Here is an 84,389-nt window from a genome sequence, read left to right as displayed (position 1 = left end):
CAGAGATGGATGGAGCTGACTGTCACTAATCGGTCGAGGGCTTGACCAGGAAGAAGAAGGTGGATGGATTGTCTGGCTGTATGGATTTTTGAAGGTATATGGAACATATATTGACAATAGAGTAAGTTCCACGTATAATAAGTGTTACGTGGAATATGTTGTATATTTTATAGGGGAATCATACAGCGGCAGTATTGCGGTCTCCAAAACCGTTCACGGGGGTTCGAATCCCTCTTCCCCTGTTTTTGACAGAGCAGGTAATTCTGCTCTGTTTTTATATATTCAGCCGCGCAGAATATCACAGCATCTTCTAACTTTATGCATGAGAAAAAGAATCTGGCACATACTATTTCTGGCAAACTATTTTAAATGACAGGAGAAGAGATATGGTAGGTATAGAAACAGATTATTTAAAAGAAAAGGTAGAAAACAGGCTGCGGGAGGAACACCAGAATCGCAACAGACGAGAGGATTTGTATGAATTAGATCAGCAAATTACCGGACTTCATAATACTTTTGATTTGATAAGCAGTGCACAGGAAAAAGAACTGCGGCAGCCGGTTCAAGAAGCTATGGCAAAACTTGATAATTGTATGACCATTAAATCTTAAGGATACAGATGATTAATCCAGCCATGAAAGAAGCACAATTTTGTGTTCTGCATGGCTGGATTTGTCTCAGGATTCTCCTTCCGCTACAATTTCTTCCAGTACACGGATCAGATCCTGAAGGGTCTGCAGCCTGACGTTTCTTGCCAGAATGCAGTCTTTTAAATCTGTTGACAATGTTTCAAATTTGTCCCGTAGGCCGGGAGCGATATAAGATGCCATAACATCACCTCTCTGGTAGTATGGGAAAAAAGAGAGAAATTATTCTTTCTGGCCGGGAGTGGTTGTTTCTGCCAGCGGAAAGTATTATAATAGGAAAGAAAAAAGAAAAAGGAGGTATAAGATGGATGATGAAAAGAAGTATGCTCTATTAATTGATGCAGATAATGTTTCATCCAAATATATAGGGATTGTCACGAAAGAAGCACAGACATTGGGAAACGTAACAATCAGGCGGATTTACGGGGATTGGACTTCCAGTTCTAAGAATTCCTGGAAAGATTCCCTGCTGGAAAGTTCCCTGACCCCCATTCAGCAGTATAATTATACGGTAGGGAAGAATTCTTCAGATTCAGCAATGATTATTGACGCTATGGATGTGTTATATACTGGTAATGTGGACGGTTTTATTATTGTTTCTTCCGATAGTGATTTCACAAAGCTGGCCATGCGTTTGCGGGAATCAGGGAAACGTGTCATCGGTATGGGAGAAAGTAAAACGCCAACGCCCTTTGTAAGAGCCTGTGAACAGTTTAAGACGTTGGATGTTTTGTATAAAAATAATAATTCAGGAGCGAAGAATAACAGTCCGGAGCCGAAAAATAATATACAGGAGAAAACAAAAAAGCAATGCGGAAAAAATTCTGAACCAGAGAAGGCGCCTGTGAAGGACGCAGAACCTATCACAAATCTGAAATCCATCAAGTCAACGGTAATTTCCCTGCTGGATGAGAATTCAGATGAAGATGGCTGGATGTATCTGTCGGAGCTGGGAAATATGATTCAGAAAATGTATTCTGATTTTGACTGCCGGAATTATGGGTTTCATAAATTCGGTAAATTGATTGAATCTTTTCCAGAATTGCAAACAAGAAAAGATGATTCCAGTAACGGAATCACCAAGATTGTATTGGTGAAAAAGAAAGAAGATTAGAGACATGAGAATAACCGGCAGAGATGGTGCTGCCGGTTATACTTGTGATAAAAGGTTAACCTTCTGTCTGCTGTTTACGTACCAGGCGCCAGATGGTATCATGCATCCAGCCGACAGTATCGTTTAGTTTTTTATTTTCTTCTAAAAGAAGCTGATTTTCGTTTTGTAATTGTTCTAACAGTTCCATATTGTCGGATTTGATAATATTGTTAACTGCCATCTGAATCACCTCATCCACATTATACCAGAACAACGGCGGGTTGTGTGTTAAAATACTGGAAAGAAATGAAAGGATGACCGTAACATTTTCCGCATATTTTCCAGAAAAATCTCTTGTGTAAACCAACAGGTTATACTATACTGATATAGAAATCCGTAATACCGCATTTTTAGGAAATGGATATGACAGAAAGGTGAATTCCAATGAAACAGTATGATTTTTTGATTGTAGGCGCAGGACTGTTCGGCGCAGTATTTGCCCGGGAAGCCGGGAAAGCAGGAAAAAAATGTCTTGTGATAGATAAACGCAGCCATATTGCAGGAAATATTTATACAAAGGAAATCGAAGGCATTCAGGTGCATGAATACGGAGCGCATATATTCCACACTTCAAACAAAGAAGTATGGGATTATGTTAACCAGTTTGCAGAATTTAACCGATATACCAATGCGCCGGTGGCAAATTACCAGGGTGAAATTTACAATATGCCTTTTAATATGAACACCTTTCATAAACTGTGGGGAGTGGTTACGCCCCGGGAAGCCAGAGAGAAGATTGAGGAACAGAAACGGGAATATTCGGTGGAAAATCCCAGGAATTTGGAAGAGCAGGCGATTAATCTGGTAGGACCGGACGTATATACCCGACTGGTGAAAGGGTATACGGAGAAGCAATGGGGGAAACGCGCTTCAGAACTTCCGGCATTTATTATTAAGCGGCTTCCAGTACGGTTTACGTACGATAATAATTATTTTGACGATAATTATCAGGGAATTCCGATGGGCGGTTATACCGGGCTTGTGGAAAAACTGCTGAAAGGGACAGAGGTCAGACTGGAGTGCAATTTCCTGGAGAATCGGGAAAAATACCAGGAGCTTGCAGAGACGATTATATATACAGGAATGATTGATGAATACTTTAATCATTGTTTTGGAAATCTGGAATACCGTTCCCTCCGGTTTGAGACCGAGCTGTTGGAGGAAGAGAATTATCAGGGAAATGCAGTGGTGAATTATACGGAATATGAGGTTCCTTATACCAGGATCATTGAACACAAGCATTTTGAGTACGGCACTCAGCCCAAAACGGTGATTACCAGAGAATATCCCAGGGTATGGAATCCCGGAGATGAGCCATACTATCCTGTAAACGATGAAAAAAATATGGAGCTTTACGGAAAATACCAGGAACTTGCTGAAAAAGAAGGAAATGTGATTTTCGGCGGACGGCTGGGGCAGTATAAATATTACGATATGGATGATACCGTTGAAGCAGCGCTGGATTGTGTGAGAAAAGCTGTGGATGGCCGATAAGGCTGTGAAAAATACGCAGGAGCCATTGGAGTTTGGCAGTGGAACAAACAGATTGGAGGAGAACGATTATGAAAAAATTAGAAGATTATGTGAGAAGTATCCCTGATTTTCCGGAGCCTGGAATAATTTTCCGGGATGTTACCAGTATTCTGCAGGATGCAGACGGCCTGCACCTTGCCATCGACGGACTGATGGAAAGCCTGAAAGACATAGATTACGATGTGGTGGTTGGGCCGGAATCCCGGGGATTTATTTTTGGCGTACCAGTGGCTTATGAGGCCAGAAAATGTTTTGTACCGGTGCGCAAAAAGGGAAAACTGCCCTGTGAGACAATTTCAGCGGAATACGATCTGGAATACGGAAGCGCAGTGATTGAGATGCATAAAGATTCCATTCAGCCGGGCCAGAAAGTAGTGATTATAGACGATTTGATTGCCACCGGCGGAACCATAGAAGCTATCATCGGATTGATTGAGCAGTTAGGCGGACAGGTGGTAAAAATCTGTTTTGTCATGGAACTGGCGGGACTGAAGGGAAGAGAAAAGCTTTCTGATTATGAAGTGGAAAGCCTGATTACATATGAAGGAAAATAGAGGGATATTCATGAGAGTTGGGACAGGCTATGATGTACACAGGTTAACAGAGGGCAGAAAATTGATTTTGGGCGGTGTGGAGATTCCCCATACCATGGGCCTTATGGGTCATTCAGATGCGGATGTGGCAGTGCATGCCATTATGGACGCCCTGCTTGGGGCCGCAGCCCTTGGAGATATTGGAAAGCATTTCCCGGATACGGATGAGGCCTACCGGGGGATTTCCAGTCTGAAGCTGTTGGAGCAGGTGGGCAGACTTCTGGAGCAGGAGGGCTATCTGGTGGAGAATATTGACGCTACGATTGTTGCCCAGGAGCCGAAATTACGGCCATTTATTCCGCAGATGGAGAAAAATGTGGCCAGGACGCTTCATCTGTCGGAAAATCAGGTTAACATCAAAGCTACCACAGAAGAAGGTCTGGGATTTACCGGAAGCAGGCAGGGAATTGCGGCGCAGGCAGTCTGCTCCCTGACCGGGCTGTATGAGGCCAGTATGACAGCTTTTGACAGTGAAAGAAACTGCAGTGGCTGCGGCGGATGCGCCAAAGGATGATAAATGGAAGAGATACGGTATTTATTGCAGAAGGAAAAATACAGAACCAGGGATTTGTATGAACGTGCTTTTTCGGAAGATTCTGCAGAATTTGTGGATTATTACTATCAATGGAAAACCAGGGACAACCAGATTCTTGTGATGGAAGAGGAAGGCAGGATTCAGGTAATGCTGCATTTAAACCCCTATTCCCTCTTGATTTGGGGACATGGGCAGGAGGTTCCTTATATTGTGGCAGTCGCCACAGAGCCGGACTGCCAGAGGCAGGGAAAAATGAGACGCGTTATGGAGTTTGCCCTGCAGGATTTAGAGCGCAGGAGGATTCCCTTTGCTTTTCTTCTGCCGGCTGATCCCGCCTATTATCAAGGGCAGGGATTTGTGTTTTTTCCAGAGAATTCCGGGAAGAAAATCTGCGGGAATCAGGGACACAGCAGGCTGCAATGGTCCAAGGCCAGACCGGAGGATATTCCGGAGCTTGCGGAATTTTCCAATCATATTCTGAAGGAACAGTATCATATATTCATAAGACGGGAAGAAACTTATTATAAACGGCTGTTTGCAGAGCTTGAAACCGAACAGGGCGGAATCCTTCTGGGGAGGATGGCAGGAGCTCTGGAAGGGGCGCTGACATATGGAATGGAGCGGCCGGATCGGGCGGAAGTGAAAGAACTGCTTTTAAGGCCTGGCGTTTGGGACGGCAGAGCCGACTGTGCTGAGGAAATCTGCACAAACAGAAGAGATGCTTTGAAAGAACGCAGGGGCGGCAGAGCGGACAGCATTACAGAGACCTGCCGGATTGCTTTGCCGGGTTTAAAAATCAATACTGCCAGGTTCGACATGATGTTCCGCATTGCCAGTCTGAAAGATTTCGTTTCTCTGATGAAAAGCGAGGCAGAACGCTGTTATGAGATAGAAGTGAAAGATTCCGTGATTGGGTCAAATTGCGGATGCTACCGGATTGAGATAGGAAAAGACGGCGGCAGGATGCAGAGGATATCCAGGGAGCAGGTAAAGCAGGAACTTGATATTTCCAGTCTGGCCCGGCTGCTGGTAAGGGATATCCGGGTGCACCTGGGCGAGTGGGTATAGAAATGGAAGTTTGAAAGGAAATGACAGAGAATGGGATTTTGGAAGCATGTGAAGGAAGAGTTTGAAGTGATACAGGAGCGGGACCCGGCCATCAAATCTCCTTTTGAGGTGCTGCTGTATCCCAGTTTCCGCGTAATGCTCAGTTATCGGAAAGCCCACAGACTGTATTTAAAGGGGCATTATTTCCGGGCCAGGAGGATTTCGCAGAGAGCAGCCAGAAAAACAGGAATTGAAATCCATCCTGGAGCTGTCATTGGGAAAGGATTTTTTATCGATCACGGAAGCGGTGTGATTATCGGGGAAACAGCCATTATCGGCGATAACGTGACGCTTTATCAGGGAGTGACTTTAGGCGGCACCGGAAAAGAAACCGGAAAACGCCATCCCACCTTATGCGACAATGTGATGGTCAGCGCAGGAGCCAAGATTATCGGTTCTTTTACGGTAGGGGAAAACAGCAAAATCGGCGCAGGAAGCGTGGTGCTGAAGGAAGTTCCGCCCAACTGCACCGTAGTGGGAGTTCCGGGAAGAATTGTCAAACGCGACAATATCAAAGTGCCCCGGAGCGATATGGATCAGGTGCATCTGCCAGACCCGGTCATGGAAGACATTACCCTGCTGCAGCATGAAAATTCCGCCCTCTGCAACCGGATCATTGATTTGGAAAAGGAAGTGCGGAGACTGCAGAATGATGCGCAGGCACAGATATAAGCAAAAGCAGGAGGACATATGAAAGTATACAATACATTAAGCAGACAGAAAGAAGAATTTATTCCTTTAGAAGAGGGCAAGGTAAAAATGTATGTGTGCGGGCCTACCGTATATAATTTTATCCATATTGGCAATGCCAGGCCCATGATTGTATTTGATACAGTAAGACGCTATATGGAATACAGGGGATATGAAGTGAATTTTGTATCCAATTTTACAGATGTGGACGATAAAATTATAAAAAAAGCAATGGAAGAGGGTGTCACTGCCCAGGAAATTTCCAGACGGTATATTGAGGAATGCAAGAAAGACATGGCAGGATTGAATGTGAAGCCTGCCACCACCCATCCTCTGGCCACGGAGGAAATTGACGGAATGCTTGAGATGATTTCCGCGCTGATTGACAAAGGATATGCCTACCCTTCGGCAGACGGAACGGTGTATTTCCGTACCAGGAAATTCAAAGAATACGGCAAGCTGTCCCACAAGAACCTGGATGATCTGCAGGCGGGCCACAGGGATATTAAAGTCACCGGAGATGACAAGGAGGATTCTCTGGATTTTGTGCTGTGGAAGCCCAAAAAAGAGGGGGAGCCTTACTGGGAATCACCCTGGTGTCAGGGCCGCCCGGGATGGCATATTGAGTGTTCTGTCATGTCCCGCAAGTATCTCGGGGAAGAAATTGACATTCATGCAGGAGGCGAGGATCTGATTTTTCCCCACCATGAAAATGAAATTGCCCAGAGTGAAGCCTGCAATGGAAAAATCTTTGCCAGATATTGGATTCACAATGGTTTTTTAAATATTGACAACAAGAAAATGTCCAAATCTCTGGGGAATTTTTTTACAGTGCGGGAAATCAGTGAAAAATATGATTTGCAGGTATTGCGGTTCTTTATGCTGAGCGCTCATTACAGAAGCCCTCTGAATTTCAGCGCAGAGCTGATGGAATCGGCAAAGAACGGACTGGACAGAATCCGCAACGGAGCAAAGAATCTGAAGCATTTGTCCGGTAATGCCAAAACAGAGCAGATGACAGAAGAAGAAAAAACCATCTGGGAAGGCAGTCAGGGATTTGTCACAAAATTTGAGACGGCCATGGAGGATGATTTTAATACGGCAGACGGGATATCCGCAGTGTTTGAACTGGTAAAATACATCAATACCAACGTGAGCGGAGATTCCTCCAGAGAATTACTGGAACAGCTGTATCAGCGTTTGAATCTTCTCTGTGACATTCTGGGCATCATTCTGGAGCAGAAGGAGGAAATTCTGGACGAAGAGATCGAAAAATTGATTGCAGAGCGTCAGGCTGCCAGAAAAGAGAAAAATTTTGCCAGAGCGGACGAGATCCGGGAGGAGCTTCTGGGACGGGGAATTGTCCTGGAGGACACCAGAGAAGGGGTAAAATGGAAAAGGGCATAAATCAGTATTTTTTGGAAAAATTCGGCATGAAGCAGGCGGATATCAGAAGTTATTCCCCGCTGACGCTGGCATATATCGGAGACGGAATTTACGATCTGGTGATTCGCTCCATGATGGTGGCCAAAGGCAATGCCCATGTAAATGATCTGCACAGGCGGACCAGTAAACTGGTAAAAGCGCATGCCCAGTCAGAACTGATTGGGCTGCTTCAGCCGGAATTAACGGAGGAAGAGCTTGCGGTATACCGGAGAGGCCGAAATGCAAAGTCGTTTACCATGGCCAAAAATGCCACGGTGGCAGATTACCGGAGGGCCACAGGATTTGAAGCGCTGATGGGATATCTGTATCTGGAGGATCAGATGGATCGGATGATGGAACTGATTCTGACAGGGCTTAAAAAGCTGAAAGAAAAGGGCAAAAACACAGAAATTAAGGCAGCAGGGAATGAACAGATGATTGCAAAGAGGGACAGGGATGAGATACGAGGAATTAACGATTGAAGGAAGGAATGCGGTGCTTGAGGCGTTTCGTTCCGGCAAAACCATAGACAAGCTTTTTATACTGGACGGGTGTCAGGACGGGCCGGTGCGCTCCATTACCAGAGAAGCCAGAAAACATGACACCATCGTGAATTTTGTCACCAAAGAAAGGCTGGATCAGCTTTCAGAGACAAAGAAGCATCAGGGGGTCATTGCTTTTGCGGCAGCTTATGAATATGCTCAGGTGGAAGATATGCTTGCTGCGGCAGAAAAAAAAGGAGAGCCGCCTTTTTTGCTGCTTCTGGATAATATCGAAGATCCCCATAACCTGGGAGCGATTATCCGGACTGCCAATCTGGCAGGGGCCCACGGAGTCATTATTCCCAAGCGGCGGGCAGCGGGCCTTACTGCCACAGTGGCGAAAACCTCTGCCGGAGCCATCAATTACACTCCGGTGGCAAAAGTCTCCAATCTTTCCCATACAATCCGGGAATTGAAAAAGAAGGGCATGTGGTTTGTCTGCGCCGATATGGACGGCACCAGAATGTATGACCTGGATTTGAAGGGGCCCATCGGACTGGTGATCGGAAGCGAGGGAGAAGGGGTCAGCAAACTGGTGAAAGAAAACTGTGATTTTACAGCAGCCATTCCCATGGCCGGAGAAATTGATTCCCTGAATGCCTCCGTCGCCGCCGGCATCCTCTCCTACGAGATAGTGCGGCAACGTTTGTAACCAATTTGCAGGGCAAATTGATTACCTGCTTGCCCGCCATCGCGAAGCGATAGAAAATGCGGGCAATTCCCCTTGTAACCAATTTGCAGGGCAAATTGAGTATAAATATTTTGAGGAAGAACAGGTGCAAAGAGAGAGCGAATATCAGAATCAGACAGATGAAATGTTAATCGAAGCATTGCGGAACGGCCGGCCGGACATTACCGATTATATTATGGAAAAATACAAGTATCTGGTCCGCAGGCGCGCCAATGCCATGTTTTTGATTGGGGGAGACACCGATGATTTGATACAGGAGGGAATGATCGGATTGTTTAAGGCGATCCGGGATTATCGGAGGGAGAAGGACGCCTCTTTTTTTCATTTTGCCGATCTCTGTATCACCAGACAGATTTATCATGCGGTGGAAGCTTCCCAGAGAAAAAAGCATCAGCCCTTGAACGGCTATATTTCCCTGAGCGCCAGTGTGGGGGAGGAAGGTACGGATACGTTTCTGGATTTGCTGGAAACCTTTGAGAACGCCAATCCGGAACAGCTCTTAATTGACCGGGAAAATGTCAGGACAATTCATGAAAAAATGGCTCAGAGCCTCAGCGCACTGGAGCGGCAGGTCTTAGAGCTGTATCTGGAAGGAATGAATTACCGGCAGATTGCGGAGAATTTGGAGAAAGAGCCGAAGGCCATCGACAATGCCCTGCAGCGTATTCGAGGAAAATTTGCAAAAATTTTATAAAAAATATTGACAAGCCGGAAAGAATATAGTATATTAGACAAGTCGGTTGGGAAAACAACTGATGAGAAATAAAATTGCTGCTGTGGCTCAGTCGGTAGAGCGTCGCATTGGTAGTGCGGAGGTCACGGGTCCGATTCCCGTCAGCAGCTTTCAGAGATCTTGAGAGGTTACGATATCATTAACTTAAGGAATCTTTTACATTTTAGATTGTAAAAGGTTCTTTTTTGTATTTTTACTGTAATAACAGAAGCAGATCACGGATGTTTTTGCGAAATCTTTCATGATTCTTTGATAATTAATATAGGCTTTACACGCAAGCAGCTAATTGGTATAATGAAGTTACCATATAGACGGGCGGTAGAAAGTAGGTGATGATATGCCAAGTGCAGCAGATATAATAAAGGATTATGTTACAGAATTTTCCAGATTGCAAGATTGGATGGTTCCCATTAAAGAAACTAATCCAGAAACATACAATTCAATGTATAAAAGGTATATTGAGTTAAAAGTTACATTGTCAAGTTTGGGCGTCAATCTAACAGAGCTTGACAGGATCAAAGAATAACGATCAAATAATTTGCAACTAAGCAATCTAAGGTGTAAAGTCTTTATTGAATTATTAAGGGCTTTACACCTTTTTAATTTGCAAAATTACATGATCTGTCCAGGTGAAAAGCCTACGGCGACAGTCTGATAATTACGGTTTCATTGTCATACACAATTTCCCCAAGGCTGCGAAGCAGCGGTTCATTCAGGGCCGGATATTTTTCACGTTCCATCTGGCCGATGAATACATAGGATACCTGAAATTGGCTTAAAAGGCGGCGTACTTCTTTTTCCTCCCGGGAGGTGTAGATGACTTCGATTTGTCTGCTTTTTTCGTTCAAATCGCCGGTATCGTTCCGCCAGAGATGTTCGTGGGTATACCAGCCTAAAACGGTGGGCAGGCCGGTCATGGCGGATACCCGGCAATAGCTGCTGTAGCTGCTGCCGTTTGCCTCCAGCACCACCGGGGAGCCCTCGATATGCTCCAGAAGCCACCGGATGGCGGGGGCGTCCTCAGGATAACTGGTTTCCAGAAAAGCTGTGGCGTCCAGTCCCAGGTATCCGTTTCTGTGAAAGATATTGCCCTGCCACTGACGGATGGCGGTGGGAGTGTAGCCGGAAGTCAGAAGCAGGCAGAGCGTTCCAATGAGGCCGAATCCCTGCATCCATCTGCGGGAGTGATTTGACAGGAAGCGGATGAAAATAAATCCCATACAGAGGCCGAACAGGATAAAAGCCTGATAAGTCAGTTTGAACATGGTGTTGGATCGGGCGGCGGTTTTTTCATAAATATCCCGCAGATAAACCAGTTCCGGCATCAGAATCAGCCCTATGGCGCACAGGCACAAAACAGCGGTGAAAATATCCGCGGTATCCGTGGCTGAGAGCCATTGGAGGGGCCTGCATGTTCCCTGCTCCAGAGCCAGGGCGATCAGGTAAATAAGGACAGCCAGAACCGGAAAAGCCCAGAGAATGCAGAGCTGATACAGGGCAGAATGGTTCTGGGTCAGCCGGACGCCCTGAGCCATGCCGCTGTCAAAGGTCAATGTAAAAGGCAGAGAAACCAGGAAACTTAATAGAAGCGTTTCCGTCCACTGTCCTGCGCTGATCAGAATGCCCTGTTTCCAGCTTTGGGACCATTTCAGGTTGCCGAACAGGCAGACGCCGCAGATTACCACATAATAAATGGCAAAATCCCATGCATTGCTCCACTGGAAAATGCCAAGAAACAGGCCGCCCATCAGCAGCGGCAGCTGAAGCAGCCCATTCTTTTTTTCTTTATTTTCCTGTTTGAGCCATGCGTACAGAAGTCCGAGAACCGTCAGCACAAAATAAATATTGACCACATGGGCATGTAAATCTCCCTGGATAAAGGAGTAAGCCGGGAACTCATGGATAGTCTGATCCAGAGTTTCAGGATCATGCCCGATAAATCTGGTGGAGTTGGGAAACCAGTAGTCTGTTTCCCCAAACAGGGGCAGTATTTTTGCGTAAATTACATAATGCATGTTTCCGGACAGGGATACGGCAGTTCCTGCCAACCACCCAGCGCAGCAGGACAGAATTCTCCGGATTTTTAAGTTCAGCCTGTTTTTGGCATTGCGAAAATAGTCAGAAGCAGCCTGACGGATCAGGGAAAAAGGCAGAACAAAAGCCATAGCGGCAACCAGGGTGCGCATCAGGTTGTAGGTTACGGCAATTTGGGTACCGGTGAGTTTGGTGAGAAATACCGCATAATACTGGCCGCCGTAATAGTAATTGATGGGGGACTGGCTGTACCAGAGATCAGCAGCCGGTAAGGAGGGACTGCGCATCATAGCAGCCATAAATCCGAAATCCATGAATTTTTCTTCTCCGAATGCCTGAGGCCGGAAGCCTACGATGTAAGTCCACAGCAAAAATGCCAGAAACAGAATCAGCTCCTCCATAAAAATCAGTTTTTTTCCTTCTGCCGAAATGGGAGCAGTTTTGGGCCTCTGCAGGGCTGCGAACCCTAAGTTTGCGGCAATACATGCTAGACTGACCAAAAGGCAGGCGGCGGAGGTGAATTTCAGGATTTTTAACGTGACAAGCAGCCAGGTGGCATATCCGGATACAGCGATGGCAATCACTTTGGAAAACATCCAGCCTTTGTCCGAAAATCCGGAAAATAAGAGGCTGGTGACGGGCATGAAAGACCAGCCCAGAATCAGAACCATCAGCCACCAGAGAAAGAATGGGCCGCTGTCTTGCCGCAGCAAAAAGAAAGTCAGTCCGGCCAGTATGGCGGCAATGGGGATATTTATGTATTGTTTCATTATGGAAGCTCCCTTCTTAAAACGTATTTCTAAGACGCCAGAACTGGAAAAAGGCCCGGGAGCCGATGAGAAGTATTTTTTTCAGATTAATAGAATTGCTTCCATTTTGCCGCTCCAGAAATGTAATGGGGTAATAATGCACGCCCCGGTTCTGTTTTGTATAAATTACAGTAATTAATACATTGGACAGGAAAAAATTCTCAGGCACTTTGGTCAGAACCTTTTTCAGCTCGCTGCACTGCATCAGGCGGTAAGGCGTGTTGGCATCTCTGATGGGAATTCTGAATATAATAAGCAGAACCATTTGTAAGACCCATGTGACGAATATCCGGGAGAGCCCGTCCATACGTTTCACGCGGGAACCGATGAGCAGTCCGCATTTTCTGCGGTTTTTCCAGAATATGGGAAATTCTGAGGGAAGAGTCTGTCCGTCGGAATCAGTCTGGAACACATAGTCTGCGCCTTTTGAAACGGCGTAGCGGTAACCATGCAGAACTGCCGGGCCGTGGCCCTGGTTTTCCTTGGTGAGAACAATGAGTCTTGGGTATGTTTTTTTTAAATTCCGCGCAATCGTAAGAGTGCGGTCACGGCTTCCGTCGTCAATCACCACAAGCCGGCTGTCCGGGCTGATGCGTTCTGCAACCGGATGCCATTGGGCAATGACGTTATGTATATTTTCTTCCTCATTATATGCAGGCATAATAATGAAAAGCTTATCCATAAATACCTCCTGATACGGGGAGCGTATGTTTTAGTATGTTTCGGCATATTACGCTGTAATTTTCAAACATTTCCATTATACCATTTATTTACTGGGAAATAAAGAGAATATTTTTCTGGTAATTTTCCGTTTTTTCTGTTAAAATATATATAATTATGCAGTACAAGCGATATATGGAGAGAAGGAGAATTGAAGATGGCAGAGTCAATGGAAGATTACAAAGAAGAATTGGAGGCGTCTTTCCGCAAAATTAAGGAAGGAGACATTATTTCCGGAACCGTGATTGGAGTCAGCGAGGAAGAGGTGGCGCTTGATTTAAAATACTACGCCCAGGGGATTATTAAGGTGGAGGATTTGAGCAATGATCCTGGCTTTCAGGTTCTGGAAGAAGTACATCCGGGAGATGTGATAGAGGCCACAGTGGTGAAAATGGATGACGGAGAAGGGAATATCCAGTTGTCTAAGAAAGAAGCAAATGATATTCTTGCATGGGAGAAGCTGCATGCCTGTCTGGAGGAAGGCACAGAGCTGTCTGTGAAAGTAGCGGGCATTGTGCCCAGCGGCGTTGTGGCGTATGTAGAGGGAATCCGCGGATTTATTCCGGCCTCCCAGCTTGCGCTTTCCTATGTGGAGGCCACCGAAGAATGGCTGGGGAGAGAAGTGAAGGTAAGGGTAATCACTGTAGATGAATCCAAGAAGAAGCTGGTTCTGTCCGCCAAAGTCATTTTGAAGGAACAGCAGTTAGAGGAGCACAACCGCAGGATTGCAAGGATGGTTCCGGGAACGGTGATGGAAGGCGTAGTGGAATCATTAATGCCTTACGGGGCTTTTGTGGATCTGGGAGACGGCATCAGCGGACTGATCCATATTTCACAGATTTCCCAGAAGCGGATCGGCAAGCCTTCTGAGGTGCTGAGCGTGGGGCAGCAGGTGAAGGTGAAGGTTCTGAATACCAATGATAATAAGGTAAGCCTCAGCATGAAGGCTTTGGAAGAAGAGATGGTGGATGTGGACAAACCAAAAGAGGTGGAAGAATACATTTCCCATGAGAGCGCTTCTACGAATTTGGGAGATCTGCTTTCCAAGATTAAATTATAAGACAGAAGGGAGTCACAGCCAATGATAGTAAACAGAATTCAAGGTACGGATGCAGCAGGTACACAGGCAGCAGCTTCCGTAACAGGGCAGGGAGGAGATTTTTCTTCCTATTTACAGACGACAGCTTCCCTGGATGAAATATTTGAACAGGCAGCCCAGACTTATAATGTTCCGAAGAATCTGATCAAAGCTATCGCCAAAGCGGAATCTGATTTTCGGCCGGATGCTACCTCCAAGGCCGGAGCCCAGGGCATTATGCAGCTGATGCCGGCTACCGCAAGGGAATTAGGCGTTACAGATTCTTATGATCCCTATCAGAATATTATGGGCGGTACCAAATATATCAGCCAGATGCTTCAGAAGTATGACGGCGATATCAGCCTTGCGCTGGCCGCTTATAATGCAGGCAGCAACAATGTGGCAAAATACGGCGGAATTCCGCCTTTTAAAGAGACGCAGAATTATGTGGTGAAGGTGACACAGTATATGAATGAGGGAGTTTCATCTCCCAATGCCTCTTATACAGTCAGCGGCAGCGCAGGCAGTGCAGGAACGTCAGCCGGCGGCAATGTTGCAGCGGCTACGGTGGAGGAAGCGGAAGAGAGTTATTACGAGAATATTTTAGAACAGCTTTTTTCTTACGAGGATTACCTCAGGTTTATTGACCTGTATACCAAGATTCTGGAAGCGCAGCAGAAAGAGGAGGAACAGGAGCGTCAGCAGCAGGAGGAGCAGTCGGATTCCTACCGCGCGTATCAGGATCTGAAGTTCAGTCCTTCCGCAATCAGCCTGCTGGGAGGCAGAATCTGATGGAAACCATTAAGATTAAATATTTTGATTCCGAAATGGAAAAGCTTACATACATAGAAGGAAAGTCAGACTGGATTGACCTGCGGGCAAGCGAGACGGTGGAACTGAAGCAGGGGGAGTTCAGGCTGATTCCTCTGGGAGTTGCCATGGAGCTTCCGGCAGGGTATGAAGCCCATGTGGCGCCCAGAAGCTCCACCTTTAAGAATTACGGAATCCTTCAGACGAACAGTCTGGGCATTATTGACGGAAGTTACTGTGGAGATCAGGATATGTGGCGGATGCCGGTATATGCCACCCGGGATACGGTGATACATAAGGGAGACAGAATCTGTCAGTTTCGGATTGTGGAGAATCAGCCGGCAGTTGTGTTTGAGGAAGTAGAGTGTTTGGAGAATCAGAACCGGGGAGGCTTCGGCACTACCGGGGTAAGATAATAAACCTTCATGATGCACAGCCTGCCGTGCGACAGGCCGCATGGCCATCCATGCTGTGGAAGCCAAGGGCTTTCATTACAATTCGTCAAGTTGTATAAAAAAAATAAATTATTTCGTTAATATGACGAAGAAATATTACGGGCCTGCCCTTTCCTGTCAGAAGTGACAAGAAAGGGCAGTTCTTTTTGTGTACTTGGGGCATGGCATTTCCTCCGGAAGTCTGGTAGTATACTTGATATAAAGAAATTCTGCTGAGGCAGAGCATAATACAGGAGGAAATTAAAAATGGCAAGTTTATCATTGAAGAACATTTGTAAGAAATATCCCAACGGATTTGAAGCGGTAAAAGATTTTAACCTTGAAATCGAGGACAAAGAATTCATTATTTTCGTAGGACCTTCAGGATGCGGTAAATCCACAACGCTCCGTATGGTAGCTGGTTTGGAAGAGATTTCCTCCGGTGAGCTCTCCATCGACGGAAGAATCGTGAACGATGTAGAACCCAAGGACAGAGATATTGCGATGGTATTCCAGAACTACGCTCTGTATCCTCATATGACTGTATTTGACAATATGGCATTTGGTTTGAAGTTAAGAAAAGTTCCTAAGGAAGAAATCAAGCAGAAAGTGGAAGAAGCTGCAAGAATCCTTGACCTGGAGAAATTATTAGACCGTAAGCCCAAGGCTTTATCCGGTGGACAGAGACAGCGTGTTGCTATGGGACGTGCAATTGTCCGTGAACCGAAGGTATTCCTGATGGACGAACCGTTATCCAACCTGGATGCAAAGCTTCGTGTACAGATGCGTGCTGAGATCGCTTCTCTGCATCAGAGACTTGGCGCAACTATTATCTATGTAACACATGACCAGACAGAGGCTATGACACTGGGAACCAGAATCGTTGTATTGAAAGACGGAATTATCATGCAGGTAGATTCTCCCCAGAAATTATACAATGAGCCTAACAACTTATTCGTAGCAGGATTTATCGGATCACCTCAGATGAACTTCCTGGATGCAGTGTGCAGAATCGAAGGCGATAAGGTGTCCCTGAAAGTGGGAGAGAACAGCATTGTGCTTCCGCCTGCAAAAGCAAAGAAACTCATTGACGGCCGTTATAACGGCAAGACAGTTGTAATCGGTATCCGTCCTGAGGATGTGGACGACGCTCCTGCAGCTCTTGAGGCTCATAAGGACAGCGTTTTCAACACCAAGGTTACCGGATATGAATTACTTGGTTCTGAAGTATTACTGTACTATACCGTGAACGGAACCAGCATGACTGCAAAGGTATCCTCCAGTACACCGGCTCGTCTGGGCGATTCCATCAAGCTGGCTATGGACATCAATGCAATGCATGTATTTGATAAAGAAACTGAATTGACAATTACTCACTAATTCGGTAATATAATTTCATAACACAAAAGTCCGGAAGCGACGCAGTCATGTGTTGCTTCCGTTTTTCATATTACGGAGAATAAATATGCTATCAAATCATAGGTTACAGGTGACATTAGAAGAAATCAAAGAGATCTCCAGAATCGATCTGGCGCTTTACAGCGATAAGGGAAATTTACTGGCGTCCACGTATTCCATGGAAGAAGAGATGGGAGACGCCATTCGTTTTTTTGCGGATTCCATGGCAGAAAGCCAGATGTTGTCCGGCTCCCATTTTTTTAAGATTTTAATTGAAAATGAACTGGAATATATCCTGCTTGCCAAGGCAGGCGGAGAAGAAGCCTATATGATAGGGCGGCTGGCCGCATGCCAGATCCGCAGCATGGTCAGCGCTTTTCGGGAGCAGTTTGATCGGAACAGCTTTATGCAGAACGTAGTTCTGGGAAATATGCTTGTGGTGGACATGTATAATAAGGCCAAAAAGCTTCATATTGAAGCCGCTCAGCGGGTGGTATTTGTGATAGAGGTATCCGGCAAGAAAGACGGAGTGGTAATGGAAACCGTGAAGAACCTGTTTGCTTCTTCCACGGTGGATTTCATTACGGAAGTAGACGAGAAATCTGTGATTCTGGTAAAGGATGTCAGGGAAATTCCAACAGAAGCGGGCCTTGCAAATCTGGCGGAGGTAATTGTGGATAATCTTCAGACAGAGGCAATGGTGAAGGTGCGGGTAGGCTACGGCAACCGGGTGGAGATGCTGCAGGATATCGCCCGTTCTTATCAGGAAGCCAGAATGGCCCTGGAGGTGGGCAGCATTTTCTATGTGGAAGCCAATACCATTTCCTATGCAAATCTGGGGATTGGACGCTTAATTTATCAGATTCCCATCAGTTTGTGCGAGATGTTTCTGCAGGAGGTCTTTGGGGAGAAAATACCGGAGATGTTTGACGAGGAAACTACAATCACCATTAACAAATTCTTTGAAAACAATCTGAATATTTCGGAAACGGCAAGGCAGTTATATGTGCACAGAAATACGCTGGTATATCGTCTGGAGCGGATTGAGAAAGCCCTGGGCCTGGATATCCGGACCTTTGAGGACGCCATGCTGTTTAAGATTGCTTTAATGGTAATTTCCAATATGAATTACCAGAAAGGCGCCAGAGAGAAGGAAAAAGAAGAGAAGGAATAGAGGGCAGAAGCAATGAAAGTTTCTACGAAGGGCCGGTATGCCCTGCGCCTGATGCTGGATTTGGCATTGGAGGAAAATCAGATCGTCAGGCTGAAGGATGCGGCCGGCCGTCAGGAAATTTCCATGAAGTATCTGGAGCAGATTATTTCTGTTTTCCAGAAATGCGGATATGTGAAAAGTCTGAGAGGGCCGGGCGGCGGTTATACGCTGGCAAAGAAGCCGGAGGAGTATACCGTAGGAATGATCTTGCGCCAGATTGAGGGGAGCCTTGCTCCTGTGGCCTGCCTGGAGGAAGAAAATTCCTGCAGCCGCAGCGGGGAATGCGTGACGCTGCGGTTCTGGAAGATGCTTTCTGACGCCGTCAGCCAGGTGGTGGATCAGGTAACCCTTGCGGATTTGGTGGAATGGGAGAAGGAACAGAAAAGAAGGACAGCGGGCAGTACGGATGCCCAGGAAGGATGTCCTTTACAACAGTAAAATGTCTTTTTGCACCCAGATTAGCGGAAAAATTAAGGAAACAGGAAAAATTACCGATACAAATAACAGGTACTATTTCAAAGGAATGCAGAAAGGGGAAGAGACATGAAAATTGGAAATGCAGCAGAGCAGGAGACAATTGTAAAAAACAATTATGGAAAGGATCGTCTGGAGAACGGCGCAGACAAGGAAAAGCAGGAAAAGAATCAAAAAAAGAGCATTGACGCCTCCGGATTAAATCTGTGCCAGGACAGCATTGCGGAGAAGAAGAAAAAAGCCATGCAGGACGCTATGGATTTTATAAAACAGCAGTTTGAATCAGATTCACATGTGGATGAAGCGCTGGAGGAATGCCGGGGACAGATTGAGGAAGGCAAAGAGCAGGCACTGGCAGCTTCCAAGGAGCTGAAATCAATTCAGGAGCAGAAGGAGCAGCTGAAGGAGGAATATCCGGACGGCGGCGAAGATTATGACGCTTATATGAAAGAGCTGAATGAAATGGAATCCTGCTGGAGGAAAGAAATGGCGAAGGGCCAGTCTTTGGTTGCGGATTCTACCAGCGCCATTAAGGCGATGAAGCAGGAGGCTTTAAAGCATCACGGAATGACAGACGCCTTCAAGGCTGCCGAGGAGACAATGAAGGCTGCAAGCGATGAAATGATAGGAATGCTGATGAATGAGGCCAAAGACACCGTGGACAAGGAACTGGAAGAGACGGTGGAGCAGGCTGAGGAGGCCAAAGAGGAACAGGCAGAGCAGGAAGAAGATATGAAAGAGGCTCAGGTAGAGCAGGAGAAGAAGGTTAAGGAGCTGGAGGAAGAGCTGGAGAAGCGCAGAAGAGCCAGGGAAAGCCGTCCCACGCCTCCCTCTGCCAAGGAACATGCCGCTCTGATGCAGGATCTTCAGAACAGGCAAAAGGAGATTATCGGCGCTACGCAGCAGATATTGGAAGAGGCGACCTTGCTGCCGGAAGAAATTAAAGGAATTATGGTTGATCTGAATATTTAATTATGAGAAACAGGAAGAGAAGAATATGGCCCGGCATTCTGCTGATACTGTCTCTGGTCTGGCTTGGAGCCGCAGGCTGCGGCAATTTTGGAGACAGACAGGCAGATTCCGGCCAGGGAAACACGGAACTTAACGGGGAAACACTGGAGGTACATTTCATAGATGTGGGACAGGGTGACGCCACACTGATTAAGCAGGGAGATCATGCCATGCTGATTGACGCCGGAGATAATGATAAGGGAACGGCGCTGCAGTCTTATTTGCAGCACCAGGGAGTGGAGCATCTGGATTATGCCGTGGGCACCCATCCGGATTCGGATCATATAGGCGGTCTGGATGTGGTGCTGTATAAGTTTTCCTGGGATCAGGTTATTATGCCTGATTTAGAGAAGGATACGAAAACATATCAGGATGTACTTCGGGTCATTCGGGATAAAGGAACCGAGATTACATATCCCAAAGCCGGAGCCGTCTATTCTCTGGGAAGTGCGGAATTTACAGTTATTGCGCCTGTGAAGGAAGATTACGGCGATAACTGGAATGATTATTCTGTGGGAATTTCCCTGCAGTTCGGCAAAAACCGCTTTGTGTTTACCGGAGACGCGGAAGAGGACGCAGAACAGGACATGCTTGCCCAGGGAATTGATTTGTCTGCCGATGTGCTGAAAGCCGCCCATCACGGCAGCGATACGGCAAATACCATGGAATTTCTGGAAGAAGTGAACCCCAGGGCAGTGGTGATAAGCTGCGGAGAGGGAAACAGCTACGGGCATCCCAGGGCGGGAGCTATGAACAACTTCCGCAGTATCGGGGCAGAAGTGTACCGGACGGATGAACAGGGAACCATCGTGGCAGTTTCAGATGGAGAGACAATTACCTGGAACTGTTCTTCCAGTGAGAGCTGGAAGGCAGGAGAGCCAAAGGGCAGCTCTGTCCGGGAAGAAGAGCCGGAAGAAGCTGCAGAACTGCAGCCCGGAGAGTCTGACCTGGGGCAGGGGCCGGAGACTTATGTTATCAATACCAATACCGGAAAGTTTCATAAGGATACCTGCAGCAGCGTGGAGCAGATGCAGGAAGAGAATAAAGAATACAGCAGCCTGAGCGTACAGGATTTAAAAGCCCGGGGATATGAGCCCTGCGGCAGATGCTTTGCACAGTAAGAAAAAGAACATCCCAGACAGAAGAAAGATTTTTCTGCCGGGGTGTTCTTTTCTGCCGCTTAACAGAACCCCTTGACTTACTCATCATGTCGTGGTAAGATATAGTCCAAAACACAAGATATAGTATAAAAAGTGAGAAATTTCAGAAAAGTTCACAAGATATATCTATATATTTGAAAATTAAACCAGGAGGGAACAGCATGGAAAAAACCTTTAAAGTCGTTAAAAAAGATGGGACGAAAGAGGACTTTAACGTACAGAAAGTTGTAGTTGCAGTCAATAAGTCAGCTTACCGGGCATTGATCACCTTTACGGAAGAAGAGTTAAAGTTTATCTGCCAGTTTGTAGAGGAAAAAGTAGAATCCATGGGGATTGAAGAAGTGAAAATCGCCCAGATGCACAACATTGTGGAAGGCGCCCTGGAGAAAGTGAATCCGGTGGTGGCCAAAAGCTACCGGGATTACCGGAACTACAAACAGGATTTTGTGCAGATGCTGGATGAGGTGTACAAAAAGAGCCAGTCCATTATGTACATAGGGGATAAGGAGAATTCCAATACGGACAGCGCCCTTGTTTCCACCAAAAGAAGCCTGATTTTCAACCAGTTAAATAAAGAATTGTATCAGAAATTCTTCATGACTACAGAAGAAATCCAGGCCTGCCGGGACGGCTATATTTACGTCCATGACATGTCTGCAAGGCGGGACACTATGAACTGCTGTTTGTTTGATGTGGAAAACGTGCTGCGGGGCGGATTTGAAATGGGAAATCTCTGGTACAATGAGCCAAAGACGCTGGATGTGGCTTTTGACGTAATCGGGGATATTGTGTTAAGCGCTGCAAGTCAGCAGTACGGCGGATTTACGGTGCCCAGCGTGGAGAAAATTCTGGAGCCCTATGCAGAGAAATCCTACCAAAAATACAAGAATCATTACTGCAGTCTGGGGCTTAGCCAGGAGCGGGCAGAAGAAGAAACCATGAAGGCAATTGCCCGGGACTTGGAACAGGGGGTTCAGGGCTGGGAATATAAATTTAATTCCGTATCTTCCAGCAGAGGAGATTATCCCTTTATCACCATGACATTCGGAACAGGCACAGGGAAATTTGCAAAGATGACTTCCATTGCCATGCTGAATGTGAGAAAAAAAGGACAGGGAAAAGAAGGCTGCAAAAAACCGGTGCTGTTTCCCAAACTGGTGTTTCTTTACGATGAAAATCTCCACGGCCCGGGAAAGGAACTGGAGGACGTATTTGAAACGGGAATTGAGTGCTCCAGGAAAACCATGTATCCCGACTGGTTAAGCCTGACAGGCAAAGGGTATATTTCCAGTATGTACAAGCAGTACGGCGAAATTATCAGTCCTATGGGGTGCAGGGCCTTTTTGTCTCCCTGGTATGTGAAAGGAGGCATGAATCCTGCGGATGAGACGGATCATCCTGTATTTGTGGGACGGTTTAATATTGGGGTGGTCAGCCTTCATCTGCCCATGATTCTGGCAAAATCCAGACAGGAAAGCAGGGACTTTTATGAAGTGCTGGATTATTATCTGGAGCTGATCCGCCAGCTTCATATCCGCACCTATGCATATCTGGGAGAAATGCGGGCAAGCACCAATCCCCTTGCCTACTGTGAAGGCGGATTTTACGGCGGACATCTGGGGATTCATGACAAGATTAAACCGCTGTTAAAGACGGCGACAGCGTCTTTCGGCATTACGGCGTTTAACGAGCTGCAGCAGTTATACAATGGAAAATCCCTGGTGGAGGACGGACAGTTTGCCATTGAGGTATTGGAACATATCAATGAGAAAATTACAGAATACAAGAAAGCGGACGGGAATCTGTATGCCATTTATGCCACTCCTGCGGAAAATCTCTGCGGACTGCAGGTGAAACAGTTCCGGAAGAAATATGGCATTGTGGAAAATGTGTCTGACAGGGAGTATGTCAGCAACGGTTTCCACTGCCATGTGACAGAGGATATTACTCCCATTCAGAAACAGGATTTGGAATACCGGTTCTGGGAGCTGAGCAACGGCGGGAAGATTCAATATGTAAAATATCCCATTGATTATAATAAAGAAGCAGTGAAAACTCTGGTGAGGCGCGCCATGGACATGGGCTTTTATGAAGGGGTGAATTTGTCCCTGGCTTACTGTGACGACTGCGGCCATCAGGAGCTGGAGATGGATGTGTGCCCTGAATGCGGCAGCCGTAATCTGACAAAAATTGAGCGGATGAACGGTTACCTGTCCTATTCCAGAGTCAAAGGAGACACTAGACTAAATGATGCGAAAATGGCAGAAATTAAAGAACGCAGAAGCATGTAAGGAGGCATTATGAGATACCACAATATTACAAAAGACGATATGCTGAACGGTGACGGACTTCGTGTAGTCTTATGGGTGTCCGGCTGCTCTCATTGCTGCAAGGAGTGCCAGAATCCTGTGACCTGGGACCCCAACGGCGGGCTTCTGTTTGATGAAGAGGCCAAACAGGAAATTTTTGAAGAGCTTGCCAGAGATTATGTGTCTGGAATCACATTCAGCGGCGGCGATCCCCTGTATTTCGGCAACCGTTCAGATGTGCTGAAGCTTGCCCGGGAAGTGAAAGAGAAATTTCCGGAAAAAACCATTTGGATGTACACCGGATTTGTATGGGAGACAATTTCTGCACTGGAGATTGTGAATTATATAGACGTTCTGGTGGATGGAGAATTTCTGGCGGAGCAGAAGAATACAAAGCTGTACTGGCGGGGCAGTGAAAATCAGCGGGTGATCAATGTGCCCGCTACCCGGACAGAAGGAAAGGTGATTTTGCATTGCAAATAAGCGGCGGAAGGTGTATTGTAGATCAGGAAAATAGAATCAGAAAGGGACAATTGAAATGAAAAAAGAACCATTTGTAACAGAGGAGCAGTTAAGAGAGATTGTGAAGGAATATCCCACTCCCTTTCATCTGTATGATGAGCGGGGGATACGGGCCAACGCAAAGGCTGTAAAGGAGGCATTTTCCTGGAATCAGGGATTTAAGGAATATTTTGCGGTAAAAGCAACTCCCAATCCGTTTATCATCAATCTTTTAAAAGAATATGGCTGCGGCTGCGACTGCTCCTCCATGACAGAGCTGATGCTTGCGGACGCGCTGCATTTTGAGGGAAAGGACATTATGTTTTCCTCCAATGCAACGCCGGCTTCTGAATTTCAGTTTGCGGATGAAATTGGGGCAATCATCAATCTGGATGATTTTACCCATATTGATTTTCTGGAAAAAACTATAGGCCATATTCCGGAAACCATCAGCTGCCGCTATAATCCGGGAGGCGTGTTTAAAATCAGCAACAGCATTATGGATAACCCGGGAGACGCAAAATACGGCTTTACCACAGAGCAGTTATTTGAAGGATTCCGGGTATTGAAGGAAAAAGGCGCAAAGTATTTCGGCATCCATGCATTTCTGGCAAGCAATACTGTGACAAATGAATATTATCCGGCCCTGGCAAAGACTTTGTTTGAGGTGGCAGTGAAATTAAAAGAAGAAACAGGGGCGGATATCCGCTTTATCAACCTTTCCGGCGGAATCGGAATTCCCTACCGTCCAGATCAGGAGCCCAATGATATCTATGCCATCGGAGAGGGCGTGAGAAACGTATATGAAGAAGTTCTGGTTCCGGCGGGAATGGGCGATGTGGCCATTTTCACAGAGCTGGGGCGTTTTATGCTGGGGCCTTACGGCTGTCTGGTGACAAAGGCCATCCACGAAAAGCACACCCACAAAGAATACATCGGCTGCGACGCCTGTGCCGTGAACCTGATGCGGCCTGCCATGTATGGAGCATACCATCATATAACCGTCATGGGCAAGGACAATCATGTGTGTGATCATAAATATGACATTACCGGTTCGCTCTGTGAAAATAATGATAAGTTTGCCATAGACCGGATGCTTCCGAAGATAGATATGGGAGATCTGTTAGTGATTCACGATACCGGCGCCCACGGCTTTTCCATGGGATATAATTACAACGGAAAATTAAAATCAGCGGAGCTGCTGCTGAAAGAGGATGGAAGCGTCCGGCTGATCCGGCGGGCAGAAAGGCCGGAGGACTATTTTGCCACGTTTGACTGCTTTGATATTTTAAAAGACATGAAACAGAGATGATTGAACGCAAAGATGTATTGTCCATTCCTTATCTGAAAAAAACGACATTTACCGGGAGCTACGAGGGGCTGCGTTTCAGGCTTGCTGTTCTGAAAAAGGAAATTCTCCCGGAGGATAAGGAGGGGCAGAAAACAGAGTTCCAGGTATTGGAAGTGACGGCCTGGGAAGGGCCATATGGGTTTGACGCAACCCCAGAGGAACAGAAACAGCGTATGGAAGCGGAATTCTCAGAAGAAGGGATACAGCAGGGGATTGACTGGCTCAACGGGCTCTGGCAGCAGGAGCCGGAACGGTGGCTTACGGCAAAGAGCAACTGGTAGAGGAATGATCCAGGCGTTTCTCTGCAAACCGTAAGAGCCCGTCAATAAGCAGGGCCAACAGCGCAGACAGCAGGCTGCCCCATATAATTTTGGCCGGATTCATAGTGCGCAGTCCGTCAAAAAGGATGGTTCCCAGGCCGCCGGCGTTGATGGAGGCGGCAATGGTGGCAATGCTTACGGTGGCTACCATTGCAATACGGATTCCGGCGATAAATGCCTTTCTGGAAAGAGGCAGCTTGATTTTTAGAAGGGCCTGCATGGGCGTCATGCCCATGCCCATGGCGGCTTCTGAAATACTTTTGTCGATGCCGTTTAATCCGGCCAGAAAGTTCTGCAGAAGGAGGTACTGGTTGTAAATTACCAGTACGAGTATGGCGGTAGTTCTGCCCAGGCCGGTCAGAGGGATTAACAGGGCGAACATGGCAAGACTGGGAATGGAGTAGATCATGGATAACAGCCCCGGGATCATTCTGGAGGCAGTTTTGGAGTAGACGCAGAGTATGGTGAAGAAAGCTGCAAGCGCGAGGGAAAGCAGCAGCGTAATCAGCACAATCTGCAGGTGCTCCAGCGCGGCCCGGATTAAATCGTCATAATGTTTTGCCATATAATCTATCATTTGGATTCTCCTAAAAAGTGTATTTCATCTGTGAACGGAATTGAAGGTGTCAGGAAACAGCAATTTTTCACAATATATAGCTGCGGCTTCTAAAAACTTACAACTATATATTGTGTATCAATTCCATGCTCCGACAGTCTCTTATTTAAATTTTTCCCAGAAACGCTCCTTTTCCCTGGCGGATTCCACCAGGGATGAGACAAATCCGTCTGCCGGGTGCAGGATAATCTGTTCCGGCGTGTCAAACTGCAGGATATGCCCCTCATTCATAATCATCACCCGTGTTCCCAGCTTAAAGGCTTCTTCAATATCATGAGTGACAAAGAGGAAGGTTTTCTTCATGCCCCGGTGCAGGGTGAGAAGCTCCTCCTGCAGCCGGGCGCGGGTGATGGAATCAATGGCTCCGAAGGGCTCGTCTAACAGCATGATTTTGGGATCGGCTGCCAATGCCCGGGCCAGGCCCACTCGCTGCTGCTGCCCGCCGGAAAGCTGGGCGGGATACCGGTTTCTGTATTCCTCCGGGGCCAGGCCCGCCATGGTAAGCAGCTGATCTACCCGGGCGTCTGTTTTTTCTTTTTCCCATTTCAGCAGATTTGGCACCATAGCAATATTGCTGCCTACGGTCATATGGGGAAACAGGCCGATTTGCTGAATCACATAGCCGATCCGCCGCCGCAGCTTTACGGGGTCCATGGAGCTGATGTCCTCCCCAAATAAAATAATTTTGCCGGTGTCAGGCTCGTAAAGCCGGTTAATCATTTTTAACAATGTTGTTTTTCCGCAGCCGGAGGAACCCAGAATGGTGATGAATTCCCCCTCTTCCGCGGTGAAATTGATATGGTCCACGGCATTGCGAAGAGAGCCCTGGAACGTTTTGGTCACATTTTGAAATTCAATTGCGTGCGCCATCTGATCACCTCCGGTTCATACTGTGTTTATTCGCGGATGGAGTCGTAGAATTCCTTTGCCACTTCATCGTATTCCTGTTTATCGATATCCACTTTTGCATTCAGGGAAATCATGGTTTCCGTGTCCAGTTTTGCGCTGACTTTGTTGAGGATTTCAGCGATTTCAGGGTGCTCGTTTAAGGCGTCGTTTCTGACTACAGGCGCCATATAGTAGGGCGGCCAGAACTGTTTGTCATCTTCCAGATAGGCGAACTTGTCCGCATTTACAAGCTGCGCGTCAGTGGAATAGGCCGGGCATACGTCAGCTTCCCCGCTTTCTAAAATCTGATATTTCAGTCCGCTGTCATAGAGGTTGATGGCTGCAAAATTAAATTCGCCGTAGACTTTGGCAAGGCCGGGCAGACCGTCCTCCCGCTGTTCAAATTCTCCCTGGGAGCAGAGCTTCAGCTTGTCTGCATTGGCCTGTAACTCTGACATGGTGGAAATACCGTACTGCTGAGCCGCTTCCCTGCGGATGGCAATGCCGTTTCTGTCGTTGACCTGGGTAGAGTCAAGCCAGGTAAGTTCAAATTGCTTGCTGTATTCTTCCTTTACCGTGTTGTATACGGAATCCGGATCACTGTCCATATCCATCTGCAGGACAGAGAGCAGGGCGGTTCCGGTATATTCGGGATAGAGGTCAAATTCATCGTCGGTGATGGCGGTGTGCACCAGGGAACCGGCCACATTCAGTTTCCGCTCCACCTTGTAGCCCTCATCCTCCAGCGCCAGTGCATAGATTTCCGCCACAATCAGGCTTTCTGTGAAATCTTTGGAGCCGACCCGGACTGTTTTCTGGTCAGAGGTTCCGCAGCCGGAAAGGAAGAAAGTGAACAGGGATACTGCTGTGAGCAGCAAAGCCATAAATTTTTTCGTTTTCATAATAAGTCTCCTTTAAAATCTTTTGTATTTTAATATTATTTTTTCCAATAAGTGAAAGAAAATTCCGGCGGAAAATGACATAAGCGCCACTGAAATGCCGCCGATCAGCAGAAGATCAGTTCGAAACAGCCCGATTCCTGTAAAAATCAAATCTCCCATTCCGCCGGCGCCGATTCTTGCCGCCAGAGTTGCGCTGGCGATGATTTCCACGGCGGCTGTTTTCATACCGGTAAGAATCAATGGAAGCGCAAGGGGAAATCGGACTCTCATCCAGACCTGACGCCCGGTCATTCCCATTCCGCCGGCGGTTTCTAACAGAAAAGGGGGAACATCCCGCAGCCCCGCAATGGTATTTTCCAGAATCGGCGGGATTGCCAGTAAAATCAGCGCAATGGCAGCCGGTACGGCGCCGGTGCCCAGAACCGGCAGCATCAAAAGCAGGATGGCCAGACTGGGAATAATGCGGAGAATTCCAAATGCTGTGGAAACAGGTTTCTGCAGGACATGAAATCTGACGCAGCAAAAACCCGCGGGCACCCCAATCAGGACTGCAGCCAGTAACGAGCACAGGCTGATTCTGAAATGGTCTGTCAGCATCGTCAGGAAACGTCCGCTGTTCATTTGAAAATAATCAATGATTAAATGATACATGTGAAAAAGCTACCTCTCTTGTCAGGATTTTGCCGAACTGTTTCAGCGTAGGCTTTTCTTATTATAAACATAATTGAAGAATATGTACAGTGGATGTTTAAATTTTATAAATTTACGAAAAATATGTCCGTAAATGATTGCACAATGATACGGAAACCATGTATAATAATGCCTGACATGAAATATTCCGCAGTGAAACGGCGGAGCACAGGACAGAAAGGAAAGAGAAAAATGGGCGGTTTTTTTGGCGTAGCATCACAGCAGGATTGCGTATTTGATTTGTTTTTCGGCATTGACTATCACTCCCACCTGGGAACCAGGCGGGGCGGAATGGCGGTATTGGGGGAAAAAGGCTTTAACCGGGCCATTCACAATATCGAAAATGCTCCTTTTCGGACAAAATTTGATAAAGATGTCAGTGAGATGAAGGGATGGTACGGCATCGGCTGCATCTCAGATTACGAGCCTCAGCCGCTGATGATACGTTCCCATCATGGAACTTATGCGATTACCACAGTGGGTAAAATAAATAACAGCGATCAGCTTCTGCAGCAGTTGTTTGACGGCGGCCATTCCCATTTTATGGAACAGAGCGGCGGGGAAATCAATGCCACGGAACTGGTGGCGGCGCTGATCAATCAGAAGGAAAATTTAATCGAAGGCATCCGCTATGCGCTGGATTCCGTGGAAGGCTCCCTGTCCCTGATTCTGATGAACCAGGCGGGACTGTACGCGGCGAGGGATAAGTACGGCAGAACGCCGGTGGTGATCGGCAGGAAAGAAGATGCATTCTGCATTTCCCTTGAGAACTTTGCATACCACAATCTGGGTTATGCAGATTACAGGGAACTGGGGCCCGGGGAAATTGCGCTGGTGACAGATAAGAGCTGCGTGACTTTGTCGGAACCGGGAGATGAGATGAAGATCTGCACCTTCCTCTGGGTATACTACGGATATCCGGCCAGCTCTTATGAGGGAATGAATGTGGAGCAGATGCGTTATCACTGCGGCAGGAAGATGGCAGAGCGGGACGATGTAAAGCCGGATATTGTGGCGGGGGTTCCGGATTCCGGCGTTCCCCATGCAATCGGATATGCCAATGAATCCGGCATACCATTTACAAGGCCCTTTATCAAATACACCCCTACCTGGCCCAGATCCTTTATGCCTACCATCCAGAGCAAACGGGACTTGATTGCCAAAATGAAGCTTTTGGCGGTAAAGGATTTAATTCAGGATAAGAGCATGATATTGATTGACGACTCAATTGTAAGGGGAACCCAGCTGCGGGAAACGGTGGAATTCCTTTACCAGAGCGGAGCCACAGAAGTGCATGTCCGGCCGGCCTGCCCGCCGATTCTGTACGGCTGCAAATACCTGAACTTCTCCCGCTCTACTTCGGATATGGATTTGTTTTCCCGGCGGGTCATTGACAAGCTGGAGCAGGGGAACGTGACTGAGGAAATTCTGGCGGAATACGCAGATCCGGAATCGGAACGGTATGGAAATATGGTGGAGGAAATGCGTAAGGAGCAGGGATTTACTTCTCTGCAGTTTAACCGTCTGGATGATATGCTGGATGCCACAGGATTGGAAAAGTGCAGGCTCTGCACCTACTGCTGGAATGGGAAGGAACGATAAAGATTTGATTTATTTAAGCAGTTTTTTATTTTCCCGGCGGATTATGAAAAATCCAAATCTCTACCCTTATCACGTTTTTGCCGGAATGACAGAAAGAGTGCTGCTGTTTCGTCCCATCACAATTCTGTACGGCGGCAATGCGTCAGGGAAATCCACCATGCTCAACATTATGGCCAATAAGCTGAAATTACAGGGGCAGGAATATGCTGCCTGCAATATGTTCGGCTCCTACTTCACACAGTTTATTGAAGAATGCAGGTATTCCCCGGGAGAAGATGAGGAGGGAAGGACTGTCCGCATTCCTAAGGAAAGCAGATATATCAAAAGTGAAGATATTTTGTATGAAATTAAGAAAATTCAGCAGGAGCAGGTTTTAGAAGAGGGATATGTCTATGAGCATATCCGCAGGGGCATGCCGAAAGAGCAGAAGGAGGAGCTGAAGAATTCCTGGCAGACGAGAAAGGCCCTGAAAAATATGATTTTCTGTCAGGAGAAGTATTCCAACGGAGAAACCACGCTGCAGATGTTAGAGGACTACATGGAACCGGACGCTCTCTATCTGCTGGACGAGCCGGGGGTCTCTCTTTCTCCGGCCAATCAGGTGGCTCTGGCAGAGCAGATCAATGAGATGGCAAGATTTTTAAGATGCCAGTTTATCATTGCCACTCACTCGCCTTTTCTGCTTGGGACATTAAATGCCAAAATTTATGATTTGGACTCCGGGGAACTGGGGGAAAGACGATGGAGCGAGCTTGCCAACGTGCGGTATTTTTATGAATTTTTCCAGAAGCGCAAGGAAGAATTTGAGCCTTCTGACAGATGGAGGTAGGAAGATTCTTGCAGGTGGAATCAGGCGGGACTTAGCCACGGTGTTGCTTTTCCTGTAGTTTAATCATATTACTCCGGCGGTTAAAAACCGCAAAATCACAGATACTAATTCCAAAACTTTAGAATTGGAGAATTCTTAAATGATGGAAACATACAGCTATCTGTGCATAGATTTGAAATCTTTTTATGCCTCCGTGGAATGTGTGGAACGGGGGCTTGATCCCATGACGGCCAATCTGGCAGTGGCCGATCCTGACCGGGGAAGAGGCGCTTTGTGCCTGGCGATTTCTCCCTCCATGAAGGCCCTCGGCGTCAAAAACCGCTGCCGGGTGTACCAGATTCCGGCCCATATAACGTACATTACAGCGCCGCCCCGGATGAAACGGTACATCGAATATTCGGCAGATGTTTACGGGGTGTATCTGAAATACATTGCCAAAGAGGATATCCACGTCTATTCCATTGATGAGGCGTTTCTGGATGTTACCCAGTATCTTAGCCTGTATCAGCTGACAGCCAGGGAGCTGGCAGTAAAGATTATGGCGGATATCCGGGAAACAACAGGGATGCCGGCGGCAGCAGGAATCGGAACCAACCTGTATCTTGCAAAGACGGCTTTGGATCTCACAGCCAAACACACAAAAGATCGTATCGGTGTTCTGGACGAGGAGCTGTATCGGCAGACCTTGTGGAATCACAGGCCGCTGACGGATTTCTGGAGAGTGGGAGAGGGGACTGCAAACCGCCTTGCCCGGGCAGGGATTCTGACCATGGGAGATATCGCCCGGGCAGAGGAGCAGATGCTATACGGGATGTTTGGCATAGATGCAGAGCTTCTCATTGATCATGCCTGGGGCCGGGAAAGCGCAACCATGGCGGATATTAAATCGTATCGGCCGAAAAGCAATTCTCTTTCCAGCGGGCAGATGCTGCTCAGGGATTATTCCTTTGAAGAGTGCAGGCTGCTGTTGAAAGAGATGGTGGACGCGCTCTGCTTGGAGCTGGCTGACCAGGGTCTTACCGCTCAAAATGTTTCTATTGCAGTGGGCTATTCTTATACAACAGGATTAAAGCAATCTGCGGGCAGCGTGTCTATGCCCGATCCGGCCAACAGTTATTCAGATATCATGCCTTGTGTGCTTCAATTGTATGAACGTATTGTGCAGAGAGGAAAGCCCATTCGCAGGCTGAACGTTACCTGCAGCGGCATTGCAAAGGACGAATACCGGCAGTACCGCCTGTTTACAGACGCGGCGGAACTGGATCGGGAAAAAAAGCTGCAGCAGGCAGTTCTTGAAATTAAACGGCGCTATGGGAAAAATGCCCTGGTCCGGGGGATGGATTTACTGGAAACAGGGACAGCGATGACCAGAAACCGTCAGATCGGAGGGCATAAAAGCGGTGAATAGAAGATACCCAAAAATGCCGTCCGGAGCCCGCGCCAAACAGTTTATGCCCTTTGATGCGCTGAAAGGCTTTCAGGAGGCCCTCAGAAGTAAAGAACAGCCGCCAGAGCCCAGGAAAGAACTGCCGGAGGACTGGGCAGAGGAGCTTGACAGAAGGCTGCGCCGGATATGCTTGGGCGATTTTGTTACCGCAGAGTATTTCCGGAACGGAGCATATGTCAGGATAACAGGGAAAATCTCAAATATTGATCAAACAGCCAAAATTCTGGGAATTGAAGGCTGTCAGATTCCCTTTGCCGATCTTTCTGATTTGCAGGGAGAAATCTTTGCCATGCAGTAGATGTTTCTAAGAAAAAACATATTCACTCTTTTCTTTTGTGATAAAATAATGCCGTCGGAAAGTCATGAAAAAGAAAGGATGATGCAGAATGTTTAAAAATCTTAGAGTGCGTACAAGACTGATTTTACTGACAGCCGTAGCGGCTGCGGCTATGTGTATCATGGGACTGATGAATATGAACGGTATGGAAAAGTCTTATCAGCAGTCAGTTTCCAGTATGAAACAGGTGCTTTATGATGATTACGACCAACAGATCAAAGAACAGGTGGGAAATGTCATTACACTGTTGGAGCAGATCTATGCAGAGTGCCAGGAGGGAGCATATACAGAGGAAGAGGCCAAAAAGCGGGCGGCAGACATTGTAAGAGAACTGCGGTACGGCGAAAGCGGATATTTCTGGATTGACACTTATGAGGGGGACAATGTAGTTCTTTTGGGCCAGGAAACAGAAGGTACAAACCGGATGGAACTGGAGGACAGCCAGGGATACCAGATGATTAAAGATATTATCAGCAACGGCCGTCAGGAGGACGGAGGTTTTACTGAATATTATTATACCAAGGAGGACAGCACGGAAACTTATCCCAAACGCGCTTACAGCAAAGCTTTTGAACCGTGGGAGTGGGTAATCGGCACGGGAAATTATGTGGATGAACTGGAAGAGCTGGCGGTGGAAAATAATGCGCCTGTAAAGAAAATTTTTCAGAATACCAGGATGCTGTCTGCCGCGTCAATTGGCGTATCCATTGCGATCCTTTTGGTGATTGCGCTTTTTATTGTGACAGATATCACCCGATCCTTAAATGCCGCTGCAAAACAGATGAACTGTATGGCAAAGGGAGATTACGTCAGTGATTTTATGAATAGATTTTTAGGCCGGAAGGATGATTTCGGGCATTTGTCCCGGTGCATTGAGGATATGAGGTCAGCCCTGGTAAAATTAATCAGCCAGGTGCAGACAGAATCGGAAACCATCAGCGTTGCGGCAGGTTCTGTCAATGAGTGTGTGGCGAAGCTGAATGACGATATTGCCGGCGTATCTGCGGCCACTCAGGAATTGTCGGCAGGAATGCAGGAAACAGCGGCTACCACAACGATGGCAGATGAGGCTGCTGGGGAAATGCACAGCGCCGTGCAGCATATTGCGCGCCGTTCCAAGGACGGAGCCCAGGGCGCGGCTGAAATCAAGGGCAGGGCGGAACAGACCAATATCAGGATTATCAACGCCCGGGAAAAGGCTGCCCATCTCAAGAATGAAATTCAGCAGGATTTGGAATCTGCCCTGGAGAATGCAAAAGTGATCGATCAGATTTACGAATTATCAGGGGTGATTATGAACGTAGTTTCCCAGACGAACCTGCTGTCTTTAAATGCTTCCATTGAAGCGGCCAGGGCCGGAGAAGCAGGCCGGGGCTTTGCAGTGGTTGCCGGAGAAATCGGAGAGCTTGCAGAACAGTCCAGGCAGACTGTAATTAAGATACAGGAAGTGACCCAGGAGGTAACAGAAGCAGTGGAAAACCTTTCCTCCAATGCAAGGAAATTATTGGATTTTGTGGTGAAGGACGTTTCCTCGGATTACCAGGGCTTCCTTACAATTGGGGAGCAGTATGATAAAGATGGCGCTTCCGTAGATATATTGATGCGTGAATTCAGCGATATTGCCCAGGAGCTGTTCGGCAATATGGAAGGAATCAAGAATTCCATGAGCGATATTTCTAAGGCGGCGGAAGAAGGGGCAGAAGGAACGACAGAAATCGCCCAGCGGGCTTCTGTTATTGCAAGTGAATCGGCAGAGGTGTTGGAGCAGGTGACAAAAACCAGACAGAGTGCAGAGACTCTGCGGGAGGAGATTAGTAAATTCCATGTGAAATGATGGCGGCTCCTTTACAGAAGCTGATAGAACTAAAAGCTGATGATCCCTACTGTTATCTGTACCCTGACAGGCAACGGGGCATTAAACATATGAAAAAATAGAAAAGCAGACCCTGCAGAGAAATCTGATAAGATTTTTCTGTAGGGTCGTCAAATTTACCAGATAACAATGGCGTCAATTAATTGCTGCTGTTCCAGAGCAGTTCTTCTCAAATAAATTTTCGTAGTTTCGATGCTCCTATGGCCCATTAAATCAGCTAGAAAGGAGAGGTCATTATGTTGGGATTCGTCTGCCGGAGTGCGTTTGAAGCGGAATTTAGAAATAGGGAGGAGGTTTTTTGATTATTGTAATCTGCAGGGGAACTGTGTATAATATAAAAAAACAAAGAAAAGAACAGAGAATTCATGTTATGATGGGAAAAATATGCTGGAATGACAGAATATATGATAGGAAAGGGTCAGAAAATGAATAGGGAGAAAAATCCAAACAGTTCAGATATAGATATAGAAAAGGAACAATTATACAGTGGAACTGAGGAGGGGGTTATAACAGAGCCTTTTAATCCCAAAGATGTGGACATTGTTTCTCAGCCGATGGTAATTGCGAATATCGTTGAGGAGCTGAAAGAAGACGGCAGCATTATTTTAGATTCTGATTTTCAGCGGATTCCTGATCTGTGGAGTCCGCAGAAGCAGAGCAGATTAATTGAATCCCTGATTATTCGGATTCCACTGCCTACATTTTATTTTGATTCTGCTGAAGATGAAAAGTTAATTGTTGTAGACGGACTGCAGAGATTATATGCAATCAAGCGGTTTATGGCGCTGAAACAAGAGGATCCCAAACGCCTTTGTCTCACTGGGTTGGAATATCTGACAGAATATGAGGGATGTTCCTTTGAAATGCTTCCTCCAAATATACAGAAACGGATCAAGGCCCAGGTAATAACGTCTTATATTATACGGGCGGGGACGCCTGATAAGGTGCGGACCAGCATATTTACAAGAATTAATACAGGAGGCCTGACGTTACAGCCTGCTGAAATCAAGAATTCCGTGTACAGAGGTCAGGCGGCGGATTTATTGAAAGAATTAGCGCATTCCAGTGAGTTCATACAAGCCACAAGGGGAAAAGTAGATCCTTCGAGAATGCTTGACTGTGAATTTGTCAATCGTTTCTTAGCGTTTTATTTATTAGGAATAGAACAGTATGCAGGGAATTTGGAATATTTTTTAAATGATGTTCTGATCAGACTTCAAAAAGAATCGAAAGAAACCCTTGAAATGTGCCGTAGAGATTTTTTAAAGGCAATGAGATATGCCAGAAGCATTTTTGATGAAACAGCTTTTCGTAAAATTAATTCAAATGGAATATTTGGAAGAATTAATAAACCGCTTTATGATGCAGTGTCAGTAAGTTTGGCCAGATTAAGCCTGGGGGATTGTGAGAAATTATTGGAGAATAAAAATGAATTAAATCGGAAATATATTGCATTGTTAAAGAATAAAGCGTTTGTAGATATTATTACAAATGGCACGGCAAAGACTCAAAATGTCGAAAAACGGTATTTGGAAATAAATAATATTTTTCAGGAGGTATTGGTAAATGATTAATTATATGCAGATAGAAAACTTTAAATCCCTGAAAAAATTGTCGCTGCCATTGGAAAAATTAAATCTGTTTTTTGGTATGAATGGCATGGGAAAATCTTCTGTAATACAGTCATTATTATTGTTGCGACAGAGTTTTTGGGAGAATTTAAAATCTAATTTGAATTATTTGCATACAAACGGAGATTTAATTAGGCTTGGCACTGGAAAAGACATTTTCTGCCAAAGTGCAGGGGAAGATGAAATAAGGTTTTATGTTCAATATAAACAGAAAAAATATGACTGTAAGTATAGGTATGATGGTTTAATGGATTTTGATAATGATCAATTAGAGCGAATGAATGCTGATTTGAATGAAGAATACGATGTATCATTATTTGGAGGTAAATTTTCCTATTTGGGAGCAGAGCATTTAGGACCCCAAAAGCAATACAGCGTTGAGAACTGGAGAAAAAACGGAATAACAAGATTTGGAACAGCAGGAGAATTTGTGGTTCCTTTTTTGGCAGTAGAGGGAGAACGGTTTAAGGTTCCGGATGTACTTTGCCATCCAATGGGCAAGACCAACTATTTAACAGATCAAATATCTGCATGGATGGCGGAAATATCACCAGGAATAAGAATGACAGCAGAATTGCTGCCATTGATTGAAAAGGCTAGGCTGACAATCAGCTATAGCGGAGAACGCCTGGTGTCGGAGCCCTTTTTGCCGGTAAATGTTGGTTTTGGAATCCCCTATGTACTGCCGCTGATTGCAGAACTGCTTGTCTCTGACAATAACAGTCTTTTGCTGATTGAGAATCCAGAATCCCATCTTCATCCAAAAGGACAGACGATGATTGCGCGTTTAATTGCATTGGCGGCGGAAAACGGCTGTCAGATTATTTGTGAATCTCATAGTGATCATGTGATTAACGGAATTCGGGTTGCAGCAAAACAAGGGCTCATTAACAATGAAAGCATTGGAGTTTCTTTTTTTATCAAAAACGAAAATCAAGAAACGAAAGTATGTAATATTTATGTTGACAGCAAAGGAAATTTAAGTGATTATCCCTCAGGTTTGTTGGACGAATGGGGAATTTTAATGACAGATTTAATATAGCGGGGGAAAAAGTGGATTTATTTTTTAATGAATTGTCTATCAGAAATAAGGAATGCATAGAGAAGGATTCTATCATAACAATTGCCAGAGTTTATAAAGCATTGAGAAAATATAATATTACTACATGCAGGATTGCTTCTGAGGATAATGCAAAGCTGTTTCAGATGATTAGCAGCAGGCCGGATTCCATAAATATCAGAAATTTTTATTTTTCTTTTTTCAGATCTCCATATGAATCTGAGGAGGTAGAGGGTTGTCAGGAAGAGTATTATGAGTATAACTGGTCTTATGATAATGGGAGTTGCATGGGATTTGCGCTGGCATTTTTATTAAATTCTGCAAGCCTCAGTATTGATAATGAGAATTGGGGCAGACCGTTTGTTAGATTTCTTAGGGATGAAGAAGGAGTAAATGCCAGGAATATATGTACAGAAGAGCATGTGGATATCCATATTCCACAATTGCAGGGGGAAGAGGAAATAGAACTGCTTGAATGTGGGATAGAGATTGCAGATAAAAAAATTGTTTTGAGAAATGATCATGGAATGGATGAATTGGAGGAATTTTCAAAGCGTCTGATTCGCAGCCCCTATCTGATAAGTGTGATTAATTCGTTGCCGCATAATCCCAATCGACGTAAATTTATTAAAAAAATTAGGGAAAATGGTCTGATTGAAATTGTTTTGCCCTGGACAGATAAAGGTTATGGCATTGTTGTCAAAACTACGGGAAGAACGCTCAGAGAGACGGAAAAAATTGCAGAGATAATCGAAGAAGAATTTGGCCGCTTGTGATTGTTATGTCGTGTACAGAATATAGAAAGAGGGCTGTTGAAGGATGATTGAGTTTTACATGGTATCTTTTCAGACAAAAGGATATATTGTCAGTAAACGTCATTCTCCAACAGCCCTGATTTTTGTTACAGTCAGTACAGAATCTTCTATGCTGTGAAACAAAAAAGGTTTGCTCCAGTATTAGAACGTATCAAAAAACATTTCTATTTATGCCTTAAGCTTTCGCTTTCTTAATGGCATCTGTCAACACAGGCAATACCTCAAACAAATCGCCCACAACGCCGTAATCAGCAACGCCGAAAATAGGAGCGTCCGGATCTTTATTGATGGCGATAATGCGGTCAGAACTGCTCATGCCGGCTAAATGCTGAATCGCGCCGGAGATTCCGCAGGCGATATAGAGTTTGGGCCCTACGGTTTTGCCGGTCTGGCCTACCTGGTGTGCGTGGGGAATCCAGCCGGAATCCACAGCGGCTCTGGAAGCGCCTACTGTGCCGCCCAAAGCATCTGCCAGTGCGCGGATTGGCTCAAATCCTTCCGGCCCTTTGACGCCGCGGCCGCCGGAGACAATAATCTGTGCTCCTTCCAAATCCACGGTTTCTGCGTCCAGTTCCCGGATTAATTCGATCACCTGTGTACGGATATCTTCGGAAGGAACAGAGATATCTTCCTTGATAACTTCCGCTTTGCGATCGGAAGGCTCTGCCATTTTAAATACGCCGGGGCGGACAGTGCCCATCTGGGGACGGTGCTCCGGACACATAATGGTTGCCATCAGGTTACCGCCGAAGGCAGGACGGGTCCATGCCACGTTGCCGGTTTCTTCGTCAATGTCAAGGGCGGTGCAGTCTGCGGTTAATCCGGTATGGAGACGGCAGGCAATTCTGGGGCCTAAGTCGCGGCCGTTGTTGGTAGCGCCGATTAACATACTGGTAGGACCGTATTTTTCCACCAGTTTGGTGATGGCAATGGTATAGGCGTCTGTGGAGTATTCTTTGAATTCTTCTCCGTCCACTGTGATGACAGTGTCAGCGCCGTAACGGGAAGCAGCTTCTGCGGAGGCTTCTACGTTGCAGCCGATTACAACGGCTACCAGTGAGCCGCCCTGTTTCTTTGCCATATCCCTGCCGGGGTTTAAAAGCTCAAGGCCGACTTTTTTCGGTGAGCCGTCTTCTTTTGTTTCAATAAATACCCAAAGGTCTTTGCTTTTGACTTCCATGATCCGATTCCTCCTTATATTAAGCCGCCGTCATTCATCAGTGCAAACAGCTTCATGGCGCTGTCCGAGGGCGTATCCTCCTGGATCACTACGCCGCCGCTTTTTCTTGGCGGAACGAAAGTTGCTTTTACTTTTGTGGGGGAGCCTTTTAAGCCGGCCTGTTCCAGATTGATTTCTGTCAGGTCTGCAGCGGTAATGTCAGGAATTTCTGCGCGGTTGGCAGCCATTTTCCGTTTCAGGGTGGGATACCTGGGGTCCCAGGAAGGCTTGGTGTAAGTTACCAGGCAGGGCATGGAAGCGGAGATCACCTGAACGCCTTCTTCCACTTCTTTTTTCACAACAACCTTGCCGTCTTCTACAGAAGCTTCCAGTCCGTATGTAATCTGAGGAAGTCCCAGATGCTCTGCAATTTCAGGCCCAACCTGTGCGGTATCGCCGTCGATGGCCTGTTTTCCGCAGAAAATCAGGTCAAAGCTGCCTTCCAGTGTCTCCACATGGCGGATGGCCTGGGAGAGAATATAACTGGTTGCCAGTGTGTCAGAACCGCCGAATGCCCGGTCAGTCAGCAGGTATGCTTTGTCAGCGGCAATGGCAAGACATTCTTTTAATGCGTTTTTCGCCTGAGCAGGTCCCATGGAAAGCACAACAATTTTTGTCTCAGGGTCCTTGTCTTTGATGCGCGCAGCGGCTTCCAGCGCATATCCGTCAAATGGGTTGACGATGGAAGGAACGCCTTCGCGGATCAGTGTGTTTTTTACCGGATCGATTTTGATTTCGGTGGTATCCGGCACTTGTTTGATGCATACAAGTATGTTCATTCTGATTCCTCCTGGTTGAGAAGATTTTTTTTGATTTTCCCAGTTGCAGTCCGGGGAAATTCCGTGACAAATGCAATCTGGGTAGGTACTTTAAATTTGGCCAGATGCTGTTCGCAGTAGTTTGTAACGTCCTCTTTACTTAAGCTTTCTCCCTCTTTAAACTGAATAAAAGCCTTTACCGCCTGGCCCCGGATAGAGTCCGGCACGCCGATAACGGCAGCGTCGGCAATCAGACGGTGGGAGGTGAGAACGCATTCCACTTCTGTGCAGCTGATGTTTTCGCCGGAACGCTTGATGATATTGCCGCAGCGTCCCAGGAAAAAGAGCCAGCCTTCTTCGTCCAGATAGCCCCAGTCGCCGGAATGAAGCCAGCCTTCTTCATCCAACAGGCGTCTGGTGGCTTCTTCATCCTGATAATAGCCCTTTACCAGTGTGCGGCCCGGGACGCCGTGGACGCAGATTTCCCCTTCAGTTCCCGGCGGCAGGGTATTTCCCTGTTCATCCACAATTTTGATTTCGTAGGAGAGTGCGGGCCGGCCCACGGAAGGCCAGTGCTGATCGCCCCAGGGAGGCACGCAGGTTACAGCGGAAACTGTTTCTGTCATTCCGTAGGAATTTAAGAGCCTGACATGGAAACGCTCTTCAAAAGCTTCTTTTTCCTGGTCGCTGAGCCCCATGGAAAAATAAATCTGTTTCAGGCAGTGGTCTTTTTCCCAGGGCTGAACCGGCTGCATCAGCATGGTCCGGTTCATTAAGGACATGGTATCTGTAAAATCTGCTTTGTGCTCGCAAACCTGACGCCAGAACCGCCTTGCGCTGTAATGTTCTGACATAATTAAAGTACTTCCGGTGCAAATCACGGGGGAAGCGGCCATTTCCTGAAAGTCCATATGGTAACAGGGCATGGAGGTAAAAAAGCGGTCCCCGGTGCGCATGCAGATTTGCTCTGCATGAAGCAGCCCGCCGTAAACAATATTGCAGTGGGTATAGATTACCCCTTTGGGATGGCGGGTGGTGCCGGAAGTAAACAGGATCACAGCGGTATCTTCGGAGCATACCGGTGCCTGCTGCTTTAAAGTATCCGGCTGCTGGCTGCTTGCAGACGCCAGAGATATTACTCTGGGATCTTTTGATTCTCCGCCTGCAAGCAGCAGAGTCTTTAGCCGGAACTGTTCATAAAGCTCCAGGTAGATATCAATGGAGCAGGGTTCTGCAATCAGATGGGAGATACTGCACTTGTCCAGGATGTAGCTGCATTCCCCAGCCTGGAAATGTTCATTAATTGGAATGGAGACGGCGCCGATTTGGGCAATCGCCAGCCAGCAGGCCAGATATTCCGGTCGGTTGTGCAGGTGAAGAGCCACGAAATCGCCTTTTTGAATTCCCAGGTCAATAAGCAGGTTGGCGATCTGCTTTACATTCCGGTCAAATTCTTTATAGGTAAAACAGCTGATTTCATCCTGTACGGAAATGTATTTCAGGAAAAGATTTTCTCCGTAATATCTTACAGTTTCATCCCATTGGCTTTTTAAAGTGCGGTTTCCTACCATATCTGCTATCATAACAATGCTCCTTATGTACTCCTGGATTAATGATTGAAAGTATGGTTTGCAGCCGTTGGCTTTTAAGAAAGTTTTTCAATTAAAGCCGGCACAATTTTGTACATATCGCCTACCAGTCCAAAATCAGCGTTTTTGAAGATGGGGGCTGCTTTATCCTTGTTGATGGCAACAATCACTTTGGATTTGTTGATGCCGCCGATGTGCTGTACCTGGCCGGAAACGCCCAATACAACAATCAGCTCCGGTTTTACCTGTACGCCGGTGATTCCCAAATAGCATGCCTTAGGCATCCATTTATTATTCTCAGCAACCGGACGGGAGCATCCAACCTCAGCGTCCAGGGCTTTGGCAAGGTTTCTGCACATTTCAAGATCTTCTTCGGCAGCCAGACCCCGGCCCACGTCTACAATCCGCTTGGAAGCAACCAGATTTACGGTGCCTTCCTTTTTCTCATTGCGGGAAATTCTGCGGATGCAAGCGGCAGGCTCTCCCGGAATCGGAAGAATCTCAGCGCTGCCGGAGGCTTCTGCGGGCGACTCAAAAATACCGGAAGAAATGGTAATTACGCCGTAATCTCCGGTGAAGCTTTCTTTGCGCTGGGCAGTTCCGCCGTATACCACTCTGCGGCAGCAAAGGGCGTCATTTTCTACGGATAATTCGTTTACGCTTCCCAGAACGGCCGTATCTAAATAAACGGAAAGCTTTCCTGCCAGACAGCGTCCGCGGATGCTGTTGTTTACCATAACCATTGCTTTGGGCTGTTCTTTTACCAGTTCTGCAATAGCTTTGGCATAATCTTCCGGCGCGCCTTCTTCTGAAACCGGACAGTAGATGATTTTGTCTGCGCCGCAGGATACGTATTCCTTAGCGGCAGCTTCATCGCCGAATACAATGGCTGTCACGGAATCTGCCAGATTTTTTGCTCCTGTGCAGAATTCAGGCAGGACAGCATAGTTATCACTTATAATAAAAACAGACTGAATTGCCATAATGAATATCCTCCTCTACTTAAAATCCTTCTTTTCTCAGGAATGAAACAAGTGCGTCTACGGCTTCTTCGTTGTCGCCTTCCACAATTTCCTGACGGCGTTCCTGCTGCTCTGGCGCAAGCTGTTCTGCTGTGCAGGCAGAAGGAGTAATTTCAGCGTCGATGGTAAGCGCATTCACCGGCTTTTTGCCTGCTTTCATAATTTCACGCATACTGGGAACGGCAGGCACATTGATTTCAGAGGAAACGGAAAGTACGGCGGGAAGCGGAACTTCCAGTACTTCCACTTCTTCTTCTAAAGTACGCTCCACCTCCAGGCTGCTGTCGGAAGCAATTTTAATGCCGGTAACATTGTTGACAACGGGAACGCCTAAGAGAGTTCCTGCCTGAATGCCAACCTCCTGCAGATACAGGTCGCTGGAGCCCGCGCCGCAGAGAACCACGTCATAAGAATCCATGGCTTTGACTGCGCCTGCGATGGCTTTTGCTGTCTGCAGGGAATCGGAAAAGTCATGGCTGTCGTCCATAACAAGGCTTAATTCATCTGCCCCTCTGGATAAAATATCTTTGCGGATTTTGGAATTTTCCAGATAAGCGCTGGAACCGATGGAGAGGGCGGTCATGGTTCCGCCGCTTTCAGCTGCCAGCTTCTTGCCGCTTTCCAATGCGTTTAAGTCATACTGGCTGATTTTCAATGATGCGTCTGCCATTGCAAGAGTCCGGTCTGGCAGAACTGTAATTTCTTCTTCGTTTGGAACGATTTTACAACATGCAATGATTTTCATATACCTGTTCTTCCTTTCCTGTGTGATAATTTAACTTTTCCATACATTTTTCGGAAACTTTCACGAAAAAGTACTTTTGATGTGTTTATCATAATCAATGGATTGGGTTTTGTCAATGGCTGAATTTTGAAAATTCCAAAATTTTTTTTGTTTGTCATGGAAAAAACGTTATTTTTCAAAGGTATATAAGTAGTAGAAAAATATGAATTGTGCAATATTAACAAAAATTTTAGTGAAAAATTGTCTGATATTGTGATTTGACTTAGGAAACAGGAACGTGTTATACTTCCTAACAACAGGACAGCGTAAGTGATATTTTTTTTGACTGTCAATTTTCACGTAAAAGTAAAAGAAGGGAGAAGAAATTATGAAGCCACTTTGTTCACTGAAAGTACTGGACCTTACGGACGGCAATCCATATACCGGCAGCATGTTTGCAGATTACGGCGCGGATGTTCTTAAAATTGAGAATCCCATCGGCGGCGATTCCATCCGCAGGCGCGGAGCCAAAGACAAAGAGGAGGGAATCTACCAGGCATTTTATAACCGGGGAAAGAAGAGCATGACCCTTGATATCTCAAAAAGCGCCGGAGGCGAAGTGCTGAAACGTCTGGCGCCTCATTTTGACATGCTTGTGGTTAACAAGCCGGAAGAAGAGATGAAGAAGCTGGGACTGGGATACGAGGATTTAAAAGCGGTAAATCCCAGGCTGATTTACGGAGTTCTGACTCCTTACGGAGAAACAGGCCCCTGGAAGGATATGCCGGATTACGATTTGCTGATTAACTCCAGATCCGGACTGCAGGAAAAGACAGGGTTCCCGGAGCGTCCCACCAGGTTTGGTTTTCCTCTGGCTTATATCTACAGCAGCTGGCATTTAAGCGCAGGTATGCTAGCGGCTTATCTGAAGTCCCAGGAAACCGGGGAAGGAATGAAGGTGTCTGTCAGCGTATGGCACACCATGGTATCTCTGGATGATACCTTTGTGGAGGGACTGCTGGGAATGAATACGCTGCCTAAGCGGATTGGAAACGGCTTCCCCACCACCAACCCCACAGATACGTTCCGGTGCAGGGACGGCTGGTTCTCCCTGAGTATCGGAAGCGACGCCCAGTGGATCAGCTTTGCCAAATGCGCAGGCAATAACGTGTGGGCGGAAGATCCCCGTTATGCCCATGACCCGGCAAGATCCATGGAGAATTATTTCGGTGATCTGGATCAGCAGCTTCGGGATTATTTTGCAACCATTACCATTGAAGAAGCAGATATGATCTGCCGTGAAGCAATGGTGCCGGGCGGCCCCTGCAATACCTTTAAGGAGCTGGCAAATGATCCTCAGGTGGCAGACCGGAAGATGTTAATCCACATTCAGGACCCGGCAGCAGGCGATACCCTTCAGATTGGCCGGGCGGCGAAATTTATCGGAGGTCCTGAAGATGGGGACGATACCATTGCACCGGCTCCTGTATTGGGCGCAGATACGGAAAATTATCTGAAGGAGCTTGGAATTACCGGAGAAAAAATGGAGCATATGCGGGCAGAAGGCATTATCTGAGGCAGAAGCCAGAGAAAGGAGATAGAAAAATGGCCAAATGGGAATCAAAAGGCGTATTTAAAGGCATGAAGGTGCTGGACTTTACCATTGCCCTGGCAGGCGTGTATACTGCCTGGCAGTTTGCAGATTTGGGCGCGGAAGTATGGAAAGTGGAACGTTACAATGCCGGCGATCAAGCCAGAACCTGGGACCCCTTTGTAAACGGGATGAGCACTTTATACTGTGCCTATAATAAGAATAAACAGAGTATTGAACTGGATCTTTCCTCTCAGGAAGGAAAAGACGTGATTTACCGGATGGTAAAGGAAGCGGATGTGGTTCTTGAGAACTTTAAGAGCGGCTCCATTGACCGTCTGGGCCTTGGATATGACAAATTAAAAGAAATCAATCCGAAGATTGTGTTTATGTCCTTAAGCGGATTCGGGGCAAGCGGCCCTCTGATGAAATATCCCTGCTATGACGCAATCGCAGCGGCAAGGGGCGGATTTGCAGCCAGCAACGGGGAGCCGGAAGGCGCGCCCATGAAAGCGGGAAATGCAAACTGCGACACCCTTACGGGAATTTACGGCTTTAATGCAGTGCTGATGGCATTGATTGAGGCCCGCAGAACCGGTAAAGGATGCAGAATTGACGTGGGTATGTCGGACGTTGTGATGGTATCCTGCGCAGAAACCTTAATGGACTATGGAAAATATGGGGAAGCCCAGTCCAGATTCGGAAACCACGACAGATTTACAGCGCCTTACGGCATCTTTGAAGCAAGAGACGGCTGGGTGTCCATTATTGCAGATACGGACGAACGCTTTAAGAGCATGCAGCAGGTATTGGGCTTGCCGGAGGATTCCAGATTTACAGATAATGCAGGACGAATTGCCAACAAAGAGGCGTTGGTTGAGCAGATTGAAGGAGTTACCCGCACCATGTTCCGCAAAGAAGCGGAAGAGAAGCTGTTGGCTGCAGGCGTTCCCGCATCGGAAATGCTTCCCTTTATTGAAGCGTATACTTCTGATCATGCCAATCAGACAGAAGCTACCTCCTTTGCATGGCAGGATAAAATCGGAAATATCCGGTTTTACAATAACCCCATCCGGTTTAACGATGAGGTTTGCCCCATTCACAGAGGTTCACCTTTGCTTGGGCAGGATACCAGGGACATTCTGGCGTCTGTAGGCTACACCGAAGCGGAGATTCAAAAGCTGATTGATGATGAAGTGGCGGGAGAGCATATGTTTTAAGCTGTCTGGCATAAACAGACAGAAATAAAACCCCAATTCCGGCAGGCTCGGGATGGGAGGCAATTAGGAGGGCGGTTATGCAGATCAAACAATTTGTAGTAGGGATGTTTGAGACAAATTGCTATCTTGTGACAGGCCGGGAGGCGGGAACTTGCGTTCTTATAGACCCGGCAGATAACGCGGAGCAGCTGATTGGCTATCTGGATCAGAAACATCTTGTGCCGCAGGCTGTACTGCTGACACATGGGCATTACGATCATTATCTGGCTGTGCCGGGGCTGCAGAACCGGTGGCCTGGTCTTTCGGTGTACTGCCATCCGCTGGACTGCCCCAAAGAACTGGAAGAACACGATATGGGAATGGTATTTCCAACGGTAACAGCTTTTGCAAATGTGAAAAGCTTAGAGGAAGGGCAGGAATTAAATCTGGCAGGCATTACATTCCGGACGCTGCATACGCCGGGACATACGCCGGGGTCTGTGACCTTTCAGGCAGAAAACGTATTGTTTACCGGAGATACTCTATTCTGCGGCAGCATCGGGCGGACGGATTTTGCAGGCGGAAACATGAAGCAGATGAAAGCGTCCCTGAGACGTCTGGCGGCCATTCCCGGAGATTATCTGGTTTATCCGGGACATGAAGGACTTACAAAACTGGACAGGGAGAGAAAGACGAATCCCTATCTGGCGTATCTATAAAATTTCCCTGAAAGGGGAACTGCACCATAGAATTCAGGAGGTTAAAAATGGAAAACAAGAAAGTACTGACAGAGTTAAAAGACGGCGTGTTGATTGTGACAATTAACCGGAATGAGCGCAGAAACGCCATTGACCCGGAAACTTCCGCTATGATGGAAGAAGTGCTGAACAACGCAGAAAAAGATCCGGAAGTGGGCTGCATTATCATTACCGGAGCAGGAGAAAAGAGCTTCTGCGCAGGAGAAGATTTAAGCGCATACGATGAAAACGGCGGATGCCAGACTATTATGGAGCATGGGTTTGCAGGAATTACCGAGCGTGTCAGCGCAAAGCCCATTATCTGTGCGGCAAACGGCACTGCAGTGGCTGGAGGATTGGAAATTGCAGTATCCTGCGATTTGATTGTGGCGGCAGATCATGCCAGATTCGGTCTTTCCGAGGTGAAAGTAGGGCTTTTGGCAACCAGCGGCGGCTTAATCCGTCTGCCGAAGCTGATTCCTCAGAAAATTGCAGCTGAAATGTGCTTAACCGGAAAACTGATTTCCGCACAGCGCGCATATGAAGTGGGCCTGGTAAATTATGTGGTTCCCGCAGATCAGGTAATGGAAAAAGCTATGGAGCTGGCACAGACCATCGCCAAAAACGCGCCTATTTCTCTGCGTCTCACCAAAGAAATTTTCCATATTGCGCCTCAGGTATCCCAGGAGGACGCACAGCGGTTCTGCAACCGGTGTTGGGATTATATCGAGAAAACAGAGGACGCTACAGAAGGGCCCAGAGCATTTTTAGAGAAACGTCAGCCAAACTGGCAGGGAAAATAATTCTCTTTGACGACAGGAAAGAAAACAGAAAAATTATAAATTATGAAGGAGGAAATTTTTATGGATTTCAGAATTACAGAGGAACAGGAATTGATGGTACAGGCAATTGAGGAGGCGTTGACACGGGAAAATCTGGAAAGCTATTTCCAGGACTGTGACAAAAACCACGAGCATCCGGAGAAATTCTGGGATATTTTGAAAGAATTAGGCTGCTTCAGCATGTTCCTGCCAGAAGAAGCAGGCGGAGACGGAGAAGGGGCTGTAACCATGTTTTTAGTAATGGAAGCGCTTGGAAGATGCGGCGCTCCGGTATACCTGTTCTGGGATCATGTAAAAGCAGATGCGCTTTTGGAGAACGGAACCAAAGAGCAGATTGACAAATTTATGCCGCTGTTCTTTGAAGGACATCCGGCTTATTCCCAGGGATTTTCTGAGCCCACCGCAGGTACGGATTTGTCCAGCAACACGATTCTGACTACATATACCAGAAAAAACGGCAAGGTGTACATTAACGGACATAAACACTTTATTTCCGGCGCACAGGGAAGCGATTACTGCCTGACTCTGGCAAAAAACAGCGAGAATCCGGAACAGCTTACGCTCTGGTTTGTACCCACCAACGTGCCGGAATGTAAGAAAGAGCCGATGGAGACCATGGGACTTCATATGGAAAACGTAAACGACATCTGGTTTGACAATGTGGAAATTGAAGAAAAAGATATGTTCAGCACCGAAGGAAACGGACTGCTTGCAACCTCCAAAGGCTTTGACTACGAGCGTCTGATTGATGCATTCAACGCTTACGGCCAGGCGCTCTGCGCATTTGAGGATGCATGCCGTTATGCCAACCAGAGAGTTGCATTCGGAAAAGAAATCGGAAAACTGCAGTTAATCCAGAACCACATTATGGAAATGGCTATGCGTATTTACTCTATGCGCGATATGCTTCTGCACTTTGCATGGAACAAAGACAACGATATGCTGAAACGTGAAGAGGCTTCCATTGCAAAACAGTACTGCTCTGAAGCAGCAAACGAAGTGGTTGACCACGCAATGCAGGTAATGGCAGGAATCGGATTCTGCGGAAGCCGCGTAAGCCGTATTTACCGCGACTTGAGAATCACACGTATTTCCGGCGGTACAGGAGAAATCCAGACCGTAATTGCAAGCAAACAGATTCTCAGAAAGTATAAATAGGAGAAAGGCAAACGCGGAGCGTTTCTCTCATGCCTTTCGACGATATGCCGCCGAAAGAAGTGAGGGGGGGGCGTTACCGCTGAGATAGGAGGAAGAAAATATTATGGAATTTAAATTAAATGATGAACAGGAATTACTGCGCGACACAATCCGCGAATTTACAGAAAATGAAATTGCGCCCATTGCAGCAGAACTGGATGAGAATGAGCGTTTTCCGGAAGAACTGATTCCCATGCTGGCAGATATCGGCGTAATGGGAATTCCGATTCCTGAGGAATACGGCGGAGTAGGAATGGGCAACTTAGATTATGTACTGGCTGTGGAAGAGATTTCTAAAGCATGCGCAAGCACCGGCGTTACCGTTTCCGCTCATACCTCCCTGTGCTGCTGGCCGATTCTGGCATTCGGAACTGAAGATCAGAAGCAGAAATATCTGCCGGATCTGGCAACTGGACAGAAGCTGGGCGCATTCGGCCTCACTGAGCCAAATGCCGGAACTGACGCAGCAATGCAGGCTTCCACAGCTGAGGATAAAGGAGATCATTATCTTCTTAACGGAAGCAAGATTTTCATTACCAACGGTTCCTATGCAGACGTTTATGTGATTTTTGCAATGACAGACAAGAGCGCAGGCAATAAGGGAATCAGCGCGTTTATTCTGGAAAAAGGCATGGAAGGCTTTACCTTCGGAAGCAAAGAACGCAAAATGGGTATCCGCGGCTCCGCTACCTATGAACTGGTATTTGACAACGTAAAAGTGCCGAAGGAAAATCTGCTGGGAGAAGTTGGAAAAGGATTTAAGATTGCAATGGCAACCTTAGACGGCGGAAGAATCGGAATTGCCGCTCAGGCTCTTGGAATTGCCCAGGGTGCGTTAGACGCTGCCGCTGCTTATGTAAAAGAGCGTATTCAGTTCGGCCGTCCCATTTCTGCATTCCAGAATACCCAGTTTACCCTGGCGGATATGAGAACCCAGGTGGAGGCTGCCCGTCTTTTGGTATATCGCGCAGCGTCTAAGAAGGATGAAGGCGGAAAATATTCTGCAGAAGCTGCAATGGCTAAATTATTCGCTTCTGAAGTTGCAAGAGACGTAACCTGCAAGGCAGTTCAGCTGTTCGGCGGATATGGCTATACCAGAGAATATCCGGTAGAACGTATGATGCGCGACGCTAAGATTACAGAGATTTATGAAGGAACCAGTGAAGTGCAGAGAATGGTAATTGCTGCAGATATGGGAATTAAATAAATAACTGAAGGAGGAATGCTATGGGTGAGATTATTTTTTCTATTTGTATTGGAGGGTTTCTGGTAGTGTCAGGAATTGCCATGAACCTGATTCTTAAGAATGAAGAGAAGAAAAATAATATTAATTGACGTGGCTTCCTGAAATGTACCGCTGTCTGTTGCAGAGTGTCTCCGGATGTCTGAAGCAGGCGGCAGCAAAGACCTTAGGACATGTCTGAACATGGGGATTCACCTGCCTGAGAGCCATGTTCAGATATGCCCCAAAGCGGAGGTGAGGATGTGAACATATTTTTAATTGGAGTAATTGTCAGCATTATCGTATATCTGGTGGTGGGGCTGTATGCCGGCCATCAGGTAAAGGATGTGAATGATTACTATGTCAGCGGCCGGAATGCGCCGACTCTTCTGATATCAGGAACGCTGTTTGCTTCCATGCTGTCAGTCAATGGGTTCATGGGCGATCAGGGCTGGTGTTATACCGGAAACATCACGTCTCTGGTATTCTTAAACGCCCTCTGTGCCTGCGGATATGTCTTCGGGCCTCTGGTATTTGGACGGTATTTGAGACGATCGGAGTGCACTACCATGCCGGAATATTTCGGCACACGCTACAAAGATCCCAAAATCCGCCGTGTGGCTGCCATTATTACCATTGTGTCACTGACAGCTTATCTTCTGGCGTGTATTACAGGCGTAGGCATCCTGATGCAGGAACTGACCGGGTTCTCCTATGAGGTCTGTTTGCTGCTGGCCTGGGGATGCTTTACCGCATTTACTTTTTATTCCGGGTCCAAAGGTGTGGTTCTTACAGACACAATTATGTTTCTGGTATTTCTGTTTGCGGCAATTCTCTCAGGGCCTGTGATTTTCGGGGCACAGGGCGGAATTTCAGAACTTCTTGCAAATCTGATGAATAATCCGGCGGTGCCGGAGGGTCTTTTGGATTTTCATGGGAATATTGCGGGAACCGGGGCGCAGGATGTGTTCGGGGCAATGATGTATGCCATTACCATGGGGATTATCTGGTTTATTACCGTGGCGGTGTCTCCCTGGCAGGCAGGGCGGAACCTGATGGCGAAAAGTGAACATGTAACGTTCCGTTCCGGAGTCATTGCGGCTATCTGCACCGTGATTTTTCTGATGTATCTAAACCTGCAGTCTGTGGCTGTGCTGAACTTAAACGGAGCGTTGGAAGATCCTCAGAGGGTTCTGATTTGGGCTTCTTTTGAAATTCTTCCGAAGTTATTGGGAACACTGATGCTGGCAGGAATTATGGCGGCCGGTTTATCCAGCGCATCCACTTTTTTATCTGTCATCGGATTTTCCGTGACCTCCGATGTGATTAAGAAGGAATTTAAAGATGAGGCGGCACAGCTGCGGTTCAGCCGTATCGTAATGCTTGTAGTTGGAGTGCTTGCATTGGTTCTGGCCTATATGGGCCTGGGCGGAATCCGGGTGATTTCCTGGTTCGCTTCCACCATTATTGCTGCAAGCTGGGTAGTTCCTGGCGTTGGAAGCATTCTGAGCAAAAAATTATCTGCTGCAGGCGCGCGTTATGCCATGATTGCCGGATTTTTGGGATTCATGGTTACCAAGTGCCTGACGGGCTTTGGAATACAGCCTTTTGCGTCGGTATTTGTGAATTTCCTGGACCCGTTTTTTATCGGCCTGTATCTCAGCCTGATCTTTGCGGTGATTGGAAGCAGCCTTCATCCGGTGGGAGCGGAAGAAGCCGCATACCGGGAAGAATTACTGGTGCTGCCGGAATCGGAAAAATCGGCGGCAGAATATAAACGTGACCGGCTGTATGGTTATTTATTAATTGGGGTTGGAATTGCAACTACGTGTTTCCTGCTGTTTGGATGGGCATTGCCCTATAATGGGATACTGTGATGAAGAAAGAGTTGGGTTCATTGAGAAGCTGGGGCTTCCTGATGGGAGGCAACCTGCTGTATGCTTTGGCTTTGGCATTATTTCTGACCGGAAATAATATTGCGGCGGGAGGTCTTGCGGGAATTGCAGTGGTGCTCTGCAGTTTCCTGCCGCTTGGGGTTGGTATGCTGACTTTGGTTATGAATATCCCAATCCTTGCCAGTGCAGTTGTGATTAAGGGATGGCGGTACACCATAGGTACCATTGCTGCGGCGTTTTTGTATTCATTTACAGTGGAGATTCTGGATCGGATGATGCCCACGCTGACCAATGAACCGCTGGTTGCAGCTATTTTCGGCGGAGTGCTCTATGGAATCGGTATGACGCTGCTTACCGTTGGTAATGTATCGGTGGGAGGCACGGATCTTCTGTGCCGCCTGCTGAATGAGAAAATACCGTCTTTGAGCGTTGCCAGACTGAGCCTGTTTATCGACGGGGGCATTGTGGTTCTGGCGATGCTGGTATTTGGAAATGTGGAAGTGGGGCTGTATGCCATTGTGACAATTTTTGTCTGCTCCACGGTGGCTGACCGGGTGCTTCTGGGAATTGGAAGAGGAAGCATCTGCCTTGTGGTCAGCGGGAAGGATGCGAAGGAAATTGCCAATCCCCTGATGGAAAAGCTGGGAAGGGCAGTGACCCGCTGGGACAGCAATGGCATGTATACCGGTGAAGAAAGAAATGTTTTAATGGTGGCTGTGCGTCCCCGGGAGGTGTTTCAGGTAAAAACACTTTTGAAGGAATTAGATCCCAGCGCTTTTGTGGTGGTGGTTCCGGCGAACGAGCTGATCGGAGGGCATTTCAGCGGAAGTAAAATAACTTGAATTGGGGCGGTTCCAAAACCCGGAAATGGGTGCTTTGGAACGCTGACGTGATGAAACGAGGAGGAATACTATGGCTAAGACAAAAAACAGTGCGAAAATTATTACGCTTATTCTGATGATGCTGTCTTTGAACACCATCTATGTACTGCCGTATCTGATGTACACTTACTATACGCCTTTGCAGGAAGCAATGCATCTGGTAGGACAGGATGCGGCTTACGGAAAACTGCTGAATATATACGGAATCGCAAACGTGATTTTATATCTGCCGGGCGGGTGGATTGCGGATAAATTCGACGCGAAAAAACTTTTGATTATCTCCATGATCGGCACAGGCGCTTTGGGACTGTGGGAAGCGACCTGGCCAAGCTATACCATACTGATGGTGATTCATGTGGCATGGGCGTTTACAACCGTGCTTACCTACTGGTCTGCATCTATTAAATGTATCAATCTGATTGCAGGTTCTGACGAACAGGGAAGCATGTTCGGAACTCTGGAAGCGGGACGGGGAATTGTCGGAATCGTTCTGACTTCTTTCTTTGTGGGTATTTTCACGAAATTTTCCGCAGACAGCGCAAAAGCTATGAGCTATGTGGTGGCTTCCTGCAGTATCGTTATGATTCTGGTTGGAGTTGCCATGATTTTCCTGATGCCGAAAACCAGCAGCGACGGGTCTACCAATGACGGGCTTTTGGACAGTATCAAGGCTATGCTGTTTGCCTTCAAACTGCCGATTACATATCTTCTGGCAGGCATGATCTGCGGCGCTTGCGTGGCACAGGCGGGAATTTCCTATCTGGCGCCCTATCTGGCAAATGTCTGCGGCATGGATCAGAACCTGACTGTTATTTTTGCCAATTATAACCGGACGGTCTGCACCTTAATCGGCGCCGGCGTTTCTGCCATTGCGGCAAAGAAAATGGGACGTTCCAGTAAGTTTATGATTTATGCGGGAATCGGTTCTATCGTAAGTTATCTGGCTCTGATTCTGGTTCCGGGTTCTGCGGCAATGATGTATCCGATTATGATTATTATGATTTTCTCTACCTTGTGTTATCCGGTATTCCGCGCTCTTTACTATGCGGTAATTGATGAAATCGGCACTTCCAAGAACCAGGTGGGCAGCGTTATTGGTATTGCTTCCCTGATTGGCTTTTTGCCGGATACCTTCTACACTTCTGTCTGCGGCGCGCAGATTGAAGCAGATCCTGTTGGCGGCTACCGCTTTGTGTTTATTACCTGTATGGCTGCCATGGCTCTGGGGCTGGTGTGCGCAGTGATCAGTGACCGTCTGGTACTGAAATACAGAAAGACGCCGGAGTATCAGGAAACTTTGAAGGAGGGATAATATGTATGAATTTAAGATGCCGGAATTTTCAGTGAACATGGAAATCAATAAGCCGGACCCTTATCCCCTGCTTTCAGAAGGAATGAAGCGTGTCATTGACTATCAGGCGGAGCATTCCAAAGATGCTTTTGACACCAACTGCAGCTGGACGGAACTTCGGGAAAAATATATTGAGGAACGTAAATTCTGGAACGAGGGCGGGCCCGAGCCTTTCAAAGTTGTCAATACAGAGGTGGAAGGCCCCATCGGGCCGGTTCCGGTACGGATATATTATCCGGACGAAAAACCGGACAGAAATGCCCTGGTGTTTATTCACGGAGGCGGCTTTACGGTGGGCAGTAACGACACCCATGACCGGATGATGCGCAGTATCATGGAATCCGGAGACTGTGTGGTGATTGGCGTGGACTATCACCTGGCGCCGGAAGCAAAATTCCCCATACCGCTGTATGAAGCAGCGGCAGTGATCCGCCATTTCCATGAGAATGCAGAGCAGTATGACATTTCTCCGGACAAAATGGCCATTGCCGGCGATTCCGGCGGCGCCAACCTTGCGCTGGGGGCCAATCTGTATCTGCGGGATGCCTTCGGCGGCAATGATTATATCAGCGCTCTGTTACTCTATTATGGAAGCTACGGCTTGTTTGACGGATGTTCCTGGAGACTGAACGGAACGGCTTTAGACGGTATGAGCAGGACGGATATGCTGAATTATGTCAGCAATTATCTGGAAGAAGGGATGGCAGATATGGAAAATCCCTATTTCTCCACCCTGAACAATGATCTGACCCATGGAGTTCCGGCGGTGTATCTCTGCTGCGGCGATTTAGACCCGCTGTTGGGGGATTCTCAGACTCTTTACGCAATCGTAAAGAACCATGGGGTGCGTGCAAAACTGGAAGTTGTGCCCGGCGCGCTTCACGCATTTATGCATTATGGACGTATGATGGAGGAGGCAGTTCACTGCCTGAAGGAAAGCGGAGAATTCTACGTGTCAGTGCGTAAGGGAGAATAAAAAAGAAAATCAGGCTGTTATTTTAAAGAGACTGCCGGAAAATTTACGATTTTCCGGCAGTCTCTGATTCGTGATTCCATTGGATTCAAAATGGAGGCAGGAAAGCCTGCTTATGATTCCACATAAGTAGGCGGGTCCGGAGCCAGTACCACCCGAAGGCTCACCTCTTCTCCCCTGAGCTGTGACAGCAGCAGCTTGGCGCTTTCTCTTCCGCCCCGGATAAATCCCGGGCGGCTGGTAAGCACCCGGATATTGGGGATAACAGGAATGTCTGCGTCTGAGAGAAGGGCGATCCTGAACTGTTTGTCATTCCTCTGGTACAGGGCCATGCAGAGATGCTTGACCATAACGCCCCAGCTGCATACCACGGCGTCTCCTTCTTCGTAAGAGGCCAGATGGGGCATTACATTCTGAACCAGAGACTGTCTGCATACGTCATCAATCAGCGGGTAGCGGTCGTGGGGGGAAGCGTTGTCCGGAATACATGGCATTTTACAGATTTCAATAGCGGTTCCCGGGTACAGCTTCTTTGCTTTTTCCAGACCGGCAATGCGGTAGGTTTCCTGGAAAGTGGGCGCGTCCGGCTGCCAGTACAGAATTCTTTTGGCTCCTTCCCCGAACAGGCGGCAGGCCACCTCAAAGGCGCCCTTTTCATAGTCAAAGCTGACGCTGGCCAGGCTTTCTTCCTCCGGGCAGCAGTCACATGCCACAAAGGGCAGGCCGTAGGTTTCAATATTCTTGCTGCAGGCCGGAGAGAGGCCGTCAGAGGAAATATAGATAATGCCGTCTGCCCGCCGCTGCAGTACGCTGTCAAGATAATAGGGGTTTTTCATATTGTCTCTGGTCTGAAATCCGGTCAGCAGAAGGCCGTATCCCTCTGCGCCCAGTTCCTCGCGGATTCCCTGGAGGATGCCGCTGAACCTGGTGTGGGTAATGGATTTCTCAAGAGCTACGGTGATACAATGGGTGCTGTCGCTGCGCAGGGAACGGGCGTTCTCATTGGGGATATAATTCAGATTTCTTGCTGTTTCAATTACTTTTCTGCGGGTTTTGTCTGAAATTTTCTGATTTGGATTCTTGTTCAGTACATATGAAACGGTAGTGTGTGAGACGCCTGCAGCAGCAGCGATATCTTTAATGGTTGTTCTTTGCATGATACATCTGTTTCCTTTGCTACCTTATTATATAGTTTTCTTTGATCATATCATCTTTTTTCCATGCTTTCAAGTAAATATTGCGTTTAAATCAAAATACCCGGATATCGTATTTTCAATTGACAAAAGCAGGGAAATAAAATACAATTTTTTATAGGATTGCGTTACGGTTTGAAGTATTTTTATCTGTGTCAGGAAAACAGAAAAAGAATCGCAAGGAGGAAGAAAAATGGTATACAAATGCAGCGTATGCGGTTACATTTTTGATGAGAAGGAACAGGGCAGAGCTTTTGCAGAGCTGAAAGAGTGCCCGCTCTGCAAACAGCCGGCGGAAAAATTTGAGCGGATGTCTTTGAAGGAGCCGGAGCCAGAGGAGCCTGCGGAAGAAACAGATTTGAGTTATCCCAGGGATACAAGAAAGACAGACAGCAGTTACCGATATATGAAAGAGATCCATGAGATGGCGGTAACCGGGAAGTCGGCGATTGAAGCTATGGGAACCTTGAGGAAAATGCCGGACTGGGATGATATTCTGGTGTTGGGCGCCCAGTTAAATCCGCCCCCATTGGAAGAACATGCGGAGATATCCCTTAAGACTGTGATTGGAAAACATGCCAAAAAGCCCATGGTACTGGAACTGCCGGTTTATATTTCCCATATGTCCTTCGGCGCTCTTTCCAGGGAAAGCAAAATCGCTCTCTCAAAAGGAAGCGCAATGGCAAAGACCGCAATGTGCAGCGGAGAAGGCGGAATTCTCCCGGAGGAAAAAGCGGCCGCCTATAAATACATATTTGAATATGTGCCCAACCAGTACAGCGTCACAGATGAGAATTTAAAGTCATCTGACGCCATTGAAATCAAAATCGGGCAGGGCACCAAGCCCGGCATGGGAGGGCATCTGCCCGGAAGCAAGGTGACCCCGGAAATCGCCCAAATCCGCAATAAGCCTTTGGGGGAGGATGTCATCAGTCCCTCTAAGTTTCCGGGGATTGATACAAAGGAAGATTTGAAAAAACTGGTGGCAGAACTCCGCGCCCGCAGCGAAGGAAGGCCCATCGGAATTAAAATTGCCGCAGGGCGGATTGAAAAAGATTTGGAATACTGCGTGTTTGCGGAACCTGATTTTATCACCATTGACGGAAGGGGCGGGGCTACAGGAGCGTCTCCGGCTATCATCCGGGATTCCACAAGCGTGCCTACGGTGTTTGCCCTTTCCCGGGCAAGGAAATATTTGGATTCCATCCATTCAGAGATTGATTTGGTAATTACCGGAGGTCTCAGAGTTTCTTCTGATTTTGCGAAAGCGATTGCCATGGGAGCGGACGCAGTGGCAGTGGCTTCTGCGGCAATGGTGGCGGCAGCATGTCAGCAGTACCGCATTTGCGGAACAGGAATGTGCCCGGCGGGAATGGCAACACAGGACCCAGAGCTGAGAAAGCGGTTTCAGGAAGATGCCGCTGCCCAAAGAGTGGCCAATTACCTGAAATGCTCTGCAGAAGAACTGAGGACTTTTGCGCGGATTACCGGACACGAGGATATTCATGGATTGTCAGTGGAAGATTTGTGCACCATCAACAGAGAAATTTCAGAGAATACAGATATTGCTCATGCATAAATAAGGATAACAAGGAGAAACAGTATGTATCAGTGTCATGTACAGTTTTATTTATTGGGCCGAAAGTGCAGCGTATTTGATAAAATTAAAGAGATGCCGCCGCTGGAGCATTTTTCACATGAATATTCGGAAAGTGAGAATCCGGAGGAATCACTGGCAGAACAGGCAGATGTGATTCTGGCAGATTTCCGGACATTGGACGCGGCCAGTGTCCGGGGACTGATTTCGGCAAAACGCGCCGAAGCCCAGATCATTTTGCTGGCGGATAAGGAACAGGTGGAGTGTCTGAAAGGGGATCTGGCAGAGATAAAAGATATCTGGATTTGCCCAATGTCAGAAGAAGAAACCGCATTCCGTTTTCTCAGATGGCAGCAGGAGTATAAAAGGGATAAGGATTTCTGGCAGACCAGTCATTTTTTTGAAGCTGTGATCAACGGTGTGCCCAATCTCATCTGGTTTAAGGACAAAAACGGAATTCATAAGAAGGTGAATGACAGTTTTTGCAAAGCAGTGAATAAAAGCAGGCAGCAGGTGGAGGGACGCGGCCATGCTTATATCTGGGATGTAGAACATGACGATCCGGCCTGCATTGAATCAGAAGAGGAGGTTATGCGCAAAGAACAGACCTGCGTTTCCGAAGAATTGATTCAGACGGGGGCAGGCGCCCGGATTCTTACCACCTATAAATCTCCGCTCTATAATGTGGACGGCAGCGTGGTAGGAACAGTGGGCGTAGCCATTGACATTACCCAGGAGCGGGCTTATGAGCGGGAAATTATCCGGAAGAATGAGACACTTGAGAAGATTTTCACCACCATTGACTGCGGCGTGATCCGTCATTCCTTAGACGGAACACAGCTGTTCAGCATCAATCGGGCGGCCCTTGAGATTCTGGGATATCAGTCGGAAGAAGAGCTTCTGGCCGATGGATTTGCCATGGTTGCCGGCTCTGTTGTGGAAGAAGACAAACTGAAGCTGCGCAATTGCATCAGCTCTCTGGAAAAAGTGGGAGACAGCGTCAGCACAGAGTACCGGGCGAAGCATAACGATGGTGAAATACGGCATGTGATGGGAAATGTCAAGCTGTTAGAAGAAAACGGTGAGAAGTTTTACCAGAGGTTCCTGTTAGACTGTACGGCGCAGAAGCTGGAAGAGAAGGAAAATGAAAGACGCCATACAGAATTGATTCAGGCATTGGGGATAGATTACAGCATCGTCTGCTTTCTGGATCTGGATACAGAGACGGCAGTTCCTCTGCGCAATAACGGAGAAAAAGGCAGCGCGTTTGTTCCCGGAACGGATGAAACAATATCATTCCAGGAAAGCATGGAACGCTATATACAGGAATCTGTATATGAAGAGGACAAAAAGGCATTAAAAGAGTTTGCCGCAAGAGAGAATCTGAAAAAAGAGATGGCGGACCGAACGGTAAGCCACAGGAATTACCGTGTGTTCCGGGACGGCGTAATAAAGTATTTCCAACTGAAAGTGGTCCGTATCGGAGATTGGAGCAGTCAGCGGGGAGTAGTGCTGGGATTCCGCAGTGTGGATGAAGAAACCCGCAGAGAGATGGAGAAAAAGAGCCTGTTGGAGAATGCTTTGATGCAGGCAAACCGGGCGAATAAGGCGAAGAGCATTTTTCTTTCCAATATGTCCCATGATATCCGCACGCCCATGAACGCCATTGTGGGATTCACAGCCCTTGCCCTTTCCCATTTAGGGGACAGGGAACAGGTGGAGGAATATCTGAAAAAGATTAAGACCTCCGGAAATCATCTGCTGAGCCTTATAAATGACGTACTGGACATGAGCCGGATTGAAAGCGGCAAGATGCATCTGGATGAAAATCCCTGCCGCCTGCCGGATATTCTCCATGGGCTTCGGAATATACTTCTGGCCGATATCCATGCAAAACAACTGGAGCTGTACATTGACGCGGTGGATGTTCTGGACGAAGAAATTTACTGCGATAAGCTGCGGTTAAACCAGGTGCTTTTGAATCTTTTGAGCAACGCGGTAAAATACACAGGCTCAGGCGGTATTGTCAGTATGCGGGTGACAGAGAAGCCCGGGGCTCCTGACGGATATGCCAATTATGAATTCAATATCAAGGATACGGGAATCGGCATGAGCGAGGAATTTGTATCCCATATTTTCGAACCTTTTGAGCGGGAGCAGTGCAGTACCACCAGCGGGATTCAGGGCACCGGCCTGGGAATGGCCATCACCAAAAATATCGTGGATATGATGGGCGGCGCCATTGAGGTGAAAAGTCAGCAGGGCGTCGGTACGGAAGTGCTTCTTGGCTTTACCTTCCGTCTCCATGAAGGGGAAAAAGAAACTCAGGATATTCCGGAGCTGAAAGACTGCAGAGCCCTTGTGGTAGATGATGATTTTAACACCTGCGACAGCGTAACTTATATGCTGAGCCAGTTCGGGATGCGGGCAGAATGGACGCTGTCAGGAAAAGAAGCGCTGCTGCGTACCCATCAGGCAGTGATGCGGGATGATATTTATACGGTGTATGTGATTGACTGGATGCTGCCGGATATGAACGGAATCGAGGTTACCCGGAGAATCCGCAAGGAGATGGGGGAACAGGTGCCCATTATTCTTCTGACCGCCTACGACTGGCTGGAGATTGAAGATGAAGCCAAAGAAGCCGGAATTACGGCATTTTGCAGTAAGCCGCTGTTTCTGTCTGAACTGCGGAGCTGCCTGCATTCCATTGTAGATACGGAAGAAACCGGCGGACAGCAGGGAACCGGCGGAGCAGACAAACATTATACCGGACGTATTTTGCTGGCAGAGGACAATGAACTGAATCAGGAAATTGCCCAGGTAATTTTAGGGGATGCAGGATTTACCATAGATATTGCCGGAAACGGGCAGGTTGCGGTAGATATGCTGAAATGCTCCGAACCAGGCTATTATCAGGTGGTTCTGATGGACGTCCGGATGCCTGTAATGAACGGATACGAAGCAACCAGGGAGATCCGTCAGCTTGAGAATCAGGAGCTGGCAAAGATTCCAATTCTGGCCATGACAGCCAATGCCTTTGAAGAGGACAAAAAGGAAGCCCTGAAGGCAGGGATGAACGGGCATCTGGCAAAACCCATTGATGTGGAGGCATTGTTCCAGGCATTGGATCAGCTGATTGTTTAAGCGGCAGAAGCAGTTCCCAGTCGATTTATGGGCCGAAAAGGGGCAGAGAGACGGTCTGCCCTGCCGGCGTATAAGACAGGGCATTGTCCAGAAGGATAATAATAAGCTGTCGGATACGCTGGGGAGCACAGAGACAGCGGCAGTCCCCCTCCCTGGAAAGGATCAGGGTATTCTGTCTGCTTTTGGCTAAAATGGCTTGTTTTTTATTTTTTTGATAATTTTGGATCAGAGCTCGTTCCTGCTCTGACAGCGTGATGGAAGAAAGGGCGGAGGGAGCCTGACTGATTTCCAGATAGAGCAGATCTTTTGGTTCCCCGGCAGTTCTTTGATACTACTCCAGGCTGACGGATTCAGCGGTTTTCAGATGACAGGAAATGGTGTTGTCCCAGTGAATCAGCCTGGAGTCTTTTTCCGAAAACCGGATGTCTCCGAATTCCAGCAAGGGAGAACTTCCCCGCTCAAAAGTCCGGCAGGCCACGCTTCTGATACGCGCAGATGCTTCCAGGCCGTAGGTGAGAAGTTTCGTTAAACTGGCATCGTCTTTGATAATTAAGATTTTCATTGGTTTCTCCAAAATTGATGTTCCTGCGGCAAACGTGTATATCGGAATATCATAGGTTTCCGGCAGAGTTTCTATAGAAAATATCAACGTAAAGTAAGCACAAACGATTATTTATCTCAGTGATCAATGATGCGTTTGGAAAAAATTTTTCCATGGATGCAAAAGTAGAAACTTTGCCTTCAGAGGGATATTTAACCGAAAGCGAGACTGCAGATGGAAGCAAAGAGATTGAGGAGCAGATTTCAGACTTTGTAATTAAAATTGAAAATGAAATTTACCTTCTGGAATGTCAGAGTTATGATGACGGTTCCATGGCAATCAGAATTGCGGAATATGCCTTCATTGTTGCCAGACAGTTTGCAGCATGGGATATTGGCCATGCAGTTATTCCAATGCCGGAATTTTCGGTTATTTACATCAAAAGGACGGAAAAAACACCTAAAACAACGAGTATAACTTTTACATTTCCAGATGGGCAGAACGTGAATTATGAATCTGCAAATGTGATTCTTGAGGAGTTTACAAAGGAATACATTGTTGAAAAAAGATTGTTTCCATATATTCCTTTTTATATTGCCAGATATGAAAAGAATATTGTTTCAGGAGCCGGTATAGAGCATGCGGCAGAAGATTTGGAGTATTTTAAAAATGAAATGGTTTTACTGTATAAAAAAGGGGAACTGGCGGATGATGAGATCGTAGATTTAATGGGTTTTGTGAATACCATCATCACCCACATTGCAAATGGAAATGAGAGCGAAGAAAGGCTGGTGAATATTATGGGCGGAACGGTAATTGAGACAGAATCAGAAAAGTTGATTCGTAAAGGACGGGAATCGGGAAAAGCAGAAGAAATTATCGAAATGGGGCAGGAGTTCGGTTTGGACAATGCAGCTATTTTGCACAGGCTGCAGGAACGGGTTGGATTGTCCCCAGAAGCGGCAGCCGCTTATTTAGAGCAGTACGGGAAACAGCTTGTGTAACCATATAAATTTGAAAAGATATGACAGATAAAGGAGAAACCCGTTCAGGCTGCAGGGAAGGACGGGTTTCATTTATTGATATTTCACAAATAGGAAATTCTCAAATTCAAAACACATCTGCCAGAAAGCATGTTTCAAACATACTTCAGTACTACAATGAACGTTTTATATTTGGATACGGACGGAACTACCGGACTGCCCTTTGCCACGCAAACTGGGCGGCGTTTCGGCGAACTAAAAGCGTCCATGAACTGTTTGCTTAGCCAAAGGGCAATCCGGCAATTCCTGTGCATCGAAATATAGATTGTTTGCTGTTGTACTGGAGATTTCATAGAGTACTTTCATCAGGTTTTTTGTATGCCTCGCTATTGGGACGATGCGGCGGTTTCCGGATATTGAGAATGCCTGTTAAAGAACGGAGGAATAAAATGAACTTTCTGTGAACTTTGGAAATTCTCAGATTATATGCTTGAAAAATATAATTGGCTATGATACATTGAAAAAAATAGTCTGTAAGTGAAGGGGCAATCCGGCAGTTTTGCCCTTATGCAAAGTTATGACTCCGGCGGTTAAATATCACAGCAACTTACTTGCCAAACCTTCGTTTGCTGCGATATTTAACCGCCGGAGTCATAGAAGGCCAGGATATCAGGGAAAAAGGAGAACAGAATGGGAGAAGGGATCAGAAGAAAATTGTGCATGCTGCTGGCAGCGGCAGTCCTGACACTGGGGCTTTGGACTCCTATACCGGTTCAAAGCGCGCAGACAGGCGTTACAGTGACAACGCCTGAAGCATTTATGGCGGCTTTGGCCCAGAGAAAGAGCCCGATTATAGTGGATGACTTGATTACTATTGGAAATCAGGCAGATACAGATAAACGCATGATTCCTGTAAAGATCCCCGGCGGAACTGTCATAGAGGGAACCAGCAGGGGGATGCTGAATTGCCGGGCTCCTGTCCAGTTGGAGGGAGACAGCGTTGTGTTCCGGAATATAGAAATGGTTTTTGAGTCGTCCAACGCGCTGGGAAGCGTTCCTCATCGGGAAATTTTCCTGGCAGGCCACAGTCTGACCATAGATAATGTAAAAACATATCTGGCCGGCGGCGACAATTCTTTCGGGGATCTGGGAGGAACAGAAGCGGAATTGCTGCCGACTGTATATGCGGGAGGATATACCGGAACGGTAAATGGGAAAAATGCTTCCCTGACCGTGGTAAATTCCAATGATAAAACCATGTTTCAGGGAATATATATGGGACATGGGGAAGGAACTGACAGGAAATCTCCCTATCAGGGAAGCGCGCAGCTGAAGCTGGATGGGAAAGTGATTGTCCGTGACAGCGTGGATGTCAGTGAAAACAGCCAGGCAGAGATTGAGATTACCGGCGGCCAGTATGGCACAAAAGCAAAGACATACCTTGGAAATGAGAATACAACGCTGACTTTGCGTCAGGGAATTCTGGAAGATGCATCTGTGAAACAGGTGGGAAACCTGGTGATCGATCAGGGAGGCTGTCTGGGTACAGTGACAGGAGCTTTGCAGAATGTTGTCTTAAAAAACGGCGGCGGCCTGGATGTAACCAAAGCGGCAAATGCGGTAATTGCCGGTAATTTTACAGGCGTCAGCGCTCCGTCAGAGGATCAGGGGTTTCTGATTCTGAATAAAACCGGAACTCTGGAGATTCAGGGAACAGTTTCCGGAGTCACAAAGTTTCAGACAGATTACCGTTTGTTTCCGGGTGTGATGTATGTGGGCAGACAATATATAAAAGCAGATCCTGCCAAAGCAGTGCGGGGGAATTTTGTTCTCACAGAAAAATCTCTCGAAAACGGATATCGTTTGAATTACCGGGAGGGAGCCTGGATTCCCTGTTGGGAAGAGGATTATGAGGAGCCTTCGGAGGAAGAGAAACCGCCGGTAACGCCGCCGGAGGAGAAACCGGAAATCACTCCGCCGGTAACGCCGCCAGAGGAGGAAAAGCCGGAAATCACCCCGCCGGTAACGCCGCCAGAGGAAGAGAAACCGGAAATCACCCCGCCGGTAACGCCCCCGGAAGGGGAGAAACCTCCGGTAACCCCGGAGGAAGAACCTCCATCGGTAACGCCGCCAGTGACTCTGCCGGAAGAAGAGAAGCCGGAGAGTACCCCTCCGGTACACGTTCACAGATATGTTCCGGTATTTGAAAAAGCCACTCTGGAGAAAGACGGCGCCAGAATGAAAAAGTGCAGCTGCGGCAAAGTCTCAGAACAGCAAAGCATTTACCGGATTCAGGATGTAAAGCTTTCAGCAGAGCAGATGGTGTATAGCGGAAGAAGCCGGGAGCCTGGGCTGAAGGTTATTGACCGGGCAGGCAGGACTGTGGACAGAAGCCAGTATCAGGTTTCTTATCAGAATAATGTTAAGGTGGGACAGGGAAAAGTAATTGTCCGTTTCAGAGGCAATTACAGCGGCAGCCTGGAAAAAAATTTTTTGATTGAGCCGGAGCAGACCAGCTTGACGAAATTGAAAGCGAAATCCAAAGGTTTTACGGTTAGATGGAGAAAACAGGCCGTCCAGACAGCAGGATATGAGATACAGTATTCCACAAGCAGCCGCTTTTCGAAAAAAACAACCAGGACAATCACGGTAAAGAACAAAAAAACCACTTCGAAAACAATCTCAAAGCAAAAGCCAGGCAAAAAATATTACGTCAGAATCCGTACGTATCAGACGGCAAAGGTGGATGGCAGAACGGTTCGGATATATTCCAAATGGTCCAAAGCAAAATCTGTGAAAACGAAAAAATAAATTGGAGCAGGATGCGCAGTTATAATGCAGCATCCTGCTCCACAGCTTTTTTTATGGCCGCGAAACTTTCCCGGCTGATCACATGCTCCATGCGGCAGGCGTCTTTAGCCGCAATTTTTTCATCTACGCCCAAACGTTTCAGCCAACCGGAAAGAACATTATGGCGTTCATAAATCATTTCTGCAATTTCACGTCCGGATTCCGTCAAGGTAATATATCCTGCTTTTGAAACAGTGATATGCCCGTTCTCCCGCAGGTTTTTCATGGCTACGCTGACACTGGATTTCTTAAAACCCAGTTCTTCAGAAACGTCAACGGAGCGGACGACAGGCAGCTTCCGGCTCAGAATCAAAATAGTTTCCAAATAATTTTCTGCAGATTCATTGGTTTTCACAGCGACCACCTATTCCTTTCTTCTTACTTTAGTATACGGAAAAGAAGGGGAAATGGCAAATACTTTTTGTTTCTGCCATGCAGCAGTCCTTTGAAAAAAATTTCCAAATAGTTATTGACAGCGGACTTAAGTTAGTATATACTAACTAATGAAAATAAATGAGAACCATTATCAATAATATAAGTAAGAAAGGGTGATTGGGATGCCGTTGACCATGGCAGGAACAGGAGAAACCAATATTATTAAAAAAGTTGGCGGGACAGGAGAGACCAGGAGATTTCTGGAAAATCTGGGATTTGTAACCGGAGGGCAGGTCACTGTGGTGTCTGAAATCAGTGGCAGCATGATTGTGAATGTGAAAGAGTCACGGGTTGCCATAAACAGGGATATGGCCAGTAAAATTATGATTTAAGGGAGGAAACGGAATGAAAACATTAAAGCAGATTGCCTGCGGGGAAACGGTAAAGGTGGCAAAGCTGCACGGCGAAGGGCCGGTGAAGCGCCGGATCATGGACATGGGGATTACGAAGGGCATAGATGTATTTGTAAGGAAAGTGGCGCCCCTTGGCGATCCGATGGAAGTAACCGTGCGGGGGTATGAACTGTCTCTGCGGAAAGCAGATGCGGAAATGATTGAAGTAATTTAATTTTTTTACCTGTAAGTTAGTTAAAACTAATAAAAGTAAGCACTGAGAAACTTGCCGAAAGGCGGATAGGAGTTGTGAAATGTCAGTAAAAATTGCGTTAGCAGGAAATCCAAACTGCGGAAAAACAACATTGTTCAATGGGCTGACGGGTTCCAATCAGTTTGTGGGAAACTGGCCTGGAGTTACAGTCGAAAAAAAGGAAGGAAGGTTAAAAGGGCGCAAAGATGTGATTATCACGGATTTGCCGGGAATTTACTCTCTGTCTCCTTATACACTGGAAGAGGTGGTTGCCAGAAATTACCTGCTGGAAGAACACCCGGATGTAATTTTGAATATCGTGGACGGAACCAATCTGGAGAGGAACCTGTACCTTTCCACCCAGTTGATGGAGCTGGGAATTCCGGTTGTTATGGCAGTTAATATGATGGACGCGGCGGCTAAAAACGGAATCAAAATACACACCCGGGAACTTAGCCAAAAGCTGGGCTGTCCGGTGACAGAGATTTCGGCCCTGAAAGGGGAAGGCGTGCAGGAAGCGGCCGAACAGGCAGTGGAACTTGCCAGGAAAAAAGAGCTCGTAAAAGCCATGCATCAGTTTTCAAAAAAGACAGAAGAAACATTAACCGCCATTGAAAAGAAACTTGAAAAAGAAGTTCCTGAGGAGCAGAGAAGATTTTTTGCCTTAAAGCTGTTAGAGGGGGACGAGAAAATCGCTGCGCAGATGAAACATGCGCCGGATGTAACAGCCGAAGCAGAAGCCCTTGAAAAAGAAATGGACGATGATGCGGAAAGTATTATTGCCAATGAAAGATATCTTTATATTTCTTCGGTGATCAAAGACTGCTGTGCCAGAGGGCGGACAGGGAATGCAACGGTTTCAGACAAAATTGACCGGATTGTAACCAACCGAATTCTGGCGTTACCGATTTTTGCGGCGGTGATGGCTTTTGTGTATTATGTCTCGGTGACAACAGTAGGAGACTGGGCCACTGGATGGGTCAATGACGGGATATTTGGCGAAGGATGGAATCTGTTTGGACTGGAACGCATTCATGTGCCTGCAATTCCGGAATTGTTTTCAAGGGGATTGGAAGCCGTTGGCTGTGCATCCTGGCTGCAGGGGCTGATTGTAGACGGCATTGTGGCCGGAGTCGGCGCAGTGCTGGGATTTGTGCCGCAGATGCTGGTGCTGTTTTTGTTTCTGGCGCTTCTGGAAGCTTGCGGCTACATGGCAAGAGTGGCGTTTATCATGGACCGTATGTTCCGCAAGTTCGGCCTTTCAGGAAAATCTTTTATCCCGATGCTGATTGGAACGGGCTGCGGCGTGCCGGGGATTATGGCAAGCCGCACCATTGAAAATGACAGAGACCGGAAAATGACGATTATGACTACCACCTTCATTCCCTGCGGGGCGAAGCTGCCCATTATCGCATTGATTGCAGGGGCATTTTTCAAAAATGCCTGGTGGGTATCCTTCAGCGCCTTTTTTGTGGGAATTGCAGCAGTGGTTTGTTCCGGAATTATTTTAAAGAAAACAAGGATGTTTGCGGGAGAACCGGCGCCTTTTGTGATGGAGCTGCCGGCATACCATATGCCCACTGCCCAAAATGTGCTGAGAAGTATGTGGGAACGGGGCTGGTCTTTCATTAAGAAGGCAGGAACGGTTATCCTGCTGTCTACGATTTTTGTGTGGTTCACCACATATTTCGGCTGGGTGGACGGACAATTCCGGATGCTGGATCAGATGGAGCTGGACAACAGTATTCTGGCGGCCATTGGAAATACGTTTGCGTGGCTGTTTATTCCTCTTGGCTGGGGCGACTGGAAATCAGCGGTTGCGGCAATTACAGGATTAGTTGCCAAAGAAAATGTGATAGGGACGTTCGGCGTTATTTTTGGATATGCTGAGGTGGCAGAGGACGGAGCGGAGATTTGGGGGCTGCTGGCTTCTTCCATGACGGCGGCTGCAGCGTACTCTTTTCTGGTATTTAATCTGCTGTGCGCGCCCTGTTTTGCCGCAATGGGAGCCATCAGGCGGGAAATGAACAATCACCGGTGGTTCTGGTTTGCCATTGGATACCAGTGTGTTCTGGCGTATGCTGCGGCGCTTTGCATTTACCAGATTGGAACATGGGTTACCCTGGGAACCTTCGGGATCGGAACAGCGGCGGCATTGCTTCTGCTTACCGGATTTATTTATCTGCTGTTTTGCCCTTCCCGGGAGGCCGGCGGCCTGAAAGCAAAAAGGCTGGCAGGGGCAAGATAAAATAGGAATTGTTTGTGGGGCCAGCCTTTAGAATCAGAATAGGAGGAGATAAAATGAGCATTGTAATTATCGGCGGCCACGATCGTATGGCTTGCCAGTATAAAAAGATATGTAAGGAGTATCAGTGCAAAGCTAAAGTGTTTACGCAGATGTCCTGTAATCTGAAAGAAAAAATCGGAAGCCCGGATCTGGTAGTGCTTTTTACCAATACGGTGTCTCATAAAATGGTCCGCTGCGCCGTGGCCGAGGCCCAGAGAGTCCAGGCGGACATTGTCCGGTGCCATACCAGCAGCGGCAGTGCACTGACGGAGATTCTTGCTGAAAAATGCGGATGACTTTCCATATATTATCCCGGCAGTTAGATATCGCAGAATTTTACACAGGAGAAATCCCATGTTTTACCGTAGTTTTTTAGAAAAACCTTCCAATTGACAGTGTATATTTTTCATATTATATGGTAATATATAGAGGTGAATATCATTTTGAGAAGGAGGTGGAATGATGGATAAGTATGTTTGCGAACCCTGCGGATATGTATATGATCCGGAAGCCGGCGATCCGGATAACGGAATTGCTCCCGGAACAGCATTTGAAGATTTGCCGGAGGACTGGGTATGTCCCCTGTGCGGATTAGGAAAAGATGTGTTTGTAAAAGAATAGTAATAGCTTGCAGCCTGCGGTTTCGCAGGCTGTTTTGCTGTCTGTTTTAAGAGAAAAAATCTCCCTGTGCGGTTTGTTCACTTCACCAGGAAAAGCAAAGATTACTGTGAAATCGGGCAAAAAGAAAGTAACCATCACCGTGACTGTAAAGAAATAAAAAATAAAAATGTCAGAATTACTGCACAGTCTGGAAACAGAAAGCAGTAATTCTGACATTTTCTGGTATTAAGAAAAATGAAAAAACTGGGTATATGAAAATGCCAGGCAGAGAGTTATACTCGAAAACATAAACAATAGAAAGAAGGTAGCTTATGTATAAGATAATGACGCCCGGGCCAACCCAGGTCAGAGAAAATATCCGTCTGGCAAGAGCCAGAGAATGCACAAATCCGGATTTGGATGAAAATTTTGCAGAGTTTTACAAAGAAACCTGCCAACAGATCAGCCGGCTGCTCCATACAGAAAATGAAACGCTGATTCTGGGCGGAGAAGGGATACTGGGGCTGGAAGCCGCCTGCGCTTCCCTGACAGAGCCGGGCGACCGGGTGTTGGTACTGGATAACGGAATCTTTGGGAAGGGATTTGCAGATTTTGTATCCATGTACGGCGGAAAACCAGAATTGTACACAGTGGATGATAAAAATCCCATTGACCCTCATGCACTGGAAGAATTTTTAAAGGACAGTCACGATTATAAATATGCCACGCTGGTGCATTGCGATACGCCCAGCGGTATGCTGAATGACGTCCACAGGCTATGTCCTGTGTTGAAACGTTATGGGATTCTTACGGTGGTGGACGCAGTTTCTTCCATGTTTGGAGAAGAACTGGATGTGGACCGGGCCGGTATTGATGTGGTCTGCGGCGGTTCCCAGAAAGCCGTTTCCGCGCCTCCGGGACTGACTTTTGTAACTGTCAGTGAAAAAGCGAAGAAGGCTATGGCAGAGAGAACGACAAAGATTGCGTCTTTTTATGCCAATCTGAAAGTTTTTGAAGGGTATTATGAAGCGAAATGGTTTCCCTATACCATGCCAATCAGCGATATTTACGGGCTGCGGCAGGCAATTGACAATATTGAACATGATAAAAATATGCTGGATCGCCATGCAAAGATTGGAAACGCCTGCAGACAGGCATTAAAAGAAGCAGGATTAAAACTTCATCTGGAACAGGGATTTTCCAATACGGTAACAGTATTTGATGTGCCGGAGGGAACAACCGCATCAAGGATTCTGGAAATCATGAAAAAAGAATACAATATTATGCTGGCAGGTTCCTTTGACAGCCTTGCAGGGCAGGTGATCCGCATTGGACATATGGGAAGCAACGCCAATACTGCAGATATGGCAGAAACCATGGAAGCCCTGGAACATACGCTGAATCAATTGGGTATACCTCTGAAATGCTCCCTGAAAGACAGGTTTTGTGAATTGGCGGATTGACAGAACGGCGATATTGTGAGATAGTAAGCAGAAAAGAATACCTGAGACAATCTTCTGTCCGGGACAGGAGAACACAGGAAAGAAAGCAGGAGCAGATATGTCAACTTTAGATAAAATCAATCAACTGAAACAGGAACGAGAAGCAGTAATTTTGGCTCACTATTATGTCAATGATGAAGTACAGGCAATTGCAGACTATGTGGGAGACTCCTTTTATCTCAGTAAAATTGCAACTTCCGTGGAGGCAAAGACCATTGTATTTTGCGGCGTGTCGTTTATGGGAGAAAGCGCCAAGATCCTCAATCCGGAAAAAACGGTGATTATGCCGGATAAGACAGCGGATTGTCCCATGGCCCATATGGCGGATATAGAGAAAATCAACCAGGTGCGGAAGGAATATAAAGACGTGGCTGTGGTTTGCTATATCAATTCCACCGCAGAGCTGAAAACCTATTCCGATGTGTGCGTCACCTCATCCAATGCCCTTAAGATTGTAAAAGCACTGCCGAATCAGCATATTTTCTTTATCCCGGATGAACATCTGGGACGGTATGTGGCTGCCCAGGCGCCGGAGAAGCATTTTATTTTTAACGACGGATTCTGTCATGTACATAAAAGCATTACGCAAAGGAGCGTCGCAAAGACCAAAGAAGCCCATCCAGGGGCAGAGATTCTGGTGCATCCGGAATGCACCGGGGAGATCACTGCCATGGCAGATTATGTGGGAAGCACCTCCGGAATTATTGAATATGCCGCAAAGAGCAGCGCAGAAGAATTTATCATCTGCACAGAACTGGGCGTGCTTTACGAGCTGAAAGCGAAGAATCCCGGCAAACGATTTTATTCCGCAGGGGAGTCCCAGTGCTGCCCCGATATGAAGCTTATTACACTGGAAAAAATAGCATACGCCCTGGAACACATGACAAATACCGTAGAAATGGAAGAGGAAATGCGGCTTCGCGCCAACAGGCCCCTGGAGCGTATGCTGGAATTGGGATAAAGGGGAAGTCTAAAGCAGACCAATACCCGATGGATGGAATTAGGGTTTCTGTAAGTTTTCCATTCTGCCGTGCAGATAGCGCGCAAGATACACAAAAGGCGTGTCCGCCAGACTGGTGATCAGAAAAATCACATAACTGGAAACGGCAATGGATATCAGCGTGGGAGTATCGTGAGTGCCCAGGAATGCGCCCCAGGTAAATAAAACCGTGTTCAAAAGCTGGGAGATCATGGTGGAGCCGTTGTTTCTCAGCCACAGGAATTTTTTCCGGTCGCCGAATTTTTTCTCGGTAAACGCCCACCATTTATGGTAAGCCCATACATCAAAAAGCTGAACAATCACATAGACGATAATGCCCACCGCCATAAGCCTTGGGGTATTGGAAAATACTGTGCGGATGGCCGGGGAGGCAAAATCGTTTTCATTGGGCACATACAGCATCCAGGACTGGCTGATGGCTATGAAAATAACCGATGTCGCAATGCCGAGAGTAACGGCCCTTTGGGCAGATTTTTTTCCGTAAAGTTCACTCAATATATCGGTAACCAGGAACGTGGAGGCAAACAGGATATTGCCCAGGGTCATTTCCATTCCGAAGGCGTCCACCACAATCAGAACTTCAATATTGGCAGTAATTGTGGCAGCCACAGTCCACAGGTAAAGTCCATGCTCCTGAAAGAGACGAAACAGGAGAAGAACCGTGGAAAAGATAAGAAACAGGGATAGTATCAAAAGTATTTCATTTTGCATGGGTAACTACACCTCCTACTCCGAAAGCAGTATTTTCCATTAAAATATCCACCCGGCAGTTATGGATATATTTCGGATAAAGTTCCTTCGAAAAAATCTGGATTACCTTTGGATCTGGTTTGACGGGCCTGTCGTTTTCCTGCATAATGTTGACGCAGACCCGCTCAAAATGCTTCAGCCCTGTTTGGATGTCAGAATCCATGCTTTCGGCGGTTTGTCCCGGAATACCCTGTAAAAGACATACCTCGTCAAAATATTCTGCAATTTCTTCCGGAGAATCCGCTGTAATTCCCTTATCCAGATAGCTTTCCCGAAACAGGGAATCAAAGGTTTCCACACCCGTTTTTATCTTTAATTCTATGCCATGCTCGGCAAAGCGTTTCCGAAAATCAGCGATTTCGTCTCTGTGGCGCCAGTGGCATTCAAAATGCGCCTGCCGGATGTTTTTCCTAAGGCAGGTCTGCTGGATCAGGGCTACAGTCTGTTCATCCAGATCCACAAAACTGCCGGAGTTGATGACTTCCAGTCTGCCGTGAATGCCGGTAACCTTTTCCAGCTGTCTCTGGTTTAAAGCAAAGTTTGCCGTCTGATCTCCGGCAGAATCCAAATGATAATCACAGAACCGGCACCGCCTCCAGGTGCAGCCCAGCCCCCGCAGCATCACAATTTCCCGGGGATTTTTTTCTTCAATCACCGCATAGCGGTTAGGGTTAAAATCTTTCATAGTTAAGTCCTTTCGTTGAATTTTTTGCCCGAAGGATTTTTATCTTATCAGTAAGTCCCTCATTCTGATGCTTCACAGTAACGGATTCTTTCCTGTAAGATAAAAAATGGGCACGCAGAACGTGCCCAAAGAAAAGAACGGCATTCCTTGCATTATATAAAGAATGATTCCGTTCCTTTAATTCCCTAGTTTTATTTAGAGACAGGATGGTCACGAACTGTCTTATGTAGTTGTCTGTATCGAAATGTATCCCATGCTTACGCAGATTAATCTGCCGCAGCACATAAGATGCCATTACTGATACGCTATTCTAGCATATCACACGTATAATTGCAAGAATAACTTGTGTAAATCCAATAAAGTGGTATAATCTTTATCATGAGGAGGGACCCAGCTTGGCTGGGAGGAGTCCTGATGATTTCCCGGAGGGACCCAGCTTGGCTGGGAGGAGTCCTGATGATTTCCCGGAGGGACCCAGCCTTGCAGGGAGGAGTCCTGATGATTTCCCGGAGGGACCCAGCCCTGCAGGGAGGAGTCCTGATGATTTCCCGGAGGGACCCAACCCTACAGGGAGGAGTCCTGATGATTTCCCGGAGGGACCCAGCCCTGCAGGGAGGAGTCCTGATGATTTCCCAGAGGGACCCAGCCCTGCAGGGAGGAGTCCTGATGATCCCCGATAGTCTTTTGGAGGAACAATATCATTGACAGATATAAAAAATTACAGCAAAACCGTAGACAACAAGAAACTGCGCTTCGGCTACACCACTGGAAGCTGTGCGGCCGCCGCAGCAAAGGCCGCCGCCAGTATGCTTCTGACAGGCGAAAAGACAAATTATGTGAGTCTTGTCACGCCCAAAGGCATTCATCTGCATTTGGAAATACGGGATATCCAACAGGAGGCAGACGTTGTATCCTGCGCCATTGAAAAAGATGCCGGAGACGATCCGGACATAACCAATGGAGCCTGGATTTATGCCAGGGTATCCAGACAGAAAGAAAAAGGCGTCCATATCACCGGCGGCCCAGGCATCGGGATTGTCACAAAACCCGGTTTGGAACAGCCGCCGGGAACTTATGCCATCAATTCCGTTCCCCGGCAGATGATAGCAAAGGAGCTGCAAAAGCTTTGTGAACAGCATAAGTATGAAGCGGGGCTGAAGGTGGAATTGTCTGTGCCGGAGGGAAAAGAATTAGCCCGGCAAACCTTCAATCCCAGACTTGGTATTGAGGGAGGAATTTCCATACTGGGCACTACGGGAATTGTGGAGCCCATGAGCGAGGCGGCCCTTGTGTCCAGCATCCGTTTGGAATTAAATCAGCAGGTGCAAAGCGGCAGAAAGAACCTGGTGGTGACGCCGGGCAATTACGGACAGGAATTTTTAAAGCAGAATGTGCCGATTTCCCTGGAAGAAGCGGTTAAATGCAGCAATTTTATAGGGGAAACCATCGACATGGCAGTGGAACTGGGAGTGGAACATATGCTTTTTGTCTCCCATATTGGTAAATTTATCAAAGTGGCAGGCGGAATTTTCCAGACCCATTCCCGGAATGCAGATGCCAGAATGGAGATTTTAACGGCAAATGCGGCGGCGGCGGGAGCAGAACAGCCGTTGTTAAAGGAGCTGATGCAGGCACTTACCACAGAGGATGGGGTGGAGTTATTGGAACAGTCAGGATGCCTGGAACAGACCATGGAACAGGTGATGAAGCGGATAGAATACCATCTGAACCGGAGAAGCTATGGAAAAACCCATTGCGGAGCCATTGTATTTTCCAGTGAATACGGGAAAAGGAACCACGGCAGCGGAGAATTGGGACGGACAGGAAATGCAGAGGAGATTTTAAGACAAATTCTTATGTAACCGGCTGTTTATGCAGTCAGGAGAAATAAGGTTTTGAATCAAAGATACATTCAGACAGAAAGAAAAGGAGAAACAGGAGATTTATGGCAGGAAAATTATATGGGATCGGGGTTGGCCCGGGCGATCCGGAGCTTTTGACGGTAAAAGCTCTGAAATGCATCAGGGCTTGTGACGCGCTTGCAGTGCCGGGAACGCAGAAAGAGGAAACAGCCGCTTATAAAATTGTAATTCAGGCGGCGCCGGAGATTGCAGACAAAGAATGTCTGGAGCTGGAAATGCCCATGACAAAAGACAAAGAAAAACTGTCTCTCAGTCACAGAGAGGCCTTTGGCCGGATTCAGGAGGCTTTGGAGCAGGGAAAACAGGTCGGTTTTCTGACACTGGGAGATCCCTGTATCTATTCCACATATATTTATATGCATAAACTGGCAAAAGAGGCAGGCTATGAGACGGAAATTATCAATGGAATTCCCTCATTCTGCGCAGTTTCCGCAAAGCTGAATCAGGGGCTTGTGGAGCAGTCGCAGATGCTTCACATCCTGCCCTCCACTTACGGGGTGGAAGCGGGAATGGAGCTGCCGGGCACAAGGGTTTTGATGAAGCCGGGCAGGAAGCTGAAATCCATCAAAGAAAAATTATCCGAATATCCTGACAGCCAGGTGGCGATGATAGAACGGTGCGGAATGGAAGAAGAGCGTATTTACCGGACTGCCGGGGAACTCCCGGAGCAGACAGGATATTACTCTCTGTTAATTGTAAAGGAGCAGGAACAATGATTTATTTTGTAGGAGCAGGAAGCGGGGCAGTGGATTTGATTACCGTCCGGGGGCAGCGCTTGCTGCAGCAGGCAGACGTGATTATTTACGCAGGTTCACTGGTGAATCCCATGCTGTTGGAAGAAAAAAAGCCGGACTGCGAGGTATTTAACAGCGCAAAAATGACGTTGGAAGAAGTAATTCAGGTGATGAAGGAGGCAGAACAGCAGGGAAAAATGACTGTGCGGCTGCATACCGGAGATCCCAGCATCTATGGAGCGGTACGGGAGCAGATGGACTGTCTGGATCAGGCGGGCATTCCCTATGAAAGCTGTCCGGGGGTCAGCTCTTTTTGCGGAGCCGCCGCAGCTTTAAATCTGGAATATACGCTGCCGGATGTTTCCCAGAGCGTGATTATCACCAGAATGGCAGGAAGAACGCCCGTGCCGGAAAAAGAAGAAATTGCAGAATTTGCGGCCCATCAGGCCACAATGGTAATTTTTTTAAGCGCGGGAATGTTGGAAGAACTGGCAGAACGGCTGACAGCCGGCGGATATCAGGCGGACACGCCGGCGGCCCTTGTCTATAAAGCAACCTGGCCGGATGAGAAAACCTGCGTCTGTACGGTAGGCACTCTGGCAGAAACGGGCAGAACCCAGGGAATTTCCAAAACCGCTCTGGTGATTGTGGGGGATGCAGTGACCCACAGCCATTATCGGAGAAGTGATCTGTATCATCCTGATTTTGAGACAGAATTCCGGAAGCCCTCGGGCAGCCTTTGAAAAGAGGAACAAAAGATGCAGACAAAGGAAGTGTTCGGGCAAACCCAGGCCGCCATTGTCTGGTTTACGGCCCAGGGGGAAAAACTTGCGTATCAGGTTAAATCTGCGTTATCCGAAAGAATGCAGCAGCAGGTACAGATTCAAATGGGGCGCAGGCCCGGTCAGTCCTTAAAGGAATGGTGCCGGGAGGGATTCGAACAGAAACAGCTTTTGATTTTCGTGGGAGCGGTGGGCATTGCAGTCCGTTCCATCGCCCCGTTTCTGAAGGATAAATTTACCGATCCGGCAGTTCTGGCGCTGGATGAACAGGGCAGATATGTGATTCCGGTTTTGTCCGGGCATGTGGGCGGCGGAAACCGGTGGGCCGCAGTTTTAGCGGAAGAACTTTCTGCAATTTCAGTTATTACCACAGCCACGGATTTGAACGGAAAGTTTGCAGTGGATGTGTTTGCCTCTGAACGGAATCTGACGCTTACCGATCGCAGGATGGCGAAGCAGATTTCCGCAGAAATTCTGGCCGGAGAGACGATTGAGTTTTTCTGTGAAAAAAAGGCGGGCGGCAGTCTGCCGGCAGAACTCATTCAAAGCGAATCGGAAGAAAAAGAAGCAGAAAATGTGCCGGGTGAACCAGCTGGGCCGGAAAAAAGCCGGATTTATGTGGGAATACACCGCTATCCGGACAGAACGAATACCCTGTATCTGCATCCGAAAGCCCTGGTTGTGGGCATAGGCTGCAGAAAAGGAAAAACCATGGAAGAAATCGAAGGGTTTGTACATAAAACGCTGCAGAACCATCGGCTTGCAATGGAAAGCGTCTGCTGTCTGGCCTCTTTGGATCTCAAAAAAGAAGAACCAGGCATTCTGGAATTTGCCGGAAAATATCAGATTCCTTTCGTTACTTTTTCCAGGGAGGAGCTGGCTGAGGCGCCGGGAGACTATACAGAGTCAGGCTTTGTAAAAGAGATGACAGGCATTGGAAATGTATGCGAACGGGCGGCAGTTTTAGCGGCAGAGAACTTATCGGACGTTTCTTCCCGGCCGGAATCAGAAGAAAAGGCAGGACGGCTGATCTTGAAAAAAACAGCAGAGTGCGGAATGACAATCGCATTGGCAGAGAAAGAATGGAGTGTTGAATTTGAATAAATTATATGTAGTGGGCATTGGGCCGGGAAGTTATGAAGAAATGACGCTGCGGGCAATCCGTACCCTAAAACAGTGTCAGGTAATTGTGGGATATACGGTGTATGTGGATTTGGTGAAGGAGCATTTTCCCGATAAGGAATTTCTCACCACTCCCATGCGCAAAGAGGTGGAGCGCTGCCGCCTGGCTTTTGAACAGGCAGCCGGAGGCAAAGATACCGGAATGATTTGCAGCGGAGACGCCGGGGTCTACGGCATGAGCGGCGTGATACTGGAAATTGGCGCAGAATATCCGCAGGTTTCAGTGGAGATAGTTCCGGGGGTTACGGCGGCGTTAAGCGGCGGGGCGTTGCTGGGCGCGCCGCTGATGCATGATTTTGCAGTAATCAGTCTCAGCGATTTGATGACGCCCTGGGAGCTGATTGCCAAACGGCTGGAAGCGGCGGCCAGCGCAGATTTTTCCATTTGCATTTACAATCCATCCAGTAAAAAGCGGGCGGATTACCTGCAGAAAGCGTGTGAAATTCTCCGAAAATTCAGAAGCGGGGATACCATCTGCGGGGTAGTGTCCAATATCGGGCGTGAAGGAGAATGTAAAACGCTGTATACCTTAGAGGAACTGCAGAAGGTGCAGACAGATATGTTTTCCACGGTATTTATAGGGAATTCCGCAACGAAAACAGTAGATGGAACTATGGTGACGCCCAGAGGATATGTGATTGATAAAAAATAAGGAAAAGCGATGAAGGAAAAAGAAATACTGATATTTTCAGGAACAAGCGAAGGAAGGAAGTTGGCGGAACTTCTGCTTAAAAACGGAATTGCCGTTACCGTCTGCGTAGCCACAGAGTACGGACAGGAGATTATGGAGCGGCAGGAGCACCCGCTTCTGACCCTTCGCACCGGTCGGATGGATGTTCAGGAAATGGAACGCCTGGCAGGAGAAAAAAACTGGCGGGCCATCGTGGACGCCACGCATCCTTTCGCAGAAGAAGTCACGAAAAATATTAAAGCGGCATGTGGGGGCCGGGGAAAAGAAGTTTTGCGGCTGCTGCGGGATCAGGCGGATGAGGCGGCCTGGAATCAGAATGTACAGTTTGTGGATTCTGTGGAAGAAGCCGCCGATTATCTGAACCAGCTCAGCGGAAATATTTTTCTGACCACCGGAAGCAAATCTCTGCCGGAATATGTGGAAAAAATTCAGGATATCAGCCGGATTTATGTGCGGATTCTGCCCCTGGGGCAGGAAGTGGAGAACTGCCGCAGCCTTGGTCTGCAGGGACGGCAGATTATTTGCATGCAGGGCCCGTTTGGCGAAAAAATCAATGCAGCCATGATGGAGGAAATCAACGCGTCTGTCCTGGTGACCAAAGAAACGGCGGCGGCAGGCGGATATCCGGAAAAACTGGCGGCAGCCAGCCAGCTGGGGGTTAAAACAGTAGTGCTCCGCCGGCCAAAAGAGCAGGGATATTCTCTGGAAGAAATTTTACAGAGAATCGGTGTGGAGCCGGAAAGAAAAAAAGCCGATATAAATGAATATCAGATTACCATTGCCGGAATCGGAATGGGAAGCATGGCCAATATGACCGGTGAAGTGAAGCAAACATGCCGGGAAGCCGATTTGATTCTGGGGGCGGAGCGGATGCTTCATACGGTCCGAAATCTTGGAAAACCCATGGAAAATCTCTACATTGGAACGGATATTGCCAGATACATCCTGGAACATCCTCAGTATCATAAAATTGCAGTATTGCTGTCAGGAGACGTGGGCTTCTACAGCGGAGCCAAAAAGCTGCTGCAGGCTTTTGCGGAAGCCGGAATCGGAGAAGAACGCCGGGAAAGCAGCTTTGTTCTGACCGCAGGTTCCAGGCAGGGAGAAGGAGAGGCACAGAACACAGAGGGCGGCAGAAAACGCCGGTATCAAATCCGCCAGCTGTGCGGAATCTCCTCGGTACAGTATTTTGCCGCCAGGCTGCAGATTCCCTGGGAAGATATTGCGCTGATGAGCGTACACGGCAGGCGGCAGAATATCATCGGAACGATTCGCACCCATGAGAAAGTATTTACCCTGACCGACGGCGACAAAGGAGTGCGCAGGCTCAGCAGCGAACTGATCCGCTACGGTCTTGGGGATGTGGAAATGTATGTGGGCTGTCAGCTCAGCTATCCGGATGAAGAAATTGCAAAAGGAACGCCGGAACAATTTCTGAACTATGAAAAAGAAGGCGTAATGGCCGTATTGCTGATTTACAAAAAGGCGAAAGAGACGCCTGTATCCCACGGAATTTCCGATGAACTGTTTGTCCGGGGCAAAGTGCCCATGACCAAAGAGGAGGTACGGAGTATTTCCGTTTCCAAACTGGCTTTGCGCCGTGATTCCGTGATATATGATATCGGCGCGGGAACCGGCAGTATTGCGGCAGAATGCGCTGCAGTTGCAGTGGAAGGAAAGGTGTATGCCGTTGAGAAAAATCCGGAAGCGCTGGCATTGATTGAGAAAAATAAGCATTATCACCAGGCATGGAATATTGACGTTATTGCAGGCGAAGCGCCGGAGATTCTAGAAGGGCTGGAAGCCCCCAGTCACGCGTTCATCGGAGGAAGCAGCGGGAACTTAGAGCGGATTCTGAAGCTTCTGTGGCAGAAATCCCCCGGCGTGCGGATTGTTCTGAATGTGATTTCCTTAGAAACGCTGCATGAAATCGTGGAGCTGCTGAAAAAATATGAGATAACGCACCAGGAAATTGTACAGGTAACGGTGGCCAGGGCCAGACAGCTTAAAAGCCATCATCTTATGATGGGGCAGAATCCGGTATATATTATTACGCTGCAGAATCAGTAGGCAGATCATGGAGGTTTTCAATGATAGATAAAATTAACAGCCAGAAGTATTATGATTATGCCAAAGTAAACCAACAGAAACGAGAAAGCACCGAAGCTTCCGGATTTAATCTGAATCTGGGAAAAGAGGGCGTCATTTATGAGCAAAATGAGCAGAAAAAGACAGAGAAACCAAAGGAAACCGCACTAGAACAGGAATCGGCAGGCGTTAACGCCGGCAAAGCCTCCGGGGTAAAACTGGAAATTTCCGACCGGGGCTACCAGAAATCCGTTCGTGAAAAACAGCGGGGCTCTCTGGTGGAGGAAGTAAAGAAATACGCTCAGATTGCAGTGGAATTTCTGAAAACTGTCTGGGACAGGGTTTGGAACGACAAGCCGGAGGTACTGGAGCCGGAACAGGTGGAGCAGGAAGAGTTTCCTGAGATTTTAGAGGATAAAATAGCAGAATCCATCTATACCCAGGCGGAAATCCGCCGGATATTCCAGCGGGGCAATCAGCAGGAAATCGCAGATTTTATTTCCAATCACGGAGAAAAGCAGCTGGCGAAAAATACAGAGCTGCTGACCCAGTATGATAAAACAGGCAGCCTTGTGGGAATCAGCAATTCGGATAAAGACCTGATTCTGCACGGAGACAGGAATCAGATGAAGCTTTAGCCTGAATTCTCACAGACATATTTTCAAAGTTTCTGCGATATAATGAACTATATGCAGAAATCAGGAGTGAAATTGTATGTGTGGAATTGCTGGGTTTTATCATAGAGAAAAAGATTATGAAGAGAATGAAATGCACTACCGTTCCCTGCTGAATGCCATGCACCGGGAGCTGTGGCGCAGAGGACCGGATGATGCAGGTACTTGCCTGACGAAGCATTGCGGGTTGTCTCACAGCCGTCTTTCCATTATTGACATTGCCGGCGGACATCAGCCCATGGTGCGGACAGCAGGAGGAAGGACCTGCATGATTGTTTATAACGGAGAACTGTATAATGGAAGCGAATTGAGGAGTCTGTTAAAAGAACGGGGATGGACATTTGCCACTTCCTGCGACACGGAAGTGATTTTGTTGGGATTTATGGAATTCGGGCCTGAATTTGTCAAGCGCCTCAACGGCATTTTTGCATTTGCAGTGTTTGATTCCAGGGAAGAAACCCTTCATCTGTTCCGGGACCCCATGGGAGTAAAGCCGTTGTTTTATACGGAGCGGGAGGGGGAACTGATTTTTGCTTCTGAGCTTAAGGCGATTTTGGCGCATCCTGCCGTGGAGGCAGAAATTGACCGGCAGGGGCTGAACGAAATTTTTGGAATCGGTCCGGCCAGAACTCCGGGCCAGGGGGTGTTAAAGGGCATTCGGGAAGTGCTTCCCGGAGAATATCTGGTTTGCGGCAGAGGAAAGGAGCTGCAGCGGCGCTGTTACTGGAAATTAAGCAGCTATCCTCATCCGGACAGCTATGAGAAAACAGTGGAAACAGTGTCCTTTCTGGTGCAGGATGCCATCAAACGCCAGATGGTGTCAGACGTGCCTGTATGCACATTTTTGTCCGGCGGAGTGGACAGCAGCCTGGTATCGGCAGTCTGCGCCGCAGAATTGAAAAAGCAGGGCAGGACATTGGCAACCTTTTCCTTTGATTTTGTGGATAATCAGAAGAATTTTAAGGCAAATGCATTTCAGCCTTCCCAGGACAGACCCTATGTAGAGCAAATGGTGGAATATATCGGCTCAGAGCATACCTTTCTGGAATGCGACAACCGCAGCCAGATTGATATGCTCTGGGATTCAGTGAAAGCCCATGATTTGCCGGCCATGGCAGACGTGGACTCTTCCATGCTGTATTTCTGTTCCCAGGTCAGCAAAAAATATAAAGTGACGCTGACAGGAGAATGCGCCGATGAAATTTTCGGCGGGTATCCCTGGTTTCACAAGGAAGCGTGCATGAAAACGGAAATGTTTCCCTGGACCATGGATTTATCTCCCAGAAAAGAGCTTTTGTCAGATGAATTGACAGAAGCCCTCGGGATGGATGAATATGTAAAGGAAAGATATTGCCGCTCCGTTGCAGAGACGCCCCGGTGTGCGCAGGACAGCCCAGAGGAAGCAAGAAGGCGGGAGATTGCCTACCTGAATCTGAAGTGGTTTATGCAGACCTTATTAAACCGTATGGACAGAGCCAGTATGTACAGCGGCCTGGAAGCCCGGGTGCCCTTTGCAGATACCCGGATTGTCCAGTATGTATGGAACGTGCCCTGGGAAATGAAGGCAAGAGACGGCGTGGTGAAACATCTGCTGCGGGAATCCGGAAGGAATCTGCTGCCGGAGGAAATACTGTTTCGGAGGAAATCTCCGTATCCCAAAACCTATGATCCCCGTTATGAGGAGCTTCTGAAGGGGATGGTAAGAGAACGGATTCTGGAGGGAGACTCTCCCGTCCTGCAGTTTATTGACTGCAGAAAGACGGAGCAGTTTTTGAGCCGCTCTTCCGATTACGGAAAACCCTGGTACGGACAGCTGATGGCGGGCCCGCAGATGCTGGCTTATCTGCTGCAGGTCGATGAGTGGATGAAGCAGTATCGGGTCCGGCCGGTGGGATTGTAGGAAGATAATGTAAAACATTTGTTCTTGTTTCGTACCGGAACACATTCTGATTTATTTTAGCAGACTTTACAGGGCGAAATACAGCCATTGCAGATGCTGCCGCATTGGAAATTTCGCTCTGGTATGGCTGTTTAATCAGCGAAAACAAATAAAACGCTACAGATTCACATCTAAAAAGATCTGATCCTTATCATCCTGTTCAATCCCAAGATACCGTTTTGTAGTCTGAAATGAGGAATGGTTGTAGATATTCATCAGAACAGCAGGCTGCGCGCCCGATTTCCATGCGTGATACCCGAAAGTTTTTCGCAGGGAATGACAGCTGATGTCTGATTCAAAATTTAATTCCTGCCCGGCGGTTTTAATAACCCGGAATGCCTGAGAACGGCTGAGGTGGTTGGCGTGGTTTCGGCCGGGAAACAGAAAATCCGCAGGATTTATCTGCTGAAGGCTGTTTTTGTATATCTGCAGCGCTTTCAGCGCATTCTGATTCAGTGCAATTTGCGTCTTTTTTCCCGTTTTGCGTTCCTGAATCATAATGTGCCTTAAAAAATGTTTTTTCCTGAAGTCATAAACATTCTGCCAGTTTAATTCCAGCAAATCGCTGATTCTGAGGGCAGAATTAATTCCAAGGCAAATCAATGTGTAATTTCTCAGATTTGGTTTTTCCAGAAAATAGTAGTTTTTTAACTTTTCAATTTCAGTTATGTCCCGAATAGGCTGTGTGACGCTCATTTGGTAACCTCCTGTTTCTTTTGTACTCCTGCATCCTGTCAGGGAAATATTGTAGGATCTCCTGGGAGATTCTTTTGTCATTCAGCTTATTACAATTTTGTGTATTTGGCAATCAGTGAGGGGAATTTATCAGGGGGTTCGTGAAAAATTAGCGGATTTGTGGGCCGGATTGAGTCAGAGCATCAGAAGAAATGGATGCAGCTTTGAAGGCATTCTGGGCAACCGTATAATTTAATAGATAACTATAAAAAATGCAACAATTTATATCAAATTGTTGCATTTTTTATGTGCGCCCAGTATGGGCGCAATCTAATCGGTGAAAGTCCGTAACACGCCCTGATAGTGGGAAGTGTATAGCCAAGAGC

Annotated in this window: 81 protein-coding genes, 2 tRNA genes and 1 pseudogene; 64 read left to right on the top strand and 20 right to left on the bottom strand. The window is 47.3% G+C overall.

Annotation, left to right across the window (positions count from 1 at the left end; genetic code table 11):
• The first annotated feature begins 171 nt into the window (after nt 1–171).
• Together ACTO17_RS08000 and ACTO17_RS07995 are read left to right on the top strand one after the other, a co-directional pair.
• A tRNA-Trp gene (locus ACTO17_RS08000) sits at nt 172–242 on the top strand.
• A gap of 144 nt (nt 243–386) precedes the next feature.
• On the top strand, nt 387–611 hold the full coding sequence (locus tag ACTO17_RS07995; RefSeq protein ID WP_172537068.1) for a hypothetical protein: 225 nt from the start codon (nt 387–389) through the stop codon (nt 609–611).
• 66 nt (nt 612–677) lie between these two features.
• Here ACTO17_RS07995 and ACTO17_RS07990 read toward each other — a convergent pair whose 3' ends face one another.
• Nucleotides 678–830 (bottom strand): hypothetical protein, encoded by a 153-nt coding sequence (locus ACTO17_RS07990; RefSeq protein ID WP_172537069.1) that lies wholly within the window; start codon nt 828–830, stop codon nt 678–680.
• 121 nt (nt 831–951) lie between these two features.
• On the opposite strand from ACTO17_RS07990, the gene ACTO17_RS07985 reads away from it, so the two are divergent.
• Nucleotides 952–1,761: an NYN domain-containing protein gene (locus ACTO17_RS07985; RefSeq protein ID WP_482557557.1), complete on the top strand. Its 810-nt coding sequence runs from the start codon at nt 952–954 to the stop codon at nt 1,759–1,761.
• Nucleotides 1,762–1,816: 55 nt separating this feature from the next.
• On the opposite strand, the gene ACTO17_RS07980 is transcribed toward ACTO17_RS07985, so the two are convergent.
• Nucleotides 1,817–1,981 carry a hypothetical protein gene (locus ACTO17_RS07980; RefSeq protein WP_172537071.1) on the bottom strand — a complete coding sequence of 55 codons (165 nt, stop codon included), beginning with the start codon at nt 1,979–1,981 and terminating at the stop codon, nt 1,817–1,819.
• Nucleotides 1,982–2,184: 203 nt separating this feature from the next.
• On the opposite strand from ACTO17_RS07980, the gene glf reads away from it, so the two are divergent.
• The 11 genes from glf (at nt 2,185) to ACTO17_RS07925 (ending at nt 10,175) form a co-directional block, all read left to right on the top strand.
• Nucleotides 2,185–3,294, top strand: a complete 1,110-nt coding sequence (glf, locus tag ACTO17_RS07975; protein WP_172537072.1) for a UDP-galactopyranose mutase — start codon at nt 2,185–2,187, stop codon at nt 3,292–3,294.
• 68 nt (nt 3,295–3,362) lie between these two features.
• Nucleotides 3,363–3,887, top strand: coding sequence for an adenine phosphoribosyltransferase (locus ACTO17_RS07970; protein WP_482557556.1), 525 nt, complete (start codon nt 3,363–3,365; stop codon nt 3,885–3,887).
• A 10-nt stretch (nt 3,888–3,897) separates the two neighbouring features.
• Nucleotides 3,898–4,440 carry a 2-C-methyl-D-erythritol 2,4-cyclodiphosphate synthase gene (gene ispF / locus ACTO17_RS07965; RefSeq protein WP_172537074.1) on the top strand — a complete coding sequence of 181 codons (543 nt, stop codon included), beginning with the start codon at nt 3,898–3,900 and terminating at the stop codon, nt 4,438–4,440.
• 3 nt (nt 4,441–4,443) lie between these two features.
• The gene (locus ACTO17_RS07960) at nt 4,444–5,529 is read left to right on the top strand and encodes a GNAT family N-acetyltransferase (protein WP_482557555.1); all 1,086 of its coding nucleotides are present in this window, start codon (nt 4,444–4,446) and stop codon (nt 5,527–5,529) included.
• Nucleotides 5,530–5,559: 30 nt separating this feature from the next.
• The gene (epsC, locus tag ACTO17_RS07955; RefSeq protein WP_172537076.1) at nt 5,560–6,240 is read left to right on the top strand and encodes a serine O-acetyltransferase EpsC; all 681 of its coding nucleotides are present in this window, start codon (nt 5,560–5,562) and stop codon (nt 6,238–6,240) included.
• Between the two features lie 18 nt (nt 6,241–6,258).
• Nucleotides 6,259–7,665, top strand: a complete 1,407-nt coding sequence (gene cysS, locus ACTO17_RS07950) for a cysteine--tRNA ligase (RefSeq protein WP_482557554.1) — start codon at nt 6,259–6,261, stop codon at nt 7,663–7,665.
• The gene (locus ACTO17_RS07945; protein ID WP_172537078.1) at nt 7,650–8,165 is read left to right on the top strand and encodes a Mini-ribonuclease 3; all 516 of its coding nucleotides are present in this window, start codon (nt 7,650–7,652) and stop codon (nt 8,163–8,165) included. The genes cysS and ACTO17_RS07945 overlap by 16 nt, the downstream gene beginning before the upstream one ends.
• Nucleotides 8,140–8,877: a 23S rRNA (guanosine(2251)-2'-O)-methyltransferase RlmB gene (gene rlmB, locus ACTO17_RS07940; protein ID WP_172537079.1), complete on the top strand. Its 738-nt coding sequence runs from the start codon at nt 8,140–8,142 to the stop codon at nt 8,875–8,877. The genes ACTO17_RS07945 and rlmB overlap by 26 nt, the downstream gene beginning before the upstream one ends.
• A gap of 163 nt (nt 8,878–9,040) precedes the next feature.
• The gene (gene sigH / locus ACTO17_RS07935) at nt 9,041–9,610 is read left to right on the top strand and encodes an RNA polymerase sporulation sigma factor SigH (protein WP_482557558.1); all 570 of its coding nucleotides are present in this window, start codon (nt 9,041–9,043) and stop codon (nt 9,608–9,610) included.
• Nucleotides 9,611–9,686: 76 nt separating this feature from the next.
• A tRNA-Thr gene (locus ACTO17_RS07930) sits at nt 9,687–9,759 on the top strand.
• A 227-nt stretch (nt 9,760–9,986) separates the two neighbouring features.
• Nucleotides 9,987–10,175: a hypothetical protein gene (locus ACTO17_RS07925; RefSeq protein WP_482557553.1), complete on the top strand. Its 189-nt coding sequence runs from the start codon at nt 9,987–9,989 to the stop codon at nt 10,173–10,175.
• Between the two features lie 112 nt (nt 10,176–10,287).
• Here the strand turns inward: ACTO17_RS07925 and ACTO17_RS07920 are convergent, their stop codons facing one another.
• Together ACTO17_RS07920 and ACTO17_RS07915 are read right to left on the bottom strand one after the other, a co-directional pair.
• Complete coding sequence (locus ACTO17_RS07920) at nt 10,288–12,453, bottom strand: DUF2298 domain-containing protein (RefSeq protein WP_482557552.1); 2,166 nt, start codon at nt 12,451–12,453, stop codon at nt 10,288–10,290.
• Between the two features lie 16 nt (nt 12,454–12,469).
• Nucleotides 12,470–13,174, bottom strand: a complete 705-nt coding sequence (locus tag ACTO17_RS07915; RefSeq protein WP_482557551.1) for a glycosyltransferase family 2 protein — start codon at nt 13,172–13,174, stop codon at nt 12,470–12,472.
• A gap of 195 nt (nt 13,175–13,369) precedes the next feature.
• Here ACTO17_RS07915 and ACTO17_RS07910 point away from each other — a divergent pair, with 195 nt between their 5' ends.
• The 12 genes from ACTO17_RS07910 to ACTO17_RS07855 all read left to right on the top strand — a co-directional run bounded on the left by ACTO17_RS07910 (nt 13,370) and on the right by ACTO17_RS07855 (nt 25,232).
• A complete protein-coding gene (locus tag ACTO17_RS07910; RefSeq protein WP_482557550.1) occupies nt 13,370–14,272 on the top strand; it encodes a S1 RNA-binding domain-containing protein in 903 nt (300 codons plus the stop codon).
• A 21-nt stretch (nt 14,273–14,293) separates the two neighbouring features.
• On the top strand, nt 14,294–15,082 hold the full coding sequence (locus ACTO17_RS07905) for a lytic transglycosylase domain-containing protein (protein WP_482557549.1): 789 nt from the start codon (nt 14,294–14,296) through the stop codon (nt 15,080–15,082).
• Nucleotides 15,082–15,516, top strand: a complete 435-nt coding sequence (locus ACTO17_RS07900; RefSeq protein ID WP_172537086.1) for a dUTP diphosphatase — start codon at nt 15,082–15,084, stop codon at nt 15,514–15,516. The genes ACTO17_RS07905 and ACTO17_RS07900 overlap by 1 nt, the downstream gene beginning before the upstream one ends.
• Nucleotides 15,517–15,801: 285 nt before the next feature.
• Entirely contained in the window at nt 15,802–16,914 is a 1,113-nt protein-coding gene (locus tag ACTO17_RS07895) for an ABC transporter ATP-binding protein (RefSeq protein WP_482557548.1), read from the top strand.
• A gap of 85 nt (nt 16,915–16,999) precedes the next feature.
• The gene (locus ACTO17_RS07890; RefSeq protein ID WP_482557547.1) at nt 17,000–18,106 is read left to right on the top strand and encodes a PucR family transcriptional regulator; all 1,107 of its coding nucleotides are present in this window, start codon (nt 17,000–17,002) and stop codon (nt 18,104–18,106) included.
• A 12-nt stretch (nt 18,107–18,118) separates the two neighbouring features.
• On the top strand, nt 18,119–18,583 hold the full coding sequence (locus ACTO17_RS07885) for an RrF2 family transcriptional regulator (protein WP_482557546.1): 465 nt from the start codon (nt 18,119–18,121) through the stop codon (nt 18,581–18,583).
• A 105-nt stretch (nt 18,584–18,688) separates the two neighbouring features.
• On the top strand, nt 18,689–19,591 hold the full coding sequence (locus ACTO17_RS07880; protein ID WP_172535241.1) for a hypothetical protein: 903 nt from the start codon (nt 18,689–18,691) through the stop codon (nt 19,589–19,591).
• Between the two features lie 2 nt (nt 19,592–19,593).
• Nucleotides 19,594–20,751, top strand: a complete 1,158-nt coding sequence (locus ACTO17_RS07875; protein ID WP_482557545.1) for a ComEC/Rec2 family competence protein — start codon at nt 19,594–19,596, stop codon at nt 20,749–20,751.
• Nucleotides 20,752–20,951: 200 nt separating this feature from the next.
• On the top strand, nt 20,952–23,081 hold the full coding sequence (gene nrdD, locus ACTO17_RS07870; protein WP_482557544.1) for an anaerobic ribonucleoside-triphosphate reductase: 2,130 nt from the start codon (nt 20,952–20,954) through the stop codon (nt 23,079–23,081).
• Nucleotides 23,082–23,090: 9 nt separating this feature from the next.
• Nucleotides 23,091–23,582, top strand: a complete 492-nt coding sequence (gene nrdG / locus ACTO17_RS07865; protein ID WP_482557543.1) for an anaerobic ribonucleoside-triphosphate reductase activating protein — start codon at nt 23,091–23,093, stop codon at nt 23,580–23,582.
• 55 nt (nt 23,583–23,637) lie between these two features.
• Complete coding sequence (locus tag ACTO17_RS07860; RefSeq protein ID WP_172535245.1) at nt 23,638–24,912, top strand: diaminopimelate decarboxylase; 1,275 nt, start codon at nt 23,638–23,640, stop codon at nt 24,910–24,912.
• A complete protein-coding gene (locus ACTO17_RS07855) occupies nt 24,909–25,232 on the top strand; it encodes a hypothetical protein (RefSeq protein WP_482557542.1) in 324 nt (107 codons plus the stop codon). The genes ACTO17_RS07860 and ACTO17_RS07855 overlap by 4 nt, the downstream gene beginning before the upstream one ends.
• On the opposite strand, the gene ACTO17_RS07850 is transcribed toward ACTO17_RS07855, so the two are convergent.
• From ACTO17_RS07850 to ACTO17_RS07835, 4 genes are all read right to left on the bottom strand, one after another.
• Nucleotides 25,210–25,848 carry an ABC transporter permease gene (locus ACTO17_RS07850; RefSeq protein WP_482557541.1) on the bottom strand — a complete coding sequence of 213 codons (639 nt, stop codon included), beginning with the start codon at nt 25,846–25,848 and terminating at the stop codon, nt 25,210–25,212. The genes ACTO17_RS07855 and ACTO17_RS07850 overlap by 23 nt on opposite strands.
• Before the next feature lie 141 nt (nt 25,849–25,989).
• Nucleotides 25,990–26,757, bottom strand: a complete 768-nt coding sequence (locus ACTO17_RS07845; protein WP_482557540.1) for an ABC transporter ATP-binding protein — start codon at nt 26,755–26,757, stop codon at nt 25,990–25,992.
• 26 nt (nt 26,758–26,783) lie between these two features.
• Nucleotides 26,784–27,677: a glycine betaine ABC transporter substrate-binding protein gene (locus ACTO17_RS07840; protein WP_172535249.1), complete on the bottom strand. Its 894-nt coding sequence runs from the start codon at nt 27,675–27,677 to the stop codon at nt 26,784–26,786.
• Nucleotides 27,678–27,689: 12 nt separating this feature from the next.
• The gene (locus ACTO17_RS07835; protein ID WP_482557539.1) at nt 27,690–28,328 is read right to left on the bottom strand and encodes an ABC transporter permease; all 639 of its coding nucleotides are present in this window, start codon (nt 28,326–28,328) and stop codon (nt 27,690–27,692) included.
• 231 nt (nt 28,329–28,559) lie between these two features.
• On the opposite strand from ACTO17_RS07835, the gene ACTO17_RS07830 reads away from it, so the two are divergent.
• The 5 genes from ACTO17_RS07830 to ACTO17_RS07810 all read left to right on the top strand — a co-directional run bounded on the left by ACTO17_RS07830 (nt 28,560) and on the right by ACTO17_RS07810 (nt 34,416).
• Complete coding sequence (locus ACTO17_RS07830) at nt 28,560–29,969, top strand: amidophosphoribosyltransferase (protein ID WP_482557538.1); 1,410 nt, start codon at nt 28,560–28,562, stop codon at nt 29,967–29,969.
• A complete protein-coding gene (locus ACTO17_RS07825; protein WP_482557537.1) occupies nt 29,908–30,798 on the top strand; it encodes an AAA family ATPase in 891 nt (296 codons plus the stop codon). Before ACTO17_RS07830 ends, ACTO17_RS07825 begins: the two co-directional genes overlap by 62 nt.
• 139 nt (nt 30,799–30,937) lie before the next feature.
• Nucleotides 30,938–32,206: a Y-family DNA polymerase gene (locus ACTO17_RS07820; protein WP_482557536.1), complete on the top strand. Its 1,269-nt coding sequence runs from the start codon at nt 30,938–30,940 to the stop codon at nt 32,204–32,206.
• Nucleotides 32,199–32,543 (top strand): YolD-like family protein, encoded by a 345-nt coding sequence (locus tag ACTO17_RS07815; protein WP_482557535.1) that lies wholly within the window; start codon nt 32,199–32,201, stop codon nt 32,541–32,543. Before ACTO17_RS07820 ends, ACTO17_RS07815 begins: the two co-directional genes overlap by 8 nt.
• 88 nt (nt 32,544–32,631) lie before the next feature.
• Nucleotides 32,632–34,416 (top strand): methyl-accepting chemotaxis protein, encoded by a 1,785-nt coding sequence (locus ACTO17_RS07810; protein ID WP_482557534.1) that lies wholly within the window; start codon nt 32,632–32,634, stop codon nt 34,414–34,416.
• A 155-nt stretch (nt 34,417–34,571) separates the two neighbouring features.
• Here the strand turns inward: ACTO17_RS07810 and ACTO17_RS07805 are convergent.
• Nucleotides 34,572–34,691, bottom strand: a pseudogene (locus ACTO17_RS07805) (integrase); the annotation flags it as partial.
• Between the two features lie 62 nt (nt 34,692–34,753).
• On the opposite strand from ACTO17_RS07805, the gene ACTO17_RS07800 reads away from it, so the two are divergent.
• The 4 genes from ACTO17_RS07800 to ACTO17_RS07785 all read left to right on the top strand — a co-directional run bounded on the left by ACTO17_RS07800 (nt 34,754) and on the right by ACTO17_RS07785 (nt 37,922).
• The gene (locus ACTO17_RS07800; RefSeq protein ID WP_482557533.1) at nt 34,754–34,888 is read left to right on the top strand and encodes a hypothetical protein; all 135 of its coding nucleotides are present in this window, start codon (nt 34,754–34,756) and stop codon (nt 34,886–34,888) included.
• A complete protein-coding gene (locus ACTO17_RS07795) occupies nt 34,881–36,029 on the top strand; it encodes a DUF262 domain-containing protein (RefSeq protein ID WP_482557532.1) in 1,149 nt (382 codons plus the stop codon). The genes ACTO17_RS07800 and ACTO17_RS07795 overlap by 8 nt, the downstream gene beginning before the upstream one ends.
• Nucleotides 36,022–37,128, top strand: coding sequence for an AAA family ATPase (locus ACTO17_RS07790; protein ID WP_482557531.1), 1,107 nt, complete (start codon nt 36,022–36,024; stop codon nt 37,126–37,128). Before ACTO17_RS07795 ends, ACTO17_RS07790 begins: the two co-directional genes overlap by 8 nt.
• Before the next feature lie 101 nt (nt 37,129–37,229).
• A complete protein-coding gene (locus tag ACTO17_RS07785) occupies nt 37,230–37,922 on the top strand; it encodes a hypothetical protein (protein WP_482557530.1) in 693 nt (230 codons plus the stop codon).
• 214 nt (nt 37,923–38,136) lie between these two features.
• Here ACTO17_RS07785 and ACTO17_RS07780 read toward each other — a convergent pair whose 3' ends face one another.
• The 5 genes from ACTO17_RS07780 to fixA form a co-directional block, all read right to left on the bottom strand.
• Nucleotides 38,137–39,141: an electron transfer flavoprotein subunit alpha/FixB family protein gene (locus tag ACTO17_RS07780; RefSeq protein ID WP_482557529.1), complete on the bottom strand. Its 1,005-nt coding sequence runs from the start codon at nt 39,139–39,141 to the stop codon at nt 38,137–38,139.
• A gap of 14 nt (nt 39,142–39,155) precedes the next feature.
• Nucleotides 39,156–39,959: an electron transfer flavoprotein subunit beta/FixA family protein gene (locus ACTO17_RS07775; RefSeq protein ID WP_172536635.1), complete on the bottom strand. Its 804-nt coding sequence runs from the start codon at nt 39,957–39,959 to the stop codon at nt 39,156–39,158.
• Entirely contained in the window at nt 39,956–41,521 is a 1,566-nt protein-coding gene (gene caiC / locus ACTO17_RS07770; protein ID WP_482557528.1) for a crotonobetaine/carnitine-CoA ligase, read from the bottom strand. The genes ACTO17_RS07775 and caiC overlap by 4 nt, the downstream gene beginning before the upstream one ends.
• A 62-nt stretch (nt 41,522–41,583) precedes the next feature.
• Nucleotides 41,584–42,510 (bottom strand): electron transfer flavoprotein subunit alpha/FixB family protein, encoded by a 927-nt coding sequence (locus tag ACTO17_RS07765; protein ID WP_482557527.1) that lies wholly within the window; start codon nt 42,508–42,510, stop codon nt 41,584–41,586.
• 19 nt (nt 42,511–42,529) lie between these two features.
• Nucleotides 42,530–43,294: a putative electron transfer flavoprotein FixA gene (gene fixA / locus ACTO17_RS07760; protein ID WP_482557526.1), complete on the bottom strand. Its 765-nt coding sequence runs from the start codon at nt 43,292–43,294 to the stop codon at nt 42,530–42,532.
• A gap of 367 nt (nt 43,295–43,661) precedes the next feature.
• On the opposite strand from fixA, the gene ACTO17_RS07755 reads away from it, so the two are divergent.
• The 10 genes from ACTO17_RS07755 to aes all read left to right on the top strand — a co-directional run bounded on the left by ACTO17_RS07755 (nt 43,662) and on the right by aes (nt 55,164).
• Nucleotides 43,662–44,849, top strand: coding sequence for a CaiB/BaiF CoA transferase family protein (locus ACTO17_RS07755; RefSeq protein ID WP_482557525.1), 1,188 nt, complete (start codon nt 43,662–43,664; stop codon nt 44,847–44,849).
• Nucleotides 44,850–44,878: 29 nt separating this feature from the next.
• Nucleotides 44,879–46,084 (top strand): CaiB/BaiF CoA transferase family protein, encoded by a 1,206-nt coding sequence (locus tag ACTO17_RS07750; RefSeq protein ID WP_482557524.1) that lies wholly within the window; start codon nt 44,879–44,881, stop codon nt 46,082–46,084.
• A 77-nt stretch (nt 46,085–46,161) separates the two neighbouring features.
• Nucleotides 46,162–46,782: an MBL fold metallo-hydrolase gene (locus ACTO17_RS07745; protein ID WP_482557523.1), complete on the top strand. Its 621-nt coding sequence runs from the start codon at nt 46,162–46,164 to the stop codon at nt 46,780–46,782.
• A gap of 47 nt (nt 46,783–46,829) precedes the next feature.
• Nucleotides 46,830–47,603, top strand: coding sequence for an enoyl-CoA hydratase/isomerase family protein (locus tag ACTO17_RS07740; protein WP_135987714.1), 774 nt, complete (start codon nt 46,830–46,832; stop codon nt 47,601–47,603).
• A 60-nt stretch (nt 47,604–47,663) separates the two neighbouring features.
• On the top strand, nt 47,664–48,800 hold the full coding sequence (locus ACTO17_RS07735; protein ID WP_482557522.1) for an acyl-CoA dehydrogenase family protein: 1,137 nt from the start codon (nt 47,664–47,666) through the stop codon (nt 48,798–48,800).
• Between the two features lie 103 nt (nt 48,801–48,903).
• A complete protein-coding gene (locus ACTO17_RS07730; RefSeq protein WP_482557521.1) occupies nt 48,904–50,046 on the top strand; it encodes an acyl-CoA dehydrogenase in 1,143 nt (380 codons plus the stop codon).
• A 278-nt stretch (nt 50,047–50,324) separates the two neighbouring features.
• Nucleotides 50,325–51,938, top strand: coding sequence for a sodium:solute symporter family protein (locus ACTO17_RS07725; RefSeq protein WP_482557520.1), 1,614 nt, complete (start codon nt 50,325–50,327; stop codon nt 51,936–51,938).
• Nucleotides 51,938–52,798, top strand: coding sequence for a YitT family protein (locus tag ACTO17_RS07720; protein WP_482557519.1), 861 nt, complete (start codon nt 51,938–51,940; stop codon nt 52,796–52,798). Before ACTO17_RS07725 ends, ACTO17_RS07720 begins: the two co-directional genes overlap by 1 nt.
• A gap of 70 nt (nt 52,799–52,868) precedes the next feature.
• Complete coding sequence (locus ACTO17_RS07715) at nt 52,869–54,149, top strand: MFS transporter (RefSeq protein ID WP_482557518.1); 1,281 nt, start codon at nt 52,869–52,871, stop codon at nt 54,147–54,149.
• Between the two features lies 1 nt (nt 54,150).
• A complete protein-coding gene (gene aes / locus ACTO17_RS07710; protein WP_172535275.1) occupies nt 54,151–55,164 on the top strand; it encodes an acetyl esterase in 1,014 nt (337 codons plus the stop codon).
• Between the two features lie 110 nt (nt 55,165–55,274).
• Here aes and ACTO17_RS07705 read toward each other — a convergent pair whose 3' ends face one another.
• Nucleotides 55,275–56,318, bottom strand: a complete 1,044-nt coding sequence (locus ACTO17_RS07705) for a LacI family DNA-binding transcriptional regulator (protein ID WP_482557517.1) — start codon at nt 56,316–56,318, stop codon at nt 55,275–55,277.
• Between the two features lie 229 nt (nt 56,319–56,547).
• On the opposite strand from ACTO17_RS07705, the gene ACTO17_RS07700 reads away from it, so the two are divergent.
• A complete protein-coding gene (locus ACTO17_RS07700; protein ID WP_482557516.1) occupies nt 56,548–57,933 on the top strand; it encodes a glutamate synthase-related protein in 1,386 nt (461 codons plus the stop codon).
• A gap of 24 nt (nt 57,934–57,957) precedes the next feature.
• Nucleotides 57,958–61,098: a hybrid sensor histidine kinase/response regulator gene (locus tag ACTO17_RS07695; RefSeq protein ID WP_482557515.1), complete on the top strand. Its 3,141-nt coding sequence runs from the start codon at nt 57,958–57,960 to the stop codon at nt 61,096–61,098.
• 331 nt (nt 61,099–61,429) lie between these two features.
• Here the strand turns inward: ACTO17_RS07695 and ACTO17_RS07690 are convergent, their stop codons facing one another.
• Entirely contained in the window at nt 61,430–61,660 is a 231-nt protein-coding gene (locus tag ACTO17_RS07690) for a hypothetical protein (protein ID WP_482557514.1), read from the bottom strand.
• 152 nt (nt 61,661–61,812) lie between these two features.
• Between ACTO17_RS07690 and ACTO17_RS07685 the strand changes: the two genes are divergently transcribed.
• Complete coding sequence (locus tag ACTO17_RS07685) at nt 61,813–62,643, top strand: RpnC/YadD family protein (RefSeq protein WP_482557513.1); 831 nt, start codon at nt 61,813–61,815, stop codon at nt 62,641–62,643.
• Nucleotides 62,644–63,312: 669 nt separating this feature from the next.
• A complete protein-coding gene (locus tag ACTO17_RS07680; protein WP_482557512.1) occupies nt 63,313–65,433 on the top strand; it encodes a fibronectin type III domain-containing protein in 2,121 nt (706 codons plus the stop codon).
• Nucleotides 65,434–65,452: 19 nt separating this feature from the next.
• On the opposite strand, the gene ACTO17_RS07675 is transcribed toward ACTO17_RS07680, so the two are convergent.
• Nucleotides 65,453–65,827, bottom strand: a complete 375-nt coding sequence (locus ACTO17_RS07675; protein ID WP_172537573.1) for a metal-dependent transcriptional regulator — start codon at nt 65,825–65,827, stop codon at nt 65,453–65,455.
• 202 nt (nt 65,828–66,029) lie between these two features.
• On the opposite strand from ACTO17_RS07675, the gene ACTO17_RS07670 reads away from it, so the two are divergent.
• From ACTO17_RS07670 to nadA, 7 genes are all read left to right on the top strand, one after another.
• Nucleotides 66,030–66,239, top strand: a complete 210-nt coding sequence (locus ACTO17_RS07670) for a FeoA family protein (protein WP_172537574.1) — start codon at nt 66,030–66,032, stop codon at nt 66,237–66,239.
• Nucleotides 66,240–66,252: 13 nt separating this feature from the next.
• The gene (locus tag ACTO17_RS07665) at nt 66,253–66,474 is read left to right on the top strand and encodes a FeoA family protein (RefSeq protein WP_172537575.1); all 222 of its coding nucleotides are present in this window, start codon (nt 66,253–66,255) and stop codon (nt 66,472–66,474) included.
• A 79-nt stretch (nt 66,475–66,553) separates the two neighbouring features.
• Nucleotides 66,554–68,740, top strand: a complete 2,187-nt coding sequence (gene feoB, locus ACTO17_RS07660; protein ID WP_482557511.1) for a ferrous iron transport protein B — start codon at nt 66,554–66,556, stop codon at nt 68,738–68,740.
• Nucleotides 68,741–68,793: 53 nt separating this feature from the next.
• Entirely contained in the window at nt 68,794–69,075 is a 282-nt protein-coding gene (locus ACTO17_RS07655; protein WP_482557510.1) for a DUF2325 domain-containing protein, read from the top strand.
• Between the two features lie 166 nt (nt 69,076–69,241).
• The gene (rd, locus tag ACTO17_RS07650; protein ID WP_172537582.1) at nt 69,242–69,400 is read left to right on the top strand and encodes a rubredoxin; all 159 of its coding nucleotides are present in this window, start codon (nt 69,242–69,244) and stop codon (nt 69,398–69,400) included.
• A gap of 311 nt (nt 69,401–69,711) precedes the next feature.
• On the top strand, nt 69,712–70,842 hold the full coding sequence (locus ACTO17_RS07645) for a pyridoxal-phosphate-dependent aminotransferase family protein (protein ID WP_172537578.1): 1,131 nt from the start codon (nt 69,712–69,714) through the stop codon (nt 70,840–70,842).
• Between the two features lie 97 nt (nt 70,843–70,939).
• Nucleotides 70,940–71,842, top strand: coding sequence for a quinolinate synthase NadA (gene nadA, locus ACTO17_RS07640; RefSeq protein WP_482557509.1), 903 nt, complete (start codon nt 70,940–70,942; stop codon nt 71,840–71,842).
• Between the two features lie 39 nt (nt 71,843–71,881).
• Here nadA and ACTO17_RS07635 read toward each other — a convergent pair whose 3' ends face one another.
• On the bottom strand, nt 71,882–72,592 hold the full coding sequence (locus ACTO17_RS07635) for a queuosine precursor transporter (protein WP_172537580.1): 711 nt from the start codon (nt 72,590–72,592) through the stop codon (nt 71,882–71,884).
• Nucleotides 72,582–73,316, bottom strand: a complete 735-nt coding sequence (locus tag ACTO17_RS07630; protein ID WP_482557508.1) for a radical SAM protein — start codon at nt 73,314–73,316, stop codon at nt 72,582–72,584. Before ACTO17_RS07630 ends, ACTO17_RS07635 begins: the two co-directional genes overlap by 11 nt.
• Before the next feature lie 701 nt (nt 73,317–74,017).
• Between ACTO17_RS07630 and cbiD the strand changes: the two genes are divergently transcribed.
• The 8 genes from cbiD (at nt 74,018) to asnB (ending at nt 83,289) form a co-directional block, all read left to right on the top strand.
• The gene (gene cbiD, locus ACTO17_RS07625) at nt 74,018–75,178 is read left to right on the top strand and encodes a cobalt-precorrin-5B (C(1))-methyltransferase CbiD (RefSeq protein ID WP_482557507.1); all 1,161 of its coding nucleotides are present in this window, start codon (nt 74,018–74,020) and stop codon (nt 75,176–75,178) included.
• 83 nt (nt 75,179–75,261) lie between these two features.
• Nucleotides 75,262–75,954 (top strand): precorrin-2 C(20)-methyltransferase, encoded by a 693-nt coding sequence (gene cobI / locus ACTO17_RS07620; protein ID WP_482557506.1) that lies wholly within the window; start codon nt 75,262–75,264, stop codon nt 75,952–75,954.
• Nucleotides 75,951–76,715 carry a precorrin-4 C(11)-methyltransferase gene (cobM, locus tag ACTO17_RS07615; RefSeq protein WP_482557505.1) on the top strand — a complete coding sequence of 255 codons (765 nt, stop codon included), beginning with the start codon at nt 75,951–75,953 and terminating at the stop codon, nt 76,713–76,715. Before cobI ends, cobM begins: the two co-directional genes overlap by 4 nt.
• A 15-nt stretch (nt 76,716–76,730) precedes the next feature.
• Nucleotides 76,731–77,858, top strand: a complete 1,128-nt coding sequence (locus tag ACTO17_RS07610) for a cobalt-precorrin 5A hydrolase (RefSeq protein WP_482557504.1) — start codon at nt 76,731–76,733, stop codon at nt 77,856–77,858.
• Nucleotides 77,851–78,588: a precorrin-3B C(17)-methyltransferase gene (gene cobJ / locus ACTO17_RS07605; protein WP_482557503.1), complete on the top strand. Its 738-nt coding sequence runs from the start codon at nt 77,851–77,853 to the stop codon at nt 78,586–78,588. Before ACTO17_RS07610 ends, cobJ begins: the two co-directional genes overlap by 8 nt.
• 9 nt (nt 78,589–78,597) lie before the next feature.
• Nucleotides 78,598–80,697, top strand: coding sequence for a precorrin-6A reductase (gene cobK, locus ACTO17_RS07600; protein WP_482557502.1), 2,100 nt, complete (start codon nt 78,598–78,600; stop codon nt 80,695–80,697).
• Between the two features lie 20 nt (nt 80,698–80,717).
• Nucleotides 80,718–81,353, top strand: coding sequence for a hypothetical protein (locus ACTO17_RS07595; protein ID WP_482557501.1), 636 nt, complete (start codon nt 80,718–80,720; stop codon nt 81,351–81,353).
• A gap of 76 nt (nt 81,354–81,429) precedes the next feature.
• Nucleotides 81,430–83,289 carry an asparagine synthase (glutamine-hydrolyzing) gene (gene asnB, locus ACTO17_RS07590; RefSeq protein ID WP_482557500.1) on the top strand — a complete coding sequence of 620 codons (1,860 nt, stop codon included), beginning with the start codon at nt 81,430–81,432 and terminating at the stop codon, nt 83,287–83,289.
• 156 nt (nt 83,290–83,445) lie between these two features.
• Here asnB and ACTO17_RS07585 read toward each other — a convergent pair whose 3' ends face one another.
• A complete protein-coding gene (locus tag ACTO17_RS07585) occupies nt 83,446–84,024 on the bottom strand; it encodes a tyrosine-type recombinase/integrase (RefSeq protein ID WP_172539332.1) in 579 nt (192 codons plus the stop codon).
• Between the last annotated feature and the right edge of the window lie 365 nt (nt 84,025–84,389).

The organism is Petralouisia sp., assembly GCF_056822245.1.
Note: the sequence above shows the minus strand (reverse complement) of the source record. Positions and strands in the feature narration are given on the sequence as shown.

What these genes read in the sequence shown, in the direction of transcription:
- aes (WP_172535275.1), top strand. Translation starts at nt 54,151, where the DNA reads ATGTATGAATTTAAGATGCCGGAATTTTCAGTGAACATGGAAATCAAT.
- ACTO17_RS07695 (WP_482557515.1), top strand. Translation starts at nt 57,958, where the DNA reads ATGTATCAGTGTCATGTACAGTTTTATTTATTGGGCCGAAAGTGCAGC.
- ACTO17_RS07925 (WP_482557553.1), top strand. Translation starts at nt 9,987, where the DNA reads ATGCCAAGTGCAGCAGATATAATAAAGGATTATGTTACAGAATTTTCC.
- ACTO17_RS07655 (WP_482557510.1), top strand. Translation starts at nt 68,794, where the DNA reads ATGAGCATTGTAATTATCGGCGGCCACGATCGTATGGCTTGCCAGTAT.
- ACTO17_RS07830 (WP_482557538.1), top strand. Translation starts at nt 28,560, where the DNA reads ATGGGCGGTTTTTTTGGCGTAGCATCACAGCAGGATTGCGTATTTGAT.
- ACTO17_RS07790 (WP_482557531.1), top strand. Translation starts at nt 36,022, where the DNA reads ATGATTAATTATATGCAGATAGAAAACTTTAAATCCCTGAAAAAATTG.
- sigH (WP_482557558.1), top strand. Translation starts at nt 9,041, where the DNA reads ATGTTAATCGAAGCATTGCGGAACGGCCGGCCGGACATTACCGATTAT.
- ACTO17_RS07885 (WP_482557546.1), top strand. Translation starts at nt 18,119, where the DNA reads ATGAAAGTTTCTACGAAGGGCCGGTATGCCCTGCGCCTGATGCTGGAT.
- caiC (WP_482557528.1), bottom strand. Translation starts at nt 41,521, where the DNA reads ATGATAGCAGATATGGTAGGAAACCGCACTTTAAAAAGCCAATGGGAT.
- epsC (WP_172537076.1), top strand. Translation starts at nt 5,560, where the DNA reads ATGGGATTTTGGAAGCATGTGAAGGAAGAGTTTGAAGTGATACAGGAG.
- ACTO17_RS07630 (WP_482557508.1), bottom strand. Translation starts at nt 73,316, where the DNA reads ATGAAAGATTTTAACCCTAACCGCTATGCGGTGATTGAAGAAAAAAAT.
- ACTO17_RS07730 (WP_482557521.1), top strand. Translation starts at nt 48,904, where the DNA reads ATGGAATTTAAATTAAATGATGAACAGGAATTACTGCGCGACACAATC.
- cysS (WP_482557554.1), top strand. Translation starts at nt 6,259, where the DNA reads ATGAAAGTATACAATACATTAAGCAGACAGAAAGAAGAATTTATTCCT.
- ACTO17_RS07665 (WP_172537575.1), top strand. Translation starts at nt 66,253, where the DNA reads ATGAAAACATTAAAGCAGATTGCCTGCGGGGAAACGGTAAAGGTGGCA.
- ACTO17_RS07680 (WP_482557512.1), top strand. Translation starts at nt 63,313, where the DNA reads ATGGGAGAAGGGATCAGAAGAAAATTGTGCATGCTGCTGGCAGCGGCA.
- nrdG (WP_482557543.1), top strand. Translation starts at nt 23,091, where the DNA reads ATGAGATACCACAATATTACAAAAGACGATATGCTGAACGGTGACGGA.
- ACTO17_RS07740 (WP_135987714.1), top strand. Translation starts at nt 46,830, where the DNA reads ATGGAAAACAAGAAAGTACTGACAGAGTTAAAAGACGGCGTGTTGATT.
- nrdD (WP_482557544.1), top strand. Translation starts at nt 20,952, where the DNA reads ATGGAAAAAACCTTTAAAGTCGTTAAAAAAGATGGGACGAAAGAGGAC.
- ACTO17_RS07670 (WP_172537574.1), top strand. Translation starts at nt 66,030, where the DNA reads ATGCCGTTGACCATGGCAGGAACAGGAGAAACCAATATTATTAAAAAA.
- ACTO17_RS07970 (WP_482557556.1), top strand. Translation starts at nt 3,363, where the DNA reads ATGAAAAAATTAGAAGATTATGTGAGAAGTATCCCTGATTTTCCGGAG.
- ACTO17_RS07990 (WP_172537069.1), bottom strand. Translation starts at nt 830, where the DNA reads ATGGCATCTTATATCGCTCCCGGCCTACGGGACAAATTTGAAACATTG.
- ACTO17_RS07910 (WP_482557550.1), top strand. Translation starts at nt 13,370, where the DNA reads ATGGCAGAGTCAATGGAAGATTACAAAGAAGAATTGGAGGCGTCTTTC.
- ACTO17_RS07835 (WP_482557539.1), bottom strand. Translation starts at nt 28,328, where the DNA reads ATGTATCATTTAATCATTGATTATTTTCAAATGAACAGCGGACGTTTC.
- ACTO17_RS07985 (WP_482557557.1), top strand. Translation starts at nt 952, where the DNA reads ATGGATGATGAAAAGAAGTATGCTCTATTAATTGATGCAGATAATGTT.
- ACTO17_RS07900 (WP_172537086.1), top strand. Translation starts at nt 15,082, where the DNA reads ATGGAAACCATTAAGATTAAATATTTTGATTCCGAAATGGAAAAGCTT.
- ACTO17_RS07735 (WP_482557522.1), top strand. Translation starts at nt 47,664, where the DNA reads ATGGATTTCAGAATTACAGAGGAACAGGAATTGATGGTACAGGCAATT.
- ACTO17_RS07720 (WP_482557519.1), top strand. Translation starts at nt 51,938, where the DNA reads ATGAAGAAAGAGTTGGGTTCATTGAGAAGCTGGGGCTTCCTGATGGGA.
- ACTO17_RS07775 (WP_172536635.1), bottom strand. Translation starts at nt 39,959, where the DNA reads ATGAACATACTTGTATGCATCAAACAAGTGCCGGATACCACCGAAATC.
- ACTO17_RS07980 (WP_172537071.1), bottom strand. Translation starts at nt 1,981, where the DNA reads ATGGCAGTTAACAATATTATCAAATCCGACAATATGGAACTGTTAGAA.
- ispF (WP_172537074.1), top strand. Translation starts at nt 3,898, where the DNA reads ATGAGAGTTGGGACAGGCTATGATGTACACAGGTTAACAGAGGGCAGA.
- ACTO17_RS07750 (WP_482557524.1), top strand. Translation starts at nt 44,879, where the DNA reads ATGGCCAAATGGGAATCAAAAGGCGTATTTAAAGGCATGAAGGTGCTG.
- ACTO17_RS07845 (WP_482557540.1), bottom strand. Translation starts at nt 26,757, where the DNA reads ATGGCGCACGCAATTGAATTTCAAAATGTGACCAAAACGTTCCAGGGC.
- ACTO17_RS07890 (WP_482557547.1), top strand. Translation starts at nt 17,000, where the DNA reads ATGCTATCAAATCATAGGTTACAGGTGACATTAGAAGAAATCAAAGAG.
- cobK (WP_482557502.1), top strand. Translation starts at nt 78,598, where the DNA reads ATGAAGGAAAAAGAAATACTGATATTTTCAGGAACAAGCGAAGGAAGG.
- ACTO17_RS07700 (WP_482557516.1), top strand. Translation starts at nt 56,548, where the DNA reads ATGGTATACAAATGCAGCGTATGCGGTTACATTTTTGATGAGAAGGAA.
- rlmB (WP_172537079.1), top strand. Translation starts at nt 8,140, where the DNA reads ATGAGATACGAGGAATTAACGATTGAAGGAAGGAATGCGGTGCTTGAG.
- ACTO17_RS07825 (WP_482557537.1), top strand. Translation starts at nt 29,908, where the DNA reads ATGCCACAGGATTGGAAAAGTGCAGGCTCTGCACCTACTGCTGGAATG.
- asnB (WP_482557500.1), top strand. Translation starts at nt 81,430, where the DNA reads ATGTGTGGAATTGCTGGGTTTTATCATAGAGAAAAAGATTATGAAGAG.
- rd (WP_172537582.1), top strand. Translation starts at nt 69,242, where the DNA reads ATGGATAAGTATGTTTGCGAACCCTGCGGATATGTATATGATCCGGAA.
- ACTO17_RS07765 (WP_482557527.1), bottom strand. Translation starts at nt 42,510, where the DNA reads ATGGCAATTCAGTCTGTTTTTATTATAAGTGATAACTATGCTGTCCTG.
- ACTO17_RS07905 (WP_482557549.1), top strand. Translation starts at nt 14,294, where the DNA reads ATGATAGTAAACAGAATTCAAGGTACGGATGCAGCAGGTACACAGGCA.
- ACTO17_RS07915 (WP_482557551.1), bottom strand. Translation starts at nt 13,174, where the DNA reads ATGGATAAGCTTTTCATTATTATGCCTGCATATAATGAGGAAGAAAAT.
- ACTO17_RS07920 (WP_482557552.1), bottom strand. Translation starts at nt 12,453, where the DNA reads ATGAAACAATACATAAATATCCCCATTGCCGCCATACTGGCCGGACTG.
- ACTO17_RS07715 (WP_482557518.1), top strand. Translation starts at nt 52,869, where the DNA reads ATGGCTAAGACAAAAAACAGTGCGAAAATTATTACGCTTATTCTGATG.
- ACTO17_RS07755 (WP_482557525.1), top strand. Translation starts at nt 43,662, where the DNA reads ATGAAGCCACTTTGTTCACTGAAAGTACTGGACCTTACGGACGGCAAT.
- cobM (WP_482557505.1), top strand. Translation starts at nt 75,951, where the DNA reads ATGATTTATTTTGTAGGAGCAGGAAGCGGGGCAGTGGATTTGATTACC.
- ACTO17_RS07705 (WP_482557517.1), bottom strand. Translation starts at nt 56,318, where the DNA reads ATGCAAAGAACAACCATTAAAGATATCGCTGCTGCTGCAGGCGTCTCA.
- cobI (WP_482557506.1), top strand. Translation starts at nt 75,262, where the DNA reads ATGGCAGGAAAATTATATGGGATCGGGGTTGGCCCGGGCGATCCGGAG.
- nadA (WP_482557509.1), top strand. Translation starts at nt 70,940, where the DNA reads ATGTCAACTTTAGATAAAATCAATCAACTGAAACAGGAACGAGAAGCA.
- feoB (WP_482557511.1), top strand. Translation starts at nt 66,554, where the DNA reads ATGTCAGTAAAAATTGCGTTAGCAGGAAATCCAAACTGCGGAAAAACA.
- ACTO17_RS07685 (WP_482557513.1), top strand. Translation starts at nt 61,813, where the DNA reads ATGGATGCAAAAGTAGAAACTTTGCCTTCAGAGGGATATTTAACCGAA.
- ACTO17_RS07810 (WP_482557534.1), top strand. Translation starts at nt 32,632, where the DNA reads ATGTTTAAAAATCTTAGAGTGCGTACAAGACTGATTTTACTGACAGCC.
- ACTO17_RS07610 (WP_482557504.1), top strand. Translation starts at nt 76,731, where the DNA reads ATGCAGACAAAGGAAGTGTTCGGGCAAACCCAGGCCGCCATTGTCTGG.
- ACTO17_RS07795 (WP_482557532.1), top strand. Translation starts at nt 34,881, where the DNA reads ATGAATAGGGAGAAAAATCCAAACAGTTCAGATATAGATATAGAAAAG.
- ACTO17_RS07945 (WP_172537078.1), top strand. Translation starts at nt 7,650, where the DNA reads ATGGAAAAGGGCATAAATCAGTATTTTTTGGAAAAATTCGGCATGAAG.
- ACTO17_RS07585 (WP_172539332.1), bottom strand. Translation starts at nt 84,024, where the DNA reads ATGAGCGTCACACAGCCTATTCGGGACATAACTGAAATTGAAAAGTTA.
- ACTO17_RS07995 (WP_172537068.1), top strand. Translation starts at nt 387, where the DNA reads ATGGTAGGTATAGAAACAGATTATTTAAAAGAAAAGGTAGAAAACAGG.
- ACTO17_RS07855 (WP_482557542.1), top strand. Translation starts at nt 24,909, where the DNA reads ATGATTGAACGCAAAGATGTATTGTCCATTCCTTATCTGAAAAAAACG.
- ACTO17_RS07960 (WP_482557555.1), top strand. Translation starts at nt 4,444, where the DNA reads ATGGAAGAGATACGGTATTTATTGCAGAAGGAAAAATACAGAACCAGG.
- ACTO17_RS07745 (WP_482557523.1), top strand. Translation starts at nt 46,162, where the DNA reads ATGCAGATCAAACAATTTGTAGTAGGGATGTTTGAGACAAATTGCTAT.
- ACTO17_RS07820 (WP_482557536.1), top strand. Translation starts at nt 30,938, where the DNA reads ATGATGGAAACATACAGCTATCTGTGCATAGATTTGAAATCTTTTTAT.
- ACTO17_RS07635 (WP_172537580.1), bottom strand. Translation starts at nt 72,592, where the DNA reads ATGCAAAATGAAATACTTTTGATACTATCCCTGTTTCTTATCTTTTCC.
- ACTO17_RS07645 (WP_172537578.1), top strand. Translation starts at nt 69,712, where the DNA reads ATGTATAAGATAATGACGCCCGGGCCAACCCAGGTCAGAGAAAATATC.
- ACTO17_RS07880 (WP_172535241.1), top strand. Translation starts at nt 18,689, where the DNA reads ATGAAAATTGGAAATGCAGCAGAGCAGGAGACAATTGTAAAAAACAAT.
- ACTO17_RS07595 (WP_482557501.1), top strand. Translation starts at nt 80,718, where the DNA reads ATGATAGATAAAATTAACAGCCAGAAGTATTATGATTATGCCAAAGTA.
- ACTO17_RS07895 (WP_482557548.1), top strand. Translation starts at nt 15,802, where the DNA reads ATGGCAAGTTTATCATTGAAGAACATTTGTAAGAAATATCCCAACGGA.
- ACTO17_RS07850 (WP_482557541.1), bottom strand. Translation starts at nt 25,848, where the DNA reads ATGATAGATTATATGGCAAAACATTATGACGATTTAATCCGGGCCGCG.
- fixA (WP_482557526.1), bottom strand. Translation starts at nt 43,294, where the DNA reads ATGAAAATCATTGCATGTTGTAAAATCGTTCCAAACGAAGAAGAAATT.
- ACTO17_RS07875 (WP_482557545.1), top strand. Translation starts at nt 19,594, where the DNA reads ATGAGAAACAGGAAGAGAAGAATATGGCCCGGCATTCTGCTGATACTG.
- ACTO17_RS07840 (WP_172535249.1), bottom strand. Translation starts at nt 27,677, where the DNA reads ATGAAAACGAAAAAATTTATGGCTTTGCTGCTCACAGCAGTATCCCTG.
- ACTO17_RS07780 (WP_482557529.1), bottom strand. Translation starts at nt 39,141, where the DNA reads ATGGAAGTCAAAAGCAAAGACCTTTGGGTATTTATTGAAACAAAAGAA.
- glf (WP_172537072.1), top strand. Translation starts at nt 2,185, where the DNA reads ATGAAACAGTATGATTTTTTGATTGTAGGCGCAGGACTGTTCGGCGCA.
- ACTO17_RS07860 (WP_172535245.1), top strand. Translation starts at nt 23,638, where the DNA reads ATGAAAAAAGAACCATTTGTAACAGAGGAGCAGTTAAGAGAGATTGTG.
- ACTO17_RS07690 (WP_482557514.1), bottom strand. Translation starts at nt 61,660, where the DNA reads ATGAAAATCTTAATTATCAAAGACGATGCCAGTTTAACGAAACTTCTC.